The 111865-nt window shown below is 66.1% G+C and carries 109 protein-coding genes and 1 tRNA gene (2 of these 110 cut by a window edge); 60 read left to right on the forward strand and 50 right to left on the reverse strand.

The window, feature by feature from the left end:
• A protein-coding gene (hrpB, locus tag ASF32_RS20165; RefSeq protein WP_056432682.1) for an ATP-dependent helicase HrpB crosses the window boundary here: on the reverse strand, nucleotides 1-1817 show its 5' portion. The gene continues 670 nt to the left of window position 1, outside the view; the window shows 1817 of its 2487 coding nt (coding positions 1-1817); the start codon lies at nucleotides 1815-1817; its stop codon lies beyond the left edge, outside the window.
• Nucleotides 1818-2032: 215 nt separating this feature from the next.
• Between hrpB and ASF32_RS20170 the strand changes: the two genes are divergently transcribed.
• A complete protein-coding gene (locus ASF32_RS20170) occupies nucleotides 2033-2353 on the forward strand; it encodes a hypothetical protein (RefSeq protein ID WP_056433123.1) in 321 nt (106 codons plus the stop codon).
• 133 nt (nucleotides 2354-2486) lie between these two features.
• Complete coding sequence (mutS, locus tag ASF32_RS20175; protein WP_056432686.1) at nucleotides 2487-5234, forward strand: DNA mismatch repair protein MutS; 2748 nt, start codon at nucleotides 2487-2489, stop codon at nucleotides 5232-5234.
• A 52-nt stretch (nucleotides 5235-5286) separates the two neighbouring features.
• Here the strand turns inward: mutS and ASF32_RS20180 are convergent, their stop codons facing one another.
• Both ASF32_RS20180 and ASF32_RS20185 read right to left on the reverse strand, forming a co-directional pair.
• Nucleotides 5287-5733: a response regulator gene (locus tag ASF32_RS20180; RefSeq protein ID WP_056432689.1), complete on the reverse strand. Its 447-nt coding sequence runs from the start codon at nucleotides 5731-5733 to the stop codon at nucleotides 5287-5289.
• Nucleotides 5730-6836 (reverse strand): PAS domain-containing protein, encoded by a 1107-nt coding sequence (locus tag ASF32_RS20185; protein ID WP_244477924.1) that lies wholly within the window; start codon nucleotides 6834-6836, stop codon nucleotides 5730-5732. Before ASF32_RS20185 ends, ASF32_RS20180 begins: the two co-directional genes overlap by 4 nt.
• Before the next feature lie 376 nt (nucleotides 6837-7212).
• Between ASF32_RS20185 and ASF32_RS20190 the strand changes: the two genes are divergently transcribed.
• Nucleotides 7213-8667, forward strand: a complete 1455-nt coding sequence (locus ASF32_RS20190) for an AmpG family muropeptide MFS transporter (protein ID WP_056432695.1) — start codon at nucleotides 7213-7215, stop codon at nucleotides 8665-8667.
• A 2-nt stretch (nucleotides 8668-8669) separates the two neighbouring features.
• Complete coding sequence (locus ASF32_RS20195; RefSeq protein WP_056432698.1) at nucleotides 8670-9632, forward strand: EcsC family protein; 963 nt, start codon at nucleotides 8670-8672, stop codon at nucleotides 9630-9632.
• Nucleotides 9633-9641: 9 nt separating this feature from the next.
• Here ASF32_RS20195 and ASF32_RS20200 read toward each other — a convergent pair whose 3' ends face one another.
• A complete protein-coding gene (locus ASF32_RS20200) occupies nucleotides 9642-10973 on the reverse strand; it encodes a leucyl aminopeptidase family protein (protein ID WP_244477925.1) in 1332 nt (443 codons plus the stop codon).
• A gap of 233 nt (nucleotides 10974-11206) precedes the next feature.
• Between ASF32_RS20200 and ASF32_RS20205 the strand changes: the two genes are divergently transcribed.
• Nucleotides 11207-12016, forward strand: a complete 810-nt coding sequence (locus ASF32_RS20205; RefSeq protein ID WP_056432706.1) for a tetratricopeptide repeat protein — start codon at nucleotides 11207-11209, stop codon at nucleotides 12014-12016.
• Between the two features lie 62 nt (nucleotides 12017-12078).
• On the opposite strand, the gene ASF32_RS20210 is transcribed toward ASF32_RS20205, so the two are convergent.
• From ASF32_RS20210 to ASF32_RS24835, 9 genes are all read right to left on the reverse strand, one after another.
• Nucleotides 12079-13041: a type II secretion system F family protein gene (locus tag ASF32_RS20210; RefSeq protein WP_056432711.1), complete on the reverse strand. Its 963-nt coding sequence runs from the start codon at nucleotides 13039-13041 to the stop codon at nucleotides 12079-12081.
• A 5-nt stretch (nucleotides 13042-13046) separates the two neighbouring features.
• Nucleotides 13047-14015: a type II secretion system F family protein gene (locus ASF32_RS20215; RefSeq protein ID WP_056432715.1), complete on the reverse strand. Its 969-nt coding sequence runs from the start codon at nucleotides 14013-14015 to the stop codon at nucleotides 13047-13049.
• Nucleotides 14012-15460: a CpaF family protein gene (locus tag ASF32_RS20220; protein ID WP_056432718.1), complete on the reverse strand. Its 1449-nt coding sequence runs from the start codon at nucleotides 15458-15460 to the stop codon at nucleotides 14012-14014. Before ASF32_RS20220 ends, ASF32_RS20215 begins: the two co-directional genes overlap by 4 nt.
• Nucleotides 15461-15487: 27 nt before the next feature.
• A complete protein-coding gene (locus ASF32_RS20225) occupies nucleotides 15488-16732 on the reverse strand; it encodes an AAA family ATPase (protein WP_056432721.1) in 1245 nt (414 codons plus the stop codon).
• A 70-nt stretch (nucleotides 16733-16802) separates the two neighbouring features.
• Nucleotides 16803-17537 carry a CpaD family pilus assembly protein gene (locus ASF32_RS20230; protein ID WP_056432724.1) on the reverse strand — a complete coding sequence of 245 codons (735 nt, stop codon included), beginning with the start codon at nucleotides 17535-17537 and terminating at the stop codon, nucleotides 16803-16805.
• 74 nt (nucleotides 17538-17611) lie between these two features.
• Nucleotides 17612-19108 (reverse strand): type II and III secretion system protein family protein, encoded by a 1497-nt coding sequence (locus ASF32_RS20235; protein ID WP_156467914.1) that lies wholly within the window; start codon nucleotides 19106-19108, stop codon nucleotides 17612-17614.
• Between the two features lie 16 nt (nucleotides 19109-19124).
• Complete coding sequence (cpaB, locus tag ASF32_RS20240) at nucleotides 19125-19928, reverse strand: Flp pilus assembly protein CpaB (protein ID WP_056432727.1); 804 nt, start codon at nucleotides 19926-19928, stop codon at nucleotides 19125-19127.
• Nucleotides 19929-20123: 195 nt separating this feature from the next.
• On the reverse strand, nucleotides 20124-20630 hold the full coding sequence (locus ASF32_RS20245) for a prepilin peptidase (RefSeq protein ID WP_056432730.1): 507 nt from the start codon (nucleotides 20628-20630) through the stop codon (nucleotides 20124-20126).
• A gap of 286 nt (nucleotides 20631-20916) precedes the next feature.
• Complete coding sequence (locus ASF32_RS24835) at nucleotides 20917-21093, reverse strand: Flp family type IVb pilin (protein WP_082470045.1); 177 nt, start codon at nucleotides 21091-21093, stop codon at nucleotides 20917-20919.
• Nucleotides 21094-21528: 435 nt separating this feature from the next.
• Here ASF32_RS24835 and ASF32_RS20250 point away from each other — a divergent pair, with 435 nt between their 5' ends.
• From ASF32_RS20250 to ASF32_RS20280, 7 genes are all read left to right on the forward strand, one after another.
• Nucleotides 21529-22044, forward strand: a complete 516-nt coding sequence (locus ASF32_RS20250; RefSeq protein ID WP_082470047.1) for a pilus assembly protein N-terminal domain-containing protein — start codon at nucleotides 21529-21531, stop codon at nucleotides 22042-22044.
• A gap of 259 nt (nucleotides 22045-22303) precedes the next feature.
• The gene (locus tag ASF32_RS20255) at nucleotides 22304-22999 is read left to right on the forward strand and encodes a 50S ribosomal protein L25/general stress protein Ctc (protein ID WP_056432735.1); all 696 of its coding nucleotides are present in this window, start codon (nucleotides 22304-22306) and stop codon (nucleotides 22997-22999) included.
• Between the two features lie 235 nt (nucleotides 23000-23234).
• On the forward strand, nucleotides 23235-23855 hold the full coding sequence (gene pth, locus ASF32_RS20260; RefSeq protein WP_018042755.1) for an aminoacyl-tRNA hydrolase: 621 nt from the start codon (nucleotides 23235-23237) through the stop codon (nucleotides 23853-23855).
• A 57-nt stretch (nucleotides 23856-23912) separates the two neighbouring features.
• Nucleotides 23913-24146: a hypothetical protein gene (locus ASF32_RS20265; RefSeq protein ID WP_056432738.1), complete on the forward strand. Its 234-nt coding sequence runs from the start codon at nucleotides 23913-23915 to the stop codon at nucleotides 24144-24146.
• Nucleotides 24136-24603: a PIN domain-containing protein gene (locus ASF32_RS20270; RefSeq protein ID WP_056432740.1), complete on the forward strand. Its 468-nt coding sequence runs from the start codon at nucleotides 24136-24138 to the stop codon at nucleotides 24601-24603. The genes ASF32_RS20265 and ASF32_RS20270 overlap by 11 nt, the downstream gene beginning before the upstream one ends.
• Before the next feature lie 8 nt (nucleotides 24604-24611).
• On the forward strand, nucleotides 24612-25709 hold the full coding sequence (gene ychF / locus ASF32_RS20275) for a redox-regulated ATPase YchF (RefSeq protein ID WP_056432743.1): 1098 nt from the start codon (nucleotides 24612-24614) through the stop codon (nucleotides 25707-25709).
• A gap of 299 nt (nucleotides 25710-26008) precedes the next feature.
• On the forward strand, nucleotides 26009-27001 hold the full coding sequence (locus ASF32_RS20280) for a MaoC family dehydratase (RefSeq protein WP_056432747.1): 993 nt from the start codon (nucleotides 26009-26011) through the stop codon (nucleotides 26999-27001).
• Nucleotides 27002-27005: 4 nt separating this feature from the next.
• Here ASF32_RS20280 and mtnA read toward each other — a convergent pair whose 3' ends face one another.
• The 4 genes from mtnA to trmD form a co-directional block, all read right to left on the reverse strand.
• On the reverse strand, nucleotides 27006-28121 hold the full coding sequence (mtnA, locus tag ASF32_RS20285) for an S-methyl-5-thioribose-1-phosphate isomerase (RefSeq protein ID WP_056432751.1): 1116 nt from the start codon (nucleotides 28119-28121) through the stop codon (nucleotides 27006-27008).
• A 268-nt stretch (nucleotides 28122-28389) separates the two neighbouring features.
• The gene (gene serA / locus ASF32_RS20290) at nucleotides 28390-29982 is read right to left on the reverse strand and encodes a phosphoglycerate dehydrogenase (protein WP_056432755.1); all 1593 of its coding nucleotides are present in this window, start codon (nucleotides 29980-29982) and stop codon (nucleotides 28390-28392) included.
• Between the two features lie 268 nt (nucleotides 29983-30250).
• The gene (locus ASF32_RS20295; protein ID WP_056432758.1) at nucleotides 30251-31417 is read right to left on the reverse strand and encodes a phosphoserine transaminase; all 1167 of its coding nucleotides are present in this window, start codon (nucleotides 31415-31417) and stop codon (nucleotides 30251-30253) included.
• Between the two features lie 157 nt (nucleotides 31418-31574).
• Complete coding sequence (trmD, locus tag ASF32_RS20300; RefSeq protein ID WP_056432761.1) at nucleotides 31575-32291, reverse strand: tRNA (guanosine(37)-N1)-methyltransferase TrmD; 717 nt, start codon at nucleotides 32289-32291, stop codon at nucleotides 31575-31577.
• A gap of 137 nt (nucleotides 32292-32428) precedes the next feature.
• On the opposite strand from trmD, the gene ASF32_RS20305 reads away from it, so the two are divergent.
• Both ASF32_RS20305 and ASF32_RS20310 read left to right on the forward strand, forming a co-directional pair.
• Nucleotides 32429-33169: a methyltransferase domain-containing protein gene (locus ASF32_RS20305; protein WP_056432765.1), complete on the forward strand. Its 741-nt coding sequence runs from the start codon at nucleotides 32429-32431 to the stop codon at nucleotides 33167-33169.
• A 79-nt stretch (nucleotides 33170-33248) separates the two neighbouring features.
• Nucleotides 33249-34040 carry a DUF4239 domain-containing protein gene (locus ASF32_RS20310; RefSeq protein WP_056432769.1) on the forward strand — a complete coding sequence of 264 codons (792 nt, stop codon included), beginning with the start codon at nucleotides 33249-33251 and terminating at the stop codon, nucleotides 34038-34040.
• Between the two features lie 28 nt (nucleotides 34041-34068).
• Here the strand turns inward: ASF32_RS20310 and rimM are convergent, their stop codons facing one another.
• The 4 genes from rimM to ASF32_RS20330 form a co-directional block, all read right to left on the reverse strand.
• On the reverse strand, nucleotides 34069-34755 hold the full coding sequence (gene rimM / locus ASF32_RS20315; RefSeq protein WP_056432772.1) for a ribosome maturation factor RimM: 687 nt from the start codon (nucleotides 34753-34755) through the stop codon (nucleotides 34069-34071).
• Nucleotides 34756-34767: 12 nt separating this feature from the next.
• Nucleotides 34768-35130, reverse strand: coding sequence for a 30S ribosomal protein S16 (gene rpsP, locus ASF32_RS20320; RefSeq protein WP_018042769.1), 363 nt, complete (start codon nucleotides 35128-35130; stop codon nucleotides 34768-34770).
• A 111-nt stretch (nucleotides 35131-35241) separates the two neighbouring features.
• A complete protein-coding gene (gene ffh / locus ASF32_RS20325; protein ID WP_056432774.1) occupies nucleotides 35242-36807 on the reverse strand; it encodes a signal recognition particle protein in 1566 nt (521 codons plus the stop codon).
• Nucleotides 36808-36824: 17 nt separating this feature from the next.
• Complete coding sequence (locus ASF32_RS20330; protein WP_056432777.1) at nucleotides 36825-37055, reverse strand: hypothetical protein; 231 nt, start codon at nucleotides 37053-37055, stop codon at nucleotides 36825-36827.
• A gap of 381 nt (nucleotides 37056-37436) precedes the next feature.
• Between ASF32_RS20330 and ASF32_RS20335 the strand changes: the two genes are divergently transcribed.
• A complete protein-coding gene (locus tag ASF32_RS20335; protein WP_056432780.1) occupies nucleotides 37437-38666 on the forward strand; it encodes a GGDEF domain-containing protein in 1230 nt (409 codons plus the stop codon).
• A gap of 388 nt (nucleotides 38667-39054) precedes the next feature.
• On the opposite strand, the gene ASF32_RS20340 is transcribed toward ASF32_RS20335, so the two are convergent.
• Nucleotides 39055-39423, reverse strand: a complete 369-nt coding sequence (locus ASF32_RS20340) for a hypothetical protein (protein WP_056432785.1) — start codon at nucleotides 39421-39423, stop codon at nucleotides 39055-39057.
• Between the two features lie 76 nt (nucleotides 39424-39499).
• The gene (locus ASF32_RS20345) at nucleotides 39500-40522 is read right to left on the reverse strand and encodes an LLM class flavin-dependent oxidoreductase (RefSeq protein ID WP_056433132.1); all 1023 of its coding nucleotides are present in this window, start codon (nucleotides 40520-40522) and stop codon (nucleotides 39500-39502) included.
• A 185-nt stretch (nucleotides 40523-40707) separates the two neighbouring features.
• Here ASF32_RS20345 and ASF32_RS20350 point away from each other — a divergent pair, with 185 nt between their 5' ends.
• Nucleotides 40708-41622 (forward strand): MBL fold metallo-hydrolase, encoded by a 915-nt coding sequence (locus tag ASF32_RS20350; protein WP_056432789.1) that lies wholly within the window; start codon nucleotides 40708-40710, stop codon nucleotides 41620-41622.
• Nucleotides 41623-41638: 16 nt separating this feature from the next.
• On the opposite strand, the gene ASF32_RS20355 is transcribed toward ASF32_RS20350, so the two are convergent.
• Nucleotides 41639-42340 (reverse strand): glutathione S-transferase N-terminal domain-containing protein, encoded by a 702-nt coding sequence (locus ASF32_RS20355; RefSeq protein ID WP_056432794.1) that lies wholly within the window; start codon nucleotides 42338-42340, stop codon nucleotides 41639-41641.
• Nucleotides 42341-42520: 180 nt separating this feature from the next.
• Between ASF32_RS20355 and ASF32_RS20360 the strand changes: the two genes are divergently transcribed.
• The 6 genes from ASF32_RS20360 to ASF32_RS20385 all read left to right on the forward strand — a co-directional run bounded on the left by ASF32_RS20360 (nucleotide 42521) and on the right by ASF32_RS20385 (nucleotide 44597).
• A complete protein-coding gene (locus ASF32_RS20360; protein WP_244477921.1) occupies nucleotides 42521-42784 on the forward strand; it encodes a hypothetical protein in 264 nt (87 codons plus the stop codon).
• Nucleotides 42785-42815: 31 nt separating this feature from the next.
• Complete coding sequence (locus ASF32_RS20365) at nucleotides 42816-43010, forward strand: hypothetical protein (protein WP_056432797.1); 195 nt, start codon at nucleotides 42816-42818, stop codon at nucleotides 43008-43010.
• A gap of 72 nt (nucleotides 43011-43082) precedes the next feature.
• Complete coding sequence (locus tag ASF32_RS20370) at nucleotides 43083-43334, forward strand: hypothetical protein (protein WP_056433139.1); 252 nt, start codon at nucleotides 43083-43085, stop codon at nucleotides 43332-43334.
• A gap of 373 nt (nucleotides 43335-43707) precedes the next feature.
• The gene (locus ASF32_RS20375; protein WP_056432800.1) at nucleotides 43708-43977 is read left to right on the forward strand and encodes a hypothetical protein; all 270 of its coding nucleotides are present in this window, start codon (nucleotides 43708-43710) and stop codon (nucleotides 43975-43977) included.
• Between the two features lie 182 nt (nucleotides 43978-44159).
• Nucleotides 44160-44236: transfer RNA gene (locus tag ASF32_RS20380), tRNA-Pro, on the forward strand.
• A gap of 49 nt (nucleotides 44237-44285) precedes the next feature.
• Nucleotides 44286-44597 carry an ETC complex I subunit gene (locus tag ASF32_RS20385; RefSeq protein ID WP_056433142.1) on the forward strand — a complete coding sequence of 104 codons (312 nt, stop codon included), beginning with the start codon at nucleotides 44286-44288 and terminating at the stop codon, nucleotides 44595-44597.
• Between the two features lie 320 nt (nucleotides 44598-44917).
• Here ASF32_RS20385 and ASF32_RS20390 read toward each other — a convergent pair whose 3' ends face one another.
• Nucleotides 44918-45673, reverse strand: a complete 756-nt coding sequence (locus ASF32_RS20390; protein ID WP_056432803.1) for an SHOCT domain-containing protein — start codon at nucleotides 45671-45673, stop codon at nucleotides 44918-44920.
• A 215-nt stretch (nucleotides 45674-45888) separates the two neighbouring features.
• On the opposite strand from ASF32_RS20390, the gene glgX reads away from it, so the two are divergent.
• The 3 genes from glgX (at nucleotide 45889) to ASF32_RS20405 (ending at nucleotide 50402) form a co-directional block, all read left to right on the forward strand.
• A complete protein-coding gene (gene glgX / locus ASF32_RS20395; protein ID WP_244477922.1) occupies nucleotides 45889-48165 on the forward strand; it encodes a glycogen debranching protein GlgX in 2277 nt (758 codons plus the stop codon).
• A gap of 240 nt (nucleotides 48166-48405) precedes the next feature.
• Nucleotides 48406-50043, forward strand: coding sequence for a hybrid sensor histidine kinase/response regulator (locus ASF32_RS20400; protein WP_056433145.1), 1638 nt, complete (start codon nucleotides 48406-48408; stop codon nucleotides 50041-50043).
• 35 nt (nucleotides 50044-50078) lie between these two features.
• Nucleotides 50079-50402, forward strand: coding sequence for a hypothetical protein (locus ASF32_RS20405; protein WP_056432809.1), 324 nt, complete (start codon nucleotides 50079-50081; stop codon nucleotides 50400-50402).
• 232 nt (nucleotides 50403-50634) lie between these two features.
• Here the strand turns inward: ASF32_RS20405 and ASF32_RS20410 are convergent, their stop codons facing one another.
• Nucleotides 50635-51846: an NADP-dependent isocitrate dehydrogenase gene (locus ASF32_RS20410; RefSeq protein WP_056432812.1), complete on the reverse strand. Its 1212-nt coding sequence runs from the start codon at nucleotides 51844-51846 to the stop codon at nucleotides 50635-50637.
• Nucleotides 51847-52055: 209 nt separating this feature from the next.
• Here ASF32_RS20410 and ASF32_RS20415 point away from each other — a divergent pair, with 209 nt between their 5' ends.
• The 3 genes from ASF32_RS20415 (at nucleotide 52056) to ASF32_RS20425 (ending at nucleotide 55844) form a co-directional block, all read left to right on the forward strand.
• The gene (locus tag ASF32_RS20415) at nucleotides 52056-52604 is read left to right on the forward strand and encodes a formaldehyde-activating enzyme (protein ID WP_018042789.1); all 549 of its coding nucleotides are present in this window, start codon (nucleotides 52056-52058) and stop codon (nucleotides 52602-52604) included.
• A gap of 106 nt (nucleotides 52605-52710) precedes the next feature.
• Complete coding sequence (locus ASF32_RS20420; RefSeq protein ID WP_056432815.1) at nucleotides 52711-53433, forward strand: RNA methyltransferase; 723 nt, start codon at nucleotides 52711-52713, stop codon at nucleotides 53431-53433.
• Between the two features lie 65 nt (nucleotides 53434-53498).
• On the forward strand, nucleotides 53499-55844 hold the full coding sequence (locus ASF32_RS20425) for an EAL domain-containing protein (RefSeq protein ID WP_056432817.1): 2346 nt from the start codon (nucleotides 53499-53501) through the stop codon (nucleotides 55842-55844).
• Here the strand turns inward: ASF32_RS20425 and ASF32_RS20430 are convergent, their stop codons facing one another.
• The 3 genes from ASF32_RS20430 to ASF32_RS20440 form a co-directional block, all read right to left on the reverse strand.
• The gene (locus tag ASF32_RS20430) at nucleotides 55845-57143 is read right to left on the reverse strand and encodes an aminotransferase class I/II-fold pyridoxal phosphate-dependent enzyme (protein ID WP_056432819.1); all 1299 of its coding nucleotides are present in this window, start codon (nucleotides 57141-57143) and stop codon (nucleotides 55845-55847) included.
• 35 nt (nucleotides 57144-57178) lie between these two features.
• The gene (locus tag ASF32_RS20435; RefSeq protein WP_056432823.1) at nucleotides 57179-57577 is read right to left on the reverse strand and encodes a response regulator; all 399 of its coding nucleotides are present in this window, start codon (nucleotides 57575-57577) and stop codon (nucleotides 57179-57181) included.
• A 109-nt stretch (nucleotides 57578-57686) separates the two neighbouring features.
• Nucleotides 57687-58967 (reverse strand): O-acetylhomoserine aminocarboxypropyltransferase, encoded by a 1281-nt coding sequence (locus ASF32_RS20440; protein WP_056432826.1) that lies wholly within the window; start codon nucleotides 58965-58967, stop codon nucleotides 57687-57689.
• Between the two features lie 368 nt (nucleotides 58968-59335).
• Here ASF32_RS20440 and ASF32_RS20445 point away from each other — a divergent pair, with 368 nt between their 5' ends.
• The 3 genes from ASF32_RS20445 (at nucleotide 59336) to ASF32_RS25625 (ending at nucleotide 61817) form a co-directional block, all read left to right on the forward strand.
• Nucleotides 59336-59701, forward strand: a complete 366-nt coding sequence (locus tag ASF32_RS20445; RefSeq protein WP_056432829.1) for a DUF3140 domain-containing protein — start codon at nucleotides 59336-59338, stop codon at nucleotides 59699-59701.
• A gap of 238 nt (nucleotides 59702-59939) precedes the next feature.
• Nucleotides 59940-61223: an MFS transporter gene (locus tag ASF32_RS20450; protein ID WP_056432832.1), complete on the forward strand. Its 1284-nt coding sequence runs from the start codon at nucleotides 59940-59942 to the stop codon at nucleotides 61221-61223.
• Nucleotides 61224-61388: 165 nt separating this feature from the next.
• Entirely contained in the window at nucleotides 61389-61817 is a 429-nt protein-coding gene (locus tag ASF32_RS25625) for a hypothetical protein (RefSeq protein ID WP_156467915.1), read from the forward strand.
• 66 nt (nucleotides 61818-61883) lie between these two features.
• Here ASF32_RS25625 and ASF32_RS24840 read toward each other — a convergent pair whose 3' ends face one another.
• Together ASF32_RS24840 and ASF32_RS20460 are read right to left on the reverse strand one after the other, a co-directional pair.
• On the reverse strand, nucleotides 61884-62798 hold the full coding sequence (locus ASF32_RS24840) for a calcium-binding protein (RefSeq protein WP_162239924.1): 915 nt from the start codon (nucleotides 62796-62798) through the stop codon (nucleotides 61884-61886).
• Nucleotides 62799-63040: 242 nt separating this feature from the next.
• Nucleotides 63041-63607: a CoA-binding protein gene (locus ASF32_RS20460; RefSeq protein WP_156467916.1), complete on the reverse strand. Its 567-nt coding sequence runs from the start codon at nucleotides 63605-63607 to the stop codon at nucleotides 63041-63043.
• 76 nt (nucleotides 63608-63683) lie between these two features.
• Between ASF32_RS20460 and ASF32_RS20465 the strand changes: the two genes are divergently transcribed.
• The 5 genes from ASF32_RS20465 (at nucleotide 63684) to ASF32_RS20485 (ending at nucleotide 68483) form a co-directional block, all read left to right on the forward strand.
• The gene (locus ASF32_RS20465) at nucleotides 63684-64100 is read left to right on the forward strand and encodes a PaaI family thioesterase (protein WP_200919209.1); all 417 of its coding nucleotides are present in this window, start codon (nucleotides 63684-63686) and stop codon (nucleotides 64098-64100) included.
• A 915-nt stretch (nucleotides 64101-65015) separates the two neighbouring features.
• Nucleotides 65016-65477: a 50S ribosomal protein L13 gene (gene rplM / locus ASF32_RS20470; RefSeq protein WP_056252523.1), complete on the forward strand. Its 462-nt coding sequence runs from the start codon at nucleotides 65016-65018 to the stop codon at nucleotides 65475-65477.
• A 2-nt stretch (nucleotides 65478-65479) separates the two neighbouring features.
• Nucleotides 65480-65959, forward strand: coding sequence for a 30S ribosomal protein S9 (gene rpsI / locus ASF32_RS20475; RefSeq protein ID WP_026175762.1), 480 nt, complete (start codon nucleotides 65480-65482; stop codon nucleotides 65957-65959).
• 83 nt (nucleotides 65960-66042) lie between these two features.
• Nucleotides 66043-66294 (forward strand): hypothetical protein, encoded by a 252-nt coding sequence (locus ASF32_RS20480; RefSeq protein ID WP_056432842.1) that lies wholly within the window; start codon nucleotides 66043-66045, stop codon nucleotides 66292-66294.
• 98 nt (nucleotides 66295-66392) lie between these two features.
• Nucleotides 66393-68483 (forward strand): prolyl oligopeptidase family serine peptidase, encoded by a 2091-nt coding sequence (locus tag ASF32_RS20485; protein WP_056432846.1) that lies wholly within the window; start codon nucleotides 66393-66395, stop codon nucleotides 68481-68483.
• 6 nt (nucleotides 68484-68489) lie between these two features.
• On the opposite strand, the gene ASF32_RS20490 is transcribed toward ASF32_RS20485, so the two are convergent.
• The 5 genes from ASF32_RS20490 to cyoA all read right to left on the reverse strand — a co-directional run bounded on the left by ASF32_RS20490 (nucleotide 68490) and on the right by cyoA (nucleotide 73649).
• Nucleotides 68490-69233: an SURF1 family protein gene (locus ASF32_RS20490; protein WP_056432849.1), complete on the reverse strand. Its 744-nt coding sequence runs from the start codon at nucleotides 69231-69233 to the stop codon at nucleotides 68490-68492.
• A gap of 122 nt (nucleotides 69234-69355) precedes the next feature.
• Complete coding sequence (gene cyoD / locus ASF32_RS20495) at nucleotides 69356-69757, reverse strand: cytochrome o ubiquinol oxidase subunit IV (protein WP_056432852.1); 402 nt, start codon at nucleotides 69755-69757, stop codon at nucleotides 69356-69358.
• Nucleotides 69754-70383, reverse strand: a complete 630-nt coding sequence (cyoC, locus tag ASF32_RS20500; protein ID WP_056432855.1) for a cytochrome o ubiquinol oxidase subunit III — start codon at nucleotides 70381-70383, stop codon at nucleotides 69754-69756. Before cyoC ends, cyoD begins: the two co-directional genes overlap by 4 nt.
• A gap of 5 nt (nucleotides 70384-70388) precedes the next feature.
• The gene (cyoB, locus tag ASF32_RS20505) at nucleotides 70389-72392 is read right to left on the reverse strand and encodes a cytochrome o ubiquinol oxidase subunit I (RefSeq protein ID WP_056432857.1); all 2004 of its coding nucleotides are present in this window, start codon (nucleotides 72390-72392) and stop codon (nucleotides 70389-70391) included.
• 132 nt (nucleotides 72393-72524) lie between these two features.
• Nucleotides 72525-73649: a ubiquinol oxidase subunit II gene (cyoA, locus tag ASF32_RS20510; RefSeq protein ID WP_056432861.1), complete on the reverse strand. Its 1125-nt coding sequence runs from the start codon at nucleotides 73647-73649 to the stop codon at nucleotides 72525-72527.
• Nucleotides 73650-74016: 367 nt separating this feature from the next.
• Between cyoA and ASF32_RS20515 the strand changes: the two genes are divergently transcribed.
• A complete protein-coding gene (locus tag ASF32_RS20515; protein WP_056432866.1) occupies nucleotides 74017-75348 on the forward strand; it encodes an MFS transporter in 1332 nt (443 codons plus the stop codon).
• Nucleotides 75349-75429: 81 nt separating this feature from the next.
• On the opposite strand, the gene ASF32_RS20520 is transcribed toward ASF32_RS20515, so the two are convergent.
• Nucleotides 75430-75885 (reverse strand): hypothetical protein, encoded by a 456-nt coding sequence (locus tag ASF32_RS20520; protein ID WP_056432868.1) that lies wholly within the window; start codon nucleotides 75883-75885, stop codon nucleotides 75430-75432.
• 503 nt (nucleotides 75886-76388) lie between these two features.
• On the reverse strand, nucleotides 76389-76916 hold the full coding sequence (locus tag ASF32_RS20525) for a hypothetical protein (protein ID WP_056432871.1): 528 nt from the start codon (nucleotides 76914-76916) through the stop codon (nucleotides 76389-76391).
• A 215-nt stretch (nucleotides 76917-77131) separates the two neighbouring features.
• Here ASF32_RS20525 and argC point away from each other — a divergent pair, with 215 nt between their 5' ends.
• Together argC and ASF32_RS20535 are read left to right on the forward strand one after the other, a co-directional pair.
• Entirely contained in the window at nucleotides 77132-78067 is a 936-nt protein-coding gene (argC, locus tag ASF32_RS20530) for an N-acetyl-gamma-glutamyl-phosphate reductase (RefSeq protein ID WP_056432874.1), read from the forward strand.
• 1362 nt (nucleotides 78068-79429) lie between these two features.
• Nucleotides 79430-79954, forward strand: a complete 525-nt coding sequence (locus ASF32_RS20535) for a MucR family transcriptional regulator (RefSeq protein ID WP_056432877.1) — start codon at nucleotides 79430-79432, stop codon at nucleotides 79952-79954.
• Between the two features lie 579 nt (nucleotides 79955-80533).
• Here ASF32_RS20535 and ASF32_RS20540 read toward each other — a convergent pair.
• Nucleotides 80534-80962 carry a hypothetical protein gene (locus ASF32_RS20540; protein WP_056432879.1) on the reverse strand — a complete coding sequence of 143 codons (429 nt, stop codon included), beginning with the start codon at nucleotides 80960-80962 and terminating at the stop codon, nucleotides 80534-80536.
• A 343-nt stretch (nucleotides 80963-81305) separates the two neighbouring features.
• Nucleotides 81306-81497 (reverse strand): hypothetical protein, encoded by a 192-nt coding sequence (locus ASF32_RS20545; RefSeq protein ID WP_056432884.1) that lies wholly within the window; start codon nucleotides 81495-81497, stop codon nucleotides 81306-81308.
• Nucleotides 81498-82260: 763 nt separating this feature from the next.
• On the opposite strand from ASF32_RS20545, the gene ASF32_RS20555 reads away from it, so the two are divergent.
• From ASF32_RS20555 to ASF32_RS20570, 5 genes are all read left to right on the forward strand, one after another.
• Nucleotides 82261-82857, forward strand: coding sequence for a hypothetical protein (locus ASF32_RS20555; protein ID WP_056432888.1), 597 nt, complete (start codon nucleotides 82261-82263; stop codon nucleotides 82855-82857).
• Between the two features lie 63 nt (nucleotides 82858-82920).
• Nucleotides 82921-84483: an AAA family ATPase gene (locus tag ASF32_RS20560; protein ID WP_056432891.1), complete on the forward strand. Its 1563-nt coding sequence runs from the start codon at nucleotides 82921-82923 to the stop codon at nucleotides 84481-84483.
• 11 nt (nucleotides 84484-84494) lie between these two features.
• Nucleotides 84495-84653, forward strand: coding sequence for a hypothetical protein (locus tag ASF32_RS25630; protein WP_156467917.1), 159 nt, complete (start codon nucleotides 84495-84497; stop codon nucleotides 84651-84653).
• Nucleotides 84643-84858, forward strand: coding sequence for a hypothetical protein (locus ASF32_RS20565; protein WP_056432895.1), 216 nt, complete (start codon nucleotides 84643-84645; stop codon nucleotides 84856-84858). The genes ASF32_RS25630 and ASF32_RS20565 overlap by 11 nt, the downstream gene beginning before the upstream one ends.
• 313 nt (nucleotides 84859-85171) lie before the next feature.
• Nucleotides 85172-85462 carry a hypothetical protein gene (locus ASF32_RS20570; protein ID WP_056432898.1) on the forward strand — a complete coding sequence of 97 codons (291 nt, stop codon included), beginning with the start codon at nucleotides 85172-85174 and terminating at the stop codon, nucleotides 85460-85462.
• Nucleotides 85463-85777: 315 nt separating this feature from the next.
• Here the strand turns inward: ASF32_RS20570 and ASF32_RS20575 are convergent, their stop codons facing one another.
• The 8 genes from ASF32_RS20575 to arsH all read right to left on the reverse strand — a co-directional run bounded on the left by ASF32_RS20575 (nucleotide 85778) and on the right by arsH (nucleotide 95077).
• Nucleotides 85778-86596, reverse strand: a complete 819-nt coding sequence (locus ASF32_RS20575) for a metallophosphoesterase (protein ID WP_018044324.1) — start codon at nucleotides 86594-86596, stop codon at nucleotides 85778-85780.
• Nucleotides 86593-87135, reverse strand: a complete 543-nt coding sequence (locus ASF32_RS20580) for a metallophosphoesterase (protein ID WP_056432904.1) — start codon at nucleotides 87133-87135, stop codon at nucleotides 86593-86595. Before ASF32_RS20580 ends, ASF32_RS20575 begins: the two co-directional genes overlap by 4 nt.
• A gap of 154 nt (nucleotides 87136-87289) precedes the next feature.
• A complete protein-coding gene (locus ASF32_RS20585; RefSeq protein ID WP_056432907.1) occupies nucleotides 87290-88579 on the reverse strand; it encodes a Y-family DNA polymerase in 1290 nt (429 codons plus the stop codon).
• Nucleotides 88576-89004, reverse strand: a complete 429-nt coding sequence (locus ASF32_RS20590) for a S24 family peptidase (RefSeq protein WP_056432910.1) — start codon at nucleotides 89002-89004, stop codon at nucleotides 88576-88578. Before ASF32_RS20590 ends, ASF32_RS20585 begins: the two co-directional genes overlap by 4 nt.
• A gap of 193 nt (nucleotides 89005-89197) precedes the next feature.
• Nucleotides 89198-91201 (reverse strand): AAA family ATPase, encoded by a 2004-nt coding sequence (locus tag ASF32_RS20595; RefSeq protein ID WP_056432912.1) that lies wholly within the window; start codon nucleotides 91199-91201, stop codon nucleotides 89198-89200.
• Nucleotides 91202-91258: 57 nt separating this feature from the next.
• Nucleotides 91259-92863, reverse strand: coding sequence for a DUF2235 domain-containing protein (locus ASF32_RS20600; RefSeq protein WP_026176012.1), 1605 nt, complete (start codon nucleotides 92861-92863; stop codon nucleotides 91259-91261).
• A gap of 40 nt (nucleotides 92864-92903) precedes the next feature.
• A complete protein-coding gene (locus tag ASF32_RS20605; protein ID WP_056433150.1) occupies nucleotides 92904-93482 on the reverse strand; it encodes a toll/interleukin-1 receptor domain-containing protein in 579 nt (192 codons plus the stop codon).
• 848 nt (nucleotides 93483-94330) lie between these two features.
• Nucleotides 94331-95077 carry an arsenical resistance protein ArsH gene (gene arsH / locus ASF32_RS20615; protein ID WP_056432918.1) on the reverse strand — a complete coding sequence of 249 codons (747 nt, stop codon included), beginning with the start codon at nucleotides 95075-95077 and terminating at the stop codon, nucleotides 94331-94333.
• Nucleotides 95078-95124: 47 nt separating this feature from the next.
• Here arsH and ASF32_RS20620 point away from each other — a divergent pair, with 47 nt between their 5' ends.
• The 9 genes from ASF32_RS20620 (at nucleotide 95125) to ASF32_RS20660 (ending at nucleotide 104513) form a co-directional block, all read left to right on the forward strand.
• Nucleotides 95125-95487, forward strand: coding sequence for a metalloregulator ArsR/SmtB family transcription factor (locus ASF32_RS20620; protein ID WP_056432923.1), 363 nt, complete (start codon nucleotides 95125-95127; stop codon nucleotides 95485-95487).
• Entirely contained in the window at nucleotides 95480-96007 is a 528-nt protein-coding gene (locus ASF32_RS20625) for an arsenate reductase ArsC (protein WP_056432927.1), read from the forward strand. Before ASF32_RS20620 ends, ASF32_RS20625 begins: the two co-directional genes overlap by 8 nt.
• A complete protein-coding gene (arsC, locus tag ASF32_RS20630; protein WP_056432931.1) occupies nucleotides 96007-96432 on the forward strand; it encodes an arsenate reductase (glutaredoxin) in 426 nt (141 codons plus the stop codon). Before ASF32_RS20625 ends, arsC begins: the two co-directional genes overlap by 1 nt.
• 33 nt (nucleotides 96433-96465) lie before the next feature.
• A complete protein-coding gene (locus ASF32_RS20635; protein WP_056172876.1) occupies nucleotides 96466-97761 on the forward strand; it encodes an arsenic transporter in 1296 nt (431 codons plus the stop codon).
• Nucleotides 97762-97768: 7 nt separating this feature from the next.
• Nucleotides 97769-98932, forward strand: a complete 1164-nt coding sequence (locus tag ASF32_RS20640; protein ID WP_056172881.1) for an MFS transporter — start codon at nucleotides 97769-97771, stop codon at nucleotides 98930-98932.
• 44 nt (nucleotides 98933-98976) lie between these two features.
• Nucleotides 98977-99372 (forward strand): hypothetical protein, encoded by a 396-nt coding sequence (locus tag ASF32_RS20645; protein WP_018044310.1) that lies wholly within the window; start codon nucleotides 98977-98979, stop codon nucleotides 99370-99372.
• An 82-nt stretch (nucleotides 99373-99454) separates the two neighbouring features.
• Nucleotides 99455-99850, forward strand: coding sequence for a FixH family protein (locus ASF32_RS20650; protein ID WP_018044309.1), 396 nt, complete (start codon nucleotides 99455-99457; stop codon nucleotides 99848-99850).
• Nucleotides 99847-101349 (forward strand): efflux RND transporter periplasmic adaptor subunit, encoded by a 1503-nt coding sequence (locus tag ASF32_RS20655; RefSeq protein WP_018044308.1) that lies wholly within the window; start codon nucleotides 99847-99849, stop codon nucleotides 101347-101349. The genes ASF32_RS20650 and ASF32_RS20655 overlap by 4 nt, the downstream gene beginning before the upstream one ends.
• The gene (locus tag ASF32_RS20660) at nucleotides 101346-104513 is read left to right on the forward strand and encodes a CusA/CzcA family heavy metal efflux RND transporter (RefSeq protein ID WP_018044307.1); all 3168 of its coding nucleotides are present in this window, start codon (nucleotides 101346-101348) and stop codon (nucleotides 104511-104513) included. Before ASF32_RS20655 ends, ASF32_RS20660 begins: the two co-directional genes overlap by 4 nt.
• 171 nt (nucleotides 104514-104684) lie before the next feature.
• On the opposite strand, the gene ASF32_RS20665 is transcribed toward ASF32_RS20660, so the two are convergent.
• Nucleotides 104685-105095: a response regulator gene (locus tag ASF32_RS20665; protein ID WP_051074325.1), complete on the reverse strand. Its 411-nt coding sequence runs from the start codon at nucleotides 105093-105095 to the stop codon at nucleotides 104685-104687.
• Nucleotides 105096-105434: 339 nt separating this feature from the next.
• Between ASF32_RS20665 and ASF32_RS20670 the strand changes: the two genes are divergently transcribed.
• Nucleotides 105435-106073: a 2,3-bisphosphoglycerate-dependent phosphoglycerate mutase gene (locus ASF32_RS20670; RefSeq protein WP_018044305.1), complete on the forward strand. Its 639-nt coding sequence runs from the start codon at nucleotides 105435-105437 to the stop codon at nucleotides 106071-106073.
• 183 nt (nucleotides 106074-106256) lie between these two features.
• Nucleotides 106257-107318, forward strand: a complete 1062-nt coding sequence (locus tag ASF32_RS20675; protein ID WP_018044304.1) for a putative sulfate exporter family transporter — start codon at nucleotides 106257-106259, stop codon at nucleotides 107316-107318.
• Nucleotides 107319-107344: 26 nt separating this feature from the next.
• On the opposite strand, the gene ASF32_RS20680 is transcribed toward ASF32_RS20675, so the two are convergent.
• Nucleotides 107345-108496, reverse strand: a complete 1152-nt coding sequence (locus tag ASF32_RS20680; protein WP_018044303.1) for a TDT family transporter — start codon at nucleotides 108494-108496, stop codon at nucleotides 107345-107347.
• Between the two features lie 214 nt (nucleotides 108497-108710).
• Here ASF32_RS20680 and ASF32_RS20685 point away from each other — a divergent pair, with 214 nt between their 5' ends.
• From ASF32_RS20685 to ASF32_RS20700, 5 genes are all read left to right on the forward strand, one after another.
• Nucleotides 108711-108944 carry a hypothetical protein gene (locus ASF32_RS20685; RefSeq protein ID WP_018044302.1) on the forward strand — a complete coding sequence of 78 codons (234 nt, stop codon included), beginning with the start codon at nucleotides 108711-108713 and terminating at the stop codon, nucleotides 108942-108944.
• 78 nt (nucleotides 108945-109022) lie between these two features.
• Complete coding sequence (locus tag ASF32_RS26935) at nucleotides 109023-109157, forward strand: hypothetical protein (RefSeq protein WP_018044301.1); 135 nt, start codon at nucleotides 109023-109025, stop codon at nucleotides 109155-109157.
• 278 nt (nucleotides 109158-109435) lie between these two features.
• Nucleotides 109436-110659 carry a molybdopterin-dependent oxidoreductase gene (locus tag ASF32_RS20690; RefSeq protein ID WP_018044300.1) on the forward strand — a complete coding sequence of 408 codons (1224 nt, stop codon included), beginning with the start codon at nucleotides 109436-109438 and terminating at the stop codon, nucleotides 110657-110659.
• An 11-nt stretch (nucleotides 110660-110670) separates the two neighbouring features.
• The gene (locus ASF32_RS20695) at nucleotides 110671-111009 is read left to right on the forward strand and encodes a cytochrome c (RefSeq protein WP_018044299.1); all 339 of its coding nucleotides are present in this window, start codon (nucleotides 110671-110673) and stop codon (nucleotides 111007-111009) included.
• Between the two features lie 185 nt (nucleotides 111010-111194).
• On the forward strand, nucleotides 111195-111865 hold the 5' portion of the coding sequence (locus tag ASF32_RS20700; RefSeq protein WP_018044298.1) for a beta-propeller fold lactonase family protein. It continues 313 nt past the right edge of the window; only the first 671 of its 984 coding nucleotides appear in the window; its start codon is at nucleotides 111195-111197; its stop codon lies beyond the right edge, outside the window.

Here is a 111865-nt window from a genome sequence, read left to right on the forward strand (position 1 = left end):
GAGGCGCGTGCCCGCAGGGACCGGGCTCCCTTATCGAACACGACCTGGGTGACCGATTCGATCCGCTCTGCGAACAGCGTCTCGATCTCCTCCAGCGTGATCGCGGCGGCGGCGAGGATGCGCCCGGCAGCCGCCGTCCCGGAGATATCGGCCACCACGAGGAAAGGTTCGCGCGCGAGCGCCGAGGCCGGATCGAGCCGCCCGGCGCGGCCATTCGCCATCACGAACTCGCCGTCGCGGCCTCGCGAGCGGGCAACGCGGTCGGGATAGGCAAGGGCGAGGAGCGGCCCGGCCCCGAAGACATCCACGTTCCTGACTGCGCGAACGAATCCCCCGGCCTGCTCGGCCCAGCCTCGCGCCAAACGCCGCATGTCGGAGGCACGGGTTCCGCGGTCGCGGGCGAACCGATCGGCCCGGATGGAGAGATCGGCATCGTCGCCGCCGAGCCCGCGCTCCACCAGGATCGCGGCGAGGTCGGCAGCCTCCCGCGCCCGGCCGAATTCCGCCGCCGCGACCACCATCCGGGCCAAGCGCGGGGGGAGGGGGATGGCCCGCAAGGCCCGTTCCGTCTCGGTGAGGCGTCCATTGCCATCGAGGGCGGCGAGGTCGCGCAGCATCGAGCGCGCTTCCGCCAGAGCAGGGGCCGGCGGGGTATCGAGGAACGAGAGGGTAGTGGGATCGGAGACGCCCCAGGCGGCGCAGTCGAGCAGAAGGCCGGAGAGGTCGGCGGCCAGGATCTCCGGCCGCGTGAAGGGTTCGAGGGCGCTGGTCGCCGCCTCCGACCACAGTCGATAGCAGATCCCCGGCTCTGTCCGTCCCGCGCGGCCGCGCCGCTGGTCCACCGAGGCGCGGGAGGCGCGGGCGGTGACGAGGCGGGTCAGGCCGATGCCGGGCTCGTAGAGCGGCACGCGGGACAGACCGGAATCGACCACGATCCGGACGCCCTCGATCGTCAGCGACGTCTCGGCGATGCTGGTCGCCAGCACGACCTTCCGGGTTCCGGGCGGAGCGGGCGCCACGGCGCGGTCCTGTTCGGCCGGAGGGAGGGCACCGTAGAGGGGCGCGATTTCGGTGTTCTCGTCGACCCGCTCGGCGAGGAGCGTCGCGACCCGCCGGATCTCGCCTTGTCCGGGCAGGAAGGCCAGGACGGAGCCGGGATCGGCCCGCAGGGCGCGAAGGATGGCGTCGGCCATCGCATCCTCGATCCGCCGGTTCGGATCGCGCTCCGTATGGCGTGTCTCCACCGGAAAGGCCCGCCCCTCGGATTCGACGATCCGCGCGTCGCCCATAAGGCGCGAGACCCGGGCACCGTCCAGGGTGGCGGACATGACGAGGATCCGGAGATCGTCGCGGAGACCACCCTGGGCGTCGAGCGCGAGGGCGAGACCGAGATCGGCGTCGAGGGAGCGCTCGTGGAACTCGTCGAAGATCACCGCGCCGATGCCGGACAATTCCGGATCGTCGAGGATCATGCGGGTGAAGACCCCCTCCGTGACCACCTCGATCCGCGTCGCCCGCGAGATCTTCGAGCCGAGGCGGACGCGCAGACCCACGGTCTCGCCCACGCGCTGACCGAGGGTGGCGGCCATGCGCTCGGCCGCGCCGCGGGCAGCCAGGCGCCGAGGTTCGAGGAGGATGATGCGGCCCTCGGCGCCGAGCCATGGCGCATCGAGTAGCGCCAGCGGGACGCGAGTGGTCTTGCCGGCTCCGGGAGGTGCCACGAGCACCGCCGACGGGGCTGCTTCGAGCGCCGCGAGAAGGCGCGGCAGGGCCGCATCGATCGGGAGGGCAGCAGAGAAGAAGGGGTTCGTCGCCATCGCGGGTGGGGTGGTGCGGGCAAGCGGTGAGATGCGCAACCCCGATTCGGCGCGGCGTCATCGATCACGTGCGGGATACCGGAATCATCCCCTCGTTCCGGCTCATTTACCGGCTTTTCGGTGGACAAACATGCGTTAAAAAAGAATGGGAACGGAGTCCGGGCGAACGACTTATTGCCTCGACGCGCGCGGCGCGATCCTAACGGATGGACTTGATGACCAAGATTGCCCTTGCTCTTGCAGCAGGAACCTTTTTCAGCGCTCTCGGCCTCGGCGCCGCCACTGCCGCCCCGGCCATGCCGAGCGCTCCCGTGATCGCCGGTGAGGCACTGACCACCGAAATCGTCACCCGCGGTCATCACCCGGGCTACGCCAGCCATCGCGGCATGCGCCATCGCCACCACCATCATCGTCACGGCATGCGCCATCGCCGCGCCCCCGCCGCCTACAGCCACGGCGATCCGAATTCCCGCAACCCGCAGCAGCCGGGCTACATGCAGCGCAAGGGCACCACGTCGGGCGGCCCGCGCTACTAAGCTGAGCGGCAGTATTTTCGTCGGAGGGGCCGGTGCGGAGACGCATCGGCCTTTTTTCGTCGCTCGGCGGTTCTCCCCAGATGATGCGGAAGGGAGCGCTGATCCGGTCCGGCCGGCTCTGCTATGATGGGGCATGTCCCAGCGTGCAGTCCGCTCCAGTCCGAAGACCCAGGCCACGGCGGAAGAAACCGTGAGCGCCTCGCCCCTCGACATCGCCGGCGCTACGCCGATGATGGCGCAGTATATCGAGATCAAGGCCGCCAATACGGATTGCCTCCTGTTCTACCGGATGGGAGATTTCTACGAGTTGTTCTTCGAGGATGCGGAAATCGCATCCCGCGCGCTCGGCATCGTCCTGACCAAGCGCGGCAAGCATGGCGGGGCGGATATCCCGATGTGCGGTGTGCCGGTGGAGCGCTCCGACGATTATCTCAGCCGCCTCATCGCCCTCGGCCATCGCGTCGCGGTCTGTGCCCAGACCGAGGACCCGGCGGAGGCCAAGAAGCGCGGCCCGAAATCCGTGGTGCGGCGCGAGGTGGTGCGCCTCGTCACCCCCGGCACGATCACCGAGGACCGTCTCCTAGACCCGTCGCGGGCCAGCATCCTCCTAGCCCTCGGCCGCCGCAAGTTTTCGGAATCCGGCTACGCCTACGGCATCGCCGCCGTGGACATTTCCACCGGCCGGTTCTCCCTGAGCGAGGTTCCCGAAGGCGAGCTGGGTGCTGCCATCGCCCGGCACGATCCGCGCGAGATCGTGCTTTCCGAGGCGATCCACTCAGATCCGTCGCTGTCCGGGCTCTGGCGCGACGTGAGAGCCCCGGTCACGCCCCTGGCGCAGGCGGAGCTCGAACCCGCCTCGGCGGAGCGGCGGATCAAGGAGCAGTTCGGCGTCTCGACCCTCGACGGGTTCGGGCAGTTCGGGCGGGCCGAACTCGCCGCCGCCGGAGCGGCCCTGCTCTATATCGAGCGCACGCAGATCGGCGCGCGGCCCGCTCTGTCGCCGCCGACGCGGGAGACGAGCGGGGCGACGCTGGCCATCGATGCGGCGACCCGCGCCAATCTCGAACTCACCCGAACCCTCTCGGGCGAGCGCACCGGCAGCCTGCTCGACGCCATCGACCGCACGGTGTCAGCCATCGGCGCGAGGCTGCTGGCCGAGCATCTCGCCGGCCCTCTCACCGACCTCTCGGCCATCATGCGCCGCCACGAGGCAGTGTCGTTCCTGGTGGAAGACGGCGCCCTTCGTCGAACCCTGCGCGACGCCCTGGCGCGGGCGCCCGACATCGCCCGCGCCCTCTCGCGGCTCGGCCTCGGGCGCGGGGGGCCGCGCGATCTCGCCGCCCTCCGTGACGGTCTCGACGCGGCCTTGGCGATCTCGCAGCGTTGCGGCGAGGTCAAGGCCTTGCCGGACGCCCTCGGCGCCATCGTCCAGCGGCTGGGAACGGTCGATGCCGACCTCGTCGAGCATCTGCGCGCGGCGCTCGCCGACGACCTCCCCCTCAACCGCCGCGACGGCGGGTTCGTGCGCGCCGGCTACGATGCCGAAATCGACGAGGCCCGGCTCCTCGGTCAGGATTCGCGCAAGGTCATCGCCGGGCTGCAGGCGCGCTATGCCGAGGAGACCGGCTGCCGCACCCTGCGGATCAAGCACAACAACATGCTCGGCTACTACATCGAGGTGCCGCAGGCCGTCGGCGAAAGCTGCCTCAAGGGCCTGATGCGCGAGACCTTCATCCACCGCCAGACCATGGTGGATGCCATGCGGTTCTCGAGCGTGGAACTGAACGATCTCGAAAGCCGCATCTCGGGAGCAGCCGACCGCGCTCTCGCCCTCGAGACAGAGGTCTTCGATGCACTGGCCGCTCGGATCATGGCCCAGGCCGAGACCGTCGCCGCCATCGCCGACGCCCTGGCCAGCCTCGACGTCACCGCCTCCCATGCCGAACTGGCTGTGGAGCGGGATTGGCGCAGGCCCTTCGTCGACGACAGTTTCAGCTTCGTCGTCGAGGGCGGCCGACATCCGGTGGTGGAATCGGCCCTGCGGCGATCCGGCGAGCCGTTCATCGCCAACGATTGCGACCTTTCCGGCGAAGGGCGCGGGCGCATCCGCCTCATCACCGGGCCGAATATGGGCGGCAAGTCGACCTTCCTGCGCCAGAACGCCCTCATCGCCGTCCTCGCCCAGATGGGCGCCTTCGTGCCGGCGACCCGCGTGCATCTCGGGGTCGTAGACCGGCTGTTCTCGCGGGTCGGGGCCGCCGACGATCTGGCGCGCGGGCAATCGACCTTCATGGTCGAGATGGTGGAGACGGCCGCGATCCTGAACCAGGCGAGCCGGCATTCCCTCGTCATCCTCGACGAGATCGGCCGAGGCACGGCAACCTTCGACGGCCTCTCCATCGCCTGGGCCTGCCTCGAATACCTGCATGAGCAGAACGGGTGCCGCGCGCTGTTCGCGACCCATTTCCACGAACTCACGGCCCTGAGCCAGCGTCTCACGCGGCTCGACAACGCGACGCTCAAAGTCGCCGAGCACAAGGGCGAAGTGGTGTTCCTGCACGAAGTCGTGCCGGGGGTGGCCGAGCGGTCCTACGGTCTGCAGGTCGCCCGTCTCGCCGGCCTTCCCGCCGGGGTCATCGCCCGGGCCGGCTCGATCCTGAAGAATCTCGAGAAGGCCGAGCGCGACCGTCCGACCCGTCCCCGCATCGACGATCTGCCGCTCTTCGCCAGCCTCGCGCCGCCGCCCATGCCGGAAGTGCAGGTTCCGACGCGCGAAGACCCTTTGCGTCAGGAACTCGATGGGATCGATCCCGACGCATTGACGCCGAGGGAGGCGCTGGAGGTTCTCTACCGCCTGAAGAAGGCGGCGCGCGAAGCGTGACGACGAGACCGGAAACGGATCGAGCCTTCGGTCCCGGCGGCGGCCGAGGCGGCTACAACTCGTGGCCCGGTGCACCGCGGGTGGCGAGCCGGAACCCATCCAGCCCGTCCGCTTCAGGCTGGCCGCCGGCCCGTAGCGCGGCCACGTAACGCAACGCGCCGGCGACGGCGCGCTCGGAATAGGGCTTGGCGATGACTCCCAAAGCCCCGGCGAAATCCGCCGGAATGCGTTTGTCGTTGGCGGTCATGAACACGACGCTCGTGCGCGGGTCCGAACTGAGCGTCCTCGCCACATCGATGCCTGTCGGACCGTCGATGAGGTGAATGTCCACCAGGGCGATATCGGGCACCGTGGTACGGCCGAGTTCGATGGCCTCGGCGGAGCTTCCCGCCACGCCGACCGTGACATAGCCGAGGTCGTCAAGCAGACATTCGAGTTCGAGGGCGATGAGCGCCTCGTCCTCGACGACGAGAATGCGCAATCTGGGTACGTGGCTCACCCTGCCTGTCCCATCGCGGCTTCGCGCGGTAGGGCTGCGGTCGGCTTCCTGATCTCGTGCTGCAACGGAATGACGATCTCGACGCGCGTCCCCGTTCCGGGCTCGTGCCAGGTGATGACGCCGCGCAACTGTTTCACCACCATCTCGACCAGGGAACAGCCGAACCCGGCTGGGTTCGACACGCCCGCCGTCCGACCGACACCGTCATCCTCGATCAGGAGACGCAAGCCAGTCTCGCATTGGCGGGCGGAGATGGAGACGCGCCCCTCCCGGTCATTGGGGAAAGCGTGGCGCACGGCGTTCGTAGCGAGTTCGTGGAGCATGAGCGCCAGAGGCGCCGCAATGGCGGCCGGCAACGAGATCGGATCGATCTCGGCCGTGACCGCGGTGCGCGCCGGATCGATGCTGGCGGTGAGGTCAGACAGGAAGTCGTCGGCGAACTCTTCCAGGTTGAACCGTGTGACGTCTCCGGCCGAATAGAGCATGCGATGGACCATGGAGAGCGCCCCGATCCGCTCGGCCATGCCCTGAAGGGCGTCCCGCGCCTCGCCCTGGGGGGTTCGCCGCGCCTTCAGCAAGACCAGGGAGGAGATGACCTGCAGGTTGTTCTTGACCCGGTGATCGACCTCGTGAAGCAGCGCGGTCTTCTCGTCCAGGGCGGCCCTCAGGTCGGCGGTCTGTTCGTTGACCTGCCGTTCGAGTTCGTCGTTCGTCCCCTTCATGGCGAGTTCGAGCACGTGTTTCTCGGTCATGTCGGCCTGGGCGGCGTAGTAATAGACGAGCTCCTCCGCATCGTTGCGGACCGGCGTGATCGTCATGGCGTTCCAGAAGGAGGTTCCGTCCTTGCGGTAGTTCTGAAGCTCCACCTCGATGGGTACCTGCCGACGCACGGCATCCCGAATGCGATCGATCGCCCGAGGGTCGGTATCGGGTCCCTGGAGCATCCGACAATTATGGCCCTGCAACTCCTGCCGGGTATAACCGGTGAGATTCAGAAAGGCGTCGTTGACCCAGACGATGGGGTTGTCGGCGAGGCGGGGGTCGGTCACCACCATGGGCGTGGGACTGGCAGCGAAGGCCATGGCGAACATCTTGGCATCCATGAGGGCATTGCCCACCGGACGGAGTTCGGCCGAAACCGGGTTGTTGCTGCTGTCCATCATCCTGACATCACGCCTACGCCGCCGCTCGAACGATGACAGCACTTCGACGGTACTGACCGACCCGACCGCCCCAAGAGATAAATCGAGGCCGATCTGCCCCGTCACTTCGACTCGTCAGGTCGAAATATGTCCCATTGCAAGCCAATAGCTACCTACAAAGACCACCCACTCTTTAAGTTCCTGGTGACCATTCTTCATCCCTGTCACACGGGGCCGCTGTCGCCGCGACGCATCGTGGCAATCCAACGGACGATTCACCCGCCGACGAGCATGGCAGCCCACCTTCAAGGGTCATAAGCCTTCAGGAGTTCCACGAATGGCTCAAAGTGCAGCGGTAGCGGGGAAGGCGCGCTCCAAGCTCGCCATGCGGGATATCTTTGAAGATCCCCGCATCATCCTGATGCTGGCCCTCGGCTTCTCATCCGGCCTGCCGCTGCTGCTCGTGCTCGGCACGTTCTCGACGCGGCTCGCCTATTCGGACGTGGACATCAAGGCGATCGGCCTCTTCAGCTATCTGGCGCTCCCCTACACCCTGAAATTCCTCTGGGCGCCGCTCATCGACCGTTTCGACGTGCCGGTCCTCAGCGCACGCATCGGCCGCAGGCGCTCGTGGATGATCGCGACGCAGGTCGCCGTCGCCCTCTCGCTCTCGCTCATGGCCACGGCCAACCCGGCGAGCAGCCTCGTCCTCCTCGGCCTCGGCGCCTTCCTCGTTGCGATCTGCGCCGCGACCCAGGACGTCGTCATCGACGGATGGCGCATCGATGCCGCCGGCACCGATCTGCAGGGCGTCATGGCGGCGACCTCGAACCTGGGCTACCGTCTGGCGCTGATGTGCGCCGGGGCCGGTGCCCTGTTCATCGCAGACTGGGCGGGATGGTCTGTCGCCTATTTCAGCATGGCCGCGCTCATGGGTGTGGGCATGATCGCCGCTCTCCTGGCCCCCGCCTTCGACAGACAGCATGACGAGGATCCGGAGGCCAAACCGGCACGGCCCGATGGTGCACCGGCGAAGGTCTGGTCATTCCGTGGCGCGGTGCTGGAACCCCTGACCGAACTCCATACCCGCCTCGGCCCGAGCCTGTGGGCGATCCTCATCCTGGTCGCGTTCTACCGCATGCCGGATTTCATCTCCGGCGTCATGGCGAGTCCGCTCTATCGGCAGATCGGCTTCACCCTCACCGAGATCGGCGCGGTGTCGAAGCTCTACGGCATCTGGGTCGGCATTGCCGGCGCCTTCGTCGGGGGCTGGGCGATGACTCGGCTCGGCCTGTTCCCCACCCTCGTCATCGGGGCGTTCCTCGGGGCGGCGTCGAACCTGTCCTTTTCCTGGCTCTCCTATGGCGGGCCTGAAGTGTGGCGGCTGACGGCGGCGATCTCCATCGACAATTTCTGCGGTTCCTTCGCCGGAATGGCGCTCATCGCCTACATGTCGAGCCTGACGGCACCGGGCTTCGCGGCGACGCAATACGCGCTGTTCTCGTCGCTCTACGCGCTCCCGGGCAAGCTCGTGGCCGGCACGTCGGGCTTCATCGTCGCCAGCTACGGCTATCCCGTCTTCTTCGCCTTCACCGCGGCCGTGGGCATTCCGGTGGTGATCCTGTGCTTCTTCGTCGGACGCGCCGGCGAGCGCAGCGCGGCCCGCGCCGCCGCCGAGACCGCTGCCCTGGGCGACACCGAGAGCGTGAGCGGGAACCATTCTGCGGGCCTCACGCTTGCTTCCGGCGATCGGCCCGGCGCGCCGGCACCCGAAACACGGATGAGACCCTAGTCGTGAGCAACATCTCCCTCGTCGACGATACCCGCTCCACCCCGGCGGAGACCGCCACCGGTTCGAACCTCAGTGATGCCGACCGTGCGGCCCTCGTCGGAGCCGTCCGCACCTTGGAGACGCCGGGCCTCGCCGCGCGGCTGTCCTCGGTGGCCGGAGCGCCCCTCGACATGATCAGCCGCAGCCTTCCGGCTCCCGTGACGGAGGCGGTCTCGCGCGCCACCGAGGGGGCGATGCGCACGGCCCTGCGCGTCGCCCTCGCGACCCTGCCCGAGGCGCAGAAGACGATCGTCCCGGCATCGGCCGCCGGAGCGACCGGCTCCGCAGTGGTCGACGACCTCCCCACCCCAGCAGCCTCCACGGCGGGCGAGCGTTTCGCGCGCTTCCTGCCCACCGGGGATTTCGGGCACAAGGCGATGGCGGCCCTGTCCGGCGCGGTCGGCGGCGCGTTCGGCATCGCGACGCTGCCGCTGGAACTGCCGGTCTCGACAACGTTGATGCTGCGTTCCATCGCGGAGATCGCTCGCGAAGAGGGCGAAGACCTGTCGGACCCGGAGAACGCGCTGGCCTGCGTCCAGGTCTTCGCGCTCGGCGGACGCAGCGGTGCCGAGACGGCGCTGACGGAAAGCGGATATTTCGCGGTGCGCGCGGCTTTGGCCAAGACCATGTCGGAAGCGGCACGCTATGCCGGCAACCGCGCCCTGCTCGACGAGGCGGCTCCGGCCCTGATCCGCTTCTCAACGCAGATCGCCGCGCGGTTCGGTCTGGTGGTCTCGCAGAAGGTCGCCGCGCAAGCGGTGCCGATCCTCGGCGCCGTCGGCGGGGCTGCCGTGAACACCGCCTTCATGAACCATTTCCAGGCGATGGCGCGCGCCCATTTCACCGTGCGCCGTCTGGAGCGGACCTATGGCAAGGACGTGGTGCGCGTCGCCTACATTGCCGAGAAGGCACAACTCGCGGCCTGAAGGCGCCCGCTAACGGGCCGGATAATGCTCCTTCAAGAGGGTATAGACGAGGCGGGCGGTCTGGACCTCGCCTCCTTCCGGCCGGCCTGGTTTTGTCGAGGGATTCCAGCCGTACAGGTCGAAATGCACATGCGCCCGCGTCGCCGGCGCGAACCGCCGCAGGAACAGAGCCGCGGTGATCGCGCCGGCGAAGGGTCCGCCGGACACGTTGTTCAGATCAGCCACCTTGGAATCGAGCAGGCTCGCGTAGGGCTTGTGGAGCGGCAGCCGCCAGACCGGGTCGGCGGCCTCGTCACCCGCCTTCGACACGGCCGTGGCCAGTGCGTCATCCTCCGTGAAGAAGGCCGGGAGATCGGGCCCTAGGGCGACCCGCGCCGCTCCGGTGAGGGTCGCGAAATCGATCAGCAGATCGGGCTTGTCCTCATCGGCCAAAGCGAGGGCGTCAGCGAGGATCAGGCGCCCCTCCGCATCGGTGTTGCCGATCTCCACGGTCAGCCCGGCGCGGCTCTTGAACACGTCGCCCGGCCTGAAGGCGTTGCCCGCGATGGCGTTCTCCACGGTGGGAATGATGAGGCGCAGGCGCAGGTTCAGACCGGCCCCCATGATCATCGCGGCGGCGGCGAGGGCGGCCGCCGAGCCGCCCATATCCTTCTTCATCAGCAGCATGCCGCTCGACGGCTTGATGTCGAGGCCGCCCGTATCGAACACGACGCCCTTGCCGACGAGGGTGACTTTCGGCGCGTCCGCATCCCCCCAACTCATGTCGATGAGGCGGGGCGCGCGGGGCGAGGCCGCGCCGACGGCGTGGACCAGGGGAAACTCGCGAGCGAGATCCGACCCCTCGGTCACCGAGATCAGTGCGGAATGTTCCTCCGCCAGGGCCCTGGCGACGGCTTCGATTTCTGCTGGGCCGAGATCGTTGGCGGGAGTGTTGACGAGGTCGCGCCCGAGGGCGACGGCCTGGGAGATCCGATGGATCTCGGCCGCGTCGACGCCTTCCGGCGATACGAGGAGCGGTCCCTTCGGTATCGGCTTGCGGTAGCGCGTGAAGCGATAGCTTCCGAGCAGCCAGGCCAGGGAAGCGGCCTGCATGTCGAGGGAAGCCCTCGGTTCGAGGCGGTAGGTTCCGGGCGGCAGCAGCGAGGGCAGTTTGCCCGCGAGGAACGGATCGGCCCCGTCGCCGAGGCCGAACAGGATCCGTTCGATCGTCCCATCCTCGGCGGGAAGAAGCGCCACCCGCCCGGCTTTCGGCAGGAAGTCGGTCGCTTTGGCGAAGGCCCTGTGCCTCGGGCCGAGCTCCGCTTCAAAGCCGCTCCACTCGTCGCTCCGGAGGCAGCAGATCGGCAGGGCGGAGGGATCGTCGGCGCTGAGATGGGACAGGATGGATTCTCGGGGGCGTTGCGTGGCGCGGCCGGCTGATCCGCTGAAGCCCTAAAGTCGGGTTAACCGGCGATTAGGGTTAACGGTCTATCACTGCGCCACCGGTGGCGTGAAGCGTCGACCGGCAGGCTCGTGCGGAGCACGTCATGGTGTCGTTGCGTTCAGACCAGCCTCATCCGGGTTCACCGACTCCCATGCGGTTGCCGCTACGCCTGGCCGGCGTGGCGCTGCTCGGCCTTCTGGCGAGCGCCTGCCAGTCGCGCTCTCCGGAAACCACGGGCTCCATCGGCGGCTTCTCCATCAAGAATTTCGGACGGGGGCCGGACCGCAACGTCGTGAGCCTCGGCGACGTCGACGCGCTCGGTCAGAAATACAATGCCGACCAGAACGATGTCGGCCTCGCCCTGCGCTATGCGCAGGCACTCAGGGCCACGAACCAGAAGCCCCAAGCCGTGGCGGTGCTTCAGCAGACGGCTCTGCGCAACCCGAAGAATTCGGCCGTTCTGGCCGCCTACGGAAAGGTCCTGGGGGAGGTCGGGCGCTTCACCGAAGCCGCCGAAGTGCTCCAGAACGCCCATACCCCGGCGCGGCCGGATTGGCGTGTCCTGTCCGCACAGGGCGCGGTGGCCGACCAGATGGGCGACCATGTCCGCGCGCAAGGCTTCTATGAGGCCGCCCTCAAGATCCAGCCCAGCGACCCCACCGTCCTCTCCAATCTCGGACTGTCCTTCGCGCTGGCAAAGCAGCTCGACCAGGCCGAGGCAGTGATGCGCGTCGCCGTGGCCCAGCCGCGCGCGGATGCACGCGTGCGCCAGAACCTCGCTCTGGTCCTCGGATTACGGGGCAAGATCGCGGAGGCGGAAGAGGTCACCCGTGGTGACCTGTCTCCGGAAGATGCGGCGGCCAACGCCGCCTCCCTGCGGGCCATGTCCGCCCCGGTGCGACAGCCCAGAGCCGCGAAATCCCCCGGACGCTCGCCGGCCGGCGAGTTCCCGCCCGTCTGAGGGACATCCAATCACTCCGAGCAGAGCGGCGGACTGCGCGCCCCTGAGACGCGGATACGGCCTCAGCGGTAGATCTGGATGATTGCCGGCGTCAGGATGACGACGAACAAAACCGGCAGGAAGAACAGGATCATCGGCACGGTGAGCTTCGGCGGCAGGCCGGCTGCCTTCTTCTCCGCCTCGTTCATGCGCTGGTCCCGGCTCTCCTGGGAGAGCACGCGAAGGGCCTGACCCACGGGCGTGCCATACCGCTCGGCCTGGATCAGCGCGGTCGCAACCGCCTTGACGGCATCGAGGCCCACGCGGTTGGCGAGGTTTTCGAACGCCATGCGCCGATCCGGCAGATAGGACAGTTCCGCTGCCGTGACGGCGAGCTCCTCGGCCAACGCCACCGACTGGGTGACGGTCTCGATACTGACCCGGCGGATGGCGTGCTCCACCGACATGCCCGACTCGACGCAGATCAGCATGAGGTCGAGGGCGTCGGGCCATGCCGCCCGGATCTCGGCCTGGCGCTTCTTGGTGGCGTTGATGAGGTAGAGTTCGGGTGCCTTGATGCCGACCAGCAGGGCGGCGATGACCATCATGAGGCGGACGGTGACGGAGTAATCCAGGATCTTCAAGACGAAGAGATAGACGATCGCCGCCAACCCGACCGTGATGGGCATGACCATCCGGAAGAACAGGAACCCGGTCTCGGCGCCGGGCGAACGGTATCCCGCCATCACCAGTTGCTGCCGAGCGGTGTCGGTGCCGAGCCAGCGGCTCAGGTTGAACTGGTCCACGACCCGCTTCATGTAGGCTTTCGGGGCCACCCGCAGCGTCGACCTGTTGTTCAACCGGTCCCGCTCGCGCCGGCGCAACTCCTCGCGCTCCTCGCCGATGAGCTTCATGCGCTTGTTGAGCTTGTCGGGCTCCAGAAGCGGCTGCAGCAGGGCGAAGGCCGTCGCGGCGGCCGCCACGCCGGCCAACACCATGCCGATGAAGCGCGGGTCGATGAGCTTTTCGCCGATGATGGACAACATGGGCGTCAGACCTCGAAGCTGATCATCTTCTTCATCACGAAGATCCCGATCGACATCCAGATCGCAGAGGCGACGAGGGCCATCTTGCCGGTATTCGTCGTCCAGAGCAGGGCGACGTAATCCGGGCTGGAGAGGTAGGTCAGGACCGCCACGACGAAGGGCAAGGCCGCGATGATGCCGCCCGACGCCTTGGCCTCCATGCTCATGGCCTGGATTTTCCCCTCCATCTTCTTTCGTTCACGCAAGACCCTCGACAGGTTGCCGAGAGCCTCCGACAGATTGCCGCCGGACCGGCCCTGGATGCCGATGACGATGGCGAAGAAATTGACGTCGGAGACGGGCACCCGCTCGTACATCCGCACCATGGCGTCGCCGAGAGTGAGACCCATGGTCTGGGATTCCACCACCTGGCGGAACTCGCCACGGATCGGCTCCTGAGCTTCCCGGGCGATGATCCGGAAGCAGTCGCCCACCGGGATGCCGGAGCGCACGCCGCGGGTGATGATGTCGATGGCGGTGGGTAGTTCGGTGATGAAGGCCTTGATGCGCTTCTTACGCAGGAAACTCAGCAGCCATAGAGGCAGGCCGAAGGCGCCGGCGAAGAGGCCAGCGAGAGTCGCGAGCGTATTTGCGGTGAGGACGAAGACGACGAGACCGGTGACGACGGCCATGAGTGCGGAGACGGCGTAGAATTTCTGCTTCGTCCAATCCAGCCCGGCGCGGGCGATCTTGAGCTCGAGCGAGACCTTCGTCCCGCCACGCTTGGCCTCCACCTCCTTCAGGCTCCTGGCCACCTGCTCACGCCGGCTCGCCGTCGCCACGCGCTGGGCAGGGGCCGTCACCACGCTGACGGCCTGCCTGCGCTTGGCCGCGCGGCTCTCGCCCGACAGGAGCGGCGTCAGCACCACATAGGCGACAGCCCCGGCGGCGATTGCCGCGAGCCCGACGGCGAGGGGCATCTGCAGCCCGTTCATGGGGTGACGGCGCCGTCTGAGGCCGCGTCGAGGGCGGCCGCCAGGGCCTTCTCCTCTCCGTAATAGCGCGCGCGCTCCCAGAAGCGCGGACGGCCGATGCCGGTGGAGCGATGGCGTCCGAGAAGCTTGCCGTTCGCGTCCTCGCCCAGCACGTCGTAGACGAAGAGGTCCTGGGTAATGATGACGTCACCTTCGAGGCCCAGCACCTCGGTGATGTGCGTGATGCGGCGCGAGCCGTCGCGCAGGCGCGTCGCCTGGACGATGATGTCGATGGATCCAACGATCATCTCGCGCAGGGTCCGCGACGGCAGGCTGAAGCCGCCCATCGTGATCATCGATTCGATACGGGCCAGGGCCTCGCGCGGGGAATTGGCGTGGAGCGTGCCCATCGAGCCGTCATGGCCGGTATTCATGGCCTGGAGCAGGTCGAACGCCTCCGGGCCGCGCACCTCGCCGACGATGATCCGCTCAGGCCGCATGCGCAGGCAGTTTCTCACGAGGTCGCGCATGGTGACCTGCCCCGACCCTTCCATGTTCGCGGGCCGGGTCTCGAGGCGGACGACGTGGGCCTGCTGCAGCTGCAGCTCGGCCGCGTCCTCGCAGGTGATGATCCGCTCGTCCTCGTCGATGTAGCGCGTCAGGCAGTTCAGCAGGGTGGTCTTTCCGGACCCCGTACCGCCGGAAATCACCACGTTGCAGCGGACGCGGCCGATGATCTGGAGGATCCGCGCGCCTTCGGGCGAGATCGCCCCGAAGGTCACGAGCTGGTCGAGGGTGAGCTTGTCCTTCTTGAACTTGCGGATGGTGAGGACCGGCCCGTCGATGGCGAGCGGCGGCGCGATGATGTTGACGCGGGACCCGTCGGGCAGGCGGGCGTCGCAGATCGGCGAGGATTCGTCGACGCGCCGGCCGACCTGGCTGACGATGCGCTGGCAGATGTTCATCAGCTGCTGGTTGTCGCGGAAGCGCACATTGGTCAGCTGGATCTTGCCACCGACCTCGATGAAGGCCCGGTTGGCGCCGTTGACCATGATGTCGGCGATGTCGTCGCGGGCCAGAAGCGGCTCCAGCGGCCCGTAGCCGAGCACGTCGTTGCAGATGTCGTCGAGGAGTTCCTCCTGCTCGGCGATGGACAGGACGATGTTCTTGAGGCCGATGATCTCCGAGACGATGTCGCGGATCTCCTCGCGTGCCGACTCGACGTCGAGACGCGACAGCTGCGCCAGATCGATGGCCTCGATCAGCGCGCCGAAGATCATGCTCTTGGTGCGGAAATAGTCCTCCGACTTCACCGTCTCCCGGACCGGGACGGGCCGCTCCGCCTGCGGTTTCTTCGCCTCGGCGGCATGGTCGTCGAAGACCGGGATGGAGGCCGATGGCTTGGGTGCCGACGGAACCGCGATGGTGGCCGCGACCGCCGTGCCGGTGCTCCTCCTACCGAACATGACAGGGCTCCTCACGGTTCGGGTCCATCAGGACGCCTTGCGTCGGGACAACCGGGACAAGAGGGGCTCGAACAGCTTCCCGCGGGGGCGGCGCGCCTCGGGGCGGCCGATCATGCGTGCGGCGAGCTCGGAGAATACGTCCGACGCCTTAGCGCCGGCTTGGACCTCGGCGATCATCTGCCCGTTATTCGCCGCCGTGCCGAACAGGGCGGGGTCATAGGGAATCGTCGCCGTCAGCGTGGCGTCCAAGGCCTTCGCGAACTCGCCGGCCGAGATTTCCGGTCGCTTCGGCATGCCGACGCTGTTGAGGACGATGCGCGGACGGGCGTCGTTCGGCCTGTTCTGCTGCAGCAGGGTCAGCAGGTTCTTGAGGTTGCGCAAGGAGGCGAGTTCCGGCTGGGCGACGACGATGATCTCGTCGGACGAGATCAGCAGGCGCCGGGTCCAGGCCGACCAGGTATGGGGGACATCGAGGACCACACAGGGCACGGCCGCCCGCATCAGGTCGATGAGGTTGTCGAAGGACGTTTCGTTCAGGTCCGTCGTCCGGTCGAGGGTGGCGGGCGCGGAGAGAAGCGAGAGATTGTCGCTGCATTTCGAGAGCAGCCGGTCGAGGAGGTTGGAATCGAGGCGCTCGGGCGCGAAGACCGCTTCGGCGATTCCCTGCGGCGGATCCTGGTTGAAGTTGAGGCTCGCCGACCCGAAGGCGATGTCGAGATCGGCGATGACGGTGGCCATCGCGTGCTCGCGTGCCACGGTCCAGGCGAGGTTGTGGGCGATGGTGGACGACCCGACGCCGCCCTTGGCGCCCACCACCGCGATGGTGCGCCCCACCGGCCGGGCGCCGGGCGCGGTGAACAGGTCGGACAGGGCCTGGATCAGGATGACCGGCTCCACCGGCGCCATCAGGTACTCGCTCACGCCGCGCTGGATGAACTGGCGGTAGAGCTGCACGTCGTTGACATGGCCGATGACGACGACCTTCGTCCCTTCGTCACAGACTTCCGCCAGGGAATCGAGGATCTCCAGGGGACGCGACTTCGCGCTCTGCGTCTCGATGATGACGACGTTCGGCGTGGGCGCGTGGCGGAACGCCTCGACGGCGGCGGGACCGCCGCCCATCTGGATCTTGATCTGCGCCTTCTGCAGCCGCCTGTCGCTCCCGGCGGCCTCGATCGTCGCGGCCGTTTCGCCGGTCTCACAGAATGCCTGGATCGTGATCCGCGGCACCGGAGCGATGATGCGCTCGGGTGACTCGTTGATATCGGGCATGGGGCGGGGTCCGGTCTCTGGTTGGAAACGAAGGCCGAAGCTCTGGCGAACGACGGAAGGGGAGCGTCGATCAGTTATCGATGGCTGCCTTCACCGACGTCTTCCCATCCTGGCGCCATATGGTTGACGGATCCTTGCCCTCGCGCAGTTTGTTGATGTCCATGGTGCGCTGGACCGCGTCGATGCGCCCTTCCGGGCGACCGCGCACGAGGTCCACCGGATCGGCGATCTGGCTCGCGACATTGGACTGCATGGCGCAGCCGAGGTTCCAATGCGTCTCGTTGCGCGCGGAGAAGGCAGGACTTCCGGCCCCGAGATCCTGGGGCCACAGGCCGCATTGGTTGCCGACCTTCGCCTCCAGGCGCCGGAAGCTGAGGCGCAGGGGCGAGGCGAGGAATGGGTCCGCGACCGCGTAGCCGGTGACCACCATCTGCCCTCCGCCGACACCGTTTTCTGCGCCCAGCCTGCGGATACCGGCACCGGTCCGCTCCACGGCTGCGCCGAGCGACGGCGAGACGCCGCGCGGCATGTCGAGGATCACGGTGCCGCGCCCGTAGCGGCGGAATTCCAGCAGGAAGGCCTCGATATCGGCGCGCTGTCGCGGATCGATATGACCGGTACCGGTGACGAAGACATCGAGCGAGCGCGTGTCGTCGGCGAGCACGATGGGATGACGGGCCCGGTAATCGGCCGGATAGAGCGAACCGGTGGTCTCGGCGCGGTCGGCGCGGCAGGCACCCAAAGTCGTGGCCAGGGCAATCGAGGCGAGCACGGCGAGGGGGGAGCGGAACGGAATGAGTGACATGGGGGTCGGGTCCTGATGGGGCCGGGGCCGCTTCGTCCTGCAATGTCGTGGCTGCGTGGATCTCGCACGGGGCGTCAGTCGGTGATGAAGCCGACGCGTCCGCGATACGTGGCGCCGAGCGGCGCTGTGCGAGCCGAACCGTAGACCCGGTTCAAGCGTCCGAGCAGGATACCCTGGCCGTCCTGGGCATCGATGAAGCCGTCATCCGGCCGCGCCACCTGCTTCGCCTCCATCGCCTTGGCGATGTAGGGCGTCACCATGATCATGAGTTCGGTTTCCTGGCGCTGGTAGTCGCGCGAACGGAACAGGGCTCCGAGGATGGGCAGGTTCACGAGGCCGGGCAGACCGCCGACGGAGGCCTTGTTGCGTTGCTGGATCAGGCCGGCGGTCATCATGGTTCCGCCGGAGGCGAGCTCCACCGTGGTCTCGGTCTTGCGCAAGGTGAAACCGGGCACCGAGACCGTGGAATCGCCCTGGGTGAAGGTGAAGGAGTTGGTCTGGTCGATCTCGGAGACCTCCGTCGCGACGCGCACGGAGATGCGGTTCTCGGCCATCACCACCGGCGTGAAGTTCAGGGTCACGCCATAGGTCTTGAACGTGATGCCGGTGGTGCAGACGCCGCCGGTGCAGTTCTGGGTGGCGGGTACGGGAAGCTCGCCGCCGGCCGTGAACTTGGCGGATTCCCCCGAAATGGCGGTGAGCGTCGGCTCCGCGAGAATGCGCGAGACGCCGGCCTGCTCGAAGGCGCGCAAGGTCGCCGAGACGCTCGCCCCGCCGCCTGCGTTGATCGTCGCCCTGATCTCGTTCCCGTTCGGGAATTGCCCGCCATTGAGACCGAAGGGCGCGACGTTCGCGAGGTTGAAACCGGACCAGTTGCCGCTGAGATTGACGCCGAACTGCTTGAGCACCGTCCGTGCGACCTCGACCACGGTGACGCGGAGCATCACCTGATCCTTGCCCCGGATGGTGAGGTTGTTGATGACCGCGCCCTTCGCGCCAGGACCGCCGGCACCGCCGCCGGACTGACCGACGAAGGCGGTGGCGATGTCCATGGCCTGGGCCGCCTCCGCAGCGGAACCGACCGTGCCCGACAGGATCAGGGAATCCCCCGCGGTCCGGATGTCGAACCGCCCGCCAACGATGCTCTGGAGCAGGATCTGCCGCAGGGTTCCGAGCTTGAGGTCGCGCGCCACGGTGACGTCGAGGGCGGTGATCTGGCGGCCTTCGGCATCCATGATGAAGATCGAGGTCGCTCCGTCCTCCATGCCGATCACGAAGACCTTGCGGGTCGAGCGCACCACGGCGTTGGCCACTTTCGGATTGGCGACGAAGACCTCCTTGGCGTCGCGCGGCAGATCGATCACGAGGGAGCGCCCGGTCGTGAGCTCGACGCGGCGCGAGGTGCCGGATTCATTGCCCCCGACATCGACGATCGGGGCGGGCGTGAAGCTGTCTCTCGGCGCCGCCACGGCGGGCGGGGCCGGGAATGCCAGCCCCACGAGGGCCGCGAACACGGCCAGGCTGCCCACGCGGACGCGATGTCTCGTGGTCATCGAAGAATCCTTGAACATCGCGCGGTTCGGCATTTCAGCGACGCGGTTGTTGTCTGGCGACGCCGAAGCGCACGACCGTGATCGCGGAATCCTGCTGCGTCTCGGGTACGGCATCCACGGTTCGGCCGGCATCCACGAGACTGCGCAGGGAGAGGGAGAGCTGTCCCACCTTCTGCGCCAGGGTGACGGTTTCGGCCTGGGACGGCGTCAAGGCGAGGGTCGCCGTCTCACCGGTGACGACATTCGTTCCGTTTTTCTCCTGGACGATCTGGCCGACCGCGAGCACGCGGATGTCGGTGAGCAGGGTCTCGGAGATCTGCGCCTCGCCACCGCCGGAGCGCGAAGCATCCTCGTCCCGATAGGTGCGGATGACGTCGACATGGTCGTTGGGGAGGATGAAGCCGCCGGCCGAACTCGAGCCGCGCGTATCGGTGACGATGGCGACGGCACGCATGCCGGAGGGCAGGATCGCCGCCATGAAGCCACCGTCGGACCGCGCGATTTTCTGCGGGCGGATCGGCTCGCCCGCGAGGAAGGCGCTGCGGGTGATCGAACCGATGATGGTTTCCATGGCGTTGGGCGACACAGAGCGCGTCATGTAGCCGACGGTGATTGCCTGGTCGGGCCAGGGCTGCCAACGCAGGTCGGCTGCCTGGATGTTCTGCCCCATCGGCAGGTCGGCGGCGGCCACCAGCACATCCGTGACCGGGAGCGGGGGAGGGGGCGCCTGGACCACCGGCTGGGCCGGGGGCGGTGCATCGCTGCCGCTCATCAGAAACGCGGCCCCGCCCCCGGCGGCGAGGGCGATGGCGAGAACGGCAAGGCGGGCTGGTTTCATCGCCGTGTTCGAACCTGACAGGACGGCCTCGTGCCGTCACCATCCCTTGTTCGACGGGATTCCTCAAATTACGGTTAACAAAAACTAACGATGGGCGAATGCGACTGTCCTGCGACAGATCTGCTCTTGCTGAGGTCAGGACTTTCCAGGCTTCAGAGCGGGCTCGGCAAGCTCACCCTGGACGTGCATCTTATATCACGATGCCATCATTCTTGCCCAGGTCATGGTCTCCGGGATCACGATCAGGGCGCCGAAGGAGAGGGCGATTCCGTAGGGCACGCCCGTTTTCGCATCGTGCAGGTGGAGGGCGAAGGGCAGGCGGCCGAGCAGCGGCGGCAGCGGATGCGCCCGCGCCATCAGGATCGCCAGGGATAGCGCGCCTCCAGCGAGCGAGGCGACTGCCAGATACTCCAGCAACCGGTCGAACCCGATCCATACCGCCGTCGCAGCGGCAAGCTTGGCATCGCCACCGCCGATTTTGCCCAAGGCGAAGAGGGTAAAAGTAACGACCAGCGTCACCGCCCCGGCGCCGAGATGGCTCATGAGGTCCCACCCCCATAATCCCGTCGCGACCGCGAACAGAGCGAAGCCTGCCAGCAGGAGAAGGGACACCGTGTTCGGGATCAGCATGGTCAACAGGTCGCGGACGGCCGCATAGGCCATCAGGAACGGAAACACGATCAGCAGCGTGACGCTCGCCATGGGAACAGCCTCAATCTCGGCCGGAATACGCCCGGCGGGTTCCGGTGATCCGAAACCGGTCAGGTCTTTGTCATCGACGCGGTGAGTAAGACCGCGATCACGGGTGTCGGTCTTCGCGACACGATCACTCCAGAAACGGCTGCGCCGGACGATCCGGAAAGATCGTCCGGCAGGGCACTTACGTCACCCAAGCACAGCCGGCTGGATCGTCACTGCCAGAGGAATGGGCGAATGACGGTCCCACAGAGCATGTTGCCATCTTTACTTGGCAAAACCGATGACAACCTTACTTCGTCGTCCCAGCGATGGTTGTCCCGACTTTACCAAATCCAGTCGTAATATTGTCCGAAAGGGTACCAAAGACAGCAACGAGCACCGCGGAGATGAGCGCAGCGATGAGGCCGTATTCGATGGCCGTCGCGCCAGATTCGTCGGCGGAAAAACGTTTGAAGATGCTCGACATAACAGTAGTTCCCAATTGGTTGTCTTGCCAAGTTGCCGTCGAACGCTGCTTTGTCTCGATCGGCGACTGAAAACAAAATGGCCTGTTTTCTCTTGAGATTGGGTTAAATCGGCCGTGCAAATAGCATCCAGGACCCCTCGATTATCTTTTGGTAAAAGAGAAATGAATGAAAAAGATGTATTTTTACACATTTCGGGAAGAATAAGTTCCGCTGCATCTCGTGAAAAATCTACTGCCATGACCTCCGCCATAGCGAGATGACGCCAAATCATCCCGTCAAGACAGCGCGATCCGATCCATCGGGATTTGTGCCGAACGGCCTTAGCGCTTCATTCACCACCACGTGCTTAACACTCGCCTGACGAAAAGAGGCTGGCCGTTCCGCATGGGGGGCTCAGCCGGAAACGCGCGGGTTTAGCCGAGAGCATCAGAGCCATGGGCCACCGGTCACTGCCGACACCCTCGCGCCTGACGCGCGAGATTCGAGGGATCGGAGTCGCCCTCTATCTTGCCCTCGGCGCGGTACCCGCCCTGGCGGAGACGGCCCCGGCCACCGTGGCGGTGAGCGTCGACAATGCCAAGGTCATTCGCCTGCCCGAGCGGACGCAGACAGTGATCGTCGGCAACCCGCTGGTGGCGGATGTGGCGCTCCAGCGGAACGGGATCGTCATCCTGACCGGCAAGAGCTTCGGCTCCACCAACCTCATCGCCCTCGACGCGTCCGGCACGATGCTCGCCGAATCCATCGTCAGCGTCCAAGCCGCTCAAGGCTCGATCGTCACGGTGCAGCGCGGACTGGACCGGGAATCCTATTCCTGCACCCCCAATTGCATGCCGTCGATGCAGCTCGGTGATGCGACGAAGTATTTCGGCGATGTCAGCGGGCAGGCCGATACCCGCCGCAACCTGGCCACGGGGGGAAGCGGGGGCGGAGGAGGCGGCCCGAAATAGGACGGGCCGCCGGAAATTCGACGAGTCTGCTTCAGCACCGGTCGCGCGCCGGGGCAGATCGGAACGATTCCTTCCGATATGCGGGCGAAGGCGATCGAAGTGGAAACATTGCACTTCCGGTCACTTGCGGGTATGCACCACACGCGCCCGCCAGACACCCTTGGAGGCACGGGCGCGTCGTGGATCGGTGAGGGCCGTCCGTTTCGGGCGGCCTTTGGCGTTGCGCGGCTTTTTTCTGTTTTGTTTGAAGGATCACGCCATGAGCGCAGTAAAGCCGCTTGAGGCCGTGGCACGCGACCGGGTCGGCAAGGGGGCCGCCCGGGAAGTTCGTCGCCAGGGCAACGTTCCCGCCGTCATCTATGGTGGTGGCCAGGCTCCGCAATCCATCGCCATCGACCTCGTCCGCACCCGGACCTTGATCTATGCCGGCGGTTTCAAGACCACGCTGTTCGAGATCAATGCCGGTGGTCGCAAGACCCGCGCGATCCCGCGCGACTTCCAGCTCGATCCGGTGACCGGCGTGCCGCTGCATGTCGACTTCCTGCGTGTCGTCGCCGGCCAGAGCCTCACCGTCGAAGTGCCCGTGCACTTCATCAACGAGGATGAGGCCCCCGGCATCAAGAAGAATGGCGGCACCCTGAACGTCGTCCTGCACACGCTCTCGCTCGAAGTGCCCGCTGACGCGATCCCCGACGCGGTCGAGGTCGATCTCACCGGTCTCCAGATCGGCGATTCGATCCACATCGAAGCCGTGAAGCTGCCGGCCAACACGACCTTCACCGGTGAGGCCGAGGCCGTCGTCGCCAACGTCGTGCCGCCGACCGTGCTCGGCGCCGAGGTCGAGGCCGAAGAGGCCGCGATTGCCGAGGCGCAGTCGACCGAAGCTGCCGAAGAGAAGGCCGAGGCTGAGGCCGAAGAGGCCGCCGAGGCTGAAGAAGACAAGAAGGAGGATTGAGGCCCTGGGGCTTCGCGCCCCGGTCTCGTCTTCGTCCACGGGTGCTCCGGCCGCGAGGTCGGGGCACCTTTTCGTTTGACGTCGCCCCTTCGTCATCCGTCCTTAGAGCTGCGCCCGCCCACGTTGGGTCGGGCGCAGCTCTAAGCCTTCTGTTTTGCCGCGCTCTTTTTCGCCGAACCGGCATCCACTTCGGCGGAGAGCGCTCTCGTGACGAAATCGTCTTGGAGATGATGCCATGCGCCTGATCGTCGGGCTCGGCAATCCAGGGGCCCGCTATGCGGGCAACCGCCACAATATCGGTTTTCTCGCCCTCGACGAGATGGCGCGCGTCCACCGCGCCGCGCCCTGGCGGCGCAAGTTCCAGGGTGAGGTGACCGAGGCGACGCTCGGCAGCGAACGGGTCGTCCTGCTGAAGCCGCAGACCTTCATGAACGAATCCGGCCGCTCGGTCTCGGAAGCCCAGCGCTTCTACAAGATCGCCCTCGCCGACGTCATCGTGCTGCATGACGAACTCGACCTCGCCCCGGCCAAGCTTCGCGTGAAGCTCGGCGGCGGCAATGCCGGCCATAACGGCCTGCGCTCGATCACCGCCCAATGCGGCAACGATTACCGGCGCGTCCGCCTCGGCATCGGTCATCCGGGCGACAAGGCCCTGGTCCATGCCTACGTCCTGAACGATTTCGGCAAGGGGGAGCGCGCCTGGGTCGAGGATCTCTGCCGCGCCGTGGCGGACCACGCTCCGCTCCTGGCCCAGGGCGAGGATGCGAGCTTCCAGAACAAGGTCCACCTCGCCATGGCGGGCCGGGGCTGGGACGACGTCAAGCAGGTCAACGCGGCGGCCACCGGCCGTGATTGACACGAAAACACGGGAACACGATATCGAAGCTCGGATTCGAAGGGTGGGGAGGCTGGTTTGAGGAACGTCACGGTGACGATGGAGGAGAGCCTCCTGCAACGCGCTCGCGTCGCCGCGGCGCGTGACGGCAAGAGCCTCTCGAAGTTCATCGCCGAGACGGTCGAACAACGCGTCGGCCGGCCGCTCTCCCAGAGTCAGGCACTAGAGCGTTTCCTGGCGGGGCCACCCCTCCATCTCCTCGATGAGAACGGGCGCGCGCCGACGCGCGATCAGATCTACGATGCCGAGTGACACCGTCCCCGTCACGGGCCGGGTGTTCGTCGACACCAACGTCTTCGTGTATGCCCGCGACGACCGCTTCCCTGAGAAGCAATCCATGGCGCGGCATTGGCTGGAAGCGCTGGCGGATCGGGGCCTGATCGTCGTGAGCCCGCAGGTTCTCGGTGAGTTGCATGCCGTCATCCTGCGCGGTCGGCTCCTGATCGATCCGGAGGATGCGCGGCAGACGACGCTGGCATTGGAGGAATGGTCGGAAGGCGCCACCGATCTCGCCCTCGTCGGCGATGCGTGGTCACTGCGGGAACAGACCCGGTTTCAGTGGTGGGACTGCGTCATCCTCGGTTCCGCGATCCGGGCCGGATGCCGCTTCCTTCTGTCGGAAGACTATCAGCACGGCCGCGAGGTCGAAGGAACGACAATCGTGAATCCGTTTCGGGCCTTACCGGAATCGATCTTCGCGAACTCTTGAGGAATATCATGGGCTTCAAATGCGGCATCGTCGGCCTGCCGAACGTCGGCAAGTCGACCCTCTTCAACGCGCTGACGCAGACCGCGGCGGCGCAGGCGGCGAACTATCCGTTCTGCACGATCGAGCCGAATGTCGGCGAGGTGGCGGTGCCGGATCCGCGCCTCGACGATCTCGCGCGGATCGCCACGTCGAAGGAGATCATCCCGACGCGGCTGACCTTCGTGGACATTGCCGGCCTCGTGCGCGGCGCCTCGAAGGGGGAGGGGCTCGGCAACCAGTTCCTCGCCAATATCCGCGAGGTCGACGCCATCGCCCACGTGGTGCGCTGCTTCACCGATGGTGACGTGACCCATGTGGAGGGCAAGGTCGACCCGAAGGCGGATATCGAGACCATCGAGACCGAGCTGATGCTCGCCGACCTCGACAGCCTCGAGAAGCGCCTCTTCGCCCTCGAGAAGAAGGCCAAGGGCGCCGACAAGGAAGCCAAGGAGATGCTCGATCTCGTCCAGCGGGCGCTGCCGCTACTGCGCGAGGGCAAGCCCGCCCGTTTGGTGAGCCGCAAGCCGGAAGAGGAGAAGCTGTTCCAGACCCTCGGGCTGATGACGGCGAAACCCGTCCTCTATGTCTGCAACGTCGACGAGGGCGATGCCGACAAGGGCAACGCCTATTCCGAGGCGGTGATCGCCCAGGCCAAGGCCGAGGGGGCGCGCGCGGTGGTGGTCTCGGCCAAGATCGAGAGCGAGATCGCGGTGATGCCGCTCGCCGACCAGGGCGACTTCCTCGAAGCGGTGGGGCTCGTGGAGCCCGGCCTCAACCGGGTCATCCGCGCGGGCTACGAGCTTCTCGGCCTCATCACCTACTTCACGGTGGGTCCGAAGGAAGCGCGCGCCTGGACCATCGAGAAGGGCACCCGCGCGCCTGCCGCCGCCGGCGTGATCCATACGGATTTCGAGAAGGGCTTCATCCGCGCCGAGACCATCGCGTTCGCCGATTACACCGCCCTGAAGGGCGAGAGCGGCGCCAAGGAGGCCGGCAAGTTCCGCCTCGAGGGCAAGGACTACGTGGTGCAGGACGGTGACGTACTGCATTTCCGCTTCGCCAATTGAGGAGCTGGACCGGCCTGCCGGCATCCGCCGGGGTGAGGACGCCCATCCCCTCTCCCCGCACGCGGGGAGAGGGCCGCGACGACCCCGTCGTCGGCGCGGCGAGGCGGCAGCCGACGGTGAGGGGCTCGTCCGAATGAGCCTCCTCCGGCACGGCCCCCTCACCCTCGCTCCGCTCATCACAAGCACGACGAGGTGCTTGTGATCCTCTCCCCGCAAGCGGGGAGAGGCGGGCCGCCCCTGAAGCGAGCGCAGCGCCATCCTTCGACCCGAAACTCTGCGACCCGGGGACAAGAGGTTCAATGACCGGCATCACCTTCGAGGATTTCACCCCCGGCGACGTGATCGAGGGCGGCCCGCTCACGGTGACGCGGGAGGCGATCGTCGCCTTCGCAAGGGAGTTCGATCCGCAGCCCTTCCATCTCGATGAGGAGGCCGCGAAGGCGACGCTGGCGGGTCGGTTGATCGGCTCCGGCTGGCAGACGGCCGGGTTCGGCATGCGCCTGCTCCAGGCCCATGTCTTTCGCGGCGCCACCTCCATGGGCTCGCCCGGCATCTCGCAGCTGCGCTGGCTCCGCCCCGTCCTGCCGGGTGACGCGCTGCGGATCGTCACCAAGGTGGAGGAGTGCCGCGCCTCGAATTCGAAGCCGGATCGCGGCTTCGTCCGCTTCACCCTCACGGTCGTGAACGGGCGCGACGAGACGGTGATGATTCAGGCCTTCACGGTCATGTTCGCCCGGCGCGGGGCCGATCCCCTGCCGCCGCGCGCGGTGACGCCCGGAGACCCGGTCGAGGTGATCGAAGGCGACGATGCGGAGCCGCTGCTCTTCCTCAAACAGGCGAAGCTCGGCACGGTCCGCGATCTCGGCCGGCACGTCTTCACGCCCGAAGCAATCATCGCCTTCGCCAGGGATTACGATCCGCAGGCCTTCCATCTCGATGCGGACGCCGCCCGAAAGACCCATTTCGGCGCGCTCTGCGCCTCGGGCTGGCATACGGCGGCGGTGTGGATGAAGCGCCTGCACATCACCCGCCAGCGCGACATCGCCCTCACGGAACGGGCCGGTCCTGTGCCGCAGCTCGGCCCCTCTCCCGGCTTTCGCGACATGCGCTGGCTCGCCCCGGTCTATGCAGGCGACACGATCGCTTACGCCTGCACCCTGCTCGACAAGCGCGAGTCGGCCTCACGCCCCGGCTGGGGCGTCGCGACCCACCACAACACCGCGCAGAACCAGCGCGGGGAGCGGGTGTTCGAGTTTACGGGGTCTGTGTTCTGGCAGTGGGAAGCGTCGTGACCCGCTAAGCCGCCGAGCGCCGCTCCGGATACAGCGCCAACAACCCCTCTGCATCCGCCGAAGCCACGCCGCGCTCGGTGATGATGCCCGTCACCAGGCGGGCCGGGGTCACGTCGAAAGCGGGGTTGGCCACCGGGCTACCCGGCGACACCACCTCGATCGTGGCGAATCCGCCATCGGCGAGGCGGCCGGTGAGATGGGAGACTTCGCAGCCGTCGCGCTCCTCGATCGGGATCTGCGCGACACCGTCGTCCAGCGTCCAGTCGATGGTGGAGAAGGGCAGGGCGGCGTAGAACGGCACGCGGTTGTCGGAGGCCGCCAGCGCCTTCAGATAGGTGCCGATCTTGTTGCAGACGTCGCCAGAGGCCGTGGTGCGGTCCGAACCGACGATGCAGACGTCGATCTCGCCATGCTGCATCAGGTGGCCGCCGGCATTGTCGGCGATGACGGTGTGCGGCACGCCGTGGGCGTTGAGCTCGAACGCGGTGAGCGCCGCGCCCTGGTTCCGCGGCCGGGTCTCGTCGACATAGACATGGACCGGAATGCCGGCCTCGTGCGCCACGTAGATCGGCGCGAGGGCGGTGCCCCAATCCACCGTGGCGAGCCAGCCGGCATTGCAATGGGTCAGCACGTTGAGGCGGCGGCCCTCTTCCTTGTCGTAACCCTTGGCCTTGTGCAGATCGGCCAGGATCGCAGCGCCGTGGCGGCCGATGGCGTGGCAGCTCTCGACATCCTCCTCGGCGATGCGCCCGGCCTCGGAGAAGGCGAAGGCGGCGCGCTCAGGAAGCGCGACCTCGCGCAGCTTGGCGGCGACCCGGTCGAGGGCCCAGCGCAGGTTGATCGCGGTGGGGCGGGTGGCGGCCAAGGTCTCGACGGCATGGTCGATCCCGGAATCGGAAGCATCCCTGCGCAGGCCCAGGGCAAGGCCGTAGGCCGCCGTCACGCCGATGAGCGGCGCGCCGCGCACGATCATGGTGCGAATGGCGATGGCCGCTTCGTCCAGGGTGGCGAGCCGCTTCATCTCGAAGGCGAAGGGCAGGCGGGTCTGGTCGATGACCTCGACGGACGCGCCGTCGGCGGCGGGAAGGATGGTGCGGTAGGGTTTGCCGTCGATGTTCATGCGCGGGCCTCTCGCATGTTCCGGGCGCAAGGGCCAGTCCTTGGGCCATGCGCCCGACCCATTGCAAGGCGCGGAGCGATCGACCGGGCCGCGTCGCTCGCCCAAACGTCCGGTGGTGCACCACGTCATCCCGGGGCCGCGCAGCGGAGCCCGGGATCCAGAAACGCAGGTCGAGCAAGACTATTCGCCGTTGGCGGCTCTGGATCCCGGGCTCGCCTTCGGCGCCCCGGGATGACGGCAACGTGCCCCCTGCAAGAGGGCAACGCGCTCAGAAGCTCACCGGCCGTGCCCGCTTCACCTGCGGGATCGTCTCGATCTCCACCCGTACGCTGTCCGAGATCGGTGCATCGACGGCGCAGAAGCAGATGGCGTTGCCGCCCTCTTCCTCGCGGCCGAGGTTGAAGGTCGCGACGTTGACGCCGGCCTCGCCCAGGATGGTGCCGAGCCGGCCGATGAAGCCCGGCTTGTCGTGGTTGCGCACGTAGAGCATGTGCGGCGCGAAGGCGGCATCGATGGCGATGGAGCGGATCTCGATGATCCGGGGCTTGCCGTCATGGAACACCGTCCCGGCGGCGTCGCGCGGCATGTCCTCGGCATCGACCGTGATGCGGATCACGGATTCGTAGTCGCTCGCGCCGCCCTCGCGCTTGATCTCGTCCACCACGATGCCGCGCTCCCGCGCCAGAGCGGGGGCCGACACCATGTTGATGTCCTGCAGGAAGGGCCGCAGCGCCCCGGTCACCGCCGCCGCCGTGAGCGCACGGGTGTTCATGCCCGCCACTGCGCCCTCGTAGGTGATGCGGATGCCCTTGATCGGCGCGTCCGTGAGCTGGCCGAGGAACGAGCCGAGCTTTTCGGCGAGCGCCACGAACGGCTTCAACCGGGGAGCCTCGTCCGCGGAAATGGACGGGAAATTGATCGCGTTGGTGATCGCGCCGGTCATCAGGTAGTCGGACATCTGCTCGGCGACCTGCAGCGCCACGTTCTCCTGGGCCTCGTTGGTGGCGGCGCCGAGATGCGGGGTGCAGATGACGTTGGGATGGCCGAAGAGCGGATTCTCGGTCGCCGGCTCGTCGACGAACACGTCGAAGGCCGCCCCGGCCACATGGCCGGAATCGAGGGCCGCGCGGAGTGCCACCTCGTCCACGAGGCCGCCACGGGCGCAATTGACGATGCGCACGCCGGGCTTCACGCGGGCGAGGTTCTCGGCCGACAGGATGTTGCGGGTCTTGTCGGTCATCGGCACGTGGAGCGTGATGATGTCGGCCCGCGCCAGGAGCGCATCGAGCTCGACCTTCTCGACGCCGATCTCGAGGGCGCGTTCCGGGGAGAGGTAGGGGTCGTAGGCCACGACCTTAAGCTTCAGGCCCACCGCGCGGTCGGCCACGATGGCGCCGATATTGCCGCATCCGATGATGCCGAGCGTCTTGCCGGTCAGCTCCACGCCCATGAAGCGGTTCTTCTCCCACTTGCCGGCCTGGGTCGAGGCATCGGCCTGCGGGATCTGCCGCGCCAGAGCGAACATCATCGCGATGGCGTGTTCGGCGGTGGTAATGGAATTGCCGAAGGGCGTGTTCATCACGATGACGCCGCGCGCCGTGGCGGCGGCGACATCGACGTTGTCGACGCCGATTCCCGCCCGGCCGATGACCTTCAGCCGCGAAGTCTGGGCCAGCACCTTCTCCGTGACCTTGGTGGCCGAGCGGATGGCGAGGCCGTCGTAATGGCCGATGATCGCGGCGAAGCGCTCCTTGTCCTTGCCGAGGTTGGGGAAGAAGTCGACGTCGATTCCGCGGTCGCGAAAGATCTGCACAGCGGCATTGGAGAGGGAATCGGAAATGAGCACCTTGGGAGCAGCCATGATGGCCTCCGGCTCTTGAGGAAGGGGGGGAGGGGGCAACATCGGGGCCGCCCTGTTCGGGCAGCCGGCATCGGATCCCGTCCGCCCACCTCATCCTGAGGTGCTGCGTTTGCAACCTCGAAGGAGGGCTCCAGAGATCGCAGCGCGAACTGGAGGGCTCCTTCGAGGCCTCCGCTACGCTGCGGCGCCTCAGGATGAGGGTGCGGTTCGGATCGGTGTGGTCAGGCGGCGCACATGAACACTATGCGCCGACGGGGGCGGCGTCGCCTCAGGCAGCCTTGGCGAGCTTCGCCTTCTCGGCCGCATAGGCCCAGTCGAGCCAGGGCATCAGGGCCTCGAGATCCGAGGTCTCCACCGTGCCGCCGCACCAGATGCGCAGGCCGGCCGGCGCATCGCGATAGGCGCCGATATCGAAGGCGATACCCTCGGAATCGAGCGTGTCGGCGATCCCCTTGGCCACCGACGCCACCGTGGCGTCACCCATCGCGAGGACGTCCGGATCGGTGATGACGAGGCAGACACCGGTATTCGAATACGTCGCCGGGTCGACGGCGAGGTGTCCGATCCACGGGGTCCGCGCCACCCAGTCGTGAACGACCTTGGCATTGGCGTCGGCACGGGCGTGGAGCGCGTCGAGACCGCCGATGCTCTGGGCCCAGCGCAGGGTATCGAGGTAATCCTCCACCGCGAGGAGCGAGGGCGTGTTGATCGTGTCGCCCTTGAAGATGCCCTCGATCAGCTTGCCGCCCTTGGCCATGCGGAAGACCTTCGGGATCGGCCAGGCGGGGGTGTTGCTCTCGATGCGCGCGACGGCGCGGGGCGAGAGGATCAGCATGCCGTGCGCGGCCTCGCCGCCCATCACCTTCTGCCAGGAGAAGGTGACGACATCGAGCTTGGCCCAGTCGAGCGGCATGGCGAAAGCGGCCGACGTCGCGTCGCAGATGGTCACGCCTTCACGGTCGGCGGCGATCCAGTCGCCATTCGGCACGCGGACGCCGGCGGCGGTGCCGTTCCAGGTGAAGATGACGTCGTTGTGCTTCGTGTCGATGGCCGACAGGTCCGGCAGCACGCCATAGGCGGTCTCGTGGACGATGGGCGAGATCTTCAGCTCCTGCAGCGCATCGGTGACCCATTCGGAGCCGAAGGCTTCCCAGGCGGCGACCTCGACCGTCTTCGGGCCGAGCATCGACCACATGGCCATCTCGACGGCGCCGGTATCCGAGGCGGGGACGATGGCGATGCGGTAATCGGCGGGCACGCGCAGCACGGTGCGGGTCAGCTCGATGGCCTCGACCAGCTTGGCCTTACCGGCGGGAGAGCGGTGCGAGCGGCCGAGAGTGGCGTTCTGAAGGGCCTGGAGGGTCCAGCCGGGACGCTTGGTGCAGGGGCCGGACGAGAAATTCGGCACGCGGGGGCGCGTGGTGGGACGTGTCATGACAAAGTCCATCCTTACAGATGAATGCTCCTCGTTGGGGAGGAGTGGCCCGCCGCTGCCAATGAACCTCACGCGACGAATAAGCAAGATGCGTTGCGGATAAATTCAGTCCCGCCCTCCGGAACGTCATGGTCTTTCGCGGTCAAACCTTGATGGATCAAGGCTTTGTCGAGGACATGCCGGATCGCACAGACAGGTCAGGCCGGCGTTCGCGCGTGATCCGCTCCGCCTCGCCCCGGCGCCAGCGCGCGATGGCGCCGTGGTTTCCCCCATTGAGGATCTCGGGAATCGCCCGTCCCTCCCATTCGCGGGGTCGCGTGTAATGCGGATATTCGAGGAGGCCGCCTTCGAAGCTCTCCTCCTCTCCCGAGGCGGATTTACCCATGACGCCGGGAAGAAGCCGGATGCAGGCGTCGAGCACGACCATCGCGGCCATCTCGCCGCCGGACAGGATGTAGTCGCCGATGGAGACCTCTTCGAGGTGTCGCGCCGCGATCACCCGCTCGTCCACCCCCTCGAACCGGCCGCAGACGACGACGAGTCCCGGCCCATCCGCGAGTTCCCGCACGCGCGCCTGCGTCAGGGGGCGTCCGCGCGGGCTCATCAGCAGCCGGGGCCGCGTGTCGCCGGGGGAGGCCACGGCATCGATGGCGCTGCCGAGGACGTCGCAGCGCAGGACCATGCCCGCTCCGCCCCCCGACGGGGTATCGTCCACGGCGCGGTGGCGGCCGATCCCGTGGTCGCGGATCTGCCGGGCTTCGAGCGCCCAGGTTCCGCGCGCGAGCGCATCGCCCGAGAGCGAGATGCCGAGCGGGCCGGGAAACATCTCCGGGTAGAGGGTGAGGATCGTGGCGGACCAGGGCGCGGGCGTCATGGCGCTTGATGACGCGTGTGGTGAGGGCGGGTCAACGTGCATCGCACGTTGCGGCCGCGAAACGGTCCCGCCGGTCATCGCAACTGCGCCGCAGCCGGGCCAGGGCACTTTCCCCCAGTGGTTTCCGTTGTCCCGGCATGCTTCGCTCCCTCGCCATCGCCGTCTCTCTGGCTCTCACCGTTCCGGCGCAGGCCGTCGAGCCCCTGGCACCGGCCGGAGCACCGGCATCGGCCTTTCCCAAACCGGACAGGCCGGTGGCCGAGATCATCGCGCCGCTCTGGGCCTCCGAAGCCCAGCGCGACAAGGTCGATGAGGTGGGCCAGGTGGCGCGGCTGATGGGGATCGCGCCGGGCCAGACCGTGGCCGATATCGGGGCGGGGAGCGGCTATTACACGACGCGTCTCGCGGAACGGGTCGGCCCTCAGGGCCATATCTTCGCCGAGGACGTGACGCCGCGCTATCTCGCCGACCTCACGGCGCGTCTCGCGCGCGCCAAGCTCGGCAACGTCACCGTGGTGCGGGGGGAGCCGCACGATCCGCGCCTGTCGCCAGGCTCCCTCGACGCGGCGTTGCTGGTTCACATGTACCACGAGATCAGCCAGCCCTACGGCCTGCTGCACAACCTGGCCGCGGCGATGAAGCCCGGCGGCCGCGTTGGGATCGTCGATGCCGACGCCATCCCGTCGCGGCACGGTACGCCGCCGGCCCTGCTGCGGTGCGAACTCTCGGCGGCGGGCTATCGCGAGATCGGCTTCTCGGTGCTGGAGGGCGGAGGCGGTTATCTCGCGATCTTCGAGGCTCCGGCCCCTGCGGCACGCCCCGATCCCTCGTCGATCACCCCGTGCACGGATGGGGCGACGCGAACCGGCCAGCGTTGAGCGAGGGTGGATTCATGGTTCGGTAGCGGCGACCGGCTATCGTCGTCCCAGCTCGAAGAGCGAGCGGGAGAATACGTGCGTGGTCCTGACGTTTTGGCTCGATCAGCCGGTCTGGTTGATGTTCGTCCTTCTGTCGGCGGTCTTCGCCGTCTTGATGGGCGTCATCAGCATCCTCTCGGTCTGGTCCGCGACCCGCCCGGGCATGCACAAGCTCGGCATCGGCGTCGTCGCCCCCTACTTCAACGCCATCTCGGTGATGTTGGCGCTGCTCACGGGCTTCGTGGCGAACGACGCCTGGGAACGGCAGCGGCAGGCGACGAAGATCGTGCAATCGGAGAAGACCAATCTCCTCGCCGTTCACGATCTGAGCCTCGCCGCGGCCTCCGACATGTCCGCGATCCGCACCAAGCTGCTCGCCTACGCGAACGCGCTGATCGACGACGAATGGCCGAAGATGACACAGGGCGAGTCTTCGGGGACCGCGAACGACGCCCTGGGCGAGTTGATGCAATCCGTGGCCGATCCCCGGCACAGCACCGAGGCGGGAGCCGCCGCGCATGGGAGCCTTCTCGATGCGGTGATGAACCTGCGGGCCGAGCGCGGCACGCGCCTGGGCCTCGCCGACGTCCAGGGCGACCAGTCGAAATGGCTGACGCTGATGGTGCTGGCGCTGCTCACCCTCTTCTCCATCGGGCTGATCCACGTGGATAAGCCGGTGCCGCAGGCCGTCGCGATGATCCTGTTCTCGGCCGCCACGGTGACGACGCTGGGCATGATCGGCCTGCACGAGCGGCCCTTCGACGGGCCGATGCCGGTCACGTCGGCACCGCTGGAGATGGCGCGGACGGCGATGACGAGCCCGAAGCCCTGAGCGACGGCCCGGTTCCGGCGCTCCCGCCTCAGGCGGGCTCGTCGGGCGGCTTCGGCCCGGCGGGCGCGAACAGGTCGTCGGGCGGATCGATCACGATCCGGCCATTGGCCACGTCGAGGGTCGGGACGAAGGCCTTGGTGAAAGGCAGGAGCGCGGTCGCGCCGCCGAGGGCCGGCTTGATTTCCAGGAGATCGCCGCCGCCGTAATTCGGCACGTCGGTGACGGTGCCGAGGACCGCGCCCGACACATCCACCACATCGAGCCCGACGAGGTCGGCCGTGAAGAACTCGTCTTCGTCCTCGACCTGGCCGAGGCGGTCACGCGGCAGGTAGATGGCGAGGCGGTTCAGGGCTTCCGCGCCGTTGCGGTCGGAGACGCCCTTCACCCGCACCACGAGCAGGTCGGGCGAGGCTCCGCCGGCCCGGCGCACATCGGTGAGCTCGATGCGCTGCCCCCCGGCGCCGATCAGCGGCCCGTAGGAGCCGATGGCCTGCGGATCGCCGGTATAGGATTTCAGGCGGATTTCGCCGTTGAGCCCGTGCGCGCGGCCGAACTCGCCCATCTGGACGAGGCTCGGATCGGTGGACGGGAGCGGCACCTCCGGCATCGGCCTGGGCCGATGCGCGGAGGTGGCCGAGCCCGAGCCTAAGCGGCTCGGGCGGTCGCGACGGCCGCCATCGCCGGCGGAAGAAGTGCCTCCGGGGCGGCGCGCCATCGCGGGGACGCCTCAGGCCGCGGCGTCTTCGGCCGGGGCGGCGGCCTTCTCGGCGCGCTTGGCGGCGCGCTCCTTGGCCTTCTCGCCCGGCTCGGCCTTCTGCGGGTTGTTGCGCGCGGGGCGCTTGGCGAGGCCGGCGGCATCGAGGAAGCGCAGGACGCGGTCGGTGGGCTGGGCGCCCTTGGCGAGCCAGGCCTGGATCTTCTCGGACTCGAGCACGATGCGGGCCGGATCGTCCTTGGCCTTCATCGGGTCGTACACGCCGACCTTCTCGATGAAGCGGCCATCGCGGGGCGCGCGGGCATCGGCGACGACGATGCGGTAATACGGGCGCTTCTTGGCGCCGCCACGGGTGAGACGGATTTTGAGGGACATGGTGTGCTCCTGGAGGTTGGTAATCTGATCGTTCTTGGCGGATAGCGAGTAGTGAGTAGCGAAGAGAGCCGGCCTGCCGCCCCTTCGCTATTCGCTGCTCCACATTCGCCCCTACTTCTTCTTCCCGAACGGGAAACCGCCGAGGCCCGGCAGACCGCCCGGCCCCTTCGGTCCTCCGAGCCCCGGAAGGCCCGGCATCTTTCCGCCGCCGAAGCCCGGCGGCATGGGCGGCAGCTTGCCGCCCAACTGCTTCTGCATGGCCTCGATCTGCTCGGGCGTCGGCTCGGGCATGCCGGGGGGAAGGCCGGGCATGCCGCCCATCCCGCCACCGCCGCCAAGACCGAACATCGAGCCGAGCGCCTGGCCGATGCCGCGCTTGCCCGAGCCCATCGCCTTCATCATGTCGGCCATGGTCCGGTGCATCTTGAGGAGCTTGTTGAGCTCCTCCACCTTCGTCCCCGACCCCGCGGCGATGCGCTTCTTGCGGGAATTCTTGAGGATGTCGGGATTCTTGCGCTCCTGCGCGGTCATCGACGAGATGATGGCGCGCTGGCGCTTGAACATGTTCTCGTCGAGATTGGCGCCCTCGACCTGCTTCTTCATGGCGCCCATGCCGGGCAGCATGCCCATGAGGCCGCCGATGCCGCCCATCTTCTCCATCTGGGCGAGCTGCATCGACAGGTCGTCGAGGTCGAACTTGCCCTTGCGCATCTTCTCCGCGGTGCGGAGCGCCTGCTCATGGTCGATGGTCTCGGCCGCCTTCTCCACGAGGGAGACGATGTCGCCCATGCCGAGGATGCGGTTGGCGACGCGGGAGGGATGGAACTCCTCGAGCGCGTCCACCTTCTCGCCGGTGCCGACGAGCTTGATCGGCTTGCCGGTGACGGCGCGCATGGAGAGCGCCGCGCCACCGCGCGAATCGCCGTCCATACGGGTCAGCACGATGCCGGTGACGCCCAGGCGCTCGTCGAAGGCGCGGGCGGTGACCACGGCGTCCTGCCCGGTGAGCGCGTCGGCGACCAGCAGGACTTCGTGCGGCTTCGTCGCCGCCTTGACCTCGGCGGCCTCGGCCATCAGCGCCTCGTCGAGGGTGATGCGGCCGGCGGTGTCGAGCATGACCACGTCGAAACCGCCGAGGCGCGCGGCATCCATGGCGCGGCGGGCGATCTGCACCGCCGACTGGCCCTCGACGATGGGCAGGCTGTCGACGCCGACCTGCTTGGCCAGGATCGCCAGCTGCTCCATGGCGGCCGGGCGGCGGGTGTCGAGTGAGGCGAGCAGCACCTTGCGCTTGTCGCGGTTGGTCAGGCGCCGGGCGATCTTGGCGGTGGTGGTGGTCTTGCCCGAGCCCTGGAGGCCGACCATCAGGATGGCGACGGGGGCGGGGGCGTTGAGATCGATGAGGCCGGCCTCGGAGCCGAGCATGGCCACGAGTTCGTCGTTGACGATCTTCACGACCATCTGGCCGGGGGTCACCGACTTGACGACGACGGCGCCGACCGCCTTCTCGCGGACCTTCTCGGTGAAGCCGCGCACCACTTCGAGGGCGACGTCGGCTTCGAGCAGCGCGCGCCGCACCTCGCGGAGGGCCGCGGTGACGTCGGCTTCCGTGAGCGCACCCCGACGGGTGAGCCCCGAGAGGATACCGGACAGGCGGTCGGACAGGCCTTCGAACATCGTCTGGCTCTCCGAACCTACTGGAACAGGCCGGCGGACGAGACGCGCCGCACCTGCAGCGCCGCCTCGAAGGCGTTGATCGCCGACGCGAACTTGTCCCGGCAATCGGGATTGCAGAACCCGACGACGGACCCGTTGTAGAGCGTCAGGGAATCGACCGCGATCGGCTTGCCCGACCAGGGGCAGACGTCGTTGACCGCATCCTCGATGCGAAGGGGTTCATGCGCTTGCGACAGGGCGAGACTCACTCGTCTGGATCGGCGGAGCGACGGCCTGTTTCCAACGCGAAACTCGCCCGAGGGCGCATCGCGCTGTCGGGCGTTGACCTCCAGCCTCACAGGGCCGGTCGGCGTTCGTATTGACGACATGTCGTCGGATATGAGGTTGGCGGACTAGTCCGGGAGCCCACGCAAGTCAAGATCGCGGTGGAAACCAAGGACAAATCCCGCCACGCGATCGCGGCCGGGAGTATGGTGCTTGGCCTCGATATTCCTCCGTCTAACGTCGAGACGGCTGCGAATCACGTATTCGGCGTCGCTTCCTTCGAGCTTGGGCGCGGCGAGGCCCGTAATCCGGGCCCGAGAATCGGCCTCAGACTTCGCGGATGACGAAAGAAGCACCTGCCCCGCATGCCGGACTTTTATACGCTCTACCTCATTGTGCTGATAGCCGGGCTCTCGCACTGCGTGCTCTGGGCCGCCATCCTCTATCGCTACAGGACGCTGCCGGGGGTGCGCTACTGGCTGACGGGCAGCGTGGCTCATGTGGTGGGCGGTATCCTGCTCGCCATCGATGGCGGCATCGGGAATTTTGCCACCACCGTCGGCGGGAATGCCGTCGCCTGTCTGGCCTTTCACCTGAATACGGTCGGCCTGCGCCGCTTCCACGGGGACAGGCCGCGTTGGGCTCTCCATGCCGGGCTGCTGGCCGCCAGCATCATGGCCATGGCGCTTACCTGGCAACCTTGGTGGGGCCAGAACCCACTCTACGTCACGTCGCAATGCATTCCTCTCGTGCTCGCCGCCCTCTATCTCGCCCGGCGCCGGACACGGGAGCTCGGCGCACTCATCACGATGAGCGCACTGGCGTCGGCCATCACGGCCCATGGCATCGTCGCCTGCGCGGTGACGGTGAGGCTCAGCGGCATCGCGCCGGATGTCTCCCTGGTCTCCCTCGCGGCCATCGACCTGCTGGTCTTCATCCTGGCGGGCATCATCTGGAATTTCGGCTTCCTCGTCTCGGTGGTCGACAGCCTGATGGCGAAAGTGGAGCGGCTCGCCGCCGAGGACGACCTGACCGGCCTGCCCAATCGCCGCCAGTTCATGCGGCAGCTCACCGGGGAATGCGCGCGCGGGGCCGCGGAGCCGTTCAGCGTGATGCTGATGGATCTCGACCGGTTCAAGGGGATCAATGACGGCCTCGGCCACATGGCCGGCGATGCCGCGCTCAAACACGTGGCGGACGCGGTCCGGCGAATCATCCGTCCCGCCGATGTGTTCGCGCGGCTGGGCGGCGACGAATTCGGCATCCTGCTTCGCGGCGTCCAGGGGGATGCGGCCGGTCGGATCGCCGAGCAGGCCAACGCGGCCCTGCGCGCTTCACCCTTCCTCTGGCGTGGCGAACGCATCGGGCTGACGATCAGCATCGGCGTGACCTCGGCCGTCCCCGGCAGACACCACATGCCGGAGGAACTGATCGAATGCGCGGATTCCGCGCTCTACGTCACGAAGGGCCGGAAACGAGACGGCTGGACATTCCTGCCCTTCGCGTCCCGGCCGAACTTCGGCGCAGGTCATGCGGGCGGAGCAAAGGCCACGCGCCTGCCCGACCGGGCCTCCCGCATCCCGCTGGCAGGCTGAACCCACCGCCTCCGGTCGAGCGCTATGAGAGTCACGCATCTCGCGGGATGCGCGGGACACGGCTCGAGAAAGGCAGGGCGCCTGCATATGGCACCACCCCGTCATTCCGGGTCGCCACCGGCGAGCCCGGAATCTAGAGCCGCAGACGGTGCAAAGTCCTCACCACCTGTGTTTCTGGATCCTGGGCTCCGCTGCGCGGCCCCAGGATGACTGAGGCTACAATTAGGCTTCCGACGAGCAAATCGGCCACTGCAATCTCCTTCTGTTCCCAGGAGAGGAAGCCCGTTGCGCCTCAAGTCGAACCCTCTTGAATAGAGCGAACAGCCGTCGAGTGGATGGATAAATCCGGCAGGCTCGGCCGAGAGCGATCAGAGCGAGGCCCCCGGATTCACCGATCCTCGAATTTCGGCTTCCGCAATTCCGCCTGGAGTTTCAGCACCTCGTCGAGACTCATCGACCGGCTGCTCCAGTTCGTCTCCATGATGTTGATGGCGGTGAAGCTGTAATGGGCCTTGCCGCCATAGGCGTCGAACGGCGTGCCGTCCGGGTCAGGTGCCACCGGCTTGACGTAATCGACCCGGTAGGACGGGTGGCCGCCCTTGCCCGTGACCGCGATGCGGACCGAGGCGTTGCCGTGCCGCTTCTGGCAGAAGCGCATGTTGGTGAGCAGCCGGCTCAAATACGCGTCGGCCTCCTCCAGGGTGGGGACGACGTCCACGAGAGTCGCGTCGGAGGGAAGGTGCGTCTTCTTGATCATGTCGGCCCGTGAGGTTGGTGCCGCACCATAGGCACACCGTCCGGGTGAAGCGAGACCCCGCCCGGCGGAGCCGGGATCAGCCCGCGACGAGTTCCCGCGCCGGGGCTGCCCGGATCGGTGCTCCGGCGACATCCGCCAGGATCTCGTAGGAGCGCACGCGGGCGGCATGGTCGTGGATGGCGCTAGCCACCATGAGTTCGTCCGCGCCCGTCTCGGCGATCAGGTCTGCGAGCCCCCGGCGCACGGTCTCCGGCGAACCGACGATGGCGCGGGCGAGCATCCCCGAAGCCTGGCGCTTCTCGGAGGGCGACCAGTAGGTCTCGATATCGTCGATGGGCGGCGGCAGCAGGCCCCGCGTGCCCCGGAACATGTTGGCGAATTGCTGCTGCGCCGAGGTGAACAGGCGGCGCGCCTCGGCATCGGTCTCGGCCGCCACGACGTTGACGCCGACCATGGCATGGGGCGCCGTCGACTGCTCGGACGGGGTGAAGCGCTCGCGATAGACGGCGAGCGCCTGGATCAGCGCGTCCGGCGCGAAATGCGAGGCGAAGGCGTAGGGCAGGCCGAGCATGGCGGCGAGCTGCGCGCCGAACAAGCTGGAGCCGAGAATCCAGAGCGGCACCTTGGTGCCCGTCCCCGGCACGGCCTGGATCACCTGGCCCGGCTGCGCGTCGCCGAGCAGGGCCTGGAGTTCGAGGACGTCCTGAGGGAACTGGTCCGACGTCTCGGGCGAGCGCCGCAGGGCGCGCAGGGTGCGCTGGTCGGTGCCAGGCGCGCGGCCGAGGCCGAGATCGATCCGGCCCGGATACAGGGTCTCCAGCGTGCCGAACTGCTCGGCGATGACCATGGGCGAGTGGTTCGGCAGCATGACCCCACCGGCCCCGACGCGGATGCGGCTCGTGCCCGAGGCCACGTGGCCGATGACCACCGAGGTGGCCGCGCTGGCGATGCCCACCATGTTGTGGTGCTCGGCCAGCCAGAACCGCCGATAGCCGAGGCGCTCGGCGGCCCTCGCGAGGTCGAGGGTGTTCCGCAGGGCGTCCCCGGGCGTCGCGCCATGCGGCACGAAGGCGAGGTCGAGAACGGAAAGAGGGATCATGAATCGCGTGTCCGTTTGCATGAGCGACCGGCTCGCGCCGGCCATGAACGTCCCCACCCGGAAGAGATCGCGACGCCGCCGCCGCTTCGCAAGCGGGCCGTCCGGCGCAGGGGCCATGCGTTCCGGCCGACCCCGAAGCGATCCTCTCGTCATCCGACCCGCGACAGGCTCGACACACGACCTATATGGCTGGGCCTCGACCTCCCGCCCCGAACCCGAGCAACGCCACCGTGTCTCCCGGATACCTGCCCTTCGCCGGCGCCCTCGATCTCCCCGCCTATACCTGTGACAATTGCGGGTTTTGGCAGCGCCATTTCGCGCCGCCGCCCTCGTGTCCGATGTGCCTCGACGCACGTCACGTGGTGCCGCAGAAGGGCTGGCAATTCTGGAGCGAACGCGAGGCGCAGGACCGCTTCCCCTGTCATTGGGAGGAGCTGGAGCCGGGCATCTGGCGCTTCTGGAACGATCCCGTCTCGGGCATCGGGCCGAGCGCCTACCTGGTCCAGACGCCCGACGGGAATATGGGGTTCGAGGCCTGCCCGGTCTTCAGCGAGGCGGCGCTCAAGCACATCGCGTCCCTCGGCGGAATGCAGGTCCTGTCCTCGTCGCACCCGCATGCCTATGGGGCGCTGGTGCAGCTGCAGGACCGGTTCGACCCGGAACTCTGCCTGCCGGCCGCCGACTTCGTCTGGAGCGCGGCCTTGCAGGTCTCCTGGCCCTACGACGATTTCCTCGAACCGCTCCCCGGCCTCGAACTCCACCGCACGGCGGGGCATTTCGACGGCCACGCAATCCTGTTCGACCGGGCGCGAAAGATCCTGTTCTGCGGCGATGCCCTGAAATTCGAACTCGACCCGAAGGATTTCCGCCGGGCCGAGACGATCTCGGCGCACAAGGCCTTCGTGCGCGGGGTGCCGCTGACCACCAACGAATTGCGCCGCTACCGCGACGTCTTCGCCCAGCTCGACTTCACCCAGACCTGGACCCCGTTCGAGCCGGCCGCCAATTGCGGCCGGGCCGAGGTGCTGGCCCTCATCGACGGCATGCTGGCGACCCGCCCGCATGCCGCCCCGGTGAGGCTGGATAGCCTCCGGCGATAGCTCAGCCCCCCTTGCGTCAGTCGCGCTTGGCGGTCTGGCCGAACATCACCTTCTTGGCGTCCTCGCTCATGGTCTTGCCGTGATCGGGGTTGACCTCGGGCGCGCGGGCATAGGCCGCCTTGGTGCCGGGACGCTCGGCGATGGCCGTGAACCAGCGCTTGAGGCTGGGGAAATCGTCGAGGTTCTGGCCCTGCTTCTCCCAGGGGACGATCCACGGATAGGAGGCCATGTCGGCGATGGAATAAGCGGGCCCTGCCACGAACTCCCGGTCGGCCAGGCGCCGGTCGAGGACGCCGTAGAGCCGGTTCGTCTCCTTGACGTAGCGCTCGATGGCGTAGGGGATCTTCTCCGGCGCATATTGCGAGAAGTGGTGGTTCTGGCCGAGCATCGGCCCGAGCCCGCCCATCTGCCAGAACAGCCATTGCAGCACCTCGGCGCGGCCGCGGGGGTCGGAGGCGATGAAGCGCCCCGTCTTCTCGGCGAGGTAGAGCAGAATCGCGCCCGATTCGAAGAGCGAGACCGGCTCGCCGCCGCCCTGCGGGTCGTGATCGACTATGGCCGGCATCCGGTTGTTGGGGGCGATGGCCAGGAAATCCGGATTGAACTGCTCGCCCTTACCGATGTTCACCGGCTTGATCGTGTAGGGAAGTCCGACCTCCTCCAGGAACATCGTCACCTTATGGCCATTCGGCGTCGGCCAGTAATGCAGATCGATCATCGAAATCCCTCCAGCGAACCGCGATCACCGGGCGGCGCTGAAAGCCGAGGTGGCGACCGCCGGCACCGAGGTCAAGCCGGCACCGTTCGGTCGAATGCGACGGATTTTTCACCCTATCGCTTTAAGGTTCTCGTGCTTGCATCCCCCTTCACGGGGTAACCCGAGCGGGAGACCGGCAGGATGAGCAGCGCGACGGCGATCAGCGGCGGCGGGATGGTGGCGGCCTCCCAGCGCTTCAGCAATGCGGCGGAACAGATCGCTACGGTCGGCATGACCATGCCGAGCCCGACTCAGGCCGATCAGATCCTCCCCAGCCCGACCCAGGTGGACCTGTCGAGCTCGGCCGTGCAGCTCATGGAGAGCAAGGCGAGCTTCGAACTCAACACAGCCGTGCTGAAATCGACCCTCGACACCGAGAAGCGCGTCCTCGACATTCTCGTGTAGCGTCCCCATCCATCGACGGAGGTGTCTCACCATGACGATCACGGTTTCGCTGAACTCGCTCGGAGTTCTGAAAGCCACCGACGTGGTGGCGAACGCCCGTATCGACGCCCTGCGCAAGCGGGAGACCGAGTCCAACCTCGTCTCCGTCAATGTCGGCGCGCGCACCGAACCGACGTTGAACGCCCGTCCGACAGGTCAGGACCGCGTCGTCGATGTGATCGTCTAGTGCCGTACCGAAGGCCTGAAAATTAACCGGCTGCAATGACAGTCGACATCAGGTTTGATCGGGATCCATGACGTGACCACCAATCGTCGCAGCGCCTCACGCAAAGATGCCTTCCGCATCGGGGCGCTTTCATTCGGGAACGACCGGCCTGATATCGACTGCCTCGTCTGGGACCAGTCCGAAACCGGCGCCCAGATCGAAGTCGAAGTTCCGGAGGCGGTTCCGGACGAGTTCATCCTGGTCATGACGGCCTATGCGAAGCCCCGCGCCTGTACTGTAGTCTGGAGACGGGACCGAAAGCTCGGCGTCGCTTTCTCGCTCTGAACGCCGGCGCCGCCAGGACATCCGCAGGACGGGTCAAGGGCGGGAATGCCAAGTGCCGGGATCGTCGGCACCGCAGGGTCGCGGATACGGGCTCGAACCCTGAAGCCCCAAACGGCGCTTCACTCTCCGCGTCCGTGCAACGCGGCTAGCAGCGTGCCGCGAATGGCTCCCCCACCACATTTGCAAATGCCCCGCGGTTTCGGGCAGCCGCATGGAGGCGATGCACGCCATGCGGGGGAATGCCGGTTTTTCCGATTCGAATTCTGTCGCTATGACGGCTGCAGGTCGGCGACCCGACGCGTCCACTCAGTGCGAGTCGACCCCATCGCTCGAGCAAAAGCCATATCCAATTGCATAGACGGGACAAGACGACATGGCACATTGGAAAGACGACGTGGATCCAGCCCTGTTCGAGGCATCGTATCGGCCGGGAGACAGAATTGTCGTTCTCGAAGAGATCACCGCATCAGACGGAAAAAATGGCCGGTTGATCTTGGAAAAGGGACGACAGTTCGAGGTCGGCATGAGAGGCGGATTTTTGTTCTGCAAGCTCGGCGGCAACAGATACAATGAAGCGGTGATCCTCCCGGAGGACTTCCGCAAGGTTCAGATCGTGTCACAGATGAGCGTGGTGCAGACATAGCGGTCTGCCGCGACGTCCGCCAAACGGGATCGAGCGGAACCGTCCGCCATCGGCATCCTTAGGGAGGCCGAAGGCGGCGGGCGCGGATCGGTCGGGATTTCATCGCCAGCGGCTCGGCACGTGAGAGGCTGCTTGCGCCGAAACCGGGCAACCGCTAGAGCGATGGGGCCGTAACGGGCAGTCGGGGTGTAGCGCAGCCTGGTAGCGCATCTGGTTTGGGACCAGAGGGTCGTAGGTTCGAATCCTATCGCCCCGACCAATCGCGTGCTTATCGGCCGTTCCATCCTGCAGGAGCTATCGACCCCACGATGCCGAGTGCCCGGATCTACCAGCCCGCCAAGGATCCCACGCAATCCGGCATGGCCCGCACCAAAGCGTGGGTGCTGGAATTCGACCAGAGTTCTCCGCGCGACACCGACCCCCTGATGGGCTGGACCGGTTCGTCGGACATGCTGCAGCAGGTCAGGCTGTCATTCGAGACGCAGGAAGAGGCCGTGGCCTACGCGACCCATAACGGCATCACCTACCGCGTCGAGCAGCCCCAGAAGCCCGTGATCCGCAAGGGTCTGTCCTATTCGGATAATTTCAAGTTCAACCGCACGGCGCCCTGGACGCACTGAGGTCGCCGGCCGAGTCGCAATCCGCGCATTCGGCTCAGAGCTGAATCAGGATCGTGACCACCCCGAAAATCAGGACCGACGCGACCGCGACGGCGAGCAGGATCAGTGCGGCGCGTGATTCGCGCATATCATCATTGGTCATCGAATCGTCGTTACAACAAATACCGACACAATGGGAGCGGGTCCGGAGGATGGACGGCGCCCCCACGATCATTGCGTGAGCTGGCGCCGTTCCCATCGCGAGTGACGGGTCGTCCGCCTGCGATGGACATGCGTCGCCGCAGACGCCCCGAGAAACCGCCCGTCGATCGATGGGGCCCCTACAACCGCGCGAGAAGCTCGGCCTTCTTGGTCGAGAACTCGGCCTCGGTCAGCACGCCCTTGCGGTGCAGGTCGGACAGGCGCTCCAGGGTCGAGATGACGTCGCCCGAGGGGGCTCCGGCTTGCGGGAAATCCGGCTCCGGGGCCGGACGCGGGCGGTCTTCGGTGCGAATCGGCGCCGGGATCGGATCGGGATGGAACGGCTTCGGCTCGAGGGAGCGATCCGGCGCGGGCGCTACGCTGACCCGCTGGAGCGATTCGAGATCGACATAGCCGTTGCGGCCACTGAAGCGGAGGCTGTGGGTATCCCCCTGCTGCTGCGACACGCCGGAAATGTCGTAATGCCCGGTATCGTAGAGGACGAGCGTTCCCGAGGTCTCCACGGCGAGCAGCCGGCTATCCGGGAAATAGGCGTAGCGCATGCTGTTCTGCGAGCCGGACGTGGCCGGTCGGCCGAGCTCCGCCGGCCACCAATTCCCGGATGCCGCGCCGTCGTCCCATCCGCCGGGGGGCAGGGATTGGGCCAGATCGGCGCAGAGAGCCGCGACCCGTGACTTGAGATTGGCATCGAACATGTTGCCGATCATGGTCATGCCGCCGGACGACCATTGCCCGAAACCGCCGAGTTCGGGATGGTTGAACTGCGCCATGGTTCCGTTGCCCACCTCCAATGCGCGCATGAGGTGGCGGACGGCGTCGATGCTCACGCCGTGCCGTTCGGCGGCGGCTTGCAGGACGGAGGGTCTATCGGACATGGGCTGTCTCCAAAGACATGAGCTGCCTCCAAAACGGCGAAGATGCCGGGCGCGGCGAAGCGGCCGGATCATAGTACGGCGCCTGCGCGCGAGTCCGTCTCGCAACGCAAAAAGTTTCCACGATCACGGACCTTACGGTCAAGCATCAGCGTTCACTCGGCGGAATTCATGCCGTCGGGCTCCGCGTCACGCAGCGAGCCCCCCCTGGAGTGATCATGGTCGCTAAGAACCCCCCGATGCCGCAGGCCGCCACGCAGACGAAGGCCGTGCGGTCGCGCATCAAAGAGGGATCGCCCTATCCGCTGGGGGCCAATTGGGACGGCCTCGGCGTCAATTTCGCCCTGTTTTCGGCCCATGCCACCAAGGTCGAACTCTGCCTGTTCGACGATGCCGGAGAGCAGGAACTCGAGCGGATCGAGTTGCCCGAATACACCGACGAGATCTGGCACGGCTACCTGCCCGACGCGCGTCCCGGCACGATCTACGGCTACCGGGTCCATGGACCGTACGAGCCCAAGGCCGGGCACCGCTTCAACCCCAACAAGCTGCTGATCGACCCCTACGCCAAGGGCCTCGTCGGCTCGATCACCTGGAACCCGGCCCTGTTCGGCTACCAGATGGAGACCGGCGACGACCTCACCTTCGACGAGCGCGATTCCGCGCCCTTCACCCGCCGCAGCCGCGTCATCGACCCGGCCTTCACCTGGGGACGGGACCGCAAGCCCCACGTGCCGTGGGAGAAGACGATCTTCTACGAGACCCATGTGAAGGGCTTCACCAAGCTGCACCCGGCCGTGCCGGAGAAGCTGCGCGGCACCTATGCCGGTCTCGGCAACCCGGCCGTGCTCGACTACATCAAGAGCCTCGGCGTCACCTCGGTCGAACTCCTGCCCGTCCATGCCTTCGTGCAGGACGATTATCTCCAGGAAAAGAACCTGGTGAATTACTGGGGTTACAACACGATCTCGTTCTTCACCCCGGCGCGGCGCTACGCGGCGGTGCCGGACTTCGCCTTCTCCGAGTTCAAGGAAATGGTGGCGCGCATGCACGGCGCCGGCCTCGAAGTGATCCTCGACGTGGTCTACAACCACACCGCCGAGGGCAACGAGAAGGGCCCGACCCTGTCGTTCAAGGGCGTCGACAACGCCTCCTACTATCGCCTGATGCCGGGCGAGGAGCGCTACTACATCAACGATACCGGCACCGGTAATACGTTCAACCTGTCGCACCCGCGCGTCCTGCAGCTGGTGACCGATTCCCTGCGCTACTGGGCGACGGAAATGCGGGTCGACGGCTTCCGCTTCGACCTCGCCACCATCCTGGGTCGTGAGCCGCACGGCTTCGACGAGGGCGGCGGCTTCCTCGACACCTGCCGGCAGGACCCGGTGCTGAACTCGGTCAAGCTCATCGCCGAGCCGTGGGATTGCGGCCCCGGCGGCTATCAGGTCGGCGGCTTCCCGCCGGGCTGGGCGGAATGGAACGACCGGTTCCGCGACGATGTCCGCGGCTACTGGCGCGGAGATTCCGGTCTGCTGCCGAGCCTCGCCTCGCGCATCACCGGATCGGCCGACAAGTTCAACAAGCGCGGGCGTAAGCCCTGGGCCTCGGTGAACTTCCTCACCGCCCATGACGGGTTCACGCTGAACGATACGGTTTCGTACAACGAGAAGCACAACCTCGCCAATGGCGAGGACGGGCGGGACGGGCATTCCCACAACCTCTCCAACAATTACGGCGTCGAAGGCCCCACCGACGACGAGGCGATCAAGGCGGTGCGCACCCGCCAGATGCGCAACATGATGGCGACGCTGTTCCTCTCGCGGGGAACGCCGATGCTGCTCGCCGGCGACGAATTCGCCCGGAGCCAGGGCGGCAACAACAACGCCTATTGCCAGGACAACGAGATCTCCTGGCTCGATTGGGAGGGGATCGACGAGGCGGGCCGCGACCTCGCCGAGTTCACGCAGCGCCTCACCATCCTGCGCGAAGCCTTGCCGATCCTCACCCGCGGGCGCTTCCTCTCCGGCGCCTATGACGAGGATCTCGGCGTCAAGGACGTGACGTGGCTGCGCCCCGACGGCGAGGAAATGTCCACGGAGAACTGGACGGATGGCGGCGCGCATTCCATCGCGGTCCTGCTCGACGGACGCGCGCAGGCCTCGGGCATCCACCGCCGGGGCGGCGATGCGACGCTGCTGATCCTCTACAACGCCTATAGCGACCTCGTCTCGTTCACGCTGCCGAGCTCGGTCGGCGGCGTCGGCTGGACCCGGCTCCTCGACACCAACCTGCCCGACAGTCAGGAGGTCGGCACCTGGGAGATCGGCGACCGCTACGAGGTCACCGGACGCTCGATGCTGATGTTCGTGCTGAAGCCCGAGGAGACCGAAGGCGACGAGGCCACCAAGATGGAGCGTTCCTACCAGCACGTGATGCAGGCTTTCGAACGCGCCAATATCGAGAGCGTGCGCTTCGCCCCCTCGGCGACCTGAAGCGCGCTCCGACGAAGTGGATGCCGCTTCGGCCACGACGGACGCGGCGGAACAAAGACCTGGAGATGCGTCCCGACCCAAGCGGTCGGGCGCGACTCCGGGCCATTTCGATCGATGACGACGCGGGCGCCGTCGGCACCTGCGTCGTCATCGCGGGATTTGTCGAGGGAAACGGATGAAGCGCCAGCCGTTGGGCATTCCTGACCCACATTCATTGCCTGGCAAAACAACCGACCGATGATGACCGAGAGCCCCGAGAAACCGCCTGCAGGTGAACCGCCGCGCGTGAGAACCGGGGCGGTGTCGGAGATCGCCGATCACACCAGCGACATCTTCTTCACCGCGGTCGAGGCCACCCGGATGCCGATGGTGGTCACCGACCCCCGGCAGGACGACAACCCGATCGTCTTCGTCAACAAGGCCTTCCTGGGCCTCACAGGCTATGCAACCGAGGAGATCATCGGTCGCAATTGCCGCTTCCTGCAGGGGCCGGACACCGACCGGGAAAGCGTGAACGCCCTGCGCGAGGCGATCCAGGCCCGGCGGGAATTCACCACCGAGATCATCAATTACCGCAAGGACGGATCGACCTTCTGGAACGCGCTGTTCGTCGCGCCGATCTACAATGCGGCCGGCGACCTCGTGTATTTCTTCGCCTCGCAGCTCGATGTCTCCCGCCGCCGCACCGTCGAGGAGGCGTTGGGGCAGGCCCAGAAGATGGAGGCGCTCGGCCAGCTGACCGGCGGCATCGCCCACGACTTCAACAACCTTCTCCAGGTCATCGTCGGCTACATCGATATCCTGAGCCACGGTCTCGACCGTCCGGATGCGGACCGTAACCGCCTTCGGCGCGCCACCGACAATATCCGTACCGCCGCCGAACGGGCGACCACCCTAACCCAGCAGCTTCTCGCCTTCGCGCGTAAGCAGCGTCTCGATGGCCGCGCGGTCAATCTCAACGCCCTCGTGAAGGGCATGGAGGATATGGCCGCGCGCAGCCTCGGTGACGCGATCACGCTGCGGCTCGACGTGAGCGAAGACCTCTGGAACTGCCGTGTCGACCCGGCTCAGGCAGAGGTCGCCCTTCTCAACATCCTCATCAACGCTCGCGATGCCATGCCGGAGGGCGGCACCGTCGTCATCTCCACCGAGAACCGGGATATCGGCGCGCAGGATCTGGGCTCGCAGGATTTCGGCGGATCGGATTCCCTGGGCGAGGGCCGCTACGTCACCGTGACCATCGCCGATACCGGGGCGGGCATCCCGCCGCCGATCCTGGCACGGGTGATGGAGCCGTTCTTCACGACGAAGGACGAGGGCAAGGGCACGGGGCTCGGCCTCTCGATGGTCTATGGCTTTGCCAGGCAATCCGGGGGCGCGGCGCAGATCGAGTCCGTCGTCGGCAAGGGAACGCGCGTCCGCCTGTCCTTCCCCGCCGCCGCCGAGGACGACCGGGAGCCGAACCGCGCCGTGTCGGGGACGGTCGATCGCCAGGGGACCGAGACCATCCTCATCGTCGACGACCGCGAGGACGTGGCCGAACTGGCGCGGACCATCCTGCGCGATAGCGGCTACACGCTGTTGATGGCCCAGAACGGCCGTGAGGCGCTGGAGATCCTGGATTCGAGCGGCTCGGTGGACCTGCTGTTCACCGACCTCATCATGCCGGGCGGGATGAACGGCATCATGCTCGCCCGCGAGGCCAGGCGGCGGCAACCCCGATTGAAGGTCCTGCTGACCACCGGTTACGCCGAGGCGAGTCTCGAGCGAACCGATGCCGGGGGTTCGGAGTTCGACCTTCTGAACAAGCCCTATCGCCGTACCGATCTCATCCGCCGCGTTCGCGCCATCCTGGACGGTCCGACCGACGACAGCTGAGGCAGCGGCGAGGGGCCCGATACGGGAAACTCGCCATGCCACAGGGTGACAAGTCGAAATACACCGACAAGCAGATCCGCAAGGCCGAACACATCGCGGAATCCTACGAAGAGCGCGGCGTACCGGAGAAAGAGGCCGAGGCCCGCGCCTGGGCGACCGTCAACAAGGACGATGGCGGCGGCAAGCATCCGGGCGGATCGGGGAGGGGCAAGTCGAGCTCCCACCCGGCGGCCCACAAGGGCGGGACCGCCGGCGGAAAGGCCTCGGCCTCCCGCACCGCCGAGCAACGCTCGGCCTCGGCAAAGAAAGCCGCCGCGACCCGCAAGCGCAACGCCGAGGCGGCAAGGCCCTCATCCTAAGCGAACGATGGCCGGCGCGAATCCCCTCTCCTCGCACGCGGGGAGAGGGAAGCGACGACCCCGTCGTCGGCGCGGCGAGGCGGCAGCCGGGGGTGAGGGGGCGTGTCCGGAGGAGCCATACCCGGAGATACCCCCTCACCCTCGCCCTGCCGGGCTCACGTCGCCTCCCGACAAGGGGGGGACGACGTCCTCTCCCCGCCAAGCGGGGAGAGGGGGAACCCGCGAACCGTCCTCAGGCCATGGCGGTCTTGAGGTTCGCGTCGACCTTGTCGAGGAAGCCGGTGGTGGAGAGCCACTTCTGCTCGGGGCCGACGAGGAGGGCGAGATCCTTTGTCATGAAGCCGGCTTCCACCGTGTCGACGCAGACCTTCTCCAGCGTGTTGGCGAACTTGGCGAGGTCGCCGTTGTCGTCGAGCTTGGCGCGGTGGGCGAGGCCACGGCTCCAGGCGAAGATCGACGCGATGGAGTTGGTGGAGGTCTCCTTGCCCTTCTGATGCTCGCGGTAGTGGCGCGTCACCGTGCCGTGCGCGGCTTCCGCCTCGACGGTCTGGCCGTCCGGCGTCATCAGCACCGAGGTCATCAAGCCGAGCGAGCCGAAGCCCTGGGCGGCGGTGTCCGACTGCACGTCGCCGTCGTAGTTCTTGCAGGCCCAGACGTAGCCGCCGGACCATTTGAGGCAGGAGGCCACCATGTCGTCGATGAGGCGGTGCTCGTAGGTGATGCCGAGCGCCTGGAACTTCGCCTTGAACTCGGCGTCGAACACTTCCTGGAACAGGTCCTTGAAGCGGCCGTCATAGGCCTTGAGGATGGTGTTCTTGGTCGAGAGGTAGACCGGGTACTTGCGGGCGAGTCCGTAATTCAGTGAGGCGCGGGCGAAATCGCGGATCGACTCGTCGAGATTGTACATCGACATCGCGACGCCGGCGGCCGGGAACTTGAAGACTTCCTTTTCGATGATGGTGCCGTCGTCACCCTCGAACTTGATGGTCAGGCGGCCCTTGCCAGGCACTTTGAAGTCCGTGGCGCGATACTGGTCGCCGTAGGCGTGGCGGCCGATGACGAAGGGCTGGGTCCAGCCCGGCACGAGGCGCGGCACGTTCTTGCAGATGATCGGCTCGCGGAAGATCACGCCGCCGAGGATGTTGCGGATCGTGCCGTTGGGCGAACGCCACATCTCCTTCAGCTTGAACTCCTCCACCCGCTGCTCGTCGGGGGTGATGGTGGCGCATTTCACGCCGACGCCGTGGCGCTTGATCGCCTCCGCCGCATCGACGGTGACCTTGTCGTTCGTCTCGTCGCGGTGCTCCACGCCGAGGTCGTAATAATCGAGGTCGAGGTCGAGATAGGGATGGATGAGCTTGTTCTTGATCTCGCTCCAGATGATCCGGGTCATCTCGTCGCCGTCGAGTTCGACGACCGGGTTCGCCACCTTGATCTTCGACATGATCCTCAGAACCTTTCTCATCACGCGGCCGGGACCGGCCGCGCTCCCGCTCGCCCGCGGTCATAGCGCGCTGCAACAGGACGCGAAAGCCGTGCCCCTTACAGATCGGGAACTGCGTCGGGGACCGAGATAATTCCCGGCCGGCTCTGGACATCCGCCCTCGGGCCGGGAATCTGCGGCCCATTCCGATTTCTGTGAAGGATATCTCCATGAGCGAACGCATCATCCTGCGGGCCGGCGAGGCCCTGGTCGCCGGCGGTCCGCCCAACACCGCCTCCGAGCCGGAGGTCATCATCGGCGAACTCGACGGGCCGGTCGGCACGGCGCTCGCCACCCTCACGGGCGATCAGGTGGTTGGCCATTCCCGTGTCTTCGCGCTCCTGAACACCGACATCATGGTGCGGCCGGTGACGCTCTGCGTCTCCAAGGTCAGCGTCACCGAGAGCAAATACACCTCCATCCTGATGGGTACGGTGCAGTTCGCCATCGCCAACGGCGTCCTCGACGCGGTGCGCCTCGGCTATATCCCCAAGGAGAAGGCCAACGATCTCGGCATCATCTGCTCGGTCTGGCTCAGCCCCGGCGTGATCGAGGCCGAGACGGTCGATCACAAGGCTTTGTTCGAGATCCAGCGCAAGGGCATGACGGAAGCGATCCGCAAGGCCATGACCAACGAGCCCTCGATCGACTGGCTCCTCGAGAACCAGGACAAGATCATCCACAAATACTACCAGATGGGTCTCGACGGTAAGATCTGAGCGTTTCCACTGCGAACGGAGGAGCCGCGGCGCCGACGGTGCCCGCGGCCCCCCATCCTCCTCAGACGGACTTTCCGTCCGGGCCGACCCGTGGCAGAGGGCGTCGATGAGCGCCCCCGTCATCATCCTGGTCGAACCGCAGCTGGCCGAGAATATCGGCATGGTCGCCCGCGCCATGGCCAATTTCGGCCTCGCCGAACTCCGCCTCGTGGCCCCCAAGAACGGCTGGCCCAAGAAGGGCGTGCGGGAGGCCGCTTCAGGGGCGACGCATGTCCTCGACGGCGCCACCGTCTTCACCACCGTGCCGGAGGCCATCGCCGACCTGAACTACCTCCTGGCCACCACGGCCCGCGAGCGCGGGCAGATGAAGCGCGCCTACGGTCCCGACGAGGCGATGACCGACATGGCCTCGCGGACGGCACAGCGCGTCGGCGTGATGTTCGGCCGCGAGCGGATCGGGCTGACCAACGACGAGGTGTCGCTGGCCGACGCCATCGTCACCTTTCCGGTCTCCCCGGACTTTCCGTCCCTCAACCTTGCCCAGGCGGTGCTCCTCGTCGGCTACGAATGGCGCAAGGCCTCGGGCCAGGCCCGGCTCCCCTTCACCGGCGAGATGCAATCTCCACCCGCCACACGCGAGGCGATGGCCTCCCTCGTCGCCAGCTTGGAAGCCAGTCTCGACGCGGGCGGATTCTACCCGCCGGAAAAGCGGGATGTCATCGCCCGCAACATGCGCGATATGCTGCATCGCATGGCAATGACCGAACAGGATGTCAGGACGTTTCGCGGGGCATTGCGGGCCCTGACCCGAACTAAGCCTTCAGGCTGATAAATGTTATCAATCTAGTTGGTTCTTAACGCCTGCGCGACTTTTGCATGCGAGTGTCGGGCGCCATGTGGAAGCATAGACTCAACGCCATCGGCGGCGAATTCGTCTCGGTCGATCGGGAAAGGGCGTTTCAGGACGAGCGCTTTCCCGAGACCCTGCGCCATGCGCGCCTGATCTTTCTCTGCGCCATTCTCCTCAACACGCTCTTCCTGCTCAGCGACTGGCGCTTCGCCGGTCAGATCCATTTCTGGGTCGCCGTACCCGCCCGTGCCGGTATCATCCTGCTGTCCCTCGCCAGCCTGCTGGCGACCTGGAAAGTCACCGGTTTCGGCAGGCTGCAGGGAGTGATGGTGACATGGGAGATCCTCGTCGCCGGATGCGTCGCGGTCCTGTGCTCGTCGCGATCCGACATCGCGCTCTTCGTGATGCTGCTGCTTCCGGCGATCTACATGATCGTCATGCCGACGCGCTTTCTCTGGAGCCTGACGACGAGCGCGATCGCCTCCACCGCGCTGGTGGCGGGCTATCTCCTGCCGCCGCCGATGCCGTCCACGGCCCTCGGCATCTGTCTCGCGGTCCTGTTGTCCAACGTCGCCACGCTGCTGTTCGTGGTGCGGTCGAACCGCCTGAGGCGTCTCGAATGGACCGCGACCCAGGCGGAGCGGCGCGCCAATGCGGAACTGGCGGAAAGCCGGCGCCTGTTCGAGACGATGTTCAAGGCAGCGCCGATTCCAATCGTGGTGTCGCGCGCCGATGACGGCCAGATCGTCGATGCCAACGACGCCGCGAGCTGTTTCTACGGACTCGACGACGGCGAAAAGCTGACCCGATACACAATACGCGATCTGGTCGACGGGCCGACCCGACGCGTGATCCAGGCGGAACTCGACCGGAGCGGAACCGCCAGCGAGATCGAGATCGCCACGGGCGTCTCGGGCCGTGTACGCCGGGACGCCCTATTGTCGGCGGTCATCGTGGAGATGGACGGCGCGACCCGTGTGATCTCCAGCCTCGTCGACATGACGAGCCGCAAGGCGGTGGAGGAGCGGATCCGCCTCGCCGCCCAGCGCGACGTCCTCACCGGTCTGCCGAACCGCGCCCTGTTCCAGACGACCCTCGACGCCGCGCTGAGCAAGGCGGAGGCATCCGGCCAGCGCGTCGGCCTCATCCTGATCGATCTCGATGCGTTCAAGGAGGTGAACGACACCCTCGGCCACGATGCGGGCGATGCCCTGCTCAAGGAGGTCGCCCGGCGTCTCGGCAACATCATCGGCGAGCACGATCTCGTCGCCCGGCTCGGCGGCGACGAATTCGTCATCATCGCCCTGTGCGAGAAGGATCGCCATCAGCCGAGCCGGCGCATCCACGCCCTGTCCCGGGCGATCCTCGAAGTCCTGAAACCGTCGATGGCCGTCTCGGGGCGTGTGGTCTCGCCGCGTGCCAGTCTCGGCCTCGCCCTGTTCCCGGAACACGCCGCCAATCCGACCGACCTCTTCACCAATGCCGACCTCGCCCTCTACGCGGCCAAGGCGGCCGGGCGGAACCGGGCGACGCTGTTCGTCCCGGCGCTTCGGGCGGATATCGAGCACCGCGTCTCCGTCGCCCGCGAGATGCGGTCGGCCCTCGAAGTCGGCGGGCTGATTCCGTATTATCAACCGAAGATCGGCCTCGCCACGGGGGAGATCATCGGGTTCGAAGCCCTGGCGCGGTGGCAGCATCCGAGCCGCGGGCTCCTGGCACCCGCCAGCTTCTCGACCGTGTTCGACGACGCGGAGATCGGGGTCGCGGTCGGGACCGTCCTCGCGCGCCAGATCTTCGCCGATCTGGCAAGCTGGATCGCGCAAGGGTACGATCCCGGCCGGGTGTTCCTGAACCTGTCCTCGGCCCAGTTCGCCCAGGAGAACCTCGCCGAGAACCTGATCTCCGATCTGGCCGCCGTGGGCCTCTCCCATGACCGGATCGGCGTGGAGGTGACCGAAACGGTCCTGCTCGGCGGCCATGGCGACCGAGTCTCGGCGGTGCTGGCGAGCCTGCACAGCGCCGGTGTACGCGTGGCGCTCGACGATTTCGGAACCGGCTACGCGTCGCTGACCCACCTCAAGCAATATCCGGTGGACGAGATCAAGATCGACCGCAGCTTCGTGCGCGATCTGGAGCGGGACCCGAACGACGCCGCCATCGTCACGGCGGTGGTTCAATTGGGCCAGAGCCTCGGCCTCAACGTCACCGCCGAGGGCGTGGAGACGGAGGCGCAGGCGACCTTCCTGCGCGAACAGGGCTGCGCCTATGCGCAGGGCTATCTCTACAGCAAGCCCATGCCGCAGAGCCGGGTACCGTGGTTCCTGAAGCACCACGGCGGCGCTGTCGCGCAGCCGAAGAGAGGAGCCACCACCGAGCTCAAATTCGCCTGATTAGGCGTCGACCTGATCCAGCGCCTGGGCGATATCGGCGATGAGATCCTCGGCATTTTCGAGACCGATGGAGAGACGGACGGTCTCGGGGCCGACCAATGCCGCCGCCTTGTCGGCATCGCTCAGCTGGCGGTGCGTCGTGGTGGCCGGGTGGATTGCCAGGGATTTGATCTCGCCGATATTCACGAGATGCGAGACGAGCTCCAGGCTCATGATGAACTTCACGGCCGCGGGCTGGCCGCCCTTCAGCGCGAAGGTGAAGATGGAGCCCGGCCCATCGGGCACGTAGCGGGCGGCCAGTTCCTCGCCCGTCTGGCCGGGCAGCGCCGGATAGCTCACCCATGCCACCGCCGGGTGGTCCTTGAGGAAGGTGGCGACGGCCTTCGCATTCTCGCAATGCCGCTTCATCCGCAACGGCAGGGTCTCGATGCCGGTGAGCGTCAGGAAGGCGTTCATCGGGGACAGGCCGGGACCGAGATCGCGCAGGCCGAAGAGTCGACAGGCGACCGCGAAGCTGAAATCGGGGAATCGGTCCGAGACGACGAGGCCATCGTAATCGGCCCAGGGCTCGGTGATGAGGTTGTAGCGCCCCTCCGCCGCCGGCCAATCGAAGGTCCCGGCATCGCAGATGATGCCGCCGATGGTCTGGCCGGACCCGCCGAGGAACTTCGAGGTCGAGTGGAACACGATGTCGGCCCCGTGCTCGATGGGCCGGATCAGCGCCGGGGAGGCGAGGGTGTTGTCCACCACCAGCGGCAAGTTGTGCCGCTTGGCCACTTCGGCGATGCCGGCGATGTCCATCACCGTGGCGCAGGGATTGACGATCGACTCGCAGACGATGGCCTTCGTCTCCGGCGTGATCGCGGCCTCGAAATCGGCCGGCGTCAGGCCCTTGGCGAAGAGCGGCTCGAGGTCGTAGCGCGCATCGAGCCGGTTCATCAGCCCGAGCGAGCCGCCGAACAGGCGCGGCGAGGCGACATAGGCATCCCCGCTCTTCATCAACGTCATCAGCACGAGGAGGAGGGCGGACTGGCCCGACGAGACGGCCACGGCGGCCCTGGCGCCCTCAAGGGCGGCGACCCGGCGCTCCAGGGCGGCCACAGTGGGGTTCGAGCCGCGCGAATAGGAGAAGCCGGTGCGCCGCATGGCGAAGATGTCGGCAGCCTGCTCAGTGGATTCGAACACGAAGCCGTTGGTGAAGTAGATCGGCTGGACGCGCGCGCCCGTGGCGGGGTCGGGTGCCGCGCCGGCATGGACGGCCTGGGTGGCGAAGCGGAGCGGGCGGGTCTCGGTGGCCATGATGGGCGTCGCGATCTTCGAAAGAGGTGGCGGGGTCAGGCAGCGCGCCTGGCGAAGGCCCGCAATGTCCGGACCAGGGTGTTGGGCGCGTAGGGCTTCGGGATGAAGCGCGCGCCCTCGGGCATGTCGTGCGGGCCGGGCGTGCCCATGCCGGACACGACGAGGACCGGGATGGTCGGCCAGCGATGGGCGACGAGGCGGGCCAAGGCGAACCCGTCCATGGAGCCCTGCGGCATGTCCACGTCGGTCATCAGCAGGTCGATCTCCTCGTTGCGTTCGAGGATGGTGAGCGCCTTGTCGGCCTGCGGCGCTTCGAGGACGCGGAACCCCGCATCGACCAGGGTATCGGCCGCCTCCATCAGGAGAAGGCCGTCGTCTTCGACGACAAGGATGACCGGGGGCTCGCCGGAAGTCTCGAAAGGATCATGCGTCATGCAATGCGAACGATCTCGATGGAGGAATGGTTCGCGGGGTAGTCCCGACGCCGCCGAGGGTCAACCCGGGGGCGTCGGGCCGGGATCGCGCCCAGGCCTGCCAGCAAAATCAAGCGCTTAACGCCGCGTCGAGATCCTCGATCAGATCCGCCGGGTCCTCGATGCCGATGGAGAGGCGCACCACTTCAGGCCCGGCGCCGGCCGCGGATTTCTGCGCGTCGGTGAGCTGGCGGTGGGTGGTGGAGGCCGGGTGGATCACCAGCGAGCGGGTGTCGCCGATATTCGCCACATGGGAGAACAGCTGGAGATTGGCCACCAGCTTCACGCCGGCCTCGTAGCCGCCCTTGAGGCCGATGGTGAAGACCGAGCCGGAGCCGAGCGGCGTGTAGCGCCGGGCGAGCTGGTGGTACTTGTCCGTCTCCAGCCCCGGATAGCTCACCCATTCCACCGCCGGATGGGCGTTGAGATGGGTCGCGATCTCGAGCGCGTTGTCGCAATGGCGCTGCATCCGCAGCGGCAGGGTCTCGATGCCGTTGAGGATGAGGAAGGCGTTGAATGGCGAGAGCGCCGGGCCGAGATCGCGCAGACCCAGCACCCGGATGGCGATGGCGAAGCCGAAATTGCCGAAGGTCTCGGAGAGGACCATGCCGGAATATTCCGGGCGCGGCTGCGACAGCATCGGGTAGCGGTCGTCGCCGGCCCAGGCGAAGGTGCCGCCATCGACCACGAGGCCGCCGATGGAATTGCCGTGGCCGCCGAGGAACTTGGTGGCCGAATGCACGACGATGTCGGCCCCGTGCTCGAAGGGGCGGATCAGGTACGGCGTCGCCATGGTGTTGTCGACGATGAGCGGGATCTTGTGGCGCCGGGCGATCACCGACAGGGCGGCGATGTCGGTGATGACCCCGCCCGGATTGGCGATGGATTCACAGAAGATCGCCTTGGTGCGCGGCGTGATGGCCCGCTCGAACGAATCCGGGTCGTCCGTATCGGCCCAGACCACGTTCCAGCCGAAGCTCTTGTAGGAATGGTTGAACTGGTTGATCGAGCCGCCATAGAGCTTGTTGGCCGCGATGAACTCGTCGCCCGGCTGCATCAGCGCATGCATGGTGAGGAGCTCGGCCGCGTGGCCCGAGGCCACCGCCACGGCGGCGGTGCCGCCTTCCAGCGCCGCGATGCGCTCTTCCAGCACCGCGTTGGTGGGGTTGGTGATGCGCGAATAGATGTTGCCGAAGGCCTGCAGCCCGAACAGCGAGGCGGCGTGGTCCACGTCGTCGAACACGAAGGACGTGGTCTGGTAGATCGGCGTGGCCCGCGCACCCGTGGTGGCATCGGGAGCGGCGCCGGCATGGATCGCCAGCGTGTTGAAGCCTGGGATACGGTCGGTCATCACTTACTCCGGGGGCCGGCGGGCACGCACTGGACGTCGTTCTAGCGCCTGTGCCGGGCCAGACGGAAGAGGAGCCACGCCCCCGTTCCGCTTAAACGAACAGAAGTTCTTTATGGCGGACGATGCGCGCGGGTCAAGGGTGGGCGATGTCGCGAGGGGGGAAGATCACCCCCGTCATCCCGGGGCTGCGCAGCAGAGCCCGGGATCCAGAACCGCGAACCCTTATCCAGCGAAGGCCGTCACCGCGTCTGGATCCTGGGCTCGCCTGTGGCGCCCCAGGATGACGGCGCGGGCGCCGACACCTCGTGACCATTCGCCCCTCCGACCCCGAGGAACCCGCCCCGTGCCTTCCGCTTGACCCAGTCCCGATGCGACGGAGGCGAACGGTGAGCAAGGACGACCACGACGAGACCTGGCGCGCGTTCAAGGAGGCGGTGAACATGACGCCCGCCGCCCTGGAGACATTTCTCGACAGCGAGCAGAGCCGCTCGGTCGGGCAGAAGAAGGACGGCGCGTCCGAATCCACCGGCCACGCCTCCGGCCGCCGCATCGTCGCGATCCTGAAGGCCAAGAAGGCCGATCTCACCGACGACGATTACGCCCACATGCGCAAGGTCACCGGCTACGTGAACCGCCACCTCAAACAGGGCGGCCCGGAGGACAAGGACGCAGTGGAGGACTCGCCCTGGCGTCTCTCGCTGATGAACTGGGGCCACGACCCGCTGAAGACATAAAGGGTGAGTGCTGTCGCGAGGAGCGGGAGCCTCGTGCGAGCGTCCCTCCCCCCTCTGTGGGGGAGGGTGGTCGCGGAGCGACCGGGAGAGGGGGCAACGCGTCCGAATAGGGCGCTCCCCTCATCCGACCCGCTGACGCGGGCCACCTTCTCCCGCAGAGGGGAGAAGGAGAACCGCAGGAACGATCCTGCACGAATTCGCATGGCACTCGGCCCCGCCTGCGGTTATAGCGCCGCACATGCTCCAGCCCGCTCCGCCCCCTCCCGTTCCCGCCGCGCGGATCCTCATCGCCAGCTTCGTCGGCACGGCGATCGAGTTCTACGATTTCTACGTCTACGCCACGGCCGCCGCCCTGGTGATCGGGCCGATCTTCTTCTCGGCCGACGATCCCTCGGTGCAGACGCTGGCGGCCTTCGCCACCTTCTCCATCGCCTTCATCGCGCGGCCGCTGGGGGCGGCGTTCTTCGGGCATTTCGGCGACAGGGTCGGGCGCAAGGCGACGCTGGTGGCTTCGTTGATGATCATGGGCCTCTCCACCGTGCTCATCGGCTGCCTGCCGACCTATGCCACCGCCGGATGGTGGGCGCCCTTCGCGCTCTGCGTCCTGCGCTTCGGCCAGGGCATCGGCTTTGGCGGCGAATGGGGCGGCGCGGCCCTGCTGGCGGTGGAGAACGCCCCGCCGGGGCGACGCGCCCTCTACGGCATCTTCCCGCAGCTCGGCGCGCCGGTGGGCTTCATCACCGCCAATCTGGGCTTCCTCGGCCTCGCGCTGGCCCTGACCCCGGCCGATTTCCAGGCCTGGGGCTGGCGCATCCCGTTCCTCGCCTCCGCCGTGCTCGTGGGCGTCGGCCTCTATGTCCGCCTGAAGCTGACCGAGACCCCGGTCTTCAAGGCCGCCATGGAGAAGGCCCCGCCCGAGCGCGTGCCACTGGCCACCATCTTCACGAAATACATCAAGGCGACGCTGCTCGGCACCTTCGCCATGGTGGCCTGCTACGCGGTGTTCTACCTCTCCACCGTCTTCGCGCTCAGCTACGGCGTCTCGAAACTCGGCTTCGACCGGCCGACCTTCCTGCTGTTCGAATGCGTGGCCGTGCTGTTCATGGCCCTCGGCATCCCGCTCTCGGGCTGGGCCGCCGACCGCTACGGCCGCCGCCCCGTCCTCCTCACCGGCCTCGCCTTCACCGCCTCGCTCGGCCTGCTCCTCGGCCCGATGCTGGGAAGCGGGCAGGGCGGCCTGGTGCTCGGCTTCCTGTGTCTGGGCCTCTTCGCCATGGGTTGGCTGTTCGGCCCCATGGGCGCGCTGCTGCCCGAACTCTTCCCCACCCGCGTCCGCTACACCGGCGCCTCGGTGACCTACAACCTCGCCGGCATTCTGGGCGCCTCCGCCGCGCCGTATCTGGCGCAGCGGCTGAGTGAGTGGGGCGGGATCGGTTGGGTTGGGTTGTATCTGGCTGTGGCGGCTGGAGTTAGCTTTATGGCTGTGGCGTTGATGGAGGAAACGGGAACACGGCGACTTTAACTTTCGATTGTCTGATACGGTTTTCAGTCCAGTGTGCAAACCACGGACCCATACACGCATCAGTAGAAATTAACGGTTTGTACACCAAGTCGCGTTAAGCATTCTAACTATCTTTAGTATGCGTGATGGCGACCAGTACGGTGCGCTGCGACCAAGAGAAACGACATGACCGCAATCGGACTTGGAAGTCTGTCGGCTTCGCAAACCAAATTTGCACCGAAGGCTGACGTCTCTAGTGAACGCCAAAAACTCCAGGCGGGCGTGGAGAAGCAGTTCGGGCAGACTTTGAGCAAACCACACATCAGTGAGTTTGCACCCGTCGAGCCGACAAGCGGCAATCAACACTTATGGAATAATGTTGACTATGTAAAGTATTTTGCCGATTTTGAAGGGACTGTTGCTGAAGGGGCTATACAAGACTACCAACAATCGATGGATGATCTACGATCACTGACGAAAAATAACGGAGATGCTGACAGTGCAAATATAAAAGAAAGATTAGAGAAAATTCGATTAATCATTGAGGCTTACAAAAACGAGTCTAGAGATCGCATCAATGGCTCTTCTAGACTCGAAGTAAATTTTTCAGCTTAAATATTTATTCGTCCCGAGGCGCACACCCGAATCTTTGATTAGGTTGAGCCAAACATATGGCTGAGCTCAAATTATAGAATCAGTGCTATAGTAAGCACCACTTATATCGCCGATCAGCTCAATTCTATAATCCGCGTTGAGAAGAAAATTCTCGACTCTTACTGCTCTATCAAAAACACCGTTATCTTCAAAATCAGCTTTATCATAGAAAATCATATCGTATCCATCACTTATATATTCAATATTCTCAATGCTTGTTGACTCGAAAACAATAGCATCTTCCTCACCAATATCCTTAATGAAAATATTCCCCGTCCCAGTAAAGTTGGAAATCTTGAATAGATCCAATCCCCGTCCGCCTTCCATTTTGGAAAGCCCATCACCCGCGATAAGTATATCGTTTCCCTCACCGCCGAATAGTCGATCGACTCCTTGATCGGCAAACAAAACGTCGTCACCTTGATTCCCGTAAATTACATCGTCTCCACTACCTCCCTTCATGTAATCGTTACCTAATCCACCGACGATCCGATCATTTCCAGAATCTCCCAGGATCGTATCGTCTCCATCGTCTCCTCTCAGGCTATCTGAACCCGATCCGCCGAGGATCTCATCGTTGCCATAGCCCCCGGAAATTTGATCATCGCCCGCCTCACCTAAAAGTCTGTCGTTCCCCCCATCTCCAGAAATTTCATCATTTCCATCCCCACCGTAGATGCGATCGTTCATTTGAGACGTCATTTCCACGCCACGCATTCCACCCTGTAGAATATCCCTCCCGCCAAAGCCTTGGATTAAATCACTGCCATCACCACCGGAAATGAAATCAGGCCCTTCGGAGCCCTGAATACGATCATTCCCATCAAGGCCATAAATTTCTTCGCCATATTGAGAAGCGATTATTCTGTTAGCCTCCCTCAATACCAAATCATCTTTATTGTAGAGAAATTTTACACCATTGGAACCGTAAATCCAGGCCATATTCATGCACTCCGCTAGAGCCGCGTCGGATCATTTACGTTCGAATGACCCAGAGCGCAGCGCGTGTGGCATACGACAGATACAATCATAAGTTTATGATAAAAATGATACACCTGGTCTGCCGTCGTCTTCGGCCTTAAAAAAACGGTTCGCAGCCATACAATCGAACAAATCAGCTATTGCCGACCTGCAGGTAGATAATAATGAAATATTTTTATGAAATAAAAACAGAATAGTTATGGTTAGAGCGTAATCTTGCGCTCAATCGTCAACCGCTGCACCCCTTTACCCCCCAAAACCGGCCGCTTCGAACTCAAAATCCGGGAATTCACCCCGGTCCAGCCGATCTCACCCGAGATCCGCCCGTACTCGATCTTGGGGCAGCGGTTCATCACCACGGTGACGCCCGCCGCCTCGGCGCGGGCGGCGGCGGCATCGTCGCGGACGCCGAGCTGCATCCAGACGATCTTCGGCAGCACCGGCAAGGCGAGGGCCTCGTCCACGAGGCCGCCGGCCGCGTCGGAATTGCGAAAAATCTCGACCATGTCGACCGGGCCGGGGAGGTCGGCGAGGCGGGCGACGACGGGCTTGCCCAGCAGCATCTGCCCGGCGAGGCCGGGATTGACCGGGATCACGTCGTAGCCCCGCGACAGCAGGTATTTCAGCACGATCCAGCTCGGCCGGGCCGGGTTCGCGGACGCGCCCACGAGGGCGATGGTCTTCGTCTCCGTGAGGAGCCGGCGGATCAGCGCATCGGGATAGCGGTCGTGGCGCGAGGTGTCGGGCTGGGCGGCGTCGGGCTGGGTCATCGGAACTCTTGAAAACGAAGCCCGAGACTTGTCCGCCATCGCGGCGCATGCTGCAAGGCGGGTCATGACGACTGCCATGAGCCTTTCCGAGACCATCGCCTTTCTGGAGCGGGACTTCCCGCAGATGAACCATGACGGGCCGGCCTTCCACCTCGAATCGGTGGGTCCGCTCTCCGCGCGGATGCGGCTCGACTATCACGAGCGCTTCCTGCGCCCCGGCGGCACGATCTCCGGCCCGGCCATGATGGCGCTGGCCGATTACGCCCTCTACGCGGCGATCCTCGCCAATATCGGCCCGGTGGGTCTGGCCGTGACGACGAACCTCTCCTTCAACTTCCTGCGAAAACCCGGCCCCACCGGGCTCGTCGCCGAGGCCGCCCTCCTCAAGCTCGGCAAGCGCCTCGCGGTGGGGGAAGCGCGCCTCTTCGCCACCGGCTCGGACGACCTCGTCTGCCACGCCACGGGGACGTATTCGATCCCGCCGGAGCGGTGAGCACGTGACCCTCCGCCCTCCGCCGGTCCGGCGCGAGCATCCCCTCGCTCCGCCGCGCGGGGAGAGGGACGCGACGACCCCGTCGGCGGCGCGTCGAGGCGGCAGCCGACGGTGAGGGGGCGGTTCCGGGGGAGCCTCTTCCGGCGACGCCCCCTCACCGTCGCTCCGCTCATCACAGGCACGACAAGGTGCCTGTGATCCTCTCCCCGCGTGCGGGGAGAGGGGAAGCCGGTGCTGGATATCTCCTGACTACGGAAAATGCGCTTTCGCAGGGTTCGGCCGATTTCGCTTGTCTGACACCGCTTTAGCATCCTCGATCCCGCCCGAGCGGTGAGCCGCCACCCACCCTCCCCCCTCTGCGGGGGAGGGTGCCTGCGGAGCAGGCGGGAGAGGGGGCGGCCTCTCCGGATGGGGCGCTCCCCTCACCCGACCCACTTCGTGGGCCACCCTCTCCCGCAGAGGGGAGAGGGGGAGCCGGTGCCGGATAGTCCTGGCCCGGACAACCGCGCTTCCTCACGCTTCAGCCGGTCTCGCTCACCGATGGCGACGTGCCCAGTCTCGATCCCGCCGAAGCGCCCGGCCATTCCCACCCATCCACCTCATCCTGCGGCGCCGCAGCGAAGCGGAGGCCTCGAAGGAGGGCTCCAGCTTGCGCATGATGGCTGAAGCCCTCCTTCGAGGCCCGCTGGCGCGGGCGCCTCAGGATGAGGGCGCGGGTGGGAGGGGAGCGGGAAGGATGCGGTATCCTGATACCTCAACCCCGAAATGCTTCGTTTCCTTGAGGTTTTTGCCGATTCCCATCATCCGAAATGCCTTGACGACTCATCCGCAGACCCGTATTGCAGCCTCCAACGCCGCTGCGTGTCTCACGTGGCGGCGCATCGTTTTGCAAGACATCATACGGAACGCCACGGGATGAAGACCTTTTCTCTGAAGCCCGCCGACGTCGACAAGAAGTGGATCATCGTCGATGCGGAGGGTCTGGTCGTCGGCCGGCTCGCCACCATCATCGCGATGCGCCTGCGTGGAAAGCACAAGGCTTCCTACACGCCTCACGTCGATTGCGGCGACAACGTCATCGTCATCAACGCCGAGAAGGTGAAGTTCACCGGCCGCAAGCGCGAGCAGAAGGTGTACTACCACCACACCGGCTACCCGGGCGGCATCAAGGAGCGGACCGCGAAGTTCATCCTCGACGGCCGGTTCCCCGAGCGCGTGGTCGAGAAGGCCGTTGAGCGTATGCTCCCCCGTGGACCGCTGTTCCGCCAGATCATGGGCAATCTCCGGGTCTACAAGGGCACCGAGCACCCCCACACCGCCCAGCAGCCGCAGGCGCTCGACGTCGGCAGCCTCAACCGCAAGAACGTGAGCGCTTGATCATGGCGACCCTCCAGTCCCTCTCCGACCTGAACCGCGCCAACGTCGAAGATCCCGAGAACGCGGCTCCCGTCCACGTTCAGAAGCTCGACGCCCAGGGCCGCGCCTATGCCACCGGCAAGCGCAAGGACGCGGTCGCCCGCGTCTGGATCAAGCCCGGCAACGGCACCGTCGTGGTCAACGGCCGCACGGTCGAGACCTACTTCGCCCGCCCCGTGCTGCGCATGATCCTGCGCCAGCCGCTCACCATCGCCAACCGCGTCGACCAGTACGACATCACGGTCACGGTGCATGGCGGCGGTCTCTCCGGCCAGGCCGGCGCCGTTCGTCACGGCCTGTCCAAGGCGCTCACCTATTACGAGCCCGAGCTGCGCGCGCCCCTGAAGCGCGAAGGCTTCCTGACCCGCGACAGCCGCGTGGTCGAGCGCAAGAAGTACGGCCGCAAGAAGGCTCGCCGCAGCTTCCAGTTCTCGAAGCGCTGAGCGTTTCGGTTCTCTCGAGTTTTGGAAAGGGCGGCCTCGTGCCGCCCTTTTCGTTTGTCGCGACACAGTCCGAAGGTCACTCGATGCCCAACGTCTTCCGGCGCGTTCACGCCCCCGTCGTCACCGCGGTCACGCTCTGCCTGTCGAAGGCCGGCGGCGAGGTGAAGGGCGAAGTGAAGCTCGCCGACGGACGCCAGTTCAGCACCACCGGCCTGCTTCCCATCGCCCAGGCCTTCGGCATCGCCGTGCATGTGGCCAACGAGGGCGGCATGGAAATCGTGGTCATCGATCCGCAAAGCGCATGGAAGCCGAGCTGGGGAACGCTCGAGGGTTAGAGATTCGCGCGAAGACCCGTCGCGTACCGCTCGAAAGGGGGGTCCGATTCCGCTCGGAAGCCGTCGCCATTCGGGTGGAATCGCCCTAGTTTCGGGACATGATCCAGCCGACGAAACCCTCCTTCGACCCCCGTCCCACCCGCGCCGACCCCGATGACGACCCCCATCTCTGGCTCGAAGAGGTGGAGGGTGCGGAGGCCGTCGCCTGGGTCGAGGCGCGCAACGCCGAGACGCTGGCCCGCTTCACCGACCCTGTCATGGAGCGCGACCGCGAGGCGGTGAAGGCCATTCTCGACCGGCCTGACAAGATCCCTCTCGTGTCACGGCGCGGCCATCTCCTCTACAATATCTGGCGCGATGCCGAGCATCCCCTCGGTCTGTGGCGGCGCACCAACGAAGCCTCCTACCGGGCCGGCACCCCCGCCTGGGAAACCCTTCTCGACATCGACGCCCTGGCGAAAATCGAAGGCGTAGACTGGGTTTGGGGCGGCGCGACGCTCATCCCCGGCACCCATGACCGCGCCCTGCTGAAGCTCAGCCGGGGAGGGGGCGACGCTACCATTCTGCGCGAGTTCGACCTGCCGACGCTCAGCTTCGTCGCCGACGGTTTCACCCTGCCCGAGGCGAAAGGCGGGGCGGATTGGCTCGACCGCGACACGCTGATCCTGTCGAGCGCCCTCGGCGAGAGCATGGCCACCCGCTCCGGCTATTCCCGCACGGTTCGACTCTGGACGCGCGGCCAGGACCCGCTCGCGGCCACCGTCCTGTTCGAGACCGCGCCCGAGAATATGGGCCTGTGGGGCGAGGTCGACCACGCCGCGCCCTCCGAGCGCGTGGTGTTCATGGAGCGCACCGGCTTCTTCGACGGCATCCTGCATATCGGCGACCGAACTGGCCCGACCCACCGCATCGACGCCCCCACCGACGCCGAAATCTCTCTCCACGGCGACCATCTCGTCATCCGAACCCGCTCTGAATGGAGCATCGGCGGCGCGCTCCACGTGCCCGATACGGTCCTCGCCATCGGCCTTCCGGCCTTCCTCGACGGGGATCGCGGCTTCACCGTGTTGTGGACGCCCTCCGACCGCCGGGCGCTGCAGAACGTCTCCTGGGCCGGGCCGCGCCTCATCGTCGACGCCCTCGACGATCTGCGCCCGTCCTACAACGTGTTCGAACCGGGGGAGGGCGGCTGGAACCGCCTCAGCCTTCCGGGCCTGCCGGAGATCGGCAGCGTGTCCGTCTGGCCCTTCGATTCCGAGCAGAGCGAGTCGGACGGGTCTCTGCTCGCGCTGGTTCAGGATCCGCTAACGCCGCCGACGCTGCTGTCGATCCCCGGCGATCTCTCGGCTCCCACCATCCTGCGCACGACGCCATCGGCCTTTGATACCAAAGGCCTGACGGTCACTCCCCACGAGGCCATCTCGGTGGACGGCGAGCGCATCCCCTACGTCCAGGTCGGGCCGACTGGGGCGACCGGCGACGCGCCGGTGCATCTGTCAGCCTATGGCGGATTCCAGATCTCGCTGCTTCCCACCTACCAGGCGGTGCTCGGCAAACTCTGGCTGGAAAAGGGCGGCATCGGCATCGTCGCCAACATCCGTGGCGGTGGCGAGTTCGGCACCCGCTGGCATCAGGCCGGCCGGCGCGAGGGTAAGGCGCTGGCGCATGACGATTTCGCGGCGGTGGCCGCCGATCTGGTGGCGCGCGGCGTCACGAAACCCCAGCGCATCGCCGCGCAGGGCGGCTCGAATGGCGGCCTCCTCATCGCCAACATGCTGACCCGCTACCCCGAGCGCTTCGGCGCCCTGTTCTGCACGATCCCGCTCATCGACATGCGGCGCTATTCGAAACTCCTGGCGGGCGCGAGTTGGATCGCCGAATACGGCGATCCCGATGTGGAGGCGGATTGGAGTTTCCTCGGCGCCATCTCTGCCTATCACACAGCGGAAGCGGGCAAGCCCTATCCGCCGATCCTCATCGCCACGACGCGACGCGACGACCGCGTCCATCCGGGGCATGCCCGCAAGATGGCGGAGAAGCTACGCCATCTCGGGTACGACCCGGCTTTCTTCGAGCCGGCGGCCGGAGGTCACGGCTACGGCAAGGACAATTCCGAGACCGCCGCTTTCCTGGCCCTCGGGATGGGCTTCCTTCGGCAGTCGATCGGCTGGGTTCCGGAGGACAGCTGAAGCGTCTCAGGCGCCGCGCCGGCGCATCCCGTCGCGGATGACGTAGGCGCCACCAGCCGCGGCCATGATGGCGAGCGCGTACCATGTCAGGGCGTAGACGAGGTGGTTGTCGCTGAAGGCCACCACGGTGAGCCCACCAATAGGGTAGATGCCGGGATCAGGCCCGGCCTCGGCATCGATGAAGTAGGGCGCGGTCGCTCCGAGGCCTCGCGAAGCAGCGATGGCTGCGACATCGCGCGAGTACCAGCGATCGGCCCCGGGATCGTTGTGGCGCAGAAAGCCGCCGCCGGGCTCAGAGATGCGCAGCAGGCCGGTGACTTGGGTTTCGCCCATGGTCCGGCAAAGTTCACGCGATGCGGGATCGCGCTTATCGGCGGGGACGAAGCCGCGGTTGACGAGGATGGTCGTTCCGTCCGCGCCCACCAGCGGCGTCATTACCCAATATCCGCCGCCGAGTTCCGTCACGGCCTGGACGAGGGTTTCCCGATCGTTCGCGAAGGTCCCGGTGGCGTAGACCCGGCGGTAAGCGTCGGTGCCGGCATCGATCGAGGGCCAATCCGGCTGCCGAGGTGCAAGGACCGGAGCGGCATGGATCCGCGCATCGACGCGGGCGATCAGGTCGTGCTTCCACGCGCGGCGCTGGACCTGCCAAGTGCCCAGCGCAAGAAAGGCCGCTACGGTCAGGAGAGTTAGAACGCCGACTACCGCGAGGCCAGTGCCCGAGGGCCGGAGGGGTCTATCCGTTCTCATCAGAATGCCGAGACGATAAAATTACGGCCACGCCTCGGATACGTGATCCGAGGCGTGGCCGTAGGGTACTGGTCTCGCATCGTTCTTCCCGAAAACCGGCGTCCAGTAATTGGGACGGTGCGCTAGTGGTGCTGATGCAAGCTGGTCGGCGTCATCGGCATCATGTTGGTGTTCAGATGATACATCACCCAGACGGAGCCTGTGAGCGTGATCACCACGAGCGTCAGGGTGAAGATCAGCGCCAGGATCGTCCACCCGCCCTCGGACTTGGTGTTCATGTGGAGGAAGTAGACCATGTGGACAACGATCTGCACCACACCGAAGCCCATGATGACGAGGCCGGTGAGACGCGGGTTTCCGAGCACATCCCCCATGACCAGCCAGAACGGGATCGCGGTCAGGATCACTGACAGCACGAAGCCGGTGACATACCCTTTGAACGAGCCGTGACCGCTATGGTCGCCGTGGCCCTTCACGTCCTCTTCGTGGTCCGCCGCATGGGCGGACTGGCTGGCGGCGCTCATTGCAGCACTCCCATGAGATAGACGAAGGTGAAGACGCCGATCCAGATCACGTCGAGGAAGTGCCAGAACATCGAAAGGCACTGCAGCCGGCGCTGGTTCTCCGGGATAAGGCCCTTCTGTTCGGTCTGGACCATCAGCACGACGAGCCAGACGAGGCCGAGCGTCACGTGCAGGCCGTGGGTGCCCACCAAGGTGAAGAACGACGACAGGAAGGCGCTGCGCTGCGGCCCGGCGCCTTCATGGATGAGGTGTGCGAACTCGTAGAGCTCCAGGCCGATGAAGGCGAGGCCGAACAGGCCGGTCACGCCGAGCCAGAGCTGCATCCGCCGCTGCTCGCCCTTGGCCATCTCCAGCATGGCGAAGCCATAGGTGATGGACGAGAACAGCAACATCGACGTGTTCAACGCCACCAGCGGCAGGTCGAACAGATCCTTGGGAGAAGGACCTGCCGCATAGTTTCGACCGAGAACGGCGTATGTGGCGAACAGGGCCGCGAAGATGAGACAATCGCTCATCAGATAGATCCAGAAGCCCAGCATGGTGCCGCCTTCGGGATGGTGATCCTCCTCCATGTAGAAGGAGGGTGCCTCGCCTTCCTTGGCGAGGGTGGGAGCGTGCGACGCCATGGTTCTCAGACCCGACCTTCGAGCAACCGGGTCCGTTCAGCCTCGGTACCGATCACGGTGTCGGCCGGGATGTGGAAGTCGCGGTTGTAGTTGAACGTATGCCCGATGGCGACGACGGCCATGGCGATGAACGTCAGTGCGGCAAGCCACCAGATGTACCAGATCATGCCGAACGAGAAGCCGATGCTGAGGATGCCGAGGATCATGCCCGTGCCGGTGTTCTTCGGCATGTGGATCGGGCGGAAACCCTGGAGCGGTCGGGCATAGCCACGGCGTTTCATGTCCGACCACGCATCGTGATCGTGAATCACGGGCGTGAAGGCGAAGTTGTAATCCGGCGGCGGCGAGGAGGTCGACCATTCGAGGGTACGGCCGCCCCACGGATCGCCGGTCACGTCACGCAGCTGTTCACGCCGCATGAAGCTCACGACGAGCTGAATGATGAAGGAGAGGATGCCGAGCGCGATCAACCCGGCGCCGAAGGCCGCGATGATGAACCAGATCTGCAGCGACGGATCGTCGAAATGCTGCACGCGGCGCGTCACGCCCATCAGGCCGAGGACGTAGAGCGGCATGAAGGCGAAGTAGAAGCCCGTTAGCCAGAACCAGAACGACATCTTCCCCCAGAACGGATCGAGCTTGAAGCCGAACGCCTTCGGGAACCAGTAAGTGATGCCGGCCAGCATACCGAACAGCACGCCGCCGATGATGACGTTGTGGAAGTGGGCGATGAGGAACAGGCTGTTGTGGAGCACGAAATCGGCCGGGGGCACGGCGAGGAGAACGCCGGTCATGCCACCGATGGTGAAGGTAACCATGAAGCCGATGGCCCAGAGCATCGGCTCCTCGAAACGGATGCGGCCCTTGTACATGGTGAAGAGCCAGTTGAAGAGCTTCGCCCCCGTCGGGATCGAGATGATCATCGTCGTGATGCCGAAGAACGAGTTCACGGAGGCACCCGAGCCCATCGTGAAGAAGTGGTGCAGCCAGACGAGGTAGGACAGGATCGTGATGACCACGGTGGCGTAGACCATGGAGGCGTAGCCGAAGAGCCGCTTGCCGGAGAAGGTCGAGACGATCTCCGAGAACACTCCGAAAGCGGGCAAGATGAGGATGTAGACCTCCGGATGACCCCAGATCCAGATGAGGTTCACGTACATCATCGGGTTGCCGCCGAGGTCGTTCGAGAAGAAGTGCGTGCCCACGTAGCGGTCGAGGGAGAGCAGCGCGAGAACGGCCGTGAGGATCGGAAAAGCGGCGACGATAAGGATGTTCGTGCAGAGCGCGGTCCAGGTGAAGATCGGCATCTTCATCATGGTCATGCCAGGCGCGCGCATCTTCACGATGGTGGCGATCAGATTGATGCCGGACAACAGGGTGCCGATGCCGGCGATCTGAAGCCCCCAGATGTAATAATCGACGCCGACGCCGGGACTTCCGGCAGGGCCGGAGAGAGGCGGGTAGGCCAGCCATCCGGTACGGGCGAACTCGCCGACGAACAACGACGCCATGATCGTCGCGGCGCCGCTGACCGTCATCCAGAAGCTGAAATTGTTGAGGAACGGGAATGACACGTCGCGTGCACCGATCTGCAGCGGCACGACGAAGTTCATCAGCCCGGTGACCAGAGGCATCGCCACGAAGAAAATCATGATCACGCCGTGGGCAGTGAAGATCTGATCATAATGATGCGGCGGCAGGTAGCCCTCGTTGGCCCCGAAGGCGATGGCCTGCTGCGAGCGCATGAGGAGCGCATCGGAGAAGCCGCGCAGCAGCATCACCAGCGCGAGCACCACATACATGATGCCGATCTTCTTGTGGTCGACGGAGGTGAACCAGTCGCGCCACAGCGGACCCCACCAGCGCATGTAGGTGATGAGGCCCAGCAATCCGACGCCACCGATGGCGACGCCGATGAACGTCACGAGCAGGATCGGCTCGTGATACGGAATGGCTTCGAGAGTCAGTCGCCCGAAGACGAGCTTCTGAAGATCGAGATTGGCAAACATGGGATCGCTTCGTTCCCGGTTGTCGGCGAGGGGACGTACCGACCGATTCGGTACTCGTCTCTCATGGGTTCAATTTAATGGTGCCGCCACTGTGATGCGCCTGTCCCGAAGGCCGCGCGTCATCGCGTCGGCCTAGCGGTTCAGCTGCGCGGGGGCAGGGTCACTCTGCTTCGTGTCAGACCCGGAATGGTCGTGGTGGTGATCATGCCCCTTGTCCGGGTCGACCTCCTGGCTGCGCGTCTTCTTTTCGGTGGCTGGGAACGTCGCCCCCTGGGCCTCCTCGCCGCGGACGGCATGCCGGTCGTCGTAACGAAGCCGCTCCCGGTTGGCGTGGCTCTCTTTGCCGGCGCCGCCCTTGGAGTCGATGCTCATCATTTCGCCCATGCACATCTTACCCTCGACGACGCACATGTTCAGAATGGCGCTATAGAGCCCCGGCGCGACGCTGGAATAGTAGCCCACCGGCTCACGCTCGCTCGGCTTCTCCAGGGCGATGTAGGCGTCGCGGTTGAGCTCCTTACCCGCGGCCTTCACCTTGGCGACCCACTGGTCGAAGCCGCCCTGGTCAAGCCCGTGGAACTTGAAGTTCATCCGCGAGAAGCCTTCGCCGCTATAATTAGCGGAGAAACCTTCGTAGACGCCCGCCTTGTTGATGACGGCGTGCAGCTTCGTCTCCATTCCGGCCATTGCGTAGATCTGTCCCGCCAGCGCCGGAATGAAGAAAGAGTTCATCATCGAGGCCGAGGTGATCTTGAAATTGATTGGCACATCCACCGGCGCCGCCAGTTCATTCACCGTGGCGATGCCCTGGTCGGGATAGAAGAACAGCCACTTCCAATCGAGTGCCACGACCTCGACCGTCAACGGCTTCACATCCGCAGTGAGCGGACGGGAAGCGTCGATGCGGCTCAGGGGCCGGTAGGGATCGAGCGTATGTGTGCTGATCCAGGTCAGCGCCCCGAGGGCGATGATGATCACGAGAGGCGCCGACCAGATCAGCACTTCGAGCTGAGTCGAGTGGTGCCAGTCGGGGTCGTACTCGGCCTCGGTGTTCGATTGGCGATAGCGCCAAGCGAAAAAGAGCGTGAAGGCGATCACCGGAAGGATGATCAGCAGCATCAGCCCCGTCGAGGCGACAATGAGGTCACGCTGCCGCGTGGCGATGTCGCCCGCTGGCTGCATGACGACCATGTTGCAGCCCGAGAGAAGGGCCATGAGAGGCAGGAATGCGAGAGCGCGCAAGGATCTGGATGACATCCGACCGGCTGCAGTGAGACGTCCGCGGGCGGAACGTCGGGAGGAAACATTTGGTTTACGAAAAGCGGCGGCTCGTACTGGATTGCTTGCCGCGATGCCGTTTCGATACGGGCTTCTCCTGCGCAGTGCAAAGGCGCCCTGGCAAGTGCGTGCGGCTTTAATCAGCCGGGCGTTGAGAGCATAGCTGATTTCCATCGCGGAAGGCAGTAAGAAGGGAAGCATCACCCGCGGGACATATGCCTGACTGATCCGCGAAACGTGACGTTGCATCGCTTTGCCGCAGTGCAACAAGCCCTCATAATCGGAACACAGGGATGCGCCAAGTGCGGCGTGTCCTTCCCACCCTTCAAGCAGCGAATGGCCGTCCATGAGCCAAGATTACGCGTTGCAGACCCCGCCGCATCTGAGTGCAGGTGCCAGGGCCGGCGCATCCGAACCCGAAGTCGCGCCCGGCGACATTGCCGTCGGTGTCCTCATCGGCCGGACATCGGAATTCTTCGACTTCTTCGTCTTCGGCATCGCCTCGGTGCTGATTTTCCCGAAGGTCTTCTTTCCGTTCGTCCCGCCCCTGGAAGGCACGCTCTACGCGTTCGCCCTCTTCGCTCTCGCCTTCGTGGCACGGCCCATCGGTTCGGTGATCTTCATGGAGATCGACCGGCGGCATGGGCGAGGCGTGAAACTGACGATCGCCCTGTTCCTGCTCGGTGGCTCGACGGTGTCGATCGCGTTCCTGCCGACCTATCACAGCATCGGGATGGCCTCGGTCTGGCTGCTCGCCGCTTTCCGTATAGGGCAGGGGCTCGCGCTGGGCGGCGCGTGGGACGGCCTCGCTTCGCTTCTGTCGATCAAAGCCCCCAGTGACCGCAAGGGCTGGTATGCGATGATCCCGCAGCTCGGAGCGCCCATCGGCTTCGGGCTCGCAAGTGCCCTGTTCTCGTTCTTTCTCGCCAACCTGACCATGGACGACTTCCTCGATTGGGGCTGGCGTTACCCGTTCTACGTGGCCTTCGCGGTAAACGTCGTCGCTCTTTTCGCGCGACTTCGCCTCGTGGCAACCGAGGAGTTCACGCAGCTTCTCGAGACGCGCGAACTCGCCCCGACCCCGGTCTGGGAAATGATCCGCGCACAGGGGCGAACTGTCCTTATCGGCGCCTTCGTGCCGCTGGCGAGTTTTGCACTGTTCCATCTCGTCAGCATCTTCCCGATCAGCTGGATCACCCTGTTCACGAAGCGCTCGGCCGGCGAGTTCCTGCTCGTACAATTCGTCGGCTCGATCGTCTTCGCTGGCGCGATTGTGATCTCGGGAATCGTCGCGGATCAGGTGGGCCGGCGTCGGCTCGTCGGCATAGCGGCCAGCCTAATCGGCTTGTTCAGCCTCGCCAGCATTCTCGCACCGCTGCTGTTCGGCGATAGCGAGACCGGCCAGACGATCTACGTGCTCGTCGGCTTCGGTCTGCTCGGCTTGTCTTACGGGCAGACATCAGGCTCGGTGACCGAGTATCTCGGCACGCGCTATCGCTATACCGGCGCGGCGCTCACATCCGATCTCGCCTGGCTGATCGGAGCCGGCTTCGCGCCGCTGGTGGCGCTGAGCCTGTCGAGCCGATTCGGCCTTGCCTGGGTGGGAGTTTACCTGCTGTCGGGTGCGGTCGCGACCTTGGGCGCGCTCGCCATCAACCGGAAGGTTGCCGCGATCTGACAATTACGGACGTGGTACAATGAGAAAAAGGCCAGCATGCACCGCATGCGGGCCTTTTTCATATCCGCTTCGGGTCGAGCCTTATCGGATTGCAGGGCAGAATTCGCCGGATGGACCCAGAGCGAGATCCCCCTGACGAGGAGTGTTCAGGGCAAACGCTCCGGTATCGTCGCGCGGAAAGAAGCTCGGGCCGAGTTCGCGTTCGAAGAACCCATTCCCGATTTCGTAGAAGCAGCGATCCATGACCGCCGTCACGGGAAAGCTGCGCTGAACAACGGGTTGTCCGAAGGGTGCGCCTCGGCGCGGGACGTCGCAATAGCCGGTCACGTCTACCGGAGCCGACCCATCGAGCCTGATTGTCCTCGACGTGCCGGGGCGAACCGTCACTGCTCCACCCTCCCCTTGGCCCACTACGAGCGTCAATGTCGACCGGTTGGCAACTTTGCGCAGGCAGGACGCCTCGGCTTCGCTGAACCCTGTCACGAGAACTACGAGGGTGGCGAAGCCGGCCGCGAGCGACTTCAGGCGGATGGGCATGTGAAGACCTCACAAAGATTGGGATTGCGGAGAACGTGACATCAAAACCGGATTGGCGGTATCAGCGGTTAATTCCACCAGGACCGCCGGATGTTCCACCGGTACCCGGCAGGGCGCCGGTCCCAGGGGGGCCACCGACGCCGGTTCCGACGCCCGCACTGGAGGACGGCCCCGATGCCTCACCCGCACCACCGACCGGAGGCTTTCCAACCGGAGACCCGGGAGAAACGGAGTTTGTCGATGGCATGCCAAAGGCGCTCCCTGAGGGTGTGCCAGCTTCACCACTCTGCGATGGAGCCGTGCCGATGCCGGCCGGAGCCGGAATGCTCTGAGCAAGTACGGTCCCCGTCAGCAATAGGACGAGACAAGGTGCGAGCACGACGGGTCTGGCGATCATCGAAACGGGTCCTGGAAGAACAGAGATATAGGGCAGAACTCGGCGTGGCTCGCTTCCGTTCAACCACGATGCCAAGGAAGCGTGGGATCTATCAATCCTCCCACGGTCAGGAGGCATGAAGCGCTTTCTGCAACTCGTCCTTCGACATACTCGAGCGACCGCGGATATTTTCCGATCGGGCCTGCTCCATCAGTTGGGCCTTGGTGGGCCCATCCGAGGCCTTGCGGGACTTGGATCCACCTTTCTGGGCGGAGGCCGCTTTCTCGGCTATGTCCTTCGGCTGACTGGAGAACTGCTTCCCGTTTTTGGTGTCAGCACGCTTCTTTCGGGTCGAGCGGTCGTACTCCTCCTTTGACAAGGAGGAACGTGCTTTCTTCGGAAGATACCGTTCGCCCGTCTCGCTGCTCGGCTCGCCGGATTTCGTATCCCATTCCTCATTGGACCATTGCGTAAGGCTGTTGTCCTTGGACTTCCGTCCCTTGTAACCGCCTCCGGCCTCTTTATAGGCCTTCGTCGCCGCTTGAGCTTTGCGGGCGGACCATTGGCCGGGTTTGCCTCCTTTATCCGAGGAGGTGACCTCGGACTTGATTTTATCCCACAGCTTAGGATCGGACTTCTCTGCGCTGGCGGCCATCGTTCAAGCCTTTGCTTGTTTCCATGCGATCAACATGCGCCGGAAGGGCCAGTTCCCGGGGTATGACGTGTCATCAATCCGTGTGAAAGCACGACGATAAAGGTGCTTCGACCGCGAAGGCTCCGGTACGGCGACATTGACTTGAGAAGCCGGAGCCTTCACCTCGCGAGCGCGCAGGGCGGTTATCCCACGGCGAGACAAACGGAACCTTTCAAATGAGCGAAAGCGGATTGGCGAAGCCCACGGTGTTCATCGATGGGGAGGCCGGCACCACCGGGCTCGGCATTCGCGAACGCCTGGAGCGCGAGGGCCGCGTCTCCCTGAAAAGTATCCCTCATGAGAGCCGCAAAGACATCGCGTTCAAACGGGCGCTGTTGGCTGACGTAGATCTCGTTGTCCTCTGCCTGCCCGACGACGCTGCTAAGGAAACGGTGGCTTTGGCCGATGCTCTTCCGGCTGGCGGCCCCCGCATTCTCGATGCGAGCACCGCCCACCGCGTCAGCCCCGGTTGGGCTTACGGCTTCGCTGAGTTGAACACCGGCCAATCACAGGTGATCCGCGAGTCGCGGCGCGTCGCCAATCCCGGCTGCTATCCCACCGGGGCGATCGCGTTGGTACGGCCCCTTGTCGACGCTGGATTGCTGCCGTGGGACACGCCGATCAGCGTCAATGCGGTGAGCGGCTACAGCGGTGGCGGCAAGAGCATGATCGAAGCCTATGAAGCCGGCGACGCACCGGCGTTTCAGCTCTACGGCCTCGGCTTTGCACACAAGCACCTGCCGGAGCTTCAAACCTATGGCGGCTTGACCCGTAGGCCAATCTTCATCCCATCCGTGGGAAACTTCCGCCAGGGCATGTTGGTCAGCATTCCGCTTCACCTCGATACTCTGCCGGGGCGTCCGGATGCGGCAGCACTGGAAGCGGCTCTCGCAGCCCATTACGCCGGCAACACCTTGGTGACGGTGATACAGACCAGCCCGAACGACAAGCCGGATGCCGAGGGCCTGAACGATACTGATCGTCTCGAACTAAGGGTCTATGGAACACCGGACCATTCCCAGGCGCTGCTCGTTGCCCGGCTCGACAACCTTGGTAAAGGCGCCTCCGGTGCCGCTGTTCAGAATATTGGCCTCATGCTCGGGCTGGATTAAACGAACGACGCGGACAGGACTCACTACACTATCCGGGCCTGTCCATATCATGGGGCGTGGCTCGGGTATCGCCGGATCGGTCGACTGACGGAAATTGGAACTTGGCGCCGAGACTTCACGCGGCGTCATTCGAACAATGCGTATATAATATTTCTGGCAGCGCATTTCCCATGCGAGAGCGCATCGCCATAGGCTGGCTCGGCCGCGGAGTTGCGACAGCCATACGTCGATTCTCGGACATCGAAGCGACCAACGAGTCCAACTTCATCCCCCTTCCTCTCCGACCCGACAAAGACTATCCCCACGCGCATTAGTTGTATTTTGTTCGTCCCGTTGACGGGACATCCATATTCAGCAAAATTACGGCGGATATTTCAGACCGACCTTCACGACTCATCTTAAAAAGAGACCGCTTGAGAATCTGCCTCTCATCGTGCCGCTGATATTCGCAGCAATACGACGCATACTTTTTGCATGAAGGTACGATTTTGACTGAAGTTACAGGGAACTGATTTCCGTTGAACAGGTTAGCCACCGTCGCCTGCCAACATGGCGATGAGGTAAGTTTCTTGTCGCTCAATGAAAGTCGAAAAACTCACCGTATGCCCCGTCGAAGTAGATGCTTGTTTCTAAGAAGCTTTTCCTGATGCGAGAGGAAGGTACAATTCCACGAGCACCTTGAAGATGTCAGACGAGGAGGCCAAAGATCCGCCGCTACCGCTGCCGAACTCCTACCTCGAAACGTCATGAGAGGGGAGGTATACGATTGCAAACTCTTAATTTCTACTATTTGCCGGCCTTCCGCACCAGAAGTCGCGACATCTGCTATTCGGCGAAGGTGGAAAATCACCTTCTACTCCAACATCGGGATCACGGCATGACATCTGGACAAATAGCCCCACCGACAGGGCTGAATGATGGATCTTCCCGATGCGTGGCAGTGCGCCGTGCAGTTGGATTCGGCTGCCGCAACGACCTTTGAGCTTATGCGAAGTGGCGGGAGCGGACTTACCCCTGGTTGGAACTTCGAGGCTGGCCCAGGTGGATTTGCCAGTCGTGATTGTTTTGACCGGCAGACAATCCCACCCACGAAGTTTTCCCCTGCGACCTTTGTCGGGTCTGGTGATGAGCGAGCCGCCTCGAGGCGTTGATGCGCTGAAATGATGGATAAACTCTGCTTGGTGCCACGCCCAAACGTATGGGGATCGCATGATATGGCTCTCGCAGACGGCGAAAACCCGATACACACGAGCGAATGATCCTTAAAACACCGAATTTCCTGCAATAACATCTTGCGATAGGTCAAAACAGAGCTTAGTCTCGTGTACAGTTTCAACAAATTGAATCGATGGTACGAATATCATGAGTGAATCAGACACTGAATCGGCTCGTCTTATCACCTTAGCAGCTGATATCGTTTCCGCTTACGTCAGCAACAATCACGTTCAAAGCGCGGAGCTGCCTAAGCTTTTAAGCGATGTGCACGAAGCCATTCGCACTGTGAGCACGAGCAATGCACCGGCGGTGGACACTGGGCCGCCCAAGGCGACGCCGCAGGAGATCCGCCGCTCCGTGACCCCGGATTACTTGGTCAGCTTCGAAGACGGCAAGCAGTACAAGACGCTTCGCCGTCACCTCACGCTACGGGGACTGACCCCTGAGCAATACCGGGCAAAATGGGGTCTGCAGCCCGACTATCCGATGACGTCCGCCGCTTATTCCGAACAACGGTCCGAGCTAGCTCGTGCACTCGGTCTCGGCCAGCAGCGTCGTAAGACTGTGACCAAGTCAGCTCCAGAAGAGGTTGTGAGCGAGCCGGTGGAAGAAGCTGTCGCTCCCGCGCCGGAAAAGAAGCGTCGCGGCCCGCGCAAGAAGCAGGCGGCCTGAGTCTTTTCCAAAGACCCGACCTAGTATCATCCGGGTCATCCGACAAAGCCTACTTCCGGCATGCGCCGCGAAGTAGGCTTTGTCGCGGAAAATGCTGAAATTTGCAGGAAGGTATGGTTTTCATAGGAGCTTTAGGCGAGCCGTGGATCGACGAGGATTGGACTTTATAATTGTTGTCTCAACCGTCGATCACCCTTGGTCGGAACATGCCGCAAACACAGGATCTGCGGTAGAGGAAGCTATGAAAATCCTGCTGCCTTGCAGCGTAGGCCCATCTGGTGCTCTCCACACTTGATCAGCCCAGGCAATCGGCGAGGGCTAATGACAGCCCTCCAGGGCGGTGTTAGGAAAAGCGCGGCGTCCCGACTCCGTAGCTCAGCTGGATAGAGCAGCCGCCTTCTAAGCGGCAGGTAACAGAGCAGCCGCCGCCCATCCCGCAGAGCGCAGAGCAGCCGCCGAGACCGGACGCCCGGGGCCGCGTAGCACGTCAGTGGCAATGGATTTCCCCGCCCCCGAACGTGTAAAACGATTCCACAAACGCGATTTGGGAATCGTTTTACACGTTGGCCGGGCCAGGCCTTAGGCCGCGTCGATCTGCTGCGCGACAATTTCGAGGACCTTGTCGATCCGGCGGACCTCGGCCTCCTCGCCTGCATCAAGGGCCTCCACCCTCCGTAGTCCGAGCATGCGGTTCTGTTCCATGAGCCCCGCGATGTGGGTGGCCTGCGCGGCCGCCTTCCTGGCCTCGGCGTCATCGACCCACTCGTTCACCTCGGTGTTGAGCCACCGGCCATCCGAGCCCTCCTCGACGGAGGCGCGGACCGCGAGCTTGCACCGGCGGCCGTCGCGGCTCTGCAGGGGGAGGAAGGCCCATTCCTTCAAGAGGAGGTACGATGCCGGACCCAGGTCGAGCGTGACCGGGTGCCCACTGGAAACGAGGGCGAGGGTTTGATCCATCCCCGCTGACCAGAGTGCGGCCCCGAGCCCCACCCGGGCGTCGGCGGCCATGGACTTGACCCGCTCCGCCCGGAGCCCGAGGTAGTCAGCTGCCTCCGAGTACGATGCGCAGATGGTGTCCCCGGCACCGTATTCGATGACGGCGATGACGACGTCCGGGCAGGCGCGGTGGGACTTGCTGGTCTCGGGCTTGAGCCAGGAATCGACGGTGGCCTCCTCGACACGCGGCGCCGGTCATTCCTGACCTCGCGACACACGGCGTGCTTGATCCAGTCCGCGAACATGACCTGAATTTTGGCCTCCCGCTGGGGGGCCCCACCGGGGTGCTCCTCGGCGAGGATGCGCTCCACGCTGCGCGCGGCCCCGAGGGCGATCTCGTCGATTGTGGACTGCCTCAAGACTGCGGCTCCGGGGCAAAGGAATGCTGCGACCGCCGGAGATCCAGGGCGGCGACAGTTCTAAGCGCGGCGGCCTCGGCCATCTGCAGGCCATGCCTGTCGATCCAGGCCGCCTGGGCTCGCTGCTCCGTTGGTGTCATGCGGGAGTACGAGCGCCCGAAGGCCTCGATCTCATCATCGGTGGGCATGCTGGTCCGTGTCCCTGTCTCGCGTTCGCGAGTTGCTTCAAAGGCGATCGAAGCAGTTCCCGCGGATTCGCATAGGAGGAAACGGGACGTGGCGTCCGGATGGCCCATCGAGAACGCCATCGCCGTTGACGACGCGCAACTAATCTTGCCGGGAAGCGATTGTCAGTATAGATAGGACAATACCCGAAGCGGCTTGCCCACAAGCCGCCCGGTACAGCAGGGAACCTCATATGTTGATTATCGACCGAATGGTGGCAATGGTCCGCTCTGGCCCAGGCCCCTCACCGGAAGAACGCGCTGCGGCCACCGCCCGATATCAGGCCGAGGAGCATGCCAGGCAGGTCCGCCAGGCCGAGGAGCGCGAGGCATACCTCGGGGCCGCACCCCGGTATGTCCTCCCCGACGGCTCCGCGTGGCGCTCGGCACAGATGCTCGGGCGCCTGAGCAACGGCGGTGAGCGCGACCGAGGCCGGCTGTACCACATTGTCTCGGAGGACGGCTGCGGCCCGATGGGCGGCGCCGGGAGCGCCCTGTGCGGTGCCACGCCGGGCCGGCGCTCGGTCGGGTGGGGCGACGTCGAAGGCACCCCTGCGACCTGCCCTCGTTGCCTGAAGCGGGTGGCGTCATGAGGGGCACCACCATCATCATCAAGGGGGTACACGTGGGGGCAACGTCTTGGCATGTGGCCTGTCGCGAATGACCACCCCGGCCGGTTCTGCGTCGACGTCGTCTACCTGTCCGGCCCTACCCAGGACCTCCTTCCGTGCGAATAACGCTCTACCCCGTCCCGCCTGAAACGCCCGCCATCGGGCACGCCGTCGGGTACGTCTCGGGCTCGCCGCTCTCCAACCTCGCGGGGGCCGCCCCCCCGGCGGGGCCTTTGCTGTCATACGACGGCCGTCAGGCCCTCATCGATGGTCAGCCGGTGGATCATGCCGAGATCGCGGAGGCCCTCCATGCCGAAATCGAGCGGGTGGCCAAACGCGTCTTCGGTCCCGATTTCGTGGGGCCCCTGAGCCTGGCCTCGGGTCTCAACGTGCGCTCGCTCGCACGCGGCCGCCTCATCTCGCACGGCCTCCCGGCGCCCCTACTCGACATGCTCGGCCGGGCGGCCGCGACCGCGCACCCGAGGGCGACGGGATACATGCTCCAAGCCGTCGCATACCTTTGGGACGAGCACGTCATCTCCCACGGAATGGGGGAGACCGGGCCAGGGCCGCTCTCCGCCCAGGGTCGTGAGGCCCTCGGGCAGAGGTGCGAGGAGATCCTCGACCGTGCGCTCGGGATGGTCGCCACCATGCAGGGGGAGGCGGCCGCGGCCCGGGCCCGGACAGCCGCGCTCAAAGCAACGATTCGTTAACGCTTCACATGCAATGGTGGCTTCCCGCTCCGTCCCAAGATGGCGCGAACTGGAGACTCCAGCATGACAAAGAACGCCCCCCGGCGTGCGTCGACTCGCGCGCCTGCCAGCGATCCGTTCGCACCCGACCACCCCCCATCCGTTGATTGGCTCGACCAGGGACTGGATTTCCTGGACTGCGATCCAATGGCGGACGCAATCCACTGGTCGACGGGGATCCTGCTCGACCTGCCGCACCTGCATCCCTCCGTGCGTGCCGCGCTTGAGAAGTTGTCGTCATGCCGGGTGTCGCTCTCGTCGCTCTCGCATGCCGAGAGCGTGTGCGACGAGGCTTCGGAAGACCTCAAGCTGGGTCAGGACCACCGCGACACGTACGCCGACTGGGCGACGAGGTGCGTCTATTACCAGGCTTTCCTGGGCGACCAGGGGTGCGCCCTGAGGTGTGCCGTCCGCGTCTGGAAGATCGCGATGGCGGGAGGGCATACCGACCTCCGGCTCTCTAACCTTTTGACCACCCATGCCGAGATGATGTCCGTCGCGGCATACTGCGACGAAGGGCAATGGGCACCCAAGCGCGAGCCACGGTCGTACCGCCGCCAGGGGGACAGTTTGACCGCCTTGCAGATCATTGCCCGATCGGTCGTGAAGGTGGAGAGGCCCAGCAACGTCATGCGCGGCCCCGTCCGTGACGACACCGGATTCGATCCCCGCGATCAGGACGAGGACGACCTGCCGGAGGCGCCTGGGTCGGGCCTCCTCGTGGTGCGCAGCGTCGAGCACCTGCCGGGGTCGGCCAAGGACGGTGCACGAGGCAGCGGAGGGGTCACTCCCCGGGCCGAGTGGGCACCCATCGCCGGGGTTACCCTCCCGTGCCGGCCGGTGCCCGATCTCGCGGCCGCGCGCCATGACCTCGTTGAGCAGTACCCGCACGCCGCAGGGCTCATCGAGCGGATCCTGAACCAGATGGTCGGGCGCCCGTTCGCGCGGCTCCCCCCCATCCTGCTTGTAGGGCCGCCTGGCTCCGGCAAGACCCGGCTGGCCACGAGCATCGCCACCACCCTGGGCCTCCCGAGTTCGGTCTACTCGTGCAGTGGCGTGGCGGACGCGTCGCTCACGGGTACTAGCCGCCAGTGGTCCACGGGTCGGGCTTCCGTCCCCCTTCAGACCATCAGGCAGGAGATGACGGCGACCGTCGCGGTCATCCTCGACGAGATCGAGAAGGCCGGCACAGGGACTACGAACGGGTCGCTCCACGACGGGCTCCTACCCATGCTGGATCATGCCGAGGTCTACAGGGACCCCTACCTGGAGTGCGACACGAACCTCGCGGGCGTGACGTTCCTGGCCACGGCGAACGGCACCTCAGGCATGCCCCGGCCACTGCTCGACCGCTTCCGGGTTTTCCAGATGCCGGAGCCCAGGCCGTCCGACTTGCCGGCCCTCGCACGGGGGATCGTGGGGGACGCCCGGCGCGAGAGGGGGACGGATGCCTCATGGCTCCCGGACCTCGACGGCGACGAGCTCGGCCTGATCGCGGAGCACTGGAGAGGGGGGAGCGTCCGCCGCCTGCAGCGTCTCGTCGACACCGTCCTCGCTGGTCGCGAGACCCTAGCCGCGCGGCATTGAGGGAGGGGAGCATGACCAACGATCCCCGCCTCGTCGCCCTGTTCGGCCTGAGCCTCTCGGCGATCCACTTGGCCCGCGACCGCCTCATCACGGGCGAGGACCTGCAAGCCATCACGGACCTCATCCAGTCCCTCATCGACCGCGCGAAGGAGAGCCACGATGCAGCGTGACACCCTCCCCGCGATCCGCGAGCGGGTCCGGTTCGCTTGGTCGACCCGCAGGGCCTGCGGGCTGTTCGCGGTCGCCGCCGGGATCCGGATCGACCGGATCATGGAGGATGAGGCGGCCGGCCGGATCACCTCCCACGATGCCCTGCGCATGGCCGCCGAGGCCGAGGCGGCCGCCTTGTGCTTCCGCCCTCTCGCCCTCCGGTGACGGACGTCTATCGGAATCTGACACGGCGATGCTGGTCGATCCGGGAACGCGGCCGCGTCGTCGGGCACCTCCAAACCATAACCCTGGCCGGCGCCGTGATGGTGGTCCGGCCAGGGTCTCGGGCCAGGGTTTTACGGACCGGCAATCGCGAGGTCCACGCCTGGGTCAGGGGCACAATCGTCCCACACGCCGGCGTCCCCACGGGGGCCGCGAGGCTCCACTACCGGCCGTTCCTGGCCGGCCATTTCACGGACGAATGCGGCCGGCCCGTCGTGGCGGCCGCAATGGTTTTCTTCGGCGCGGACGGCAGGGCATGGCACAGCGAAACCGGTACCCAGGCAGCCGCTTCGACCTGACTGAGCTCGGCGACCGTCCCCTGTTTCACGACTGGATCATACAGCCCGACGACCGGTCCGCGGATGGCACCGTGCTCACCGGGACGGTCTACGGGCATGACAAGTTCCCCGACGGGACGGGCCTAACGACGTCGACCGTCCAGGCTTTCGATGCGGCCGCGGGATGGGCGTACTGCTACTCGACTGGGCTGGTCCGCCTCGGCCGGTGCCAGGACCCGGAGGGATGCGCGAACGTGGACCTTATGTAGCCCAAGCGTTAACGGCCCGGCCGGGGCGGTGGTGGCAAAACGCCTGTCGGGAGGCGGGCGGGCGGCAAAACGCCTGGGCGGACGGCAAATTACCTATTCCGAGGGTCGCTGGCGGCAAAATGCCTGGGCGCCCCCGGGTCGACAGGCCGTTTGGGTCACCTTGATACAGCCCCCCCCGCGCCTCCCGGTTAACGCAAGGCCCGTATCCCGTTCGGGAATTTTTTAGGTCCGGAATGCCGTGACCTGACCGTTATTTTGGACCGAGCCGACTGAGAGGCTACGGTGGCCTGTCCTGGGATCCGTCGAGGGGGCTGGTCAAGGAATGTAATGGGCGACCTCAACAACGAGCCCATGTCTGAACCTGGTTCGCTCATCTGAATGCCCCCTTGCGTTGCAGACCACCCGCGTCCGGCCCACCCGGTAATCGGAGGCATAATGGACATGACCGTGGACCCAGACGTCCGGTCCTTGGTCCAGGATGACGTCAGTCAGGTCGGAGGCATCGCACCACCGTAGGTCCGCGTCGCTCCGTGGAAGGCTCGCCGGGTGCGGGGCGTGATGGGTCACCACCACCGTGGGACCGGGGTGGCTGACGGCCAGGGTGTTCTCGATAAAGCCACGGGTGACCCGGTGCATCGCAAGCACCTCCTCGGGCTTGATGCGATTGCGCGACCTCGGACCCGTGCGGATCCGGCGGTAATCGACCATCCCACCACGCCCCTGGGCGGTCCGGATACCGTGGTTCAGGTTGAACGACCCCAGGCGGAAGTCCGTCCATAGGGTACCGCCGGCGAACCGAACGCCGTCGATGATGACCGCGTCGTCGAGCAGGAGATGGATGCCGAGCGCGTCCGCCCGCTCACGCCCCCGGGTCAACTGGTCGTGAATCGTGTAGCGTTCCTCACCCCGGTCCCACCAAAAATCGTGATTGCCTGGCACGTAGACCACCGGCACGCCGGACAAGTGGTCGCCGAGCCAGTCCAGCGCCCGAACCAGGGGCATGTGCACGTCACCGGCCACGACGGCCACGTCGAAACCACCCGCCGGCGCATGCGCGGCAGGGTCCCAAGCATTCTCCTTCCAGTCCTGATGCAGGTCCGAGAACACCCATAGGCGAAGGCCAGGGGCAGTCATGACCCCGCTCCGTTCGTCGCCAAGCGCGCCAGGATCCGGTCCAACGTCACCGGGGCCCAGTCCCAGCAATCCACGCCGACATCGGCACGCGTCGCCGTGCCCGGGACCGAACCATGGGAATGCCCATGCAGGTGAAGGCCAACCCGGTGGGAGCGAGGGTAGCTCACATGAGGGTAATGGCTCAGCCATATGGAGCGCATCACGCCCGCCGGGTCCGGCAGGGCGATCATCGCCACGTCCCGGACGGGCTCGGCCCAGGGGAGGCGTTCACCGATCCGCTCGTGGTTGCCACGGATCAGGAGCTTGCGACCGTTAACGCGTAGGAAAATCGCGAGCGCATAAGTCTCGGTGCACCGGTATGCGAAGTCGCCCAGGTGCCAGACCGTGTCATCCGGGTGGACGACGGCGTTCCAACGTTCGACCAGGGTCTCGTCGTGCTCGTGAAGCGAAGCGAACGGTCGCTGGGTCTGCATCCTCGGGCTGAGGATGAGAGCTTGATGGCCAACGTGGCTGTCGGCCGTGAAATGTACCTTTGGCATTTTAGCCTCTCGCAATTGCGGAGGCTTCGCGCGCGGCATCGCTCTCCGGGATTAGTCGGTCGGGGGCGGCGCCATGCGTTTCATCGTTACTATCCTTGAAGCTTCCGCGTGATCGCCTGGCCGGTCCCCGAACGCAAGGGGCGTGAGAAGCTTGTCAGGCCGCGGCGACTATCGGAATCTCGTCGAGGCGGGTCGTGTAACGGGGCGACCGCATCTTGAACTTGGTCGACCATTCGCGTTTCGGGGCGAACCCGGCGGCGCCCGGGACGACGGCGCCTCGTCCGAAGCGGCGATTGCAGGCGTCGAGCGCCTCCATCAGGGCGGCTCCCATCTCGCGGTCGAGTTGGCCCAAGCCCGGCATCGCACGCTGCGATGCGGCCAGCGGCATCAGGTCGGTGGTGACCACCCCGGCCTTGGAATAGCGGAACCCGTCCCGCCAGGTCTTCCGGACGCCGTGGGTGGCGGCCTTCACCAGGGCGAGAGTGTCGCTGGTCGCCTCGGGGAGCGTCACGACGGTCGAGACCGAGCGTTGAGGCCGGTCGCGGTCATGCTCCGAGGTGTGGAAGAAGACTGTCACGTGGTTGGTCGCCAACCCCTCGCGGCGGAGCTTCTCGCCGAGTCTGGAGGCATGGGTGGCGACGGCCTGCTCCATGGTGGCGCGATCCTCGACGCGCTCGGAGAACGACCGGGTGACGGCGCATCCCTTACGGGTGGCGGCTACCGTCTCCAGGTCTAGGCAGGCCATACCCCGCAGCTCGTGGACGAGGCGCTCGCCCACGACTGTCATGGCCTTGCGGGCGACGCGTGGGTCGAGGTCGCGGACATCGGCGGCGCTGTCGCATCCCAGGGCTTCCAGGCGCCGGGCGTTTGCCGGCCCCACACCCCAGATGTCGCCCACCGGGATGCGGATGATCCAGTGGTCGTACTGCTCCGGGTCGGTCAGGTCGCAGACCCCTTCGAGCTCGGGTACCTTCTTGGCGATGTGGTTGGCGAGCTTGGCCAACGTCTTGGTCGACCCGATGCCGACGCAGGTGGGGATGCCCGTCCAGGCCCGTACGGTCGCCCGCATGTCCCTGCATAAGGACGCCCGGTCCTGGTTGCGCACGTCGGAGATGTCGAGAAAACTCTCGTCGATGGAGTAAATCTCGATGCGGGGCGAGAAGTCCCGGTAGACCGCGTTCACCCGGGCCGACATGTCTCCATAAAGGGCGTAGTTCGAGGAGTAGACTTGGACACCCTGCTGCCGGCACATGTCCCGGATCTTGAACCAGGGCTCGCCCATCCGGATGCCGAGCGCCTTGGCCTCGTTGGTCCGGGCAATCGCGCAGCCATCGTTGTTGGACAGCACGATCACCGGCACCTTCGCCAGCCGAGCATCGAAGACCCGCTCGCACGAGCAGTAGAACGAGTTGCCGTCGGAGAGCGCGTAGGCCCGGGCGCTCATTCGCAGCGGCGCTTCGCACAGACGGACCCGGAGACGACGCCCCAGACCTCAATGACAGCGTCGGGGGAGAGTTGGAACTCGGGGAAGCGAGGGTTGGCGAAGTGCAGCGAGATGCGCGGCCCTTGGCGCTTCCAGACCTTGAAGGATCGCTCGCCGTCGATGTCGACAACGACGATGTCGCCGTTGCGCGGGGTGAGCGAGCGGTCGACGACGGCGAGGTCGCCGTCGAACAGGCGGGCTAGGATCATGCTGTCGCCGGCGACCCGGACCAGGAAGGTGGCCGGGCGGTTGACGATCAGTAGGCGCTGGAGGTCGATCTCTTCCTCGATGAAGTCGTCGGCCGGGCTCGGGAAGCCGGCCTGGACAGGCTTGGCGAGAAGGGACACCGGCATGGGAAAGCCGATGTTTATGCCAGTGATCTGCATGGTGCTCCTCCAAGAGTCCAGGAACAAAAGCAGAACACGTTTGGCCGGTTCCGTATAGCGGCTACGCTTGGGTGCGAAGCCACAATTCGATGAGGTCCCGCCGATGGTGGAGTGGGGAAAACCCGTCTCCCGCGATAGAGGCGGTTCATGCACCCGCCGTCCGCGAAGGGATGCCACGGACGGTAGGGGTGGACTACGTAGGCAGGGCGCCGTTGATCGCCCGGATCACCTTCTCCGCATTGTCCAGGGTGGCCTCGATGGCGGGGGTCTTTTCGTCCAGAACGGCGGGATTGCGAATAAGCCAGTCCGCCGGCGTGAAGTGATCGAACTCTGGCGTGTCGGGAGGCAGCAGCTTGAAGGCCGCCTCCACCCGCTTGACCAGTCGCACCATACCCCCCGCCTCCTTGTCGAGCTTGGCGGTCGTCAGCACACCGCGGCCCTTCAGGCCGTAGGCTCCGTTGACAATGGCGAGGTAGACTTCCGGGTCGAAGATGTCCTCGACATCCCCCTCTGGCAGGCCGAGCACGTCGGGGTAGTTCATGATGCGGTTCTCGGGGATCGCACCTGCGGCCCGGAGTTGCTCCAGCTTGCGCTTGTCGCCCTGAGCCCTGTCGGACATCACCGCGAGGTGCAGCTTCGCGCCCTTGAACAGCGAGACGAACGACTGGATCTTGTCGAGGCCGCCGGCCGGGCAGATCGTCCAGCGCGGATCGAGCGCGATACGCTTGCGGCGCTTCAACTGGGCCGAGAGCGCATTGAGGAAGACGAGGTCGCCGGGCCCCTCGACCAGCAAGGTGTGCTTGCCGATGAACAGGGCCTGGGTCACGTCGTAGCCCAGCGCCGCCTGGAGCGGGAACAGCGTGTCCGGATCGGTCGCCAGGACGTCATCGCGCACCTTGGTGCCCTTCGTCGTCGGGAAGCCGTTCGGCCGCTGTTCGATCTGGTCCTCGACGATGCGCGAGAGCGTCAGGTCGTCGGGTGGAACCATGAACGGCGAATGGGTCGAGAACACCACTTGGTGGTGGGGCACCAGCTTGTCGCCGAAGTACCTCAACAGGTCGGCCTGGGCCTTTCCGTGAAGGGTCAGCCCTGGCTCGTCGAGCAGGAGCACCAGGCTGCCGCCCTGCTTGCTGACCTGGGCGAACTTCACCAGGAACGAGAAGAACCAGATGAAACCGGCGCTCCGCTCCGAGAAGGGGACCGAGACGCGATGCAGGATGTTTTTGACGCGGGCGCGCGCGATCACGCCCTCGTCAAACGGCGCGGGGTCGTTCGGCTCCGCCTTTGTGACCCTGACCTCGATCTCCAGGAACGGGTTCTGGGTCCAGTATTCCCGCAGTTGGTCGGTGATCGCGTTCGACGCGGATTCGCATTTCGCGTTCAGCGACTCGTAGGTCTTCGACTCGCGGATCTCCTCGACCGAGGTCCCGGCGAACTCCAGGAAATCGAGGAAAACCAGCTCGGGGACTTCGAGAGGCTCGCTCGACCTATGCGGGCGGCGACCAAATCGATGGACGCCGCCATCCTCGTCCCTCTCGATGTCGTCGACGCGGATCTGGCCGGCCATGCGGTCGTAGTGCGAGAAGTACATGAAGCTTGGGCAGGCCGAGCGAACGTGGCTCGCAATAGCGTTGAGCACCGATTTGCCTGGCAAGGCTTCCAGGGCATCCAGTAGCGCCTGTTGGGCTGCGGATATTTCCTCCAGGCCCTCCAGGGCCTTCCGGACCGCTGCCGCCGAACCGGAGGCCGCAAAGGCGCGTCGCTCATCCTCGGTTAGCCCATGCCTGTCGGTGAGGAAGGCCATGCAGGCGGCCTCGTCGAGGTGCACGGTCACTCCGATCCCGCCACCGTAGCGCCGGCTGAGGGTCACCTGGGACGACGCGAGGCAGCCGGGCCCGAAAGATGCGGCGAGGTCGTTCATCTCGGCGTCGGACAAGGTCCACCGGGTCGCGATGACCATGGCGTCGTCGTCCGCGTGACGCCTCTCGTATTCGTTCAGGTAACGCCGCGGGTAGTCCCGCTCACGGTCGAACGTGATAGGCGTCGACGCATGGGGTTTCAGGCCGGCGAGCGCGTGAAGCAGTGCCGTCTTGCCTGCCTCGTTCTTGCCGACGAGGCAGGCCATGTCGCCGAGGGTGATCTCGCCGGAATCCTCGACGCTGCGAAAATTCGTGACCCTGAAACTGTCGAGCTTCATCCGAGACCTCGTTATATGGTCGGCCTCGGCGGAGGCCTGCATGTGAAAGGATGATGGTTAGGGCGTGCCCGGAGCCGAAGCCTGCGCGGGTGCAGGGGCGGCCGGAGATCCGTCGTTGAAATCCCCGTGGGTGGCCAGCGCCTCCGGTCGGTAGGGGCCCCTGCCGGTGCATTGCGTCACCTCGGCCAACCGGAAGCGCCGGTAGACGGTCTCATGGACAGGCGCCCCGGGCGGCACGTAGCGTGGCTTCACCGCCCAGCCCAGCCTGCCGGCCAATGGCAGGAGCCAGCCGGGGACGATGCCCGCGATGGTGTCGCGCATCCCGGCGACCTCGCAGTGCTGCATGCCGTCGAAGGCCGGGTGCAGGTGCAATCGCCCGGTACCCGTCTTGCCCGGTTCCATCCCGTCGACCAGGAGCGGATACGGAATGGTCGTGGCCTCCTCGACCATCCAGTCCAGCGCGATGTCGGAGAGCCGGCTTTCGACCTCGGGATAACTCCCGCCCACGTCGGAATGGTTGCCTGCGAACCACATCTGGATCAGCGGATCGGGCTCGTCGCCGACCCTTTGGCGAATGGCGTCCTTCTTCGCCCATTCGACACGGGGGAAGTCGGCGCGGGTCTCGTCGATTGCCAGGGCGTGCCGACCGTAGCCGACGTGGCCGCTGAGGAACCTGTCGTAGTTCCCGGACCGCCATTGCGCGAGGTTGAAGCGCGTCTTGCCGTTGACGGGGGAGTTCACGATGAACTTGATGGTGGTAGGAAGCCAGCGCCACAGGACGAAAGCCGCGCCGAGGATCGCGACGACCGCGAACGGCTTCCAGAACCCCGTATGGAATGCAAGGTCGAGCACGACCGACGGCCCGGCGGCGAGCACGGCGGCCAGCGCGAACAGCCCTGCCGCGAGGCCCCAACGCCGTACGCCGACCGATCCGAGGGATGCGACGGTGTCGAACACGCCTACGAAATGAGGAGCCACGTTCGACCTCAGGTCGTCGCCTGACCCGTATCGGTGCCGGAACCGACGCGCCAGCTCCTGGCGCTCCCGGTCGTAGTCGCCCCGAGGGGACCCGGCGCCATACTCGTAGACTCCCATCACCGCCTCGTTGGCGATGTCGCGGGTCGTCTTCCGAAAACGTGGAAGGTAACTGCCGGGGGGTAGTGCCTCGGCCGGCGGCGGGAGCGCGTGCTTCCGGCCTGGAAGCTTCTCCTTCATCCATTGGCCAACCGCCGCCCAAAGGCTTGGGGCCTTGCACTCGCCCCCGGGCGCAATCGTCGGGACGCCACACAGGAAGAGCACGTTTGCCACGCAACGGGCCGTGTAGGCTCCTCGGCTGAAGCCCACGAGGAAGATACGGTCGCCCGGCTCGTAGTGGTCGATGATGAAGGCGTAGCAGTCGGCGATGTTCTTCGTGATGCCGAGGCCCGTCACCGAGGACAGGAGCTTCTGCAGCCTTCGGTAGGCGCTCAGCAACCCGGTGGCTGAGCCGTCGGTCCCCAACCCGGGGTCGTAGAACGCCACCTGATCCTTCGGGTCGATGCCGCTGTCCGGGCCAACCCGGCAGACGCGATAGAGTTTGTAGACGTTGCTGAGGCGCTGCTCCTCGCGCAGCCCGCCCTCCTGGCCGGTCCCGTCCGAAAAGACGACAATGTTCTTCGGCATGCCCATTCCGACCCCACGGGCCGCCCCCGAATTATATGGTTCAACCGGAAACCCGACTTCGCGTCGGCGGACCGTCCTTGGTCCGCTTCGGGCCCGTAGCCCCCTTCATCCGTCGAGCGCCGGCGGTCTTGGCGTTCCCAATGGATGCCTTGCTCCTGGCCGCCCTGGCAGGCCTCGCTTTGGCATCCTCGGCCAGCGAGGCGCGCACCGCCCTGACCGCCCCGCGGATGCCCTGGGTCACGTCGTGAAAAGCCTCGTCCGCGGTTCGCCAGTTGCTCACCACCCGGCCGTCTCGCGAAAACACCTTCAGCGCCGAAGCGCCGGTATCCTTCCAGTCGCAGTGGCGGAGCACGACGACCACCACACGCATGGCGCCCCTGGCCCGGCGGCCCATCGCACGGCGGTACTCCAGTTGGCACCAGTGGCTATGGATGTACTCGGGGCTCATCAGCGCCACGAAGGCGTGGGCCTTCCGAAGCTTGCGGGAGATCTCGGTGTTCAGTGCGTCGCCGGCCTCCATGTCGCCGTCGAACCAGGTCTCGACCTCGTCGCGCTTCAGTTGCGCCAAGTGGACCTGCAGCTTTGCCTGCTGCGCCATGTTCGCGTGGCTGTAGGACACGAAGATCCGAACCGTTGGCTTCTCCGTCTTCGCCTTTGGTGCGCTCAGCTTTGGCGGACCGGAGGCGCACGCGGCCACCGCCCCTTTCGCCTTGGGTGGTGTAGCCTTCCTGGCCCCTGGCCCGGATTTCGTGCGCAATGAGCCCCCCAGGCGGCGGCCAAGTTCAGGAATAATGTCGTCTGAACACGTTTTGTTCCAGTCGTCTTGCGCTCATCCTGCGCTGTGGATCTCTCCCGCTTCGAGCTTGCGGGATTTGGGCCCGCGATGCGATCACCGCCGCCTCAAGGAGCGCTCACACAATGAAAATTAGGGACCGCCACCCTCGACTCTGACCCCTGGAGCGCCACGAGAAGCGATATCGAACGCATACTCGTCGAAACCCACCAGGAGTTCGGTACCCGCCAATTCGAAGCTTACGCGGGCTACATAGACCGTGCGATTGGCATGGTCGCCGACGCACCAGAGAAACCTTCGTCGAAAGCTAGGCTTGAGCTCGGTCCCGAAACGCGTTCCTTCCACGTTGCACTCGCGACCGGACGGAAGGGAGGGGCGTCCCTTGTCCTGTACTATCGGGGGCAGGAGGACGGGCATGGGTACGCCGAGGTCGTCATCCTCCGAGTGCTGCCCGACAGAATGGAGCCGCGTCTCAGGTTGGCCGTCGATCTCGACCTGACCGAGGATGAGGACGACACACCCCAACCGGGGATGTGACGGCCGGAGGCAGCGAGATCATCCGCCGATCTTGCCTTCGGATGCCATCCTGAACCGAATATCGCTGTGACGTGGAAGGGCTGTTTAACGCAACCCGCGGCCGCTCGGCTTTCATCCAACACCCGACGGGCGGTGGTTCAGCGCTTGACGAACCCGATGTCGACGGCGACGGCCTTGAGGCGCTCAGGCTCTCGCTCTTTCCGTTCGGAGTAGCGGTCAACGAGATAGGAGGAGCGCTCGCGGGTCAGGAGCGTGAACCTGACCAGTTCCTCACAGACGTCGACCACCCGGTCGTAGAGCGGCCCCGGCTTCATCCGACCGGCGTCATCGAACTCCTTATAGGCCACAGGCACCGAGGATTGGTTCGGAATGGTGATCATCCGCATCCAGCGACCAAGGATGCGGAGGTTGTTCACGGCGTTGAAGGACTGTGAGCCGCCCGAGACCTGCATCACCGCCAGGGTCCGCCCCTGCGTCGGGCGCACCGACCCCTCTGACAGCGGGAGCCAGTCGATCTGGCTCTTGATGACACCGGTCATGTTGCCGTGGCGCTCCGGGCTGACCCAGACATGCCCCTCCGACCAAATGGACAGGTCGCGCAGTTCCTGGACCTTGGGGTGGTCGGCGGTGCTGTCGTCGGGCAGTGGCAGGCCGTGCGCGTCGTAGATCCGGACCTCGCCGCCCAGGGCTTCCAGGAGCCGTGCCGCCTCGTAGGCAAGGAAGCGGCTGAACGAACGCTCCCGGAGCGAGCCGTACAGGATCAGGAAGCGCGGGGCGTGGGTGAACGGTGCCTGCACCTGAAGGTCGGTCGCCGCCGGGACCACGAAGTGCCCCTCGCTGAGGTTGGGCAATCCATCGGTGAAAGGATGTTGGGGCTTGTCCAAGAAGTTTCGTTCCTCTACGTTTCAACGATGGTTGAGATATTGACATCATGATAGACGAACGGCAAGCCGTGGCCGCCTTCGCGGCCCTCGGGCAGGAGCACCGCCTGCGCATCGTGCGCCAACTCGTTACCGCCGGCCCCGAAGGCATGGCGGCCGGCTTGCTGGCGGAAGCCGTTGGCGTCTCGGGCACCAACCTGTCGTTCCACCTGAAGGAGCTCTCGCATTCCGGGCTGGTCACCTCGCGGCGCGAGGGACGCTCGATCATCTACAGCGCCGCCTACCCGGACCTGTCCGAGCTCATCCAATTCCTGATGCGCGATTGTTGCCTGGGGCGCCCCGAGGTCTGCGCACCGGCCGTCGCGGCCCTGGCCGCCTGCTGCCTTCCCACCGGAGACACCGCCCATGCCTGACCGCGTCTACAACGTCCTGTTTCTTTGCACCGGCAACTCCGCCCGCTCGATCCTGGCGGAATCGATGCTTCACAAGGAGGGCCAGGGTCGTTTCCGGGCCTTCTCCGCAGGCAGCAAACCGAAGGCGGGTGTGAACCCGCTCGCCATTCAGGTTCTGAGCGAGACGGAGTACCCGACCGAGGGGCTGCGCTCGAAGTCGTGGGAGGAGTTCGCCGGCCCCGACGCGCCGGTCATGGATTTCGTCTTCACGGTCTGTGACAACGCCGCCGGCGAGGCCTGCCCGTACTGGCCCGGCCAGCCGGTGACGGCGCATTGGGGCATCGAAGACCCCGCCTCGGTCGAGGGGACCGACCTGGAGCGCAAGACGGCCTTCGTGACCGCGCAGCGCTACCTCAAGAACCGGATCGCGGCCTTCGTGGCGTTACCGCTGGCCAGCCTCGATGGGGTCGCCCTGTCCGCCAAGGTGCGCGAGATCGGCCAGCAGGCCGGCGCCACCTCGCCCCGTTCGGAGGTCGCGTGATGGACGTCGTCATCTACCACAACCTGGATTGCGGCACGTCCCGCAACACCCTGGCCCTGATCCGCAACGCCGGCATCGAGCCGCATGTGGTCGAGTACCTCAAGACGCCGCCGAACCGGCTCCTGGTGCGTCAGCTCGCCGACCGGGCCGGCGTCACGGTCCGCGACCTGCTCCGTGAGAAGGGGACGCCCTACGCCGAACTTGGGCTCTCGGACCCGAGCCTGACGGACGACCAGCTACTCGATGCCATCGCAGAACACCCGATCCTGCTGAACCGCCCCCTGGTGGTGAGCCCGAAGGGCGTCGCCCTGTGCCGACCCTCCGAGGCGGTCCTCGACCTCCTCCCGGCCCAGCGGGGCGAGTTCGTGAAGGAGGATGGCGAGCGCGTCGTCGACGAGCACGGGCGCCGCGTCGCCACCGCCTGAACCGCCACCCGTCAAGAACAAGAAACGGTCCCGATGCTCGCGCTCGCCATCTTCGTGGTCACCCTCGTCTTCGTCATTTGGCAGCCGAAGGGGTTCGGCATCGGGTGGAGCGCCCTCATCGGGGCCGCTGTGGCGCTCGCCACCGGGGTCATCCACGTGGGCGACATCCCGGTGGTCTGGCACATCGTCTGGGACGCCACCTTCACCTTCGTGGCGCTGATCATCATATCGCTGCTGCTCGACGAGGCCGGCTTCTTCCACTGGGCGGCGCTCCACATCGCTCGCTGGGGCGGCGGACAGGGGCGCCTGCTGTTCCCGCTGGTGATCCTGCTCGGGGCCGCCATCGCGGCGGTGTTCGCCAATGACGGCGCGGCCCTGCTGCTCACCCCCATCGTGCTGGCCATCCTGCTGCGCCTCGACTTCAAGCCGGCTGCCGCGCTGGCCTTCATCGTCGCCTGCGGGTTCGTCGCAGATTCGACCAGCCTGCCCCTGGTCATCTCCAATCTCGTCAACATCGTCAGCGCAAACTTCTTCGACATCACCTTCAGCCGCTACGCTGCCGTGATGGTGCCGGTGAACCTCGTCTCGCTGGCCGCGACCCTGGTGGTGCTTTGGCTGTTCTACCGGCACGACTTGCCGGCCACGTACCCGGTGGCCGAGCTCGAAGCGCCGCGCCACGCGATCAAGGACCCGCTGGTCTTCAAGGCGGCCTTCCCGCTCCTTGGGCTGCTGCTGATCGCCTACTTCGTGACGGCACCGTTCGGCGTGCCGGTCTCGGTCGTGACCTGCGCCGGCGCCGTGGTCCTGCTGGCGCTTGCCAACCGGAGCCGCGTCATCACCATCCGTAAGGTCCTCGCCGGCGCGCCCTGGCAGATCGTGCTGTTCAGCCTCGGCATGTACCTCGTCGTCTACGGGCTGAAGAACGCCGGCCTGACCGACTACCTGGCGCAGGGCCTCGTCTGGCTCTCGGGCTTCGGTCCGTTAGTGGCCACCATCGGCACGGGGGTCGCCGCCGCGATCCTGTCCTCGGTGATGAACAACATGCCGAGCGTGCTGGTGGGCGCGCTCTCAATCCAGCAGGCCCCGGACCTCTCGCCACTGACCCGGGAGCTCATGGTCTATGCCAACGTCATCGGCTGCGACCTCGGCCCGAAGTTCACGCCCATCGGGAGTTTGGCGACCCTGCTCTGGCTGCACGTCCTCGACATCAAGGGCCAGCGCATCACCTGGGGTCAGTACATGCGGGTCGGCCTCGTGATCACCCCTCCGGTGCTGCTCGTCACCCTGGCTGCCCTTGCAGTGTGGCTACCCGTTCTTGGGGCCCGGTAGCGGACCGATGACCCCGGTGCGCCGCTGGCCCGTGATCTCGGCCCTAGGCGTCGTCCAGATCCTGACCTGGGGCTCCTCGTTCTACCTGTTGTCGGTGCTGGCCACCCCGATGTCGAAGGACACGGGATGGCCCCTGGGTTGGGTCATCGGCGGCCTGTCCCTCGGCCTCCTCGTCGCGGGCTTGGTCTCGCCACGGGTCGGAGCGTTCATCGGGGAGCACGGCGGTAGGCCCGTTCTGGCCTTCGCGGCCGTGGTCCTTGCCTTGGGCCTCGGCGTCCTCGGCCTCGCGCCGAACCTGCCGACCTACCTAGTGGGCTGGCTCCTCGTCGGGCTCGGCATGGGCACCGGCCTGTACGATCCGGCCTTTGCCACGCTTGGTCGGCTCTACGGCGCCGAGGCAAGACCCGCCATCACGACCCTGACCCTGTGGGGCGGCTTCGCCAGCACGGTGTGCTGGCCGCTCTCGGCCTTCCTGATCGAACGGGTAGGCTGGCGCGGCACCTGCCTCGCCTATGCCGGGCTGCACCTGGCGGTCACGCTTCCCCTCGTCCTGCTCGTCATCCCGCACCCCCCTGCCCACGGGCCAGCACGTTCCGAGGGCCCGGTCTCGGCCGTCCGGCTCGATGCACGCGAGCGGCGTGCCTTCCTCCTCATGGCGGGGGTCCTGACCCTCGGCGGCACCGTAATGGCCATGGTCTCGGTGCACCTCATTACCCTTCTCCAGGCCCGTGGCGTGGCGCTGACCTCGGCCGTCGCATACGGCGCGCTGATCGGCCCGTCACAGGTGGGGGCGCGCATCGTCGAGATGGCCGGGAAGGGCCGGCATCACCCTCTATGGACCCTCACCGCGGCGATGGTCCTCGTCGCCATCGGGGTCGCGATGCTGGCGGCTGGTCTGCCCGTGGTGGGGCTGTCGCTGGTCCTCTACGGCGCCGGCAACGGGATCTATTCCATCGCCCGCGGGACGGTGCCCCTCGCGCTGTTCGGTCCCGAGCGCTACGCCCCGCTCGTTGGCCGGCTCGCCCGTCCGGGGCTGGTGGCGCAGGCGCTTGCGCCCTCCCTCGGGGCGGTCGTGCTGACGCAGGCGGGCGCCGATGCGACCTACGCCCTCTTGACCGTGCTCGCCCTCGCGAACGTCGCGCTCGCCGTATCCCTCTGGCGCGTCCGGTAGTCACCTCCCTTCCTCACCGCTCCGCGATGTGGCATCGTCCGTCCGTGACCTTCTGGCTCGCCCTTCGGCGGCTGCTTCCGCTCCTTGCGGTCCTCAGCCTCGCCCTTGCGCCGGTGACCGCATCCGCGGCCGCCGCGGGCATGCATGCGCCGATGGCCGCTCAGGGCCACGCCATGGCGATGCCCGACGAGGCCATGGACGACATGGCCGGGATGGCCATGGACGAGATGCCGTGCTGCCCCAAGGAGCGGCCGGACATGCCCGACTGCTCGAAGGGCTGCCCCCTGATGGCACTCTGCCTGGCGAAGGTCGCCACCGGCCTGCCCGGCGCCTTAGGGTTGCCGGGACGCGTCGCCGTCGTCGAGGGGACTGCGTGGGCCGTCACCGCCTCCTTCGACAGCGTCTCGCAAGGGCCACCCTCCGAGCCTCCCCGAGCCTGAACCCGATGCCGTCGGCGCCTGCGCCGGCACGGTGACGCGCGTCCGCGCGTGGCCATCCATCGCGTTCAGGAGACCCCACATCGTGACCAAGACATCGTTTTCGCGCGCCCTCACGGTTGCGCTGCTCGGCCTCGCCCTCACCGCCGCGGCCCGGGCCGACACCAAGGACTACGAGTTCCAGCTGGTGAAGGACGAAGCCAAGCAGGGCGAGGCCATCCTCGACGTCCGCCTCGTCGACAAGCGCACGTCCAAGCCCGTGCCGAACGCCGTCATCTTCGCCAAGCGCATCGATATGGCGCCCGACAGCATGGAGGAGATGACCTCCAAGATCGAGCAACTGCCCTCGCCGGAGCCGGGCCTCTACCGGTTCAAGGCGAAGCTGACGATGGCCGGCGGCTGGCGCCTCTCGCTCGGGGCCAAGGTCCAAGGCGAGACCGGCACCGTCGAGAACAAGCTGGTGTTCAAGGCCACCAAGTGAGCCGGACGGCATGGCTGGCCGGGACCCTCGCCGCGCTCGCGGCGGGGGGGCTGGGCTATGGCGCGGGGCATGAGGGCAGCCCCGTGCCGGCGCTCGTCCAGCAGGCGCGGACCGGGTTCGCCCATTGGCTGCCGGGTGCACGGCCGGCCTCCCCGATGCCCGCGCAGGCTCCGATCAAGGCGACGGGTTCGGTGGTCTACTACCGAGACCCGGACGGGAAGCCGGACTACGCCTCCGAACCCAAACAGACGGCGGACGGTCGCGACTACCGCGCCGTCCACGCCAGCGAGGACGTGCGCTTCGACGAACCCGAAGAGGCGGAAGCCATGCCTGACGCCGGCCACGGCGACATGGCCATGGCTCAGGCCAAGACGCCCGCGAGCGCCCGCAAGGTGCGCTTCTACCGCAACCCGATGGGCCTTCCGGACACTTCGCCGATTCCGAAAAAGGACTCGATGGGGATGGACTACCTCCCCGTCTACGAGGGCGAGGACACCGACGACGGCACCGTGACCCTCTCGCCCGGCAAGGTCCAGCGAACCGGCGTCCGGACGGAGGTCGCTGCACGGCGCGTCCTATCCATGCCGGTGCGGGCTCCTGGAACCATCGAGGAGGACGAGCGCCGGATCTCGGTCATCGCGATGCGCACCGACGCCTTCATTGAGAAGGTCGAGGCCGTCACCACCGGCGACCACGTCCACAAGGGCCAGCCGCTCATGCGCCTGTTCTCGCCCGAGATGAACGCGGCCGCCGCGCAGTACCTCACCGGCATCGGCTACGAGGGCGCCCGGCGCCGACTGGAGAACCTCGGCATCCCGCCCGAGGCCATCGACGAGATCGAGCGATCCCGAAAAGTGCCGGCGACCATCACGTGGTCGGCGCCACGCGACGGCGTCGTGGTCGAGCGCAACGTCTCCGACGGCATGCGCGCCAAGTCCGGCGACACCCTGTTCAAGCTCGTCGACCATACCCGGGTATGGGTGCTCGTCGACGTGACCGAACGCGACCTGGCGTCCGTGGCGGAGGGCCAAACGGCGACCGTGCGTGCCCGGACGTTTCCCGACCGGACCTTCACTGGCACGGTGACGCGGATCTATCCGCACCTCGCCATGGGGACCCGGACGGCCCGCCTGCGCATCGAGTTGCCGAACCTCAACGGCGACCTGCGGCCCGGGATGTACGGCGACGTCGAGATCGCGACCGGGAACGCCAAGCCCGTGGTCGCCGTCCCCGACGACGCCGTCATCGACACCGGAACCAGGCAGGTCGTCCTGCTCGACAAGGGCGAGGGCCGCTTCGAGCCGCGCCCGGTCAAGCTCGGTGCCCGCGGCGACGGCTACGTCGAAGTCCGGGAGGGCATCGCGGCAGGCGACCGGGTGGTGACCGCCGCCAACTTCCTCATCGACGCCGAGAGCAACCTCAAGGCGGCGCTGCAGGGTCTCTCCGAGCCGAAGGTAGAACCAGGTCCGCAGGCGGCGGCCGATGGGAGGGCGCCATGATCGCCCGGCTCATCGGCTGGTCGGCCCGGAATCTGGTTCTGGTGTTGATCGGGACGGTGTTCGCGGTGGGGGCCGGGCTCTACGCCCTGAGGACCCTGCCGCTCGACGCGATCCCGGACCTCTCGGACGTCCAGACCATCGTCTACACCGAGTACCCCGGGCAGGCGCCACAGGTCATCGAGGACCAGGTCACCTACCCGCTGACTACCGCCATGCTGACGGTGCCCCGGTCGAAGGTCGTGCGCGGCTTCTCGTTCTTCGGGGTCTCGTTCGTCTACGTCATCTTCGAGGACGGCACCGACCCATACTGGGCCCGGAGCCGGGTGCTCGAATACCTAAACACCGTGGCCAAGCGCCTGCCGGCGGGGGTGACCCCGACGCTGGGACCGGACGCGACCGGGGTCGGCTGGGTCTACCAGTACGTCGTGGTCGCCAAAGAGCGCACGCTGGCCGAGCTCCGCTCGCTCCAGGACTGGGTCGTGCGCTTCGGGGCCTCTCGTGCCGAAGGCGTGGCCGAGGTCGCAGGCGTCGGCGGCTTCGTCAAACAGTACAACGTGGTCGTCGACCCGAGCCGGTTGCGGGCGCAGGGCATCACCCTGGCGAAGCTCCGGGACGCGATCCGGGCGAGCAACGCCGACGTAGGCGGCCGCACCGTCGAGCTCTCCGAGTTCGAGTTCGTCGTCCGTGGCCGCGGGTACCTCAAGAGCATCGCCGACATCGAGAGCATCGTCCTGAAGACAGAGGCGGGCACGCCCCTGCGGGTGAAGGACGTCGCCCGGGTCGAGCTCGGTCCCGACGAGCGCCGCGGCATCACCGAGATGAACGGGGAGGGCGAGGTCGCCGGCGGCATCATCCTCCAGCGCTTCGGGGCCAACGCCCTCGACGTTATCGCGAGTGCCAAGGCGCGCCTCGCCGAGGTCGCCGCGAGCCTGCCCAAGGGCACCGAGATCCTGCCTGTCTACGACCGGTCGCACCTCATCGAGGCGGCCATCGAGACGCTCAAGGGGACCCTGATCGAGGAGAGCGCCATCGTCGCCCTCGTCTGCGTCGTGTTCCTGCTCCACGTCCGCAGTGCGCTGGTCGCGATCCTGATGCTGCCGGTCGGCATCCTAATGGCGTTCGCGGGCATGAAGGCGCTGGGCTTGGGCGCCAACATCATGAGCCTGGGCGGCATCGCCATCGCGGTCGGCGCCATGATCGACGCCGCCATCGTCATGATCGAGAACGCCCACAAGCACCTGGAGCGGGCGGACCCTGGCAAGCCCCGGGTCCAGGTCCTGATAGAGGCCGCCTCCGAGGTCGGTCCCTCGCTGTTCTTCTCGCTCCTCATCATCACGGTCAGCTTCCTGCCCATCTTCACCCTGGAAAGCCAGGAAGGGCGTCTGTTCGGGCCGCTGGCCTTCACCAAGACGTTCGCGATGGCGGCGGCGGCGGTGCTGTCGGTGACGCTGGTTCCGGCGCTGATGGTGCTGTTCGTGCGCGGCCGCATCGTGCCCGAGCACCGCAACCCGGTGAACCGGCTCCTGATCTGGTTCTACCGTCCCATCATCGCAGGGGTCCTGCGGGCGCGGGTGCTGACCATCCTGATCGCGCTGGGCGTTCTCGGCGCCTCGGTCTGGCCGGCCCTGCAACTCGGGTCCGAGTTCATGCCCGATCTCGACGAGGGCACCCTGATGTACATGCCGACCACCCTGCCGGGCATCTCGGTGACCAAGGCCGGCGAGCTTTTAGGGAGACAGGACACCATCCTGAAGAGCTTCCCGGAAGTCCTGTCCGTCTACGGCAAGGCCGGACGGGCCGCGACCGCGACGGACCCGGCGCCCTCCGAGATGTTCGAGACCATCGTCAACCTGAAGCCGAAGGCGGAGTGGCGCCCGGGCGTGACGCTGGCGAGCCTCAAAGCCGAGATGGATGCCGCGCTCCAGTTCCCCGGTGTCTCCAATGCCTGGACCCAGCCGATCCGCGCCCGCATCGACATGCTCGCCACCGGCATCCGGACCCCCGTCGGCATCAAGGTGCTCGGAACCGACCTCGCCGAGATGGAGAAGGTCGCCCGCCGGGTCGAGGCGGTGGTGAAGGCGGTGCCGGGCACGTCGAGCGCCTATGCCGAGCGCGTCCAGGGCGGGTACTTCCTCGACATCACGCCCGACCGGGAGGTTCTGGGCCGCTACGGCCTATCGGTCGGGGACGTGCAGGACGTGATCGCCATGGCGCTCGGCGGCGAGAGCGTCACCAACACGGTCGAGGGCCGCGAGCGCTACACCGTCAACGTGCGCTACCCGCGCGCCTTCCGGTCGAGCCCACAATCCATCGCGACCGAGGTGCAGGTGCCCATCGCGGGCGGAGGCACGGTCCCCTTGGGCGAAGTCGCCAAGGTGGCACTGACCCGGGGGCCGACCCAGATCCGGACCGAGAACGGGCAACTCGCGGTCTTCATCTACGTCGATGTCTCGGGACGGGACCTTGGCGGCTACGTGGCCGATGCACGGGCGGCTGTTACCGGCGAGGTGAGCCTGCCACCCGGGACCACCCTCCAGTGGAGCGGGCAGGTCGAGTACCTCGACCGCGCCACGGCCCGGCTCAAGATCGTGGTGCCCCTGACCCTCCTGACCGTGTTCCTGCTGCTCTACCTCAACTTTCGCCGGCTGACTGAAACCCTCATCGTGATGCTGTCGCTGCCCTTCGCACTGGTGGGCGGCGTCTGGCTGATGTGGTGGTTGGGCTTCAACCTATCGGTCGCCGTGGCCGTGGGCTTCATCGCGCTCGCCGGGGTCGCCGCCGAGACCGGGGTGATCATGCTGGTCTACCTCGACCATGCGCTGGCCGAGATCCGGACGGAGTGCGAGCGGGATGGGCGCGCCCTATCGCGAAATGACCTGAGGCGGGCGATCATGGTCGGCGCGGTCGAGCGGGTGCGGCCCAAGATGATGACCGTGGTCGCCATCATAGCCGGGCTGTTGCCCATCCTGTGGAGCACCGGCTCGGGCTCCGAGGTCATGCAGCGCATCGCGGTGCCGATGATCGGCGGCATGGTGTCGTCGACCGTCCTGACCCTCGTCGTGATCCCGGCGGTATACGGGCTGGTGAAGGGATGGGGACTGCCGAGATCCGACATGCAGCCGGAACCCGTCGAGGGGCACACGATGCCCTTGGCCGCGGAATGACAACGAGGACGAGACCATGCTGGTGGTCGACGACGAGCCGACGGTTAGGCATGTTGGTCTCCGACATTCTCGAAGACCTCGCCTAACCCGACATCGAGGGTCGCTCGCATCCGGTCGATGATCGAGGAGAGCCGGTAGGAGGCATGGGGCTCCGGCCAACCGATCCCGGGCTTACCTCCGAAGGGGCCCGGGGTGCTTCTCCGACGGCATCGTCTCGCGCACGTGGTGCCGGACCAAGGAGGGGCTGAACGGCTTCCCGATGAACGTCGCCCCATCGGGCAGGTCCCCGGGTTCAGGTCGCACATTGCCGGAGGCGACCACGATGGCGATGTGGGGCCACGTCACGGCCGTCCGCCGCGCCAGGTCGAAGCCGTTGTCCGGCCCGGGCATCTGCACGTCCGTGAACAGCAGCTGCACCTTGCCATGGTGCTCGTCGAGCACCCGCGTCGCCTGGGCGACGTCCATCGCCTCAAGAACCACGAAACCGGCATCCTCCAGGATGTCGGACACATCCATCAGGATGAGGGCGTCGTCGTCGACCACGAGGACATGGGGGGCATCGGCGGGGTCAGGCAGGGGCATGGATACCAAAGGCCGGCCTGGCCGGTAGGTTGCCGCATAACATAGGTTTCTTTTGCGCCATCGGAGCATGGTTGCCTAGCGCCGTTTCCGTAGGTCCCGTGGATGCGGGCCCCTAGTGGTTGAAATCTGACGCTTGGTACCCATTCGCGAGGTCAGCTTGGGGTGGGAAGCAGCTTGGCTGCTTTCAGTCGCGAGACGTTCTTAAGCGGACCTAGGATGACCCGCCGACTCCGGATGAACGGTCCAACCCATCGCATGGTCGAAGTTCGTTGAAGTCGGATGCCGACATCATCAGAGGCGATGCGACCGGCACGAAAGTGCTCTGCCTCGGGAGACAGCGTGATTCACGATTGCAAAGCCCCGGTCACGCGACATCTCGTGCTGGTCCGGCATGGCCAGAGCGTAGCCAACCGATCCGGCCTGTTCACGGGATTGCTGGACTCGCCCTTGACCGAGCAGGGCCGGATGGAAGCCGAGGCAGCCGGGCGGCGTTTGGCCGAGCGCAGCTGGCGCTTTTCCGCAGCCTTCACCTCGACGCTGACGCGGGCGATCGTGAGCGGCCGGCTTATTCTCGATGCGCTCGGGCAACCCGGATTGGTCCCCCAACGCTTCGCCGCGCTCGACGAGCGAGACTACGGCGACCTCAGCGGGCTCGACAAGATCGCCGCCGATGCGCGCTGGGGGGCGGAGCGGATCGAGACCTGGCGCCGCTCCTACGCCGAGGCGCCGCCGAACGGTGAGAGCCTGCGCGATACCGTCGCCCGCATCGTCCCATGCTACCTCCGAACCATCCAGCCGGCGGTTATGGGCGGAGACGTGCTCGTCGTCGCCCACGGCAATTGCCTGCGGGCGCTTGTCATGGCGCTTGAAGACCTGAGCCCCGCGGAGGTCGAGCACCTTGAACTCGCGACGGGCTCCGTCAGGATCTATGAGCTTGCTGCGGACACGACGATCAAGGCCCGCTGGATCGACGGGTGAATCCGCCTGTCGGCCCTCCACAATGGGTCTCCGCAAACTCTGAAGGGGTCCTGCTTTCATCTATTTCAGTGATGGCAAGCATCTAATCATTCCGTTGGAGTGAATGAACGGGCCCTGGGATCCTCCGGCATCACATCGGAGCCATCCATGTCCGCGCCCAGACTTTTCTCCCACCCTCGATCGATGCACGCCTTGGCCGGCACGAGAGCCATCCTTCCGGGACTGGGCCTCTGCGTGGCGGTCACCGCCGCAGCGGTCGGCTTCGAGGCCGTCGAGGCGCATCTGTTCGGTCGCGCTTGGCTCGAAGCCCTGGTACTGGCGATCCTGCTCGGGAGCGCGATTCGCACCGCCTGGACCCCGTCGCAGCGTTTCTTTCCCGGCATCGCCTTCGGGGCCAAGACCGTGCTGGAGATCGCGGTCGTCCTGCTCGGGGCGTCGCTCAGCCTCGCGACGATCCTCGCCGCCGGACCGGGCCTGCTCTTCGGCATTGCGGGCGTCGTCGCGGTGGCGATCCTGTCGAGTTACGGCATCGGCCGAGCGCTCGGGCTGCATCCGCGCATGGCGATCCTCGTGGCCTGCGGGAACTCGATCTGCGGCAACTCGGCGATCGCGGCCACGGCACCGGTGATCGGCGCCGACGGCGAGGACGTCGCCGCCTCCATCGCCTTCACCGCGGTGCTGGGCGTGCTGGTGGTGCTCGGCCTACCGCTGCTGGTGCCGCTGCTCGGTCTGTCGCCGATGCAGTACGGCGTGCTCGCCGGCCTCACCGTCTACGCTGTTCCGCAAGTCCTCGCCGCCACCGCGCCGGTCGCGGCGCTCAGCGTCCAGGTCGGAACCCTGGTGAAGCTCGTCCGGGTGCTGATGCTAGGCCCGGTCGTCCTGATGCTCTCGCTCGGCGCAAGCCGGCTGCGCGAGGAGACCGACGAGGCCGCCCCCGGCGTCACCGCTGGCGACCGCCCTGCTCGCGCCGGCCTCGCGATCCACCGCTTGGTGCCGTGGTTCATCCTCGCCTTCCTGGCGCTCGCGGGCCTTCGCTCGGCCGGGCTGGTTCCGCAGGTCGCGCTCGCGCCGATGTCGGAGACCGCCAATCTGCTCACCGTGGTCTCGATGGCGGCGCTCGGCCTCGGGGTCGATGTGCGCAGCGTCGCCAAGGCCGGGGCGCGGGTGACCCTGGCGGTGGTCGCCTCGCTCGTCGCACTCGGCGCCGTCAGCCTCGGTCTGATCCGCGTGCTGGGCCTCGCTTGAACCGATCGGATGCGCCCGAGGCCCGGTCAGGCCCCGGCGAGGCAGGGCGAGACGAAGAGCTCCCCGCGATAGGCCCCGCGCAACGTGCGCACGGACACGATCAGCCAGAGTAGGGTCAGCAGGCCGACGAGGCCCGCTCCGAGCCAGGCGAACCCGCTGAGTGCCGTCACTTCGCCGATCCGCAGGGTGGCCAGGGCATAGACGCCGAGCGGGAAGATGTAGCCCCACCAGCCGAGGTTGAACGGAACGCCGGCGCGTAGGTAGCGCACGGTGACGGCGAGCGAGAGCAGAAACCACCAGGCGCCGTAGCCCCAGAGGATCAGCGCGCCGATCAGGCCCGTGATCCTGAGGATCTCGGGCGCGCCGGCAAAACCGCCTGCCGCGAGGATCGGGCCACCGGCCTGCCCCAGCACGAGCAGGCCGAGCGCCCCGGTTCCGAGCGGACCGAGGGAGAGCCAGCTCGATGCGGCCATCTCACGCGGTGGCAAGTTGTGCAGCGCCATGCGCAGCACCAGGATCGCCAGGATGCTCAGCGCCAGCGGGACCGAGACGCCCCAGAGCACGAAGCTCGTGACGATGACGGCGAGTTGTTGGCTCTCGCCGCTCAAGGCTGGAGCGAGCAGGCCACCGGAGACGGCGACGACCTCGGCTGTCACCACTGGCAGCAGCCATACGGCCGTCATCTGGTCGATGCGGTGCTCCTGACGGGTGAACATCAGGTAGGGGATCGCGACAGCACAGATCAGAGCGAGCGCCACGTCGAACCACCACAGTGGCAGTGCGATTCGGACGGTCTCTGCGCCGAGATAGGGCGGACCGAATATCAGCAGCCCGTTCAGCAGCGTCGCCAGTGCCATCGGGATCGCCCCGAAGAACATCGACACCGTCGAGTGTCCGAAGATCCGTCGGGCGCCATCGAAGTAGAAGATCCAGCGCGCGCCGTAGACTAGGCAGAAGGTGGCGAAAAGCACGACGGAGGCGAGCCAGAGCCCGAGCGGCACAGGGGCCAGCAGGGCATGCGTCTCCGGCAGACGGTCGAGGGCCAAGGCGACCACGCCAGTGCCCATCACCACGGTGAACCAGTTCGGCGTGAATTGTCGGATCACGTCCCGCGGATGCTGGAGGCGCGAGAGCGGCTTTAGGCCTGTGCTGATCGCCAGCAGACTGGATTCGGACACGGGGCGCTCTTGGGCTTCGGAGGGTCAACGCACCGGCTCTAGCACGACCCCGCATCGCGCGCCGCCGCGATAAACATCAACTCGCAAGCGGCGCTTAATCATCAAAACAATCGATTAAAACTAGCTAATCAAACCATTAGTATGAATGGTTGTCGGCCGCTACCTTCTTGTCATCACGAACCGACGTGACGACCCGACCAGAAGGATATCGACCATGACCCGTACGATCGCTGCCGTCGCCCTCGCCGCCTCCGCCCTCGTCGGCATGACGGGCCTCTCGCAGGCCCAGGGCCTCCGCGCTCCGCAGGTCCGCTTCATCACCAGCCCATCCGCACCGATCTACGGCGACGCCGATGGCGCCAACGCCAAGAACCCGGCACTCCCGGCCTACGCCCGTGGCCGCGGCCAGGAGACCGGCGGCCCGGCGCGGGAACTGATCGGTCGCTGACAGCGCCCCCTTGGCCGCCGGGCATCCGTCCGGCGGCACGTGAAGCCTTCGAACACCCGAATGACAGGGAGATCCATCATGACCCGACCCACCTTCGAGACCACTGACGAGGCCCGGCAGGGCGAGACCAGCGGTCATATGCGCTGGGTCCTGTTCTGGACGGTCGCCCTGACTGTCGCCGCCGTCGGCACCGCCTGGCTGACGATCATCTGATCCGGCCGCCCGCCATTGATCGGAGATCGGAAATCTTCGGATGATCGCAATCGGAGATCGTTCAGATCTCTAACGATCATTGGGTGGAATAATCATCTCGCTGTAGCATCTCGTTCACGGAGAGGACGCCTCTTTGCCGGGATGACATGGATCGACGACCCGAGTTTCCGGCGGCGAGACCGAACCGTCCCGACCGACGCCAATGCCGTCCGCCGACGGCGACACCGAGATCCAGCGACCGGCCGACGCGGCCCAACAAACGATTCCAGGGAGACATCATGCGCCATCTGCACGAACCGTTGAACCGCCGCCTCGTCCTGGGTGGCCTAGGGGTCGGCAGCCTCGCCGCCGCCATGCCGGCCTGGGCCGCGGGCTCGGTGAAGCTTCCGCTGCCCGGCGGCCCGGACGAGCGGGCGCTGACCACCGCCTTTCCGGGCAAGGCCGAGATGATCCTTCAACGCACCCATCCGCCGCTGCTGGAGACGCCGTTCTCGGTGTTCGACGAGGGCGTGTTCACCCCTAACGACCGCTTCTACGTCCGTTGGCACTGGGCCTCGATCCCGACCGAAGTCGATGCCGGCACCTTCCGTCTTAAGGTCCACGGCCACGTCGATAAGGAACTCTCGCTCTCGCTCGACGCCATCGCCGGCCTGCCGCGCTTCGAGATCGCCGCGGTGAACCAGTGCTCGGGCAATTCACGCGGGCTGTTCGAGCCGCGGGTGCCCGGCGCGCAATGGGCCAACGGCTCGATGGGCAACGCCCGCTGGACCGGGGTACGCCTCAAGGACGTGCTCGAACGCGCTGGGGTGAAGTCCGGCGCCGTGCAGGTGCGCTTCAACGGCCTCGACGAGCCCGTGGTCGACGACGCGCCGGACTTCAAGAAGTCGCTCGATCTCGACCACGCCAACAATGGTGAGGTGATGATCGCCTACGCGATGAACGGCGAGCAGCTCCCGCTGCTCAACGGTTTCCCGCTCCGCCTCGTGGTGCCGGGCTGGTATTCGACCTACTGGGTCAAGATGCTGTCCGACATCGAGGTGCTGGACAAGCCCGACGACGGGTACTGGATGAAGACCGCCTACCGCATCCCGGACGTGCCGGGCGCCAACATCAAGCCCGGCCAGACCGGCTTCAAGACGGTGCCGATCAACAGGATGGTGCCGCGCTCCTTCGTCACCAACCTGACCGACGGCGCCAAGGTGGCGGCCGGAACGCCGGTGGCCCTTCGCGGCATCGCTTTCGGCGGCGATTGCGGGGTAAAGGCGGTCGACTTCTCCGGAGACGGCGGGGCGACGTGGTTTCCGGCGCAACTCGGCGCGGACGAGGGCCCCTACAGCTTCCGCCGCTTCGACGGCAGCCTGCCGGCGCTGGCCGCCGGCACCCATGCGGTTAAGGTCCGCTGCACCAATACCAACGGCGTCGCCCAGGGCATGGACCAGGTCTGGAACGCCAACGGCTTCATGCAGAACGGCATAGAGACCGTGTCCTTCCAGGCCGCTTGAGGAGACCAGCCATGAACCCGATCCGCCCTGCGGCCCTCATCGCCGCGCTCGCCTTGTCTCCTCTGGTGGCGCTCGCCGCCCCGGCCCCCGAGCCGATGCGCTTCACCTCGCAATCCATTGCGATGCCGACCTCCGACCGGATCTTCCCCGACGGGCCGGGGGCCGAGGCCGTCAACAACAACTGCCTTGCCTGCCACTCGGCCGGGATGGTGCTGACCCAGCCCAAGCTCACCAAGGCGCAGTGGACCGAGACCGTGAACAAGATGGTTCACGTCTACAAGGCACCGGTCGATCAGGCCGACGTGCAGACCATCATCGATTACCTCACGGCGTTGAAGCCGACGCCCTGAACCCCCGATTCCCGAGGCCGCCGCGCTTTTTTCGCCGGCCTCGGGGAATAGACCGCGCCTTCCGGCGTCTCCTCAGGGCGATGCACGGCCGGCCCGGCCTTGCACGACGGATTTCCGATTTCGAACCAGCCCTCACGGCAGGCCCCGGCCGCCGAACGAGCGCGCATGCCCGAGAGACACGCTTCATGACCCATATCCGCACCAGCCTGCGCGCCCTCGTCGCCGGAGCCGCCTTGCTCCTCGCCCAGGGCCAGCCCGGGTTCGCCGCCGGTTTCGACGGGGCGATCAAGAACAACGCGCTGGCGCTGAACGCCGCCGGTACGGTCGCCGCTGTGTCGAACAGCGAAGAGAGCGCCGTCATCGTCTACGACGTCGCCAAGGGCACGGTGCTGCGCCGCCTCGACGGCTTCGTGACCCCGCGCAACATCGTGTTCGCGCCGGACGGCGCCCGCTTCTACGTCTCCGACAGCGGCACCGGCCGGATCACGGTCTACGAGACCGCCACCGGCAAGGAAGCCGGCGTTCTCGCCGCGGGCCCCGGCGCGTTCGGCACGGTGCTCTCGGCCGACGGGACCAAGCTCTACGTCAATAACGAGGCCGCGAGCACGCTGACCGTGTTCGACACCAGGACCATGCTCGCCGAGGCTGTGATCCCCGGCTTCGCGCAGCCGCGCCAGGGCGTGAAGTTGTCGCCGGACGGCAAGACCGTGTTCGTGACGAACTTCCTCGGCGACAAGATCACGTTGGTCGATACCGCCACCAACAAGATCACCGGCGAGATCGCCGGGTTCGACAAGCTGCGCGCCATCTCGATCACCAAGGACGGTAAGACGCTGTTTGCCGCCAACAGCGGCCG

It is taken from the genome of Methylobacterium sp. Leaf91, from assembly GCF_001422815.1.
GTDB lineage: Bacteria > Pseudomonadota > Alphaproteobacteria > Rhizobiales > Beijerinckiaceae > Methylobacterium.

What these genes read in the sequence shown, in the direction of transcription:
- ASF32_RS20170 (WP_056433123.1), top strand. Translation starts at nt 2,033, where the DNA reads ATGACCAAGATTGCCCTTGCTCTTGCAGCAGGAACCTTTTTCAGCGCT.
- mutS (WP_056432686.1), top strand. Translation starts at nt 2,487, where the DNA reads ATGTCCCAGCGTGCAGTCCGCTCCAGTCCGAAGACCCAGGCCACGGCG.
- ASF32_RS20185 (WP_244477924.1), bottom strand. Translation starts at nt 6,836, where the DNA reads ATGGATGCCAAGATGTTCGCCATGGCCTTCGCTGCCAGTCCCACGCCC.
- ASF32_RS20190 (WP_056432695.1), top strand. Translation starts at nt 7,213, where the DNA reads ATGGCTCAAAGTGCAGCGGTAGCGGGGAAGGCGCGCTCCAAGCTCGCC.
- ASF32_RS20205 (WP_056432706.1), top strand. Translation starts at nt 11,207, where the DNA reads ATGCGGTTGCCGCTACGCCTGGCCGGCGTGGCGCTGCTCGGCCTTCTG.
- ASF32_RS20210 (WP_056432711.1), bottom strand. Translation starts at nt 13,041, where the DNA reads ATGTTGTCCATCATCGGCGAAAAGCTCATCGACCCGCGCTTCATCGGC.
- ASF32_RS20215 (WP_056432715.1), bottom strand. Translation starts at nt 14,015, where the DNA reads ATGAACGGGCTGCAGATGCCCCTCGCCGTCGGGCTCGCGGCAATCGCC.
- ASF32_RS20220 (WP_056432718.1), bottom strand. Translation starts at nt 15,460, where the DNA reads ATGTTCGGTAGGAGGAGCACCGGCACGGCGGTCGCGGCCACCATCGCG.
- ASF32_RS20225 (WP_056432721.1), bottom strand. Translation starts at nt 16,732, where the DNA reads ATGCCCGATATCAACGAGTCACCCGAGCGCATCATCGCTCCGGTGCCG.
- ASF32_RS20230 (WP_056432724.1), bottom strand. Translation starts at nt 17,537, where the DNA reads ATGTCACTCATTCCGTTCCGCTCCCCCCTCGCCGTGCTCGCCTCGATT.
- ASF32_RS20235 (WP_156467914.1), bottom strand. Translation starts at nt 19,108, where the DNA reads ATGTTCAAGGATTCTTCGATGACCACGAGACATCGCGTCCGCGTGGGC.
- cpaB (WP_056432727.1), bottom strand. Translation starts at nt 19,928, where the DNA reads ATGAAACCAGCCCGCCTTGCCGTTCTCGCCATCGCCCTCGCCGCCGGG.
- ASF32_RS20245 (WP_056432730.1), bottom strand. Translation starts at nt 20,630, where the DNA reads ATGGCGAGCGTCACGCTGCTGATCGTGTTTCCGTTCCTGATGGCCTAT.
- ASF32_RS24835 (WP_082470045.1), bottom strand. Translation starts at nt 21,093, where the DNA reads ATGTCGAGCATCTTCAAACGTTTTTCCGCCGACGAATCTGGCGCGACG.
- ASF32_RS20250 (WP_082470047.1), top strand. Translation starts at nt 21,529, where the DNA reads ATGGGCCACCGGTCACTGCCGACACCCTCGCGCCTGACGCGCGAGATT.
- ASF32_RS20255 (WP_056432735.1), top strand. Translation starts at nt 22,304, where the DNA reads ATGAGCGCAGTAAAGCCGCTTGAGGCCGTGGCACGCGACCGGGTCGGC.
- pth (WP_018042755.1), top strand. Translation starts at nt 23,235, where the DNA reads ATGCGCCTGATCGTCGGGCTCGGCAATCCAGGGGCCCGCTATGCGGGC.
- ASF32_RS20270 (WP_056432740.1), top strand. Translation starts at nt 24,136, where the DNA reads ATGCCGAGTGACACCGTCCCCGTCACGGGCCGGGTGTTCGTCGACACC.
- ychF (WP_056432743.1), top strand. Translation starts at nt 24,612, where the DNA reads ATGGGCTTCAAATGCGGCATCGTCGGCCTGCCGAACGTCGGCAAGTCG.
- ASF32_RS20280 (WP_056432747.1), top strand. Translation starts at nt 26,009, where the DNA reads ATGACCGGCATCACCTTCGAGGATTTCACCCCCGGCGACGTGATCGAG.
- mtnA (WP_056432751.1), bottom strand. Translation starts at nt 28,121, where the DNA reads ATGAACATCGACGGCAAACCCTACCGCACCATCCTTCCCGCCGCCGAC.
- serA (WP_056432755.1), bottom strand. Translation starts at nt 29,982, where the DNA reads ATGGCTGCTCCCAAGGTGCTCATTTCCGATTCCCTCTCCAATGCCGCT.
- ASF32_RS20295 (WP_056432758.1), bottom strand. Translation starts at nt 31,417, where the DNA reads ATGACACGTCCCACCACGCGCCCCCGCGTGCCGAATTTCTCGTCCGGC.
- trmD (WP_056432761.1), bottom strand. Translation starts at nt 32,291, where the DNA reads ATGACGCCCGCGCCCTGGTCCGCCACGATCCTCACCCTCTACCCGGAG.
- ASF32_RS20305 (WP_056432765.1), top strand. Translation starts at nt 32,429, where the DNA reads ATGCTTCGCTCCCTCGCCATCGCCGTCTCTCTGGCTCTCACCGTTCCG.
- rimM (WP_056432772.1), bottom strand. Translation starts at nt 34,755, where the DNA reads ATGGCGCGCCGCCCCGGAGGCACTTCTTCCGCCGGCGATGGCGGCCGT.
- rpsP (WP_018042769.1), bottom strand. Translation starts at nt 35,130, where the DNA reads ATGTCCCTCAAAATCCGTCTCACCCGTGGCGGCGCCAAGAAGCGCCCG.
- ffh (WP_056432774.1), bottom strand. Translation starts at nt 36,807, where the DNA reads ATGTTCGAAGGCCTGTCCGACCGCCTGTCCGGTATCCTCTCGGGGCTC.
- ASF32_RS20335 (WP_056432780.1), top strand. Translation starts at nt 37,437, where the DNA reads ATGCCGGACTTTTATACGCTCTACCTCATTGTGCTGATAGCCGGGCTC.
- ASF32_RS20340 (WP_056432785.1), bottom strand. Translation starts at nt 39,423, where the DNA reads ATGATCAAGAAGACGCACCTTCCCTCCGACGCGACTCTCGTGGACGTC.
- ASF32_RS20345 (WP_056433132.1), bottom strand. Translation starts at nt 40,522, where the DNA reads ATGATCCCTCTTTCCGTTCTCGACCTCGCCTTCGTGCCGCATGGCGCG.
- ASF32_RS20350 (WP_056432789.1), top strand. Translation starts at nt 40,708, where the DNA reads ATGGCTGGGCCTCGACCTCCCGCCCCGAACCCGAGCAACGCCACCGTG.
- ASF32_RS20355 (WP_056432794.1), bottom strand. Translation starts at nt 42,340, where the DNA reads ATGATCGATCTGCATTACTGGCCGACGCCGAATGGCCATAAGGTGACG.
- ASF32_RS20360 (WP_244477921.1), top strand. Translation starts at nt 42,521, where the DNA reads ATGAGCAGCGCGACGGCGATCAGCGGCGGCGGGATGGTGGCGGCCTCC.
- ASF32_RS20365 (WP_056432797.1), top strand. Translation starts at nt 42,816, where the DNA reads ATGACGATCACGGTTTCGCTGAACTCGCTCGGAGTTCTGAAAGCCACC.
- ASF32_RS20375 (WP_056432800.1), top strand. Translation starts at nt 43,708, where the DNA reads ATGGCACATTGGAAAGACGACGTGGATCCAGCCCTGTTCGAGGCATCG.
- ASF32_RS20385 (WP_056433142.1), top strand. Translation starts at nt 44,286, where the DNA reads ATGCCGAGTGCCCGGATCTACCAGCCCGCCAAGGATCCCACGCAATCC.
- ASF32_RS20390 (WP_056432803.1), bottom strand. Translation starts at nt 45,673, where the DNA reads ATGTCCGATAGACCCTCCGTCCTGCAAGCCGCCGCCGAACGGCACGGC.
- glgX (WP_244477922.1), top strand. Translation starts at nt 45,889, where the DNA reads ATGGTCGCTAAGAACCCCCCGATGCCGCAGGCCGCCACGCAGACGAAG.
- ASF32_RS20400 (WP_056433145.1), top strand. Translation starts at nt 48,406, where the DNA reads ATGACCGAGAGCCCCGAGAAACCGCCTGCAGGTGAACCGCCGCGCGTG.
- ASF32_RS20405 (WP_056432809.1), top strand. Translation starts at nt 50,079, where the DNA reads ATGCCACAGGGTGACAAGTCGAAATACACCGACAAGCAGATCCGCAAG.
- ASF32_RS20410 (WP_056432812.1), bottom strand. Translation starts at nt 51,846, where the DNA reads ATGTCGAAGATCAAGGTGGCGAACCCGGTCGTCGAACTCGACGGCGAC.
- ASF32_RS20415 (WP_018042789.1), top strand. Translation starts at nt 52,056, where the DNA reads ATGAGCGAACGCATCATCCTGCGGGCCGGCGAGGCCCTGGTCGCCGGC.
- ASF32_RS20420 (WP_056432815.1), top strand. Translation starts at nt 52,711, where the DNA reads ATGAGCGCCCCCGTCATCATCCTGGTCGAACCGCAGCTGGCCGAGAAT.
- ASF32_RS20425 (WP_056432817.1), top strand. Translation starts at nt 53,499, where the DNA reads ATGTGGAAGCATAGACTCAACGCCATCGGCGGCGAATTCGTCTCGGTC.
- ASF32_RS20430 (WP_056432819.1), bottom strand. Translation starts at nt 57,143, where the DNA reads ATGGCCACCGAGACCCGCCCGCTCCGCTTCGCCACCCAGGCCGTCCAT.
- ASF32_RS20435 (WP_056432823.1), bottom strand. Translation starts at nt 57,577, where the DNA reads ATGACGCATGATCCTTTCGAGACTTCCGGCGAGCCCCCGGTCATCCTT.
- ASF32_RS20440 (WP_056432826.1), bottom strand. Translation starts at nt 58,967, where the DNA reads ATGACCGACCGTATCCCAGGCTTCAACACGCTGGCGATCCATGCCGGC.
- ASF32_RS20445 (WP_056432829.1), top strand. Translation starts at nt 59,336, where the DNA reads ATGCGACGGAGGCGAACGGTGAGCAAGGACGACCACGACGAGACCTGG.
- ASF32_RS20450 (WP_056432832.1), top strand. Translation starts at nt 59,940, where the DNA reads ATGCTCCAGCCCGCTCCGCCCCCTCCCGTTCCCGCCGCGCGGATCCTC.
- ASF32_RS25625 (WP_156467915.1), top strand. Translation starts at nt 61,389, where the DNA reads ATGACCGCAATCGGACTTGGAAGTCTGTCGGCTTCGCAAACCAAATTT.
- ASF32_RS24840 (WP_162239924.1), bottom strand. Translation starts at nt 62,798, where the DNA reads ATGGCCTGGATTTACGGTTCCAATGGTGTAAAATTTCTCTACAATAAA.
- ASF32_RS20460 (WP_156467916.1), bottom strand. Translation starts at nt 63,607, where the DNA reads ATGACCCAGCCCGACGCCGCCCAGCCCGACACCTCGCGCCACGACCGC.
- ASF32_RS20465 (WP_200919209.1), top strand. Translation starts at nt 63,684, where the DNA reads ATGAGCCTTTCCGAGACCATCGCCTTTCTGGAGCGGGACTTCCCGCAG.
- rplM (WP_056252523.1), top strand. Translation starts at nt 65,016, where the DNA reads ATGAAGACCTTTTCTCTGAAGCCCGCCGACGTCGACAAGAAGTGGATC.
- rpsI (WP_026175762.1), top strand. Translation starts at nt 65,480, where the DNA reads ATGGCGACCCTCCAGTCCCTCTCCGACCTGAACCGCGCCAACGTCGAA.
- ASF32_RS20480 (WP_056432842.1), top strand. Translation starts at nt 66,043, where the DNA reads ATGCCCAACGTCTTCCGGCGCGTTCACGCCCCCGTCGTCACCGCGGTC.
- ASF32_RS20485 (WP_056432846.1), top strand. Translation starts at nt 66,393, where the DNA reads ATGATCCAGCCGACGAAACCCTCCTTCGACCCCCGTCCCACCCGCGCC.
- ASF32_RS20490 (WP_056432849.1), bottom strand. Translation starts at nt 69,233, where the DNA reads ATGAGAACGGATAGACCCCTCCGGCCCTCGGGCACTGGCCTCGCGGTA.
- cyoD (WP_056432852.1), bottom strand. Translation starts at nt 69,757, where the DNA reads ATGAGCGCCGCCAGCCAGTCCGCCCATGCGGCGGACCACGAAGAGGAC.
- cyoC (WP_056432855.1), bottom strand. Translation starts at nt 70,383, where the DNA reads ATGGCGTCGCACGCTCCCACCCTCGCCAAGGAAGGCGAGGCACCCTCC.
- cyoB (WP_056432857.1), bottom strand. Translation starts at nt 72,392, where the DNA reads ATGTTTGCCAATCTCGATCTTCAGAAGCTCGTCTTCGGGCGACTGACT.
- cyoA (WP_056432861.1), bottom strand. Translation starts at nt 73,649, where the DNA reads ATGTCATCCAGATCCTTGCGCGCTCTCGCATTCCTGCCTCTCATGGCC.
- ASF32_RS20515 (WP_056432866.1), top strand. Translation starts at nt 74,017, where the DNA reads ATGAGCCAAGATTACGCGTTGCAGACCCCGCCGCATCTGAGTGCAGGT.
- ASF32_RS20520 (WP_056432868.1), bottom strand. Translation starts at nt 75,885, where the DNA reads ATGCCCATCCGCCTGAAGTCGCTCGCGGCCGGCTTCGCCACCCTCGTA.
- ASF32_RS20525 (WP_056432871.1), bottom strand. Translation starts at nt 76,916, where the DNA reads ATGGCCGCCAGCGCAGAGAAGTCCGATCCTAAGCTGTGGGATAAAATC.
- argC (WP_056432874.1), top strand. Translation starts at nt 77,132, where the DNA reads ATGAGCGAAAGCGGATTGGCGAAGCCCACGGTGTTCATCGATGGGGAG.
- ASF32_RS20535 (WP_056432877.1), top strand. Translation starts at nt 79,430, where the DNA reads ATGAGTGAATCAGACACTGAATCGGCTCGTCTTATCACCTTAGCAGCT.
- ASF32_RS20540 (WP_056432879.1), bottom strand. Translation starts at nt 80,962, where the DNA reads ATGGCCGCCGACGCCCGGGTGGGGCTCGGGGCCGCACTCTGGTCAGCG.
- ASF32_RS20545 (WP_056432884.1), bottom strand. Translation starts at nt 81,497, where the DNA reads ATGCCCACCGATGATGAGATCGAGGCCTTCGGGCGCTCGTACTCCCGC.
- ASF32_RS20560 (WP_056432891.1), top strand. Translation starts at nt 82,921, where the DNA reads ATGACAAAGAACGCCCCCCGGCGTGCGTCGACTCGCGCGCCTGCCAGC.
- ASF32_RS25630 (WP_156467917.1), top strand. Translation starts at nt 84,495, where the DNA reads ATGACCAACGATCCCCGCCTCGTCGCCCTGTTCGGCCTGAGCCTCTCG.
- ASF32_RS20565 (WP_056432895.1), top strand. Translation starts at nt 84,643, where the DNA reads ATGCAGCGTGACACCCTCCCCGCGATCCGCGAGCGGGTCCGGTTCGCT.
- ASF32_RS20570 (WP_056432898.1), top strand. Translation starts at nt 85,172, where the DNA reads ATGGCACAGCGAAACCGGTACCCAGGCAGCCGCTTCGACCTGACTGAG.
- ASF32_RS20575 (WP_018044324.1), bottom strand. Translation starts at nt 86,596, where the DNA reads ATGACTGCCCCTGGCCTTCGCCTATGGGTGTTCTCGGACCTGCATCAG.
- ASF32_RS20580 (WP_056432904.1), bottom strand. Translation starts at nt 87,135, where the DNA reads ATGCCAAAGGTACATTTCACGGCCGACAGCCACGTTGGCCATCAAGCT.
- ASF32_RS20585 (WP_056432907.1), bottom strand. Translation starts at nt 88,579, where the DNA reads ATGAGCGCCCGGGCCTACGCGCTCTCCGACGGCAACTCGTTCTACTGC.
- ASF32_RS20590 (WP_056432910.1), bottom strand. Translation starts at nt 89,004, where the DNA reads ATGCAGATCACTGGCATAAACATCGGCTTTCCCATGCCGGTGTCCCTT.
- ASF32_RS20595 (WP_056432912.1), bottom strand. Translation starts at nt 91,201, where the DNA reads ATGAAGCTCGACAGTTTCAGGGTCACGAATTTTCGCAGCGTCGAGGAT.
- ASF32_RS20600 (WP_026176012.1), bottom strand. Translation starts at nt 92,863, where the DNA reads ATGCCGAAGAACATTGTCGTCTTTTCGGACGGGACCGGCCAGGAGGGC.
- ASF32_RS20620 (WP_056432923.1), top strand. Translation starts at nt 95,125, where the DNA reads ATGATAGACGAACGGCAAGCCGTGGCCGCCTTCGCGGCCCTCGGGCAG.
- ASF32_RS20625 (WP_056432927.1), top strand. Translation starts at nt 95,480, where the DNA reads ATGCCTGACCGCGTCTACAACGTCCTGTTTCTTTGCACCGGCAACTCC.
- arsC (WP_056432931.1), top strand. Translation starts at nt 96,007, where the DNA reads ATGGACGTCGTCATCTACCACAACCTGGATTGCGGCACGTCCCGCAAC.
- ASF32_RS20635 (WP_056172876.1), top strand. Translation starts at nt 96,466, where the DNA reads ATGCTCGCGCTCGCCATCTTCGTGGTCACCCTCGTCTTCGTCATTTGG.
- ASF32_RS20640 (WP_056172881.1), top strand. Translation starts at nt 97,769, where the DNA reads ATGACCCCGGTGCGCCGCTGGCCCGTGATCTCGGCCCTAGGCGTCGTC.
- ASF32_RS20660 (WP_018044307.1), top strand. Translation starts at nt 101,346, where the DNA reads ATGATCGCCCGGCTCATCGGCTGGTCGGCCCGGAATCTGGTTCTGGTG.
- ASF32_RS20665 (WP_051074325.1), bottom strand. Translation starts at nt 105,095, where the DNA reads ATGCCCCTGCCTGACCCCGCCGATGCCCCCCATGTCCTCGTGGTCGAC.
- ASF32_RS20675 (WP_018044304.1), top strand. Translation starts at nt 106,257, where the DNA reads ATGCACGCCTTGGCCGGCACGAGAGCCATCCTTCCGGGACTGGGCCTC.
- ASF32_RS20685 (WP_018044302.1), top strand. Translation starts at nt 108,711, where the DNA reads ATGACCCGTACGATCGCTGCCGTCGCCCTCGCCGCCTCCGCCCTCGTC.
- ASF32_RS26935 (WP_018044301.1), top strand. Translation starts at nt 109,023, where the DNA reads ATGACCCGACCCACCTTCGAGACCACTGACGAGGCCCGGCAGGGCGAG.
- ASF32_RS20690 (WP_018044300.1), top strand. Translation starts at nt 109,436, where the DNA reads ATGCGCCATCTGCACGAACCGTTGAACCGCCGCCTCGTCCTGGGTGGC.
- ASF32_RS20695 (WP_018044299.1), top strand. Translation starts at nt 110,671, where the DNA reads ATGAACCCGATCCGCCCTGCGGCCCTCATCGCCGCGCTCGCCTTGTCT.